100 protein-coding genes, 1 tRNA gene and 4 pseudogenes (1 of these 105 only partly in view) are annotated in these 109,561 nt (G+C 66.4%); 72 read left to right on the top strand and 33 right to left on the bottom strand.

Annotation, left to right across the window (positions count from 1 at the left end; genetic code table 11):
* Positions 1-91 (bottom strand): annotated as a pseudogene (locus tag ABIA30_RS24320) (DEDD exonuclease domain-containing protein); its annotated part reaches 1,754 nt to the left of the window's first position; the annotation flags it as partial.
* Between the two features lie 115 nt (positions 92-206).
* Between ABIA30_RS24320 and ABIA30_RS24325 the strand changes: the two are divergent.
* The 4 genes from ABIA30_RS24325 to ABIA30_RS24340 all read left to right on the top strand — a co-directional run bounded on the left by ABIA30_RS24325 (position 207) and on the right by ABIA30_RS24340 (position 3,750).
* A complete protein-coding gene (locus ABIA30_RS24325; RefSeq protein WP_370070195.1) occupies positions 207-434 on the top strand; it encodes a hypothetical protein in 228 nt (75 codons plus the stop codon).
* Positions 435-598: 164 nt separating this feature from the next.
* Positions 599-1,786, top strand: coding sequence for a peptidoglycan hydrolase RipC (gene ripC / locus ABIA30_RS24330; RefSeq protein ID WP_370070197.1), 1,188 nt, complete (start codon positions 599-601; stop codon positions 1,784-1,786).
* A complete protein-coding gene (locus ABIA30_RS24335) occupies positions 1,755-2,603 on the top strand; it encodes a peptidase (RefSeq protein ID WP_370070199.1) in 849 nt (282 codons plus the stop codon). The genes ripC and ABIA30_RS24335 overlap by 32 nt, the downstream gene beginning before the upstream one ends.
* 10 nt (positions 2,604-2,613) lie before the next feature.
* Entirely contained in the window at positions 2,614-3,750 is a 1,137-nt protein-coding gene (locus ABIA30_RS24340) for a glycosyltransferase family 4 protein (RefSeq protein WP_370070201.1), read from the top strand.
* A 6-nt stretch (positions 3,751-3,756) separates the two neighbouring features.
* Here the strand turns inward: ABIA30_RS24340 and ABIA30_RS24345 are convergent, their stop codons facing one another.
* Complete coding sequence (locus ABIA30_RS24345; RefSeq protein ID WP_370070203.1) at positions 3,757-5,556, bottom strand: long-chain fatty acid--CoA ligase; 1,800 nt, start codon at positions 5,554-5,556, stop codon at positions 3,757-3,759.
* A gap of 88 nt (positions 5,557-5,644) precedes the next feature.
* Here ABIA30_RS24345 and ABIA30_RS24350 point away from each other — a divergent pair, with 88 nt between their 5' ends.
* From ABIA30_RS24350 to ABIA30_RS24370, 5 genes are all read left to right on the top strand, one after another.
* Complete coding sequence (locus ABIA30_RS24350; RefSeq protein ID WP_370070205.1) at positions 5,645-6,043, top strand: polyketide cyclase / dehydrase and lipid transport; 399 nt, start codon at positions 5,645-5,647, stop codon at positions 6,041-6,043.
* A gap of 89 nt (positions 6,044-6,132) precedes the next feature.
* A complete protein-coding gene (locus tag ABIA30_RS24355; RefSeq protein ID WP_370070207.1) occupies positions 6,133-6,570 on the top strand; it encodes an SRPBCC family protein in 438 nt (145 codons plus the stop codon).
* A complete protein-coding gene (locus ABIA30_RS24360) occupies positions 6,563-7,807 on the top strand; it encodes an ArsA family ATPase (RefSeq protein ID WP_370070382.1) in 1,245 nt (414 codons plus the stop codon). Before ABIA30_RS24355 ends, ABIA30_RS24360 begins: the two co-directional genes overlap by 8 nt.
* Positions 7,804-8,169, top strand: coding sequence for a hypothetical protein (locus ABIA30_RS24365; RefSeq protein ID WP_370070209.1), 366 nt, complete (start codon positions 7,804-7,806; stop codon positions 8,167-8,169). The genes ABIA30_RS24360 and ABIA30_RS24365 overlap by 4 nt, the downstream gene beginning before the upstream one ends.
* An 88-nt stretch (positions 8,170-8,257) precedes the next feature.
* Positions 8,258-8,965, top strand: a complete 708-nt coding sequence (locus tag ABIA30_RS24370; RefSeq protein WP_370070211.1) for a lysophospholipid acyltransferase family protein — start codon at positions 8,258-8,260, stop codon at positions 8,963-8,965.
* Between the two features lie 65 nt (positions 8,966-9,030).
* Here ABIA30_RS24370 and ABIA30_RS24375 read toward each other — a convergent pair whose 3' ends face one another.
* On the bottom strand, positions 9,031-10,305 hold the full coding sequence (locus tag ABIA30_RS24375; RefSeq protein ID WP_370070212.1) for a glycosyltransferase family 87 protein: 1,275 nt from the start codon (positions 10,303-10,305) through the stop codon (positions 9,031-9,033).
* 85 nt (positions 10,306-10,390) lie between these two features.
* Between ABIA30_RS24375 and ABIA30_RS24380 the strand changes: the two genes are divergently transcribed.
* Both ABIA30_RS24380 and ABIA30_RS24385 read left to right on the top strand, forming a co-directional pair.
* Positions 10,391-11,269: a hypothetical protein gene (locus ABIA30_RS24380; protein WP_370070213.1), complete on the top strand. Its 879-nt coding sequence runs from the start codon at positions 10,391-10,393 to the stop codon at positions 11,267-11,269.
* Complete coding sequence (locus tag ABIA30_RS24385) at positions 11,270-11,764, top strand: polyadenylate-specific 3'-exoribonuclease AS (protein ID WP_370070214.1); 495 nt, start codon at positions 11,270-11,272, stop codon at positions 11,762-11,764. It abuts the gene before it with no gap.
* A gap of 133 nt (positions 11,765-11,897) precedes the next feature.
* On the opposite strand, the gene ABIA30_RS24390 is transcribed toward ABIA30_RS24385, so the two are convergent.
* The 4 genes from ABIA30_RS24390 to sigC are packed head-to-tail and all read right to left on the bottom strand — an operon-like array spanning position 11,898 to position 15,225.
* Positions 11,898-13,373 (bottom strand): copper resistance CopC/CopD family protein, encoded by a 1,476-nt coding sequence (locus ABIA30_RS24390; RefSeq protein ID WP_370070216.1) that lies wholly within the window; start codon positions 13,371-13,373, stop codon positions 11,898-11,900.
* Complete coding sequence (locus ABIA30_RS24395) at positions 13,370-14,029, bottom strand: YcnI family protein (protein WP_370070218.1); 660 nt, start codon at positions 14,027-14,029, stop codon at positions 13,370-13,372. The genes ABIA30_RS24390 and ABIA30_RS24395 overlap by 4 nt, the downstream gene beginning before the upstream one ends.
* Before the next feature lie 39 nt (positions 14,030-14,068).
* Complete coding sequence (locus ABIA30_RS24400; RefSeq protein ID WP_370070220.1) at positions 14,069-14,632, bottom strand: DUF5134 domain-containing protein; 564 nt, start codon at positions 14,630-14,632, stop codon at positions 14,069-14,071.
* A gap of 44 nt (positions 14,633-14,676) precedes the next feature.
* Entirely contained in the window at positions 14,677-15,225 is a 549-nt protein-coding gene (gene sigC, locus ABIA30_RS24405; RefSeq protein ID WP_370070222.1) for an RNA polymerase sigma factor SigC, read from the bottom strand.
* Between the two features lie 99 nt (positions 15,226-15,324).
* On the opposite strand from sigC, the gene ABIA30_RS24410 reads away from it, so the two are divergent.
* Positions 15,325-17,541: a heavy metal translocating P-type ATPase gene (locus tag ABIA30_RS24410; protein WP_370070224.1), complete on the top strand. Its 2,217-nt coding sequence runs from the start codon at positions 15,325-15,327 to the stop codon at positions 17,539-17,541.
* A 65-nt stretch (positions 17,542-17,606) separates the two neighbouring features.
* On the opposite strand, the gene ABIA30_RS24415 is transcribed toward ABIA30_RS24410, so the two are convergent.
* Positions 17,607-19,565, bottom strand: a complete 1,959-nt coding sequence (locus ABIA30_RS24415) for a cytochrome c oxidase assembly protein (RefSeq protein WP_370070226.1) — start codon at positions 19,563-19,565, stop codon at positions 17,607-17,609.
* A gap of 119 nt (positions 19,566-19,684) precedes the next feature.
* Between ABIA30_RS24415 and ABIA30_RS24420 the strand changes: the two genes are divergently transcribed.
* Positions 19,685-21,022: a PepSY-associated TM helix domain-containing protein gene (locus tag ABIA30_RS24420; protein ID WP_370070228.1), complete on the top strand. Its 1,338-nt coding sequence runs from the start codon at positions 19,685-19,687 to the stop codon at positions 21,020-21,022.
* A gap of 4 nt (positions 21,023-21,026) precedes the next feature.
* Here the strand turns inward: ABIA30_RS24420 and ABIA30_RS24425 are convergent, their stop codons facing one another.
* A complete protein-coding gene (locus tag ABIA30_RS24425) occupies positions 21,027-21,524 on the bottom strand; it encodes a zf-HC2 domain-containing protein (RefSeq protein ID WP_370070230.1) in 498 nt (165 codons plus the stop codon).
* Between the two features lie 112 nt (positions 21,525-21,636).
* Between ABIA30_RS24425 and ABIA30_RS24430 the strand changes: the two genes are divergently transcribed.
* Positions 21,637-23,034 (top strand): class II 3-deoxy-7-phosphoheptulonate synthase, encoded by a 1,398-nt coding sequence (locus tag ABIA30_RS24430; protein ID WP_370070232.1) that lies wholly within the window; start codon positions 21,637-21,639, stop codon positions 23,032-23,034.
* A 77-nt stretch (positions 23,035-23,111) separates the two neighbouring features.
* Here ABIA30_RS24430 and ABIA30_RS24435 read toward each other — a convergent pair whose 3' ends face one another.
* The gene (locus ABIA30_RS24435; protein WP_370070234.1) at positions 23,112-24,323 is read right to left on the bottom strand and encodes a protein kinase; all 1,212 of its coding nucleotides are present in this window, start codon (positions 24,321-24,323) and stop codon (positions 23,112-23,114) included.
* A 31-nt stretch (positions 24,324-24,354) separates the two neighbouring features.
* Here ABIA30_RS24435 and ABIA30_RS24440 point away from each other — a divergent pair, with 31 nt between their 5' ends.
* On the top strand, positions 24,355-24,759 hold the full coding sequence (locus ABIA30_RS24440) for an Rv2175c family DNA-binding protein (RefSeq protein ID WP_370070236.1): 405 nt from the start codon (positions 24,355-24,357) through the stop codon (positions 24,757-24,759).
* Positions 24,760-24,777: 18 nt separating this feature from the next.
* Here the strand turns inward: ABIA30_RS24440 and ABIA30_RS24445 are convergent, their stop codons facing one another.
* Positions 24,778-25,344: a TetR family transcriptional regulator gene (locus ABIA30_RS24445; protein WP_370070238.1), complete on the bottom strand. Its 567-nt coding sequence runs from the start codon at positions 25,342-25,344 to the stop codon at positions 24,778-24,780.
* Between the two features lie 76 nt (positions 25,345-25,420).
* Here ABIA30_RS24445 and ABIA30_RS24450 point away from each other — a divergent pair, with 76 nt between their 5' ends.
* Both ABIA30_RS24450 and ABIA30_RS24455 read left to right on the top strand, forming a co-directional pair.
* On the top strand, positions 25,421-26,035 hold the full coding sequence (locus ABIA30_RS24450; RefSeq protein ID WP_370070240.1) for a class I SAM-dependent methyltransferase: 615 nt from the start codon (positions 25,421-25,423) through the stop codon (positions 26,033-26,035).
* Between the two features lie 2 nt (positions 26,036-26,037).
* A complete protein-coding gene (locus tag ABIA30_RS24455; RefSeq protein WP_370070242.1) occupies positions 26,038-26,427 on the top strand; it encodes a PPOX class F420-dependent oxidoreductase in 390 nt (129 codons plus the stop codon).
* Here ABIA30_RS24455 and ABIA30_RS24460 read toward each other — a convergent pair.
* The 4 genes from ABIA30_RS24460 to ABIA30_RS24475 all read right to left on the bottom strand — a co-directional run bounded on the left by ABIA30_RS24460 (position 26,424) and on the right by ABIA30_RS24475 (position 30,442).
* Positions 26,424-27,929 (bottom strand): alpha-(1->6)-mannopyranosyltransferase A, encoded by a 1,506-nt coding sequence (locus tag ABIA30_RS24460; protein ID WP_370070244.1) that lies wholly within the window; start codon positions 27,927-27,929, stop codon positions 26,424-26,426. The genes ABIA30_RS24455 and ABIA30_RS24460 overlap by 4 nt on opposite strands.
* Positions 27,930-27,932: 3 nt before the next feature.
* Entirely contained in the window at positions 27,933-29,021 is a 1,089-nt protein-coding gene (gene idsA2, locus ABIA30_RS24465) for a bifunctional (2E,6E)-farnesyl/geranyl diphosphate synthase (protein WP_370070246.1), read from the bottom strand.
* A 136-nt stretch (positions 29,022-29,157) separates the two neighbouring features.
* On the bottom strand, positions 29,158-29,829 hold the full coding sequence (locus tag ABIA30_RS24470; protein WP_370070248.1) for a DUF3153 domain-containing protein: 672 nt from the start codon (positions 29,827-29,829) through the stop codon (positions 29,158-29,160).
* Between the two features lie 19 nt (positions 29,830-29,848).
* Entirely contained in the window at positions 29,849-30,442 is a 594-nt protein-coding gene (locus ABIA30_RS24475; RefSeq protein ID WP_370070250.1) for a GNAT family N-acetyltransferase, read from the bottom strand.
* Between the two features lie 227 nt (positions 30,443-30,669).
* On the opposite strand from ABIA30_RS24475, the gene ABIA30_RS24480 reads away from it, so the two are divergent.
* From ABIA30_RS24480 to ABIA30_RS24595, 24 genes are all read left to right on the top strand, one after another.
* Positions 30,670-31,068, top strand: a complete 399-nt coding sequence (locus ABIA30_RS24480; RefSeq protein WP_370070252.1) for a DUF3040 domain-containing protein — start codon at positions 30,670-30,672, stop codon at positions 31,066-31,068.
* A 407-nt stretch (positions 31,069-31,475) separates the two neighbouring features.
* Positions 31,476-31,910, top strand: coding sequence for a division/cell wall cluster transcriptional repressor MraZ (mraZ, locus tag ABIA30_RS24485; protein ID WP_370070254.1), 435 nt, complete (start codon positions 31,476-31,478; stop codon positions 31,908-31,910).
* Positions 31,885-33,084, top strand: coding sequence for a 16S rRNA (cytosine(1402)-N(4))-methyltransferase RsmH (gene rsmH / locus ABIA30_RS24490; protein WP_370070256.1), 1,200 nt, complete (start codon positions 31,885-31,887; stop codon positions 33,082-33,084). Before mraZ ends, rsmH begins: the two co-directional genes overlap by 26 nt.
* On the top strand, positions 33,084-34,178 hold the full coding sequence (locus ABIA30_RS24495) for a hypothetical protein (RefSeq protein ID WP_370070258.1): 1,095 nt from the start codon (positions 33,084-33,086) through the stop codon (positions 34,176-34,178). Before rsmH ends, ABIA30_RS24495 begins: the two co-directional genes overlap by 1 nt.
* Positions 34,175-36,076 carry a peptidoglycan D,D-transpeptidase FtsI family protein gene (locus tag ABIA30_RS24500; RefSeq protein ID WP_370070260.1) on the top strand — a complete coding sequence of 634 codons (1,902 nt, stop codon included), beginning with the start codon at positions 34,175-34,177 and terminating at the stop codon, positions 36,074-36,076. Before ABIA30_RS24495 ends, ABIA30_RS24500 begins: the two co-directional genes overlap by 4 nt.
* A gap of 43 nt (positions 36,077-36,119) precedes the next feature.
* Positions 36,120-37,649: a UDP-N-acetylmuramoyl-L-alanyl-D-glutamate--2,6-diaminopimelate ligase gene (locus tag ABIA30_RS24505; protein ID WP_370070262.1), complete on the top strand. Its 1,530-nt coding sequence runs from the start codon at positions 36,120-36,122 to the stop codon at positions 37,647-37,649.
* Entirely contained in the window at positions 37,646-39,235 is a 1,590-nt protein-coding gene (gene murF, locus ABIA30_RS24510) for a UDP-N-acetylmuramoyl-tripeptide--D-alanyl-D-alanine ligase (RefSeq protein ID WP_370070264.1), read from the top strand. Before ABIA30_RS24505 ends, murF begins: the two co-directional genes overlap by 4 nt.
* Position 39,236: 1 nt before the next feature.
* Positions 39,237-40,316 carry a phospho-N-acetylmuramoyl-pentapeptide-transferase gene (gene mraY, locus ABIA30_RS24515; protein WP_370070266.1) on the top strand — a complete coding sequence of 360 codons (1,080 nt, stop codon included), beginning with the start codon at positions 39,237-39,239 and terminating at the stop codon, positions 40,314-40,316.
* A gap of 120 nt (positions 40,317-40,436) precedes the next feature.
* On the top strand, positions 40,437-41,096 hold the full coding sequence (locus ABIA30_RS24520) for a DUF5642 family protein (protein WP_370070267.1): 660 nt from the start codon (positions 40,437-40,439) through the stop codon (positions 41,094-41,096).
* Positions 41,097-41,263: 167 nt separating this feature from the next.
* Positions 41,264-43,024 carry a putative lipid II flippase FtsW gene (ftsW, locus tag ABIA30_RS24525; RefSeq protein ID WP_370070269.1) on the top strand — a complete coding sequence of 587 codons (1,761 nt, stop codon included), beginning with the start codon at positions 41,264-41,266 and terminating at the stop codon, positions 43,022-43,024.
* Positions 43,021-44,145: an undecaprenyldiphospho-muramoylpentapeptide beta-N-acetylglucosaminyltransferase gene (gene murG, locus ABIA30_RS24530; protein WP_370070271.1), complete on the top strand. Its 1,125-nt coding sequence runs from the start codon at positions 43,021-43,023 to the stop codon at positions 44,143-44,145. Before ftsW ends, murG begins: the two co-directional genes overlap by 4 nt.
* Positions 44,142-45,596 (top strand): UDP-N-acetylmuramate--L-alanine ligase, encoded by a 1,455-nt coding sequence (gene murC, locus ABIA30_RS24535; protein WP_370070273.1) that lies wholly within the window; start codon positions 44,142-44,144, stop codon positions 45,594-45,596. Before murG ends, murC begins: the two co-directional genes overlap by 4 nt.
* Positions 45,593-46,642 (top strand): cell division protein FtsQ/DivIB, encoded by a 1,050-nt coding sequence (locus tag ABIA30_RS24540; RefSeq protein WP_370070275.1) that lies wholly within the window; start codon positions 45,593-45,595, stop codon positions 46,640-46,642. The genes murC and ABIA30_RS24540 overlap by 4 nt, the downstream gene beginning before the upstream one ends.
* Positions 46,643-46,822: 180 nt before the next feature.
* A complete protein-coding gene (ftsZ, locus tag ABIA30_RS24545) occupies positions 46,823-47,986 on the top strand; it encodes a cell division protein FtsZ (protein ID WP_370070278.1) in 1,164 nt (387 codons plus the stop codon).
* A 12-nt stretch (positions 47,987-47,998) separates the two neighbouring features.
* Positions 47,999-48,715 (top strand): peptidoglycan editing factor PgeF, encoded by a 717-nt coding sequence (pgeF, locus tag ABIA30_RS24550; protein ID WP_370070279.1) that lies wholly within the window; start codon positions 47,999-48,001, stop codon positions 48,713-48,715.
* The gene (locus ABIA30_RS24555) at positions 48,712-49,461 is read left to right on the top strand and encodes a YggS family pyridoxal phosphate-dependent enzyme (RefSeq protein ID WP_370070281.1); all 750 of its coding nucleotides are present in this window, start codon (positions 48,712-48,714) and stop codon (positions 49,459-49,461) included. The genes pgeF and ABIA30_RS24555 overlap by 4 nt, the downstream gene beginning before the upstream one ends.
* 68 nt (positions 49,462-49,529) lie before the next feature.
* Positions 49,530-50,177 (top strand): cell division protein SepF, encoded by a 648-nt coding sequence (locus tag ABIA30_RS24560; protein WP_370070283.1) that lies wholly within the window; start codon positions 49,530-49,532, stop codon positions 50,175-50,177.
* Between the two features lie 141 nt (positions 50,178-50,318).
* Complete coding sequence (locus tag ABIA30_RS24565) at positions 50,319-50,618, top strand: YggT family protein (RefSeq protein ID WP_370070384.1); 300 nt, start codon at positions 50,319-50,321, stop codon at positions 50,616-50,618.
* A gap of 232 nt (positions 50,619-50,850) precedes the next feature.
* Positions 50,851-51,648 (top strand): DivIVA domain-containing protein, encoded by a 798-nt coding sequence (locus ABIA30_RS24570; RefSeq protein ID WP_370070285.1) that lies wholly within the window; start codon positions 50,851-50,853, stop codon positions 51,646-51,648.
* A gap of 10 nt (positions 51,649-51,658) precedes the next feature.
* A complete protein-coding gene (locus ABIA30_RS24575; RefSeq protein ID WP_370070287.1) occupies positions 51,659-52,327 on the top strand; it encodes a hypothetical protein in 669 nt (222 codons plus the stop codon).
* 138 nt (positions 52,328-52,465) lie between these two features.
* Entirely contained in the window at positions 52,466-53,185 is a 720-nt protein-coding gene (locus ABIA30_RS24580) for a FadR/GntR family transcriptional regulator (protein ID WP_370070289.1), read from the top strand.
* A 6-nt stretch (positions 53,186-53,191) separates the two neighbouring features.
* A complete protein-coding gene (locus ABIA30_RS24585; RefSeq protein ID WP_370070291.1) occupies positions 53,192-54,016 on the top strand; it encodes a sterol desaturase family protein in 825 nt (274 codons plus the stop codon).
* Between the two features lie 246 nt (positions 54,017-54,262).
* Positions 54,263-55,666, top strand: coding sequence for a nitrate/nitrite transporter (locus ABIA30_RS24590; RefSeq protein WP_370070386.1), 1,404 nt, complete (start codon positions 54,263-54,265; stop codon positions 55,664-55,666).
* 6 nt (positions 55,667-55,672) lie between these two features.
* Positions 55,673-59,692, top strand: coding sequence for a molybdopterin-dependent oxidoreductase (locus tag ABIA30_RS24595; protein WP_370070292.1), 4,020 nt, complete (start codon positions 55,673-55,675; stop codon positions 59,690-59,692).
* A gap of 10 nt (positions 59,693-59,702) precedes the next feature.
* On the opposite strand, the gene ABIA30_RS24600 is transcribed toward ABIA30_RS24595, so the two are convergent.
* From ABIA30_RS24600 to ABIA30_RS24625, 6 genes are all read right to left on the bottom strand, one after another.
* Positions 59,703-61,691 carry an AAA family ATPase gene (locus ABIA30_RS24600; RefSeq protein WP_370070388.1) on the bottom strand — a complete coding sequence of 663 codons (1,989 nt, stop codon included), beginning with the start codon at positions 61,689-61,691 and terminating at the stop codon, positions 59,703-59,705.
* 74 nt (positions 61,692-61,765) lie between these two features.
* Positions 61,766-62,122, bottom strand: a complete 357-nt coding sequence (locus tag ABIA30_RS24605) for a hemophore-related protein (RefSeq protein WP_370070294.1) — start codon at positions 62,120-62,122, stop codon at positions 61,766-61,768.
* Between the two features lie 468 nt (positions 62,123-62,590).
* Complete coding sequence (locus ABIA30_RS24610) at positions 62,591-64,042, bottom strand: aldehyde dehydrogenase (protein WP_370070296.1); 1,452 nt, start codon at positions 64,040-64,042, stop codon at positions 62,591-62,593.
* Complete coding sequence (locus tag ABIA30_RS24615) at positions 64,039-64,851, bottom strand: carboxymuconolactone decarboxylase family protein (protein ID WP_370070298.1); 813 nt, start codon at positions 64,849-64,851, stop codon at positions 64,039-64,041. The genes ABIA30_RS24610 and ABIA30_RS24615 overlap by 4 nt, the downstream gene beginning before the upstream one ends.
* Positions 64,852-64,872: 21 nt before the next feature.
* Complete coding sequence (locus ABIA30_RS24620; protein ID WP_370070300.1) at positions 64,873-65,676, bottom strand: mycofactocin-coupled SDR family oxidoreductase; 804 nt, start codon at positions 65,674-65,676, stop codon at positions 64,873-64,875.
* A complete protein-coding gene (locus ABIA30_RS24625; protein ID WP_370070302.1) occupies positions 65,673-66,503 on the bottom strand; it encodes a mycofactocin-coupled SDR family oxidoreductase in 831 nt (276 codons plus the stop codon). The genes ABIA30_RS24620 and ABIA30_RS24625 overlap by 4 nt, the downstream gene beginning before the upstream one ends.
* Positions 66,504-66,604: 101 nt before the next feature.
* On the opposite strand from ABIA30_RS24625, the gene ABIA30_RS24630 reads away from it, so the two are divergent.
* Positions 66,605-67,192, top strand: coding sequence for a TetR family transcriptional regulator (locus ABIA30_RS24630; RefSeq protein ID WP_370070304.1), 588 nt, complete (start codon positions 66,605-66,607; stop codon positions 67,190-67,192).
* An 8-nt stretch (positions 67,193-67,200) separates the two neighbouring features.
* Here the strand turns inward: ABIA30_RS24630 and ABIA30_RS24635 are convergent, their stop codons facing one another.
* Genes ABIA30_RS24635 through ABIA30_RS24645 form a run of 3 tightly spaced genes read right to left on the bottom strand, consistent with a single transcriptional unit; the run spans position 67,201 to position 70,182 of the window.
* On the bottom strand, positions 67,201-68,655 hold the full coding sequence (locus ABIA30_RS24635; RefSeq protein WP_370070306.1) for an aldehyde dehydrogenase: 1,455 nt from the start codon (positions 68,653-68,655) through the stop codon (positions 67,201-67,203).
* Positions 68,652-69,938: a cytochrome P450 gene (locus ABIA30_RS24640; RefSeq protein ID WP_370070308.1), complete on the bottom strand. Its 1,287-nt coding sequence runs from the start codon at positions 69,936-69,938 to the stop codon at positions 68,652-68,654. Before ABIA30_RS24640 ends, ABIA30_RS24635 begins: the two co-directional genes overlap by 4 nt.
* A gap of 22 nt (positions 69,939-69,960) precedes the next feature.
* Positions 69,961-70,182, bottom strand: a complete 222-nt coding sequence (locus tag ABIA30_RS24645; RefSeq protein WP_370070309.1) for a ferredoxin — start codon at positions 70,180-70,182, stop codon at positions 69,961-69,963.
* A gap of 43 nt (positions 70,183-70,225) precedes the next feature.
* Here ABIA30_RS24645 and ABIA30_RS24650 point away from each other — a divergent pair.
* The 4 genes and pseudogenes from ABIA30_RS24650 (at position 70,226) to ABIA30_RS24665 (ending at position 74,416) form a co-directional block, all read left to right on the top strand.
* Positions 70,226-70,878 (top strand): annotated as a pseudogene (locus tag ABIA30_RS24650) (TetR/AcrR family transcriptional regulator).
* A gap of 174 nt (positions 70,879-71,052) precedes the next feature.
* A complete protein-coding gene (locus ABIA30_RS24655; protein ID WP_370070311.1) occupies positions 71,053-71,892 on the top strand; it encodes a mycofactocin-coupled SDR family oxidoreductase in 840 nt (279 codons plus the stop codon).
* 278 nt (positions 71,893-72,170) lie between these two features.
* Positions 72,171-73,295, top strand: coding sequence for an acyl-CoA dehydrogenase family protein (locus ABIA30_RS24660; RefSeq protein WP_370070390.1), 1,125 nt, complete (start codon positions 72,171-72,173; stop codon positions 73,293-73,295).
* Entirely contained in the window at positions 73,292-74,416 is a 1,125-nt protein-coding gene (locus ABIA30_RS24665; protein WP_370070313.1) for a CaiB/BaiF CoA transferase family protein, read from the top strand. Before ABIA30_RS24660 ends, ABIA30_RS24665 begins: the two co-directional genes overlap by 4 nt.
* Here the strand turns inward: ABIA30_RS24665 and ABIA30_RS24670 are convergent.
* Positions 74,413-75,423: an AraC family transcriptional regulator gene (locus ABIA30_RS24670; protein ID WP_370070315.1), complete on the bottom strand. Its 1,011-nt coding sequence runs from the start codon at positions 75,421-75,423 to the stop codon at positions 74,413-74,415. The two genes, ABIA30_RS24665 and ABIA30_RS24670, sit on opposite strands and share 4 nt — an antisense overlap.
* A gap of 162 nt (positions 75,424-75,585) precedes the next feature.
* Between ABIA30_RS24670 and ABIA30_RS24675 the strand changes: the two genes are divergently transcribed.
* From ABIA30_RS24675 to ABIA30_RS24710, 8 genes are read left to right on the top strand one after another with little or no spacing between them, the layout of a single operon-like run.
* A complete protein-coding gene (locus ABIA30_RS24675; protein ID WP_370070317.1) occupies positions 75,586-76,440 on the top strand; it encodes a MaoC/PaaZ C-terminal domain-containing protein in 855 nt (284 codons plus the stop codon).
* Positions 76,441-76,453: 13 nt separating this feature from the next.
* The gene (locus ABIA30_RS24680; protein ID WP_370070318.1) at positions 76,454-77,665 is read left to right on the top strand and encodes a lipid-transfer protein; all 1,212 of its coding nucleotides are present in this window, start codon (positions 76,454-76,456) and stop codon (positions 77,663-77,665) included.
* Between the two features lie 49 nt (positions 77,666-77,714).
* A complete protein-coding gene (locus tag ABIA30_RS24685; RefSeq protein ID WP_370070320.1) occupies positions 77,715-78,149 on the top strand; it encodes an SRPBCC family protein in 435 nt (144 codons plus the stop codon).
* Positions 78,150-78,180: 31 nt separating this feature from the next.
* Positions 78,181-79,101, top strand: coding sequence for an SDR family oxidoreductase (locus ABIA30_RS24690; RefSeq protein ID WP_370070322.1), 921 nt, complete (start codon positions 78,181-78,183; stop codon positions 79,099-79,101).
* Between the two features lie 4 nt (positions 79,102-79,105).
* Positions 79,106-79,966: an alpha/beta fold hydrolase gene (locus ABIA30_RS24695; protein WP_370070324.1), complete on the top strand. Its 861-nt coding sequence runs from the start codon at positions 79,106-79,108 to the stop codon at positions 79,964-79,966.
* A gap of 11 nt (positions 79,967-79,977) precedes the next feature.
* A complete protein-coding gene (locus tag ABIA30_RS24700; RefSeq protein ID WP_370070326.1) occupies positions 79,978-81,540 on the top strand; it encodes an aldehyde dehydrogenase family protein in 1,563 nt (520 codons plus the stop codon).
* Positions 81,541-82,383: an SDR family oxidoreductase gene (locus ABIA30_RS24705; RefSeq protein WP_370070328.1), complete on the top strand. Its 843-nt coding sequence runs from the start codon at positions 81,541-81,543 to the stop codon at positions 82,381-82,383.
* Positions 82,384-82,388: 5 nt separating this feature from the next.
* Entirely contained in the window at positions 82,389-84,155 is a 1,767-nt protein-coding gene (locus ABIA30_RS24710; RefSeq protein WP_370070330.1) for a long-chain fatty acid--CoA ligase, read from the top strand.
* A 43-nt stretch (positions 84,156-84,198) separates the two neighbouring features.
* Here ABIA30_RS24710 and ABIA30_RS24715 read toward each other — a convergent pair whose 3' ends face one another.
* Together ABIA30_RS24715 and ABIA30_RS24720 are read right to left on the bottom strand one after the other, a co-directional pair.
* Positions 84,199-85,017, bottom strand: a complete 819-nt coding sequence (locus ABIA30_RS24715) for an enoyl-CoA hydratase/isomerase family protein (protein WP_370070331.1) — start codon at positions 85,015-85,017, stop codon at positions 84,199-84,201.
* The gene (locus tag ABIA30_RS24720; RefSeq protein WP_370070333.1) at positions 85,014-85,646 is read right to left on the bottom strand and encodes a TetR/AcrR family transcriptional regulator; all 633 of its coding nucleotides are present in this window, start codon (positions 85,644-85,646) and stop codon (positions 85,014-85,016) included. Before ABIA30_RS24720 ends, ABIA30_RS24715 begins: the two co-directional genes overlap by 4 nt.
* A 499-nt stretch (positions 85,647-86,145) precedes the next feature.
* Between ABIA30_RS24720 and ABIA30_RS24725 the strand changes: the two genes are divergently transcribed.
* Both ABIA30_RS24725 and ABIA30_RS24730 read left to right on the top strand, forming a co-directional pair.
* Positions 86,146-86,622 carry an alpha/beta hydrolase domain-containing protein gene (locus ABIA30_RS24725; protein WP_370070335.1) on the top strand — a complete coding sequence of 159 codons (477 nt, stop codon included), beginning with the start codon at positions 86,146-86,148 and terminating at the stop codon, positions 86,620-86,622.
* Positions 86,623-87,060: 438 nt separating this feature from the next.
* Positions 87,061-88,209, top strand: a complete 1,149-nt coding sequence (locus ABIA30_RS24730; protein ID WP_370070337.1) for a diguanylate cyclase domain-containing protein — start codon at positions 87,061-87,063, stop codon at positions 88,207-88,209.
* A 224-nt stretch (positions 88,210-88,433) separates the two neighbouring features.
* On the opposite strand, the gene ABIA30_RS24735 is transcribed toward ABIA30_RS24730, so the two are convergent.
* A tRNA-Leu gene (locus ABIA30_RS24735) sits at positions 88,434-88,519 on the bottom strand.
* A gap of 83 nt (positions 88,520-88,602) precedes the next feature.
* Here ABIA30_RS24735 and ABIA30_RS24740 point away from each other — a divergent pair.
* The gene (locus ABIA30_RS24740; RefSeq protein ID WP_370070339.1) at positions 88,603-89,925 is read left to right on the top strand and encodes a M20/M25/M40 family metallo-hydrolase; all 1,323 of its coding nucleotides are present in this window, start codon (positions 88,603-88,605) and stop codon (positions 89,923-89,925) included.
* Between the two features lie 18 nt (positions 89,926-89,943).
* Positions 89,944-90,468: a YbhB/YbcL family Raf kinase inhibitor-like protein gene (locus tag ABIA30_RS24745; RefSeq protein ID WP_370070341.1), complete on the top strand. Its 525-nt coding sequence runs from the start codon at positions 89,944-89,946 to the stop codon at positions 90,466-90,468.
* Between the two features lie 77 nt (positions 90,469-90,545).
* Here the strand turns inward: ABIA30_RS24745 and ABIA30_RS24750 are convergent, their stop codons facing one another.
* The 3 genes and pseudogenes from ABIA30_RS24750 to ABIA30_RS24760 all read right to left on the bottom strand — a co-directional run bounded on the left by ABIA30_RS24750 (position 90,546) and on the right by ABIA30_RS24760 (position 92,999).
* A complete protein-coding gene (locus tag ABIA30_RS24750; RefSeq protein ID WP_370070343.1) occupies positions 90,546-91,604 on the bottom strand; it encodes a quinone-dependent dihydroorotate dehydrogenase in 1,059 nt (352 codons plus the stop codon).
* Between the two features lie 169 nt (positions 91,605-91,773).
* Positions 91,774-91,971, bottom strand: a pseudogene (locus ABIA30_RS24755) (DUF5703 family protein); the annotation flags it as partial.
* 14 nt (positions 91,972-91,985) lie between these two features.
* Entirely contained in the window at positions 91,986-92,999 is a 1,014-nt protein-coding gene (locus ABIA30_RS24760) for a YncE family protein (RefSeq protein ID WP_370070345.1), read from the bottom strand.
* Positions 93,000-93,122: 123 nt separating this feature from the next.
* On the opposite strand from ABIA30_RS24760, the gene ABIA30_RS24765 reads away from it, so the two are divergent.
* The 6 genes from ABIA30_RS24765 to ABIA30_RS24790 all read left to right on the top strand — a co-directional run bounded on the left by ABIA30_RS24765 (position 93,123) and on the right by ABIA30_RS24790 (position 97,169).
* A complete protein-coding gene (locus tag ABIA30_RS24765; RefSeq protein WP_370070347.1) occupies positions 93,123-93,437 on the top strand; it encodes a hypothetical protein in 315 nt (104 codons plus the stop codon).
* 30 nt (positions 93,438-93,467) lie between these two features.
* The gene (locus ABIA30_RS24770) at positions 93,468-94,298 is read left to right on the top strand and encodes an undecaprenyl-diphosphate phosphatase (protein WP_370070392.1); all 831 of its coding nucleotides are present in this window, start codon (positions 93,468-93,470) and stop codon (positions 94,296-94,298) included.
* A complete protein-coding gene (locus ABIA30_RS24775) occupies positions 94,295-94,978 on the top strand; it encodes a histidine phosphatase family protein (protein WP_370070349.1) in 684 nt (227 codons plus the stop codon). Before ABIA30_RS24770 ends, ABIA30_RS24775 begins: the two co-directional genes overlap by 4 nt.
* Positions 94,979-95,040: 62 nt before the next feature.
* The gene (locus ABIA30_RS24780; protein WP_370070351.1) at positions 95,041-95,628 is read left to right on the top strand and encodes a DUF3090 domain-containing protein; all 588 of its coding nucleotides are present in this window, start codon (positions 95,041-95,043) and stop codon (positions 95,626-95,628) included.
* Complete coding sequence (locus tag ABIA30_RS24785) at positions 95,612-96,436, top strand: SCO1664 family protein (protein ID WP_370070352.1); 825 nt, start codon at positions 95,612-95,614, stop codon at positions 96,434-96,436. Before ABIA30_RS24780 ends, ABIA30_RS24785 begins: the two co-directional genes overlap by 17 nt.
* Positions 96,437-96,503: 67 nt before the next feature.
* Positions 96,504-97,169, top strand: coding sequence for a GNAT family N-acetyltransferase (locus tag ABIA30_RS24790; RefSeq protein ID WP_370070354.1), 666 nt, complete (start codon positions 96,504-96,506; stop codon positions 97,167-97,169).
* 61 nt (positions 97,170-97,230) lie between these two features.
* Here the strand turns inward: ABIA30_RS24790 and ABIA30_RS24795 are convergent, their stop codons facing one another.
* On the bottom strand, positions 97,231-97,536 hold the full coding sequence (locus tag ABIA30_RS24795) for a hypothetical protein (protein ID WP_370070356.1): 306 nt from the start codon (positions 97,534-97,536) through the stop codon (positions 97,231-97,233).
* 106 nt (positions 97,537-97,642) lie between these two features.
* On the opposite strand from ABIA30_RS24795, the gene ABIA30_RS24800 reads away from it, so the two are divergent.
* The 4 genes from ABIA30_RS24800 (at position 97,643) to ABIA30_RS24815 (ending at position 102,048) form a co-directional block, all read left to right on the top strand.
* Positions 97,643-98,401, top strand: coding sequence for a 3'(2'),5'-bisphosphate nucleotidase CysQ (locus tag ABIA30_RS24800; RefSeq protein WP_370070358.1), 759 nt, complete (start codon positions 97,643-97,645; stop codon positions 98,399-98,401).
* A gap of 82 nt (positions 98,402-98,483) precedes the next feature.
* Complete coding sequence (mshC, locus tag ABIA30_RS24805) at positions 98,484-99,722, top strand: cysteine--1-D-myo-inosityl 2-amino-2-deoxy-alpha-D-glucopyranoside ligase (protein ID WP_370070360.1); 1,239 nt, start codon at positions 98,484-98,486, stop codon at positions 99,720-99,722.
* Between the two features lie 29 nt (positions 99,723-99,751).
* Positions 99,752-100,624 (top strand): SDR family oxidoreductase, encoded by an 873-nt coding sequence (locus ABIA30_RS24810; protein ID WP_370070362.1) that lies wholly within the window; start codon positions 99,752-99,754, stop codon positions 100,622-100,624.
* Complete coding sequence (locus tag ABIA30_RS24815) at positions 100,621-102,048, top strand: DUF1254 domain-containing protein (protein ID WP_370070364.1); 1,428 nt, start codon at positions 100,621-100,623, stop codon at positions 102,046-102,048. Before ABIA30_RS24810 ends, ABIA30_RS24815 begins: the two co-directional genes overlap by 4 nt.
* 22 nt (positions 102,049-102,070) lie before the next feature.
* Here ABIA30_RS24815 and ABIA30_RS24820 read toward each other — a convergent pair whose 3' ends face one another.
* The gene (locus ABIA30_RS24820; RefSeq protein WP_370070366.1) at positions 102,071-102,937 is read right to left on the bottom strand and encodes a PAC2 family protein; all 867 of its coding nucleotides are present in this window, start codon (positions 102,935-102,937) and stop codon (positions 102,071-102,073) included.
* Positions 102,938-103,025: 88 nt separating this feature from the next.
* Here ABIA30_RS24820 and ABIA30_RS24825 point away from each other — a divergent pair.
* The 4 genes and pseudogenes from ABIA30_RS24825 to ABIA30_RS24840 form a co-directional block, all read left to right on the top strand.
* A pseudogene (locus ABIA30_RS24825) lies at positions 103,026-103,344 on the top strand (homocysteine S-methyltransferase family protein); the annotation flags it as partial.
* Between the two features lie 150 nt (positions 103,345-103,494).
* On the top strand, positions 103,495-107,253 hold the full coding sequence (metH, locus tag ABIA30_RS24830) for a methionine synthase (RefSeq protein ID WP_370070368.1): 3,759 nt from the start codon (positions 103,495-103,497) through the stop codon (positions 107,251-107,253).
* 17 nt (positions 107,254-107,270) lie between these two features.
* Complete coding sequence (locus tag ABIA30_RS24835) at positions 107,271-107,936, top strand: HAD family hydrolase (protein WP_370070370.1); 666 nt, start codon at positions 107,271-107,273, stop codon at positions 107,934-107,936.
* A gap of 50 nt (positions 107,937-107,986) precedes the next feature.
* Complete coding sequence (locus ABIA30_RS24840; RefSeq protein WP_370070372.1) at positions 107,987-109,450, top strand: sugar porter family MFS transporter; 1,464 nt, start codon at positions 107,987-107,989, stop codon at positions 109,448-109,450.
* Positions 109,451-109,561: the final 111 nt, after the last annotated feature.

Below are 109,561 nucleotides of genomic sequence, written 5' to 3' on the forward strand. Positions count from 1 at the left end.
AGGTGATGTCCCGCAGCAAGTCCTCGTCGAGATCGAAGGACAGCTGGTCTTCGGGTGCGGTGGCGCTGCGGGGTGCGGGCCACTTGCTCATGGTGGTGACGGTAGGCGCGAAGTCCGACAACTACTCACATTGGTGTCATTCACGGCAGTTCTTGTCGGACCCCGGCGCTAGCGTCCGGCTCAACCGACGGCTGAAGGGAGCTGACGTGGAACTGGACGAGGGTTCGGTGACGATCGACTGCGACGACTGCGCGGTGCGAGGACCGGGGTGCGACGACTGCGTCGTCAGCGTATTGCTGGGGGTTCCGGAAACCCTGCTTGACGACGAACGTCGGGCCTTGGAGGTGCTTGCCGACGCGGGATTGGCCCCACGACTGAGGCTGGTGCCGATTGGCAGGCCCCGGGGGCAGCAAGGTGCGGCAGGGGTGGCGTGATGACACTCACACTGTGATGCTCGTCGGGTCCGACGCGTCGGCACCTGCTAAATTGACTGTTCCTGTTGGCTCCGGTTGGACAACACCGATGCCGTTTCGTAACCTATCTGAGACCTAAGTGTGGTTCGGAACGACTCGTAACAGCAGTTGAAGGACGCGAAATCTTGAGGCTCGACCGCAAGCACTTGAATAAACGTGGCATTCGTCGACCGGTTATCGGTGTAATTGCGGGGCTCACCATACTGGGCAGCAACTTCGCCGGCAATGTGCTGGCCGATCCTGCCGATGATGCGGTAGCAAAGCTCAACGAGTTGTCCCGGCAGGCCGAGCAGACCACCGAGGCCATGCACAAGGCCCAGTTGGACCTGGACAAGAAGCTGTCGGTGGAAAAGTCCGCCGAGGCCAAGCACGACGGTGACATGGCCGCGCTGGATGCCGCCAAAGCTAAGCTGTCCACCTTCCAGACCTCAGTCGACAAGATTGCCGCCTCCGAATACATGGGCGGCCGTACCTCGGACGTGGTCGCGATCCTCACCGCGGACTCACCGCAGCAGTTGATCGATCACCTCGCCGTCCAGCGGGTCATGGCCGGCGAGATCACCGCGCAGATGGTCGACTTCCGTAAGGCCTCTGCCGCCGCGACCACAGCGGAATCGGACTCGGCGAAATCCGCCGACGACGCCAAGACCGCCGCCGAGCAGGCCGCAGCGGTCCGTGCCGATCTGCAGTCCAAACAGAGCAAGCTGCAGGTGCAGATCGCGATGGTCAAGTCGCACTACCTGGCGCTCACACCGAACCAACGCGAAGCACTGGCCGCACTGCCGCCGGCGCCTCCGCCGCAGGCCGTCCCGCCGGCCCCGGAGGGTGTTCCGCCGGCCCCGGAGGGTGCTCCGCCGCCACCCGAGGCCGCCCCGCCGGCGCCCGGCCAGGATCCGGCCATCAACGCCGCGGGTCCCAACCAGCCCGGCGACGCCCTTCCGCTTCCCGAACCCTCGGACGGCGGCACCAATGCGGGCGCCATCGCTGTGCAGGCCGCGCTGACCCGTATCGGTGACCCGTACTCCTGGGGTGCTGCAGGGCCCGGCACGTTCGACTGCTCGGGTCTGGTCATGTGGGCCTTCCAGCAGGCGGGCATCTCGCTGCCGCACTCCAGCTACGCGCAGGCCGCCGGCGGCCAGCCCGTATCGATGGACCAGATGCAGCCCGGCGACGTCATCACCTACTACTCGGACGCCTCACACGTGGGTATCTACATCGGCGACGGCATGATGGTGCATGCCTCGACCTTCGGCGTGCCGGTGCGGGTCGCCCCGGTCAACAATGCGCCGATTTACAACGTCCGCCGGTACTGAGTCTCTGCGCCGGCGTACGGTCCTCGGACTACTGACGGTTGAGGCCGTCGCTGCGTTGGTGTTGCTGAGCCGACGCTCGGCACCAGCGGTGGCCGTGCCGACAGCTGACCGTGGGTCAGCACCGCGTCCGGGCGGTCAGCCCGATCAGGCCCGCGTCCTGACCACCCGCGACGGCCGGAGGGTTCATCTGCTGGCACTCGGGGCAGGCTCGGATCTGCTCGCGCGCATCGCCACCGAGATCGACGCCGCGGTGGCGGTCGTCACCGGATTCTGGGGCGACGATTGGCGCCGCGACATCACCATCATCACCGCCGGAACCGATGAAGAATTCCGGGTACTGGCCGGCGGCGGGCCCGACTTCGCCGCATCTACCACCGTCGAACACATCGTGTTCGCCCCGGGTGCGGCCGCGATGGGGCCGGGCGCGCTGCGGATTGTGTTGCGTCACGAGCTTTTCCACTACGCCTCCCGGCTCGTCACCGCGGCCGATGCGCCCTGGTGGCTGACCGAGGGGGTGGCCGACTACGTGGGCCGCCCGCGTACCCCGGTCCCCGGACCGCAGCAGGCCACGCAGCTGGCGGTACTGCCCACCGACGCCGACTTCCGGGTCACCGGGCCGGCCCTGTCCCTGGCGTATGACCGGGCCTGGTGGTTCACCCGGTTCGTCGCCGCCAGGTTCGGCGAGCCCACCCTGCGCCAGTTGTACCTGGCCGGCTGCGGTGCCGGGCACCCGGACAGCGATACCGCGCTGCAGCGGACGCTCGGAATGGACCGCAATGCCATGCTCGCCGAGTGGCGGCAGTGGTTGACCGGATAGCCTGACCGCAATGTCACGGGTTCTCTTGGTCACCAACGACTTTCCACCGCGCCGCGGCGGCATCCAGTCCTACTTGGAAAATCTGGTCGACGAACTGGTCGCCACCGGTGCCCACGAGCTGACGGTGTACGCGCCGAAGTGGAAGGGCGCGCCGGAGTACGACGCCCGGGCCGCCGAGGCCGGATATCGGGTGGTGCGTCACCCGACCACGCTGATGCTGCCGGAGCCGACGGTCGCGATGCGAATGCGCAGTCTGATCGCCGAACATCGCATCGACACCGTCTGGTTCGGTGCGGCCGCGCCCCTGGCGCTGCTGGCGCCGTTGGCCCGATCGGCCGGAGCGGGCCGGGTGATCGCCAGCACCCATGGTCACGAGGTGGGCTGGTCGATGCTGCCCGTCGCCCGAAATGCCTTGCGTCGTATCGGAAACGGTACCGACACAGTGACCTTCGTCAGCCATTACACCCGCAACCGGTTCGCAGCGGCTTTCGGGCCCGACGCCGCGTTGGAGTATCTGCCGCCCGGGGTGGACGTGGACAGGTTCTGTCCCGACGAAGTTGCTCGGGCCCGGCTGCGGGCCCGGTACGGTCTGGGCCACCGGCCGGTCATCGTGTGCGTTTCGCGGCTGGTGCCGCGCAAGGGTCAGGACATGCTGATCCGGGCGTTGCCGGCCATCCGGGAGCGGATCGATAGGGCCGCCCTGGTGATCGTCGGCGGCGGGCCGTACCTGGACGATCTGAAGAAGCTGGCCGATCGCTTCGGCGTCACCGACCACGTGGTCTTCACCGGCGGGGTGCCGGGCGAAGAGCTGCCGGCCCACCATGCGATGGCCGACGTGTTCGCGATGCCGTGCCGCACCCGGGGTTCCGGGCTCGACGTCGAGGGCTTCGGCATCGTGTTCCTGGAGGCCTCCGCCAGCGGGGTACCGGTGGTGGCCGGCAATTCCGGCGGGGCGCCCGAGACCGTCGTCGACGGTGAGACCGGCGTGGTGGTCGACGGCTGGGATGTGGGAGCCATCGCAGCTGCCATCGGGGATGTGCTCGCCGACCCGGCGCGCGCCGCCGCGATGGGCGCCGCCGGTCGGCGATGGGCGGTGGACAACTGGCAGTGGCGCGCCAAGGCGGCGCGCCTGGCCGAGTTGCTCTAGTCGGCTCTAGTCGGCCGAACTGCCGTACAGCGCCGCGATGTCGGAGGCGAACTTCTCGGCCACCACCTTGCGCTTGACCTTCAGCGTCGGGGTCAGCTCACCGGTGTCCTCGGTGAAGTCGACCGGCAGGATCCGGAACTTGCGGATCGCCTCGGCCTTGGACACCGTCGTGTTGGCGTCGTCGACGGCTTTCTGGATCTCGGCGACGAGTGCGGGGTCCTCGGTCAGGTCGCCGACCGACGCGCCGGCGTCCTTGCCGTTGCGCTGCTTCCAGCCTTCGAACGCTTCGGGATCGATGGTGATCAGGGCCGCGATGAACGGCTCCTGATCGCCGACGCACATGGCCTGGCTGATCAGCGGGTGCGCACGCATGCGGTCTTCCAGGGGTGCCGGGGCGACGTTCTTGCCGCCCGCGGTCACGATGATCTCCTTCTTGCGCCCGACGATCGACAGGTAGCCGTCGTCGTCGATCGCACCGAGGTCACCGCTGTGGAACCAGCCGTCGGTGAAGGCCTCCTCGGTGGCGGTCGGGTTGTTCCAGTAGCCGTTGGTCACCACGCCGCCGGACAGCAACAGCTCGCCGTCATCGGCGATCCGCATGCTGTTGCCCGGCACCAGCTTGCCCACCGAACCGACCTTCAGTTCACCGACCCGGTTGACCGTGATGGCGGCGCTGGTCTCGGTCAGGCCGTATCCCTCGTAGATGGTGACGCCGACGCCGCGGTAGAAGTGGCCGAGGCGGGCCCCCAGTGGCGCGCCGCCGGAGATCGCGCCGACGCAGTTGCCGCCCAGGGCGGCCTTGAGCTTGCCGTACACCAGCTTGTCGAACAGCGTGTGCTTGAGGCTCAGCAAGAGACCGGGGCCGCCGGTGTCCTGAGCCTGGCTCCACTCGATTGCGGTGTCGACCGCGATCTGGAAGATCTTGCCCTTGCCGTCGTTGCGGGCGTTCTGCTCGGCGGTGTTGTAGACCTTCTCGAACACCCGGGGCACCGAGACCACCAGCGTCGGCTTGAACACGCCGAGGATCGGCACCAGGTTCTTGATGTCGCTGGTGAAGCCGAGGGTCACCTGGTTGGTGAACGCCGTCACCGCGATGGCCCGGGCGAGCACGTGCGCAAGCGGCAGGAACACCAGCAGTTTCTGGCCCTTGGCCAGCAGATCGGGGAAGCAGGCTTTGTCGCCGCGCAGCTCGGCGAGCAGATTGGCGTGGGTCAGCTGGCAGCCCTTGGGCCGGCCGGTGGTGCCCGAGGTGTAGATCAGCGTCGCCGGGTCGCTCGACTTGATCGCGGCCAGCCGGGCGTCCAGCTCGGCGCGGTCCAGGCCTGCGCCGGCGGTAGCCAGCTGATCGAGAGCGGAACCCTCGATCACCAACACCTCGCCGAGTGCAGGCAGTTCGGCCCGGACGGACTCGATCTTGGCGGCGTGGTCGTCGGTCTCGGCGAGGACCAGGATTGCACCGGAGTCGGCCAGCACGTGCCGGATCTGATCGGCGGCCGAGGTCTCGTAGATCGGCACGGTCACCGCACCGATGGACAGGATCGCGAAGTCGATGATCGGCCACTCATAGCGGGTCGCCGACAGCAGCGCCACCCGGTCGCCGGCCTTGACGCCCTTGGCGATCAGGCCCAGTGCAGTGGCCCGGACCTGAGCGGCGACCTGTGCGCTGGTCACGTCGGTCCAGGTGCCGTTCACCAGCCGTTGAATGGCGACATGGTTGGGGTCGTCCCGCTCCAGGGAGTACACCGGGCTGACTACGTTGTCGTACTCGCCGATGGTGAAAGCTGCGGGAACGCTGAATTCGCGCACTGTAAGGCCTTTCGGGTCGTCGCTTGGCGTTGCTCAGCGTAGTCGGGTGCTTCCACACACCGCGGGGCCGTATGTGAAGCTGGTAACGATGAACAGCATCCAGATCGCCGACGAGACTTTCGTATGCGCCGACCCGGCCGATATCGGGGCCGCGGTTGCCGACCAGCGCAACTGGCGACGGTGGTGGCCGGACTTGAATCTTCAGGTGGTCGAGGATCGTGGCCCTGCGGGCCAGCGCTGGACGGTCAGCGGGGCCCTGACCGGCACCATGGAGGTCTGGTTGGAAGGCGTCATGGACGGCGTGATCCTGCACTACTTCCTGCATGCCGAGCCGACGGGTGTGTCGGGCGCGCCGTCGGCGGCGCAGGACCTGCCCCAGATGAACCATCGCCGTCGGGTGGCGGGCAAGAACATGGCATTCGAGATCAAGACGCATCTGGAGCGCAACCGGCCGGTCGGGGTGTCTCGGCTGGCTGTCGAGGCCTGAGTACCGAGCGCTCCGAGAGCGCCGGGCGGGTACATTTTTCAGCTGTGAGCGCATGATTTCGTGCGCCGGCGACTCGGGGAAGAGAACACGTGGCGGACAAGACTTCGCAGACGATCTACATCGACGCCGACCCGTCGACGGTGATGGACGTCATCGCCGATATCGGCTCGTACCCGGATTGGATTGCCGAGTACCACGAGACCGAGGTCCTGGAGATCGACAGCGACGGTTACCCCAGCACCGCGCGACTGGTGCTCGATGCGTCGGTGCTCAAGGACACCATGGTGTTTTCCTACGTGTGGCCGGCCGACCGCAAATCGGTGACATGGTCGTTGGTGTCCAGCTCGCTGCTCAAGGCTCTTGACGGTACATATCGCTTGTCGCCCAAGGGCGCTGGCACCGACGTGACCTATGAACTCTCGGTGGACCTGGTGATTCCGATGATCGGGCTGCTCAAACGGAAGGCGGAGCGACGGCTGATCGACAGTGCACTCAAGGACCTCAAGAAACGAGTCGAGGCTGAGTGATCAGGCGGGCCGAGCCAGGATCAGCCTGTTCGTCGGCAAGGGTGGGGTAGGGAAGTCCACGCTGGCAACCGCGACCGCGGTGCGCGACGCGCGCGGCGGTCAGCGAGTGCTGATCGTCTCGACCGACCAGGCCCATTCCACCGGGGACGTCCTCGGCGTCGACATCACCCCGACCGGCCTGCGCGCGCCGACCCTGGTGCCGTTCGATCAGGGCGGCGACGGGTCGTTGGAAGCCCTCGAACTCGACACGCTGGCGCTGCTCGAAGCGCGGTGGCGTGCGGTGGCGCCGGTGGCCGCCGCACGGTTTCCCGATTCTGATGTGGGATACATTGCGCCCGAAGAACTTTCTGCGGTTCCCGGCATCCAGGAGGTGCTGGGCCTGCACGAGGTGGCCGAGCTCGCCGGTAGCGGGGAGTGGGACCACGTCATCGTCGACTGCGCATCCACCGCCGACGCCATGCGGATGCTGACGTTGCCGTCGGCCTTCGGCCTGTACCTGGAGCGCGCCTGGCCGCGGCATCGCCGGCTGTCGGCCGGCTTGTCCGATGCCCCCTCGGCGGCGATGGTCGCAATGATCGAGACGATGGCGACCGCCACCGACAAGCTGGTGGCGCTGCTGACCGATGGGGTCTGCGCACACCTGGTGTTGACCGCCGAACGTGTGGTGGCGGCCGAGGCGGTGCGCACCTTGGCGGCGCTGACGTTGATGGGCGTTCCGGTCGCCGAGCTGATCGTGAATCAGGTTCTGGTGCAGGATGATTCTTTCGAATACACGCACCTGCCCGCGCACCCGGCCTTCGATTGGTACACCGAACGCATCGTCGAACAGCGGTCTGTGCTCGCGGATCTCGACGCGGCGATCGGCGACGTGCGGTTGGCGTTGGTGCCGCACCTGGCTGGTGAGCCGATCGGCCCAAAGGCGTTGGAGGACTTGCTGGCCGCGGCCCGGTTGCGCGGTGGTGTGCCGCCGCCCGCGCCGCCGCGCCCGATCGTGGACCGGGAATCGGGCTCTGGCTTGGATGCGGTGTACCGATTGCGGATAGAGTTGCCCCAAGTTGACGCGGGGTCACTGACTCTCGGTCGGGTCGACGACGACCTGATCATCGGCTCCGGTGGTATGAGGCGCCGGGTACCGTTGGCGTCTGTCCTGCGCCGATGCATCGTCATCGGCGCCGCGTTGCGCGGCAGTGAGTTGACCGTGCGCTTTCGACCGAACCCGGAGGTGTGGCCCGCGTGAGTGGTGTGCACCCCGATCTCGGGCCTGAGTTGCGCCAGCTGGCGCAGACCTTGCTGGAACGCGTCGACCCAGCGATTCGATTCGGCTTGGCGACGCTGCTGACGGGCGAAGGTGCGGGCCGTTGCGAGCAGGTGTGGTGCCCGGTGTGCGCCCTGGTTGCACTGGCCAACGACGAGCAGCACCCGATGTTGACGGTGATCGCCGAGCACAGCACCGCCCTGCTGGACATGGTGCGCGCGTTGCTCGACAACGAGACCGACGCGGCTCCGCCGCCACCCACCGATCCAACCGGTGCCCCGGAGCCGGAGGCGCCCTCCGAGCCCGGCCGATACCAGCCCATCCCGGTCAGCGTGGAGGAATAGCAGGTCCGCTGCGTCATGTGGTCCGGCCGACACCAGGTGGGTAAGGTTGACGCGAGGCACCGTCCGGGAGTCTGCTGCAGGAGGTTCGATGTTCTTCTGGTTTTACAAGTACATCCTGATGGGCCCCTTGCTGCGTCTCCTGGGGCGTCCGAAAATTCAAGGGCTGGAATATGTTCCGGACAGCGGTGCGGTCATCTTGGCCAGTAACCACCTGGCGGTGGCGGACAGCTTCTACCTGCCGCTGGTACTGCGTCGGCGCATCACCTTCCTGGCCAAAGCCGAGTACTTCACCGGCACCGGCATCAAGGGCAAGCTGACCAAATTCTTCTACTCGTCGACCGGACAGGTGCCGATCGACCGCACCGACGCCGACTCGGCTGCCGCCGCGCTGACGACTGCGGCCCGCATCCTGGGTCAGGGCAAGTTGCTCGGCATGTACCCAGAGGGCACCCGGTCCCCGGATGGCCGGCTGTACAAGGGCAAGACGGGCCTGGCGCGTATCGCACTGGAGACCGGCATCCCGGTTATTCCGGTCGCCATGATCGGTACCAATGTGGTCAATCCGCCGGGCAGCAAGATGTGGCACTTCGGGCGGGTCGAGGTCAAATTCGGCAAGCCGATGGACTTCCGTCGCTTCGAGGGCCTGGCTGGTAACCGCTTCATCGAGCGCGCGGTGATCGACGAGGTCATGTACGAGCTGATGCGCTTGTCCGGCCAGGAGTACGTCGACCTCTATGCCGCTGACATCAAAGAGGGCAAGTCGTCGGGCGAGGCTCCGGCGGCCAAAGCCAGCTGATTTCTCGCGTTCGATGGGCCGGTTTCGGTGAGCCGGTGGAGCCGGTCCAATCGGGATGGTTCGGATCAGTGTGTTGCTGGAACCGAAGCGATGCGGTGCGAATGGTCCGAGTCCGACGTCGCACGCCCGCGCAGGCTGCCGGCCACGGCGATCAGCGCGAGTGCCCACCATACGTACGAACTGCCCAGGATCTGGCGCCACAGCGCGGCCGCGGTCTCGTGGTGCTCGGGCAGCAACTTGATCGGCGTCCACACCATGATGACGATGCCGACCGCCGTCACGGCGGCCAGCGCAGCGCTACGCAAGCGGTAGGACAGCACCGCGGTCGTGATGAGGGTCGGTACCGCCCACACCCAGTGGTGTGACCACGACACCGGCGAGACCACCAGTCCGAACATCGCCACACACATCAGGGCCAGCACTGGTTGGCCCAGACTCAGCACCCGCAGCGTCGCCCACACGGTCAAAGCCAAAACCGCCACACACAGCGACGCCCAGAGCAGGAACCGGGGTGTCGTGTCCAGGCCCAGTCGGGCCAGGGTCCCGGAGATGTTCTGGTTGGTCAGCCAGGTCGCCGTGCCGATGCGATCGGTGTGACGCACCGTGGTGGTCCAGTACTCCCAGGAGTCGCTCCACGCCAGCGCGAATCCGACCAGGGTGGCGCCGATCGCGGACAGGACGGTCGTCGCCAGTGCCCGGAAGTCTCGCCGCAGCAGGAAGTACAGCAGGAACACCGCCGGGGTCAGTTTGAGCGCGATGGCAATCCCGAGCAGGACGCCGCGCGGCCATGGGGTCCGGCGAGGCACACAGTCGGCGATCACCAGCGTCATCAGCACGACGTTGACCTGGCCGAAACTGAAATTCGAATGGACCGGCTCCAGGTAGTGCACGGAGAGCGCCACGAGCGCCACCGCTAACCAGAACCGTCGTGCGGCGGCTGAGCCGCCGACGGACGAGTGCTCGAACACCTGGAGGCGGGTCAGCACGATTAGCGTGGAGATCAGCAGCATCGCCAAGGTCAGGACTGTGATGAGGATTCCGGCGCCGGGCAGAGACAGCCAGGCAAAGGGCGCGAAGACGATGGCCGACAGCGGTGGATAGGTGAACGGGAGGTCGATCCCGGCCTCAGTGTGGAACATCATGCCGCTGCGGTAGAGCGGAGAGTCGTTGAGCCAGGCCCGTCCGCCCATCCGATACACGTCGATGTCGATTCGGTACGGAGTGTGCCCCAACAGCTGCCAGCTGACCCAGAGCAGCGCCGCGGCCGCCAGCAACTGAAACAGCCGCCATGCAACGGTTGGCCACAACCCAGTTCCGTCGGGTGACCGTTTGATACGCATCTTGCCGAACAGCCTATCGGGGGGACCGGCGCGTCGGCGCCGCGCGGGGGCGGTGACACCTACTTACCGGCGTAAGTTCTCGACCGTGCAGACGTTGATCCATAGGGACTTCGTAGCCAGTGGGCGACTGCCGTTGCTGTGTTGTCTGGTTGCATTCATCCTGACGTTTTTCGTCACCCGCATCGTGGTGCGCTACATCCGCGCGACCGCTGGGCGAGACGAACCGCTGAAGTGGTGGCAACCGCGCAACATCTCGATGCACGTGGGTGCCGGGGGCACCCACGTGCATCATGTCGTGATCGGTGTGGTCCTGGTCATGGTGTCGGGCGTGACGATGGTGACGCTCGCCGTTGACGGCGGAGTACCGGAGTTCACCGTCGCGGCGATCTTCTTCGGGATCGGCGGGGCCCTGGTGCTCGACGAGTTTGCCCTGATCCTGCACCTGTCCGATGTGTACTGGGCCGAGGACGGCAGAACGTCGGTCGACGCGGTGTTCGCTGCGGTGGCTTTTGCCGGGCTGCTGGTGCTCGGATTCAATCCACTGTCGTTCTTCGACATCGGAATCTGGCGTGCGGACCATCATCTGGTGGCGCGGGTGTGGGTTCTGGCGTGGGCGGCTCTCACCCTGTCGTTGGCGATCGTCGTGCTGCTCAAAGGCAAAGTGTGGACCGGGCTGGTCGGCATGTTCATCACCCCGCTGCTGTTCGTCGGAGCGATCCGGTTGTCCAGGCCGCACGCTCCGTGGGCACGGTGGCGGTACCTCACCCGACCCCGCAGGATGCGCAAGGCCTTGGCGCGGGAGCGATTTCTGCGCCGGCCAGTGGTGCAGGCCAAGCTCTGGTTGCAGGATGCGATCGCGGGTGTGCCAAAGTTTCCCGACGACGCCGCTGTCGACAGGGAGTTGGACCGTGAGATCCACGCCGCGCCGGCGCCGACTGACCGGATTGGAACCGAGGCTGCCTGAATGCGGTATTTCTACGACACCGAGTTCATCGACGACGGTCGCACCATCGAGTTGATCTCGATCGGTGTGGCTGCTGAAGACGGTCGCGAATACTACGCGGTATCAACCGAATTCAATCCTGAGTTGGCGGGGCCGTGGGTCCGGAAGAACGTACTGCCCAAGCTCCCGTCGCCGGCGTCGCAGTCATGGCGGTCGCGTCGTCAGATCCGGTCCGAGTTGGAGGACTTCTTCGGCATCGACGGTGACGAGCCGATCGAGTTGTGGGCCTGGGTCGGCGCTTATGACCATGTGGTGCTCTGTCAGTTGTGGGGACCAATGACCGAACTGCCACCGGCGATGCCACGATTCACCCGGGAACTACGGCAGTTCTGGGAGGACTGCGGTAGTCCTCGCATGCCGGTACGGCCGCGTGACTCGCACGACGCGCTGGTCGACGCCAAGCACAACCTGGACCGCTACCGGTTGATTACCGAGATGATGCGCGCGCCCCGATAGGCGATGCCGACCCCGTCGGCCTGCATTGCAGCGGTTGGCCTGCGCCGCAGCGGAACACTCGTTCGAACCACCGACAAGAAACCGCGCGATGTGACAGCTGTGACTGCGGTGACCAAAGTTGTCGCGCGGCCGATCACCACGCCTGAAACGGCACGTTGGTGACAACGGCATCGCTGGGGCTGAATTGCACCGACAGTCGCAGTGTCCACAGGCCGGATCGGGGCGCGGTCGCGTAGGTGCTGTGCCACTGTCCATCGGGTCCCGCGGTGAAGTGCACCGGAAGCGCGGCGATCTCGGCGCTGGACAGCATGCCCTGGACGGCGGTGGCCCCGGTGACTGTGACGTCGATGGGGATGGCGCCGTGCCGGGTGGTGGCGAAGTGGACGCGTGCCTGTCGTCCCGAGTCCAGTGAAGCCGTCGCGGTCAACGCGGGGCCGAAGCTGGTCCGCGCGGGAGGTTCCCCGGTGAGCACCGTGGTTGCCAACAGGACCAGCACGCCGACGGCGGCCTCGATCGGCACCGTCCGCCGCAGCCGCTCGGGCGCCAGCCGTCGACGGCCCAGGTAGGCCAGCCCCAGCATGAGCGCCACGAGAAACAGCTTGGCGCACAACGCCAGTCCATAGCTGGTGTGCCACAACGACTCGACTGGCGACACTTGGCGCCACGCTTGATACTCGCCGGTGAGCACCACGGCTGCAACACATCCGAATGCCAGGCGGGACCAGCGATCAAGTCCGGCAGAACGTTTCGCCGGCAACACGATCAATGTCAGCGCGCACAAGCCACCCAGCCAGACCGTCATGGCCAACAGATGCCCGGTGGTCGAGGCGACGGCCGGCCAGGACCCGGTGGCATGGCCCGAGGCGGCGATGTTGACCGCCAGCCCCGTAGCGACGATGCCCAATATCGGTTTGCCCCAACGGCTCCCGCGCAGTACCGCCCATGCCGCCCCGCCCAGCAGCACGACCAGGCCGGCCTGGGTGTACAGCGTGGCGTCCGGGCCCGTGGTGGTGCAGTCGAGCGCGGTTGCGGTGGCCAGCAGGACCCAGCCGGTGGCGACCATCACCCGGGTGCGGCGCAAGGCCAGTGCCCAATTCCACAGCAGCTCGCAGGTCGCGAGCAGGCCGACGCACAGCACCAGGCCGGCGTACCGGGCGCCGCGCGCGGTTCCGGACCCGACAGCGACCGAATGGTCGGGTGCGGCGGTCGGCGGCGGCGCGTTCGGGCTTTGTCCCACACCGAAACTCACCGAACCCGACACCTCGTGGCCGTCGGCGGAGATCAACCGCCACATCGCGGCGTAGCTGCCGCGACCCAGGTCCGGGGGCAGAGTCAACTCGATCACCGTGCCGCCGGACAGTAGCCGGGCGCCCCGGTCGACCTTGGGTCCCGCCGATGAAATCACCTGTACTGCACCGGGAATCATTCGAACCGGTTCATCGAAGGTGAGGCTGACCCGGGCCGGCGCCGTGGTCAGCGTCGAACCGTCAACCGGGTCGCTGGCGACCAGTACAGCATGCGCGCGAGCTGGTGCTGCATTGAAGAAGGGCAGCGCAAAGACGAGCAGACAGATGAGTCGAAGCCCGAACAGTGCTGCGCGTGAGGTCAATTCTTTCGTCGTAACAGAGCCAGGTTAGCGACGCCCAACAGCAGCGCGACAACCGACACGGCCAGCGCCGCAATGCCCGGCCAGGCGGGTGTCGCGGCGGCAGGCGCGGCGGTGGGTGCGGTCTCGCCGGCGGCCTTCAACGTCATCGTCGGCGCGGGATGCTCTGGCTCGGCCTGGCCGGCGGCGGCCTTCTCGTTCCAATTCACCACCTTCCCGTCGCTGTAGGTCTGCAGCGCGGGCAACGACAGCGACGGGACTTTCGGCAGTGGGCCGGCCGAGATGCTGAATGTGTCGAATTGGCCCGGGGGAATTGCGGCCCCCGGGCCGGTGGCCTTCCATTCGACGGCCGAGACGTACTCGGATACCTCGTTGCCGTCGTCGTCTTTCTGCGGGACGGCCAGTCGCTTCTTGGTGACGGTCGCGGTCCAGCCCGGCTTCTGTTGGGTGCTCACCGAGACGATCGGCTGATCATCGGGCAGGGTTACCAGCAGATCGGTGGTCGAGGCGGTGTCCGACTCGGTCGGGACGCGGAAGGTCAACACACCCCAGCCGCCCTGGGTGCCCTCGCCGCTGACCTTGACGTGGGCTGCCGCCGGAGCGGCCAGTGCGATGGCCGCGGCGGTGGCGAGCGCCGCGGCGGAACGGATCTTGGGCATGTGGGTCCTTTCGTCGGGAACAGGTGGTAAATGGGCTGGTCAGGCTGCCATGGCGGCGAAGGAGACACTCATGCCCAGTGCCATGAGTACGTCGCCATAGGGGCGGGCTGGTCCACGGGCCAACAGGTAGAACCACCACAGGGTGGCGGCGCCGAAACCTGCCGCGAGGGCCACGCACACCGCGGTGAGCCAGCCGGGGTTCGTCAGGTGTGCTGCCGTACCGGACGCGGCGTGCGTCGCGTGAGAGTGGTGACCGACGGCCTGCGCTCCGGCTGCGGGAATCGCGGTATTCGGCGCCATCAGCAGGCCCATCGCGGCCATCGCGGCCATCATCGTGACGTGGTAGACGGGGTGCGGAAGTCCGGAGTCATATAGCGACAGCCACGCGAAATACAGTGCGCAGGCGGTGAATACCAGCGCGTAGAGAACCGGAGAGATCTGCATACCGACGGGCCAGGCCATCGCGATCATCGCCACCGAGGCCAATGCGTGCAGGGTCCAGACGCTGCGCCGGCCGGTGCGGTATCCGGTGCCGACGAAGAGCACGGCCGCGGCGGCGAACACCACGGTCAACGCCCAGCGCAACACGGATTGATAGATCACACCAAATTAGTCGCGGCGCGCGGCCGTTTGGTTCCCGAGACTTTTTAGCCGGTGCTCTGCCCGTGGCCACCCGCGCGCAGCAGGTCATCCCGCGCCCGTGCCACCCGCGACCGGATGGTGCCGACCGGACAGCCGCAGACCTCTGCGGCCTCGGTGTAGGAAAGTCCCAGTACCTGGGTCAACAGCAGGGCGTCACGCCGGTCGGTATCCAGGCCGTCGAGCAGCATCCGGATCTCGACGATGTCCTCGAACCGCCCTGTCGGCTGCTGCATCTCGACGATCGGCTCCGTGAATGCGACGGTGCGCGGGCGGGCCTGCTTACGTCGGATCTGGTCCACGACCACGCGTCGCGCGATCGACAACAACCAGGTCCGCGCCGTCGAACGCCCGGTGAAGCGGTGCAACGATCCCAGCGCCCGTAGATAGGTTTCCTGGGTCAGATCATCTGCGCTCATCGGGTCGGCCAGGTAGGCCACGGTGCGCCACACATCGCGCTGGGTACCCTTGATGAACTGGTCTAATGCGGCGCGATCACCCCGTCCGGCGGCCAAGGCCTGCTGGGTGAGCAGATCATCGTCGCCGCGGAAAGTCACGGGCCGACCTTATCGGATGGCCGAGCCCGGGAACCGATGGCCGGTGCGGAACGACCAATGTACGAGGTAGCAGCTGTAGATGTGCGGCAAAGGAGAAGCATGACGGCCCCGGTTGTTGAACCAACGGCGCGACGGGTTCAGCTGGACGTGACCGGCATGTCCTGTGGCGCGTGCGCGGTCCGCGTGCAGAAGACGCTCAACAAGCTGCCCGGTGTGCAGGCGTCGGTGAATTACGCGACCCGGGTGGCGACCATCGACGCTCCCGTGGACATCGATGACGCCGAGCTGTGCCAGGTCATCGACAAGGCCGGTTACCAGGCCGCGCCCCGGTCGGGTACGCCCCCGCAGGATCAGCCCGACGAAGACCTCAAAACTGCCCGTGACCTGCTGCGCAGGCTGGCCGTCGCGGCGGTGTTGTTCGTCCCGCTGGCCGATCTGTCGGTGATGTTCGCCGTGGTGCCGAGCACCCGCTTCGCGGGCTGGCAATGGGTGCTGACCGCTCTTGCCGCGCCGGTGGTCACCTGGGCCGCCTGGCCGTTCCACAAGGTGGCGGTGCGCAATGCCCGGCACGGCGCAGCCTCGATGGAGACGCTGATTTCGGTCGGCGTCACGGCTGCGACGGTGTGGTCGCTCTATACCGTCTTCGTCGGCCATCAGATGCGTGAGGTGCACGGGGTCTGGCAGGCCCTGAGCAGCAGTGACTCGATTTATCTGGAAGTCGCCGCCGGGGTGACGGTCTTCGTGCTGGCCGGCCGCTACTTCGAGGCGCGGGCCAAATCCAAGGCCGGCAGCGCGCTGCGGGCACTGGCGGCGCTGAGCGCCAAGAACGTCGCGGTCTTGCTCCCGGATGGGGACGAGATGGTGATCCCGGCCGAGGAACTGTCCGAGGGCCAGAAGTTTGTGGTGCGGCCGGGCCAGACCATCGCCGCCGACGGTTTGGTGGTGCAGGGCGGCGCGGCGGTCGACATGAGTGCGATGACGGGTGAGGCCAAGCCGGTCCGGGCCGACGAGGGCAGCAGCGTGGTCGGCGGCACCGTGGTGCTGGATGGACGATTGATCGTCGAGGCCGCCGCGGTGGGCGCCGACACCCAGTTCGCCGGCATGGTGCGGCTGGTCGAAGAGGCGCAGGCGCAGAAGGCGCAGGCGCAGCGGCTGGCGGACCGGATCTCGTCGGTGTTCGTACCGTGCGTCTTCGGCATCGCGGCGCTGACCGCGCTGGGTTGGGCGCTGTCGGGGGCGGGGGCGGACAAGGCGTTCGCGGCGGCGCTGGCGGTGCTGGTGATCGCCTGCCCGTGTGCCCTGGGCCTGGCCACCCCGACCGCGATGATGGTGGCCTCAGGACGGGGTGCCCAGTTGGGCATCTTCCTGAAGGGCTATCGCTCGCTGGAGGCCATCCGCGCGGTGGACACCGTGGTGTTCGACAAGACCGGCACCTTGACCACCGGGCGGTTGGCGGTCACTGAGATCACCGCGGCGCCCGGCTGGGATGCCGATGAAGTGCTTGCCCTGGCCGCTGCTGTGGAGTCCGCTGCCGAACATGCTGTCGCGGTGGCGATTACGGCGGCGGCGCCAGAATATCAAGCGGTCGCCGACTTCCAGGCCACTGCCGGCTGCGGTGTGGTCGGGATGGTGGGGGAGCGCCGGGTGCAGATCGGTAAGCCTTCTTGGGTCACCAAAGATGCGCCTGTGGAGTTGGTCTCGGCCCGACGTGCGGCCGAATCTCGCGGCGAGACCGTGGTGTATGTCGCGGTCGACGGTCGGCCGTGTGGCGCGGTCGCGGTGTCCGACGCGGTGCGGGAATCGGCGGCGGGGGCGATCGCGGCCCTGCATGAGCGTGGGCTGAAAACCGTTCTGCTGACCGGTGACAACGCTGCCGCGGCGGCTGCGGTGGCGGCTGCGGTCGGCATCGACGACGTGATCGCTGATGTACTGCCCGACGGCAAGGTGGACGTGATCCAGCAGCTGCGTGACGGTGGCCGGATGGTCGCGATGGTCGGCGATGGAATCAACGACGGGCCCGCATTGGCCTGTGCCGATTTGGGATTGGCGATCGGCCGCGGTACCGACGTGGCCATCGGCGCCGCGGACATCATCCTGGTCCGGGACAGCCTCGATTCGGTTCCGCAGGCACTGGATCTGGCCAGGGCCACCATGCGCACCATCAGGATGAATCTGGTGTGGGCATTCGGCTACAACATTGCGGCCATTCCGATCGCGGCGGCCGGGTTGCTCAATCCGCTGATTTCGGGTGCCGCGATGGCATTTTCGTCGTTCTTTGTGGTGTCGAACAGCCTGCGGCTGCGGAACTTCGGCTGAGCCGAAAATTGGGTAGCGTGGCTGAGCCGAAAATTGGGTAGCGCGGCTGAGTTCAGGCTGCGAACCTACTGCTGGCCCCGGCCCTTGGCCAGTTCGCGCAGCATGGCGTTGTAGGCGTCCAGATCTTCGTCACCGGCGCCGTAAGTGGCATCGGCATGCCGGTCCGATCTCGTCGAGTCCCGCCGATCCTGCCGGGCCCACTGCGCGACCAGGGCGATGACCACCACGATCACCGGCAATTCGCTTGAGCCCCAGGCGATCGCGCCACCCAGATGTTGGTCGCCGTTGATGCTCGGCAGCCAGGGCAACCCGACGAGCCGGTAGAACGAACCCCCGATGGTCGAGGTCATGGTCATGGTCGCGATGCCGAAGAACGCGTGAAAAGGCATCACCGCGAACAACAATCCGAGGCGGCCCAGAAACGGCAGTCGCTTCGGGCCCGGGTCGATGCCGATGATGCCCCAGTAGAACAGGTAGCCCACCAACAGAAAGTGCACGCTCATCAGCTCGTGGCCCCAGTGGTAACGCACCAGGGTGTTGAAGATCGGGGTGAAGTAGACGACGTACAGCGATGCCACGAACAGTACGAAGGCCACCACCGGATGCGAGATGAACGCCGTGACCTTCGAATGCACCAGCCACAGCAGCCATTCCCGTGGTCCGGGCGGTGCGTCGGGACCTGCTGATGGGAGCGTCCGCAGCGCAAGTGTCACCGGACCGCCGAGAACCAGCAGCACGGGGACGAACATGTTCAGCGTCATGTGCTCGGCCATGTGCACGCTGAACATCGCGGATCCGTAGGCCCTCACCCCGGAGCTGCTGGTGAAAAACAGCGCCGTACAACCGATCAGCCAAGCAGCCAACCGGCCTACCGGCCAACTGTCGCCACGGCGCCTCAGCCGCAGGACCGCATACAGGTAGCCGCCGGCCAGCACCAGAGCGCCGACGCCGATGAAGGTGTCGAACCGCCAAACCGTCAGTATCCGAACCACACTGGGCGGCTGGGGCAGCTCGTAGCCGAGGAAGATGTCCCAGGTGGTGAACTGGTGTGCCAGCAGCCGAGGGGCGGTCTGCACTGCCATCGCGGATATCGCGGCCACCGCAGTGATTGCCGGCAGTGCAGTGGAAACCCTCGCGGCTGCGGAGTGCCGCAATGTCGCGACGTCGTTCAGCCAAGACGCCGCCAAGGCGATGATCGCGATCATCGCCCACCGGCCGTAACCGGTGCCGGTCAGCCCGTCCTGACCCACGAACTCCGCCAGCAGCAGTGCGCCATAGATCAAGGCTCCAGCTCCGCACCCGGTCTGGATGAGCAGCACCCGGCGGAATAGATCGGCAGCCGGCGGGCTGATGGCAGCGGCGACCTTGGTGCCGGTCAGCACCGCCAGCATCACCGCGAAGACGATCGCCGCGCTGGTGGCGTAGTCGTGGTCGGGTCCCTCGCTGGCGCCGCCGGTGACCGGTAGCGCCAGGACCCCGATGAGGCTGGGCAGCAACAGCACGAACATGCTGACCCACCGGAGCGCGAATCGCAGCGACGCGGCGACCACTGCCGCGCACAGGGTCGTCGCGACCCAGCCGCGGGACATCTCCGAGGCGCCGATGGCGTCACCGAGGGCACCGCTGGACAGCAATCGCAGCGCAGGCACGCCTGAGTCGCTCGCCGCCTGCACCACCACCATGATGGCGGATGTCACCAACCAGGCCACCGAAACACGTTCCAGGACACCGTGAATACGAAATGCCGGCGCGTCGATCAGGCCGCGGTCATCGGGACGTGCAGTGGTGACGATGTAGACCAGACCACCGAGGCAGACGGCGCCGGTCAGGGTGGCGGTGAAGTAGCCGAGCGGTTCGAGGTACGCGGTCAGCGCGCCGGGGTAGCTGTCGCCGGTCGCCACGAAGCGGCGGTCGCCGGAGATGACCGCGTAGCAGAGGAGCGCGCCCGCCGCGATCAGGTAGCCGATCACCGGCAGCGCGGACGACCCGGCCTTCTTCGATGAGGACCAGGGGGTCGAGCCCATGAGTTACCGGCCTTCCGCCCGAACAGCAATTTTCGGCCAGTTTACGACGGGCCGTCGTAGTGACGCGAAAACGCAGTCCGACCGGGAACTTTGCCGGTCCGCACACCGACTAGAGCACCGTGAGTCAGACCCCGCTGCACGACCCCGTCCTGCCCAGCGTCCGAGAGGCGTCGACCTGGCAGCGCCTGCGGCCGCTGATGCTGCGGCTGCATTTCTATGCGGGGCTGTTCGTCGCGCCGTTCATCCTGCTCGCTGCCGGTACCGGCCTGCTCTATGCGGTGATACCGCAGATCGACAGCGCCGTGTACCGCCATGAGCTGACCGCCGATGCCGTCGGTGAGCGGCAGCTGCCATTGGCAGAACAGCTGGTCGCGGCCCGCGCGGCCCACCCCGAAGGCACCCTGGTCAGCATTCGCCCTCCGGCCGGGCCCACCGAGACCACACAGATCACCTTGGCCGTCGACGATGTGCCGCCGGACTACGCCCGGACCGTGTTCGTCGACCCCTACACCGGGGCGGTGCGGGGCGCACTGACCACCTACGGCCAGTGGCTGCCGGTGCGGGCGTGGTTCGACGAGCTGCACCGCGACCTGCACCTGGGCGCGCTGGGCCGCAACTACAGCGAGCTGGCGGCCAGTTGGCTGTGGGTGATCGCCGGCGCCGGGTTGCTGCTGTGGCTGGGCCGGCGCCGAGGCAAGCAGCTGGTCATCCCGGACCGCCGGGCCACCGGACGACGCCGATTGCTGTCGTGGCACGGCGCGCTCGGGGTGTGGACGTTGGCCGCGGTGGCGCTGTTGGCCGTGTCCGGTCTGACCTGGTCGCGCTATGCCGGGGCCAATGTCGCCGAACTGCGGTTGCAGTTGAACTGGACGACGCCTGCCGTCGACACCGCACTGCCCGCGGGTACAGCACCCCGGCCTGCGGACCCGAGCGGAGCAGATGTTGCCCTGCAGGCCGCCCATGACGCCCACCTGAGCAACCCGATCTGGATGTATCCGCCGGCTGAACCGGGCCATGGCTGGCGGGTCGCGGAAAACAAACGGGATTGGCCGACGCGGTACGACGCGATCGTGGTCGACCCGGATACCGGCGCGGTGACGTCCCGGTTGAACTTCGCCGACTGGCCCGTGATGGCCAAGCTGGCCGATTGGATCGTCGGCGCCCACATGGGCGTCTTGTTCGGAGTGGTCAACCAGATCGCGCTGGTCTTGGTGGCCGTCGCCATGATCGTGGCGATGCTGCTGGGCTATCGGATGTGGTGGCGGCGCCGGCCCGCCGGGGCATTTCGGCTGCCCGCCGGTCCTCGGGCATCAGCCATGGGTGCATTGCGGCCGCTCGACGCCGCTGTGGTGATCGCCGCAGCCGTCGGATTCGGCTATTTCGCGCCGCTTTTCGGGTTGTCGTTGGTGGCGTTCGTCGCGGCCGAGCTGACCCTGCGGTGGTGGCGGACCCGATGACGAGTCAGGCGGCGCCGTCGGTCGGCCACAGGTGGCCACGGCGTCGACCCCGGGACGCGTTGTCCGGCAACGTGATGTCATCGACCTCGACCGGGTCAGCTGATCGGGTGCCGCCCGCCGAGCGGATCCGCCACAGCACCCCGGCCGTCACGGCCACCAGCACTGCAGCCGCCACGGGCCACCCGAACGGCCGGTCCACCGCCAGGCCGAGGCCCAGCGCCAGCACCGATGCCGCCGCCAAGGTCAGACCGATGCGTGCCACGCGTGCCCAGGGCCGGCGTCGCTGAATCGGAGCGTGCACCGTGTCGGAAACCGCCGTCATGCGGGTGCGGTCGGTGGTGGCCAGGCCGCGCAGCAGCTGCATCTGGGACTCCATCTGAGCCTGCCAGCGCCGGCAATCCGGGCAGGACGCCAGGTGCTCGTCGACCCGGCCGGTGGGCACGGGTTCGCGCTCACCGTCCATCCGCGCCGACAGCGCTTCCCGGGCAATCTCGCACTCCACATCATCAATAGTCGCGCACCGGGGTGGTATTTCTCCCGGCAGTGTCCAAGTCCATCCCGCCCGGCGGGTTGGCGCGGTCAAACGCGCTGGTCGGCGTGGTTACCATGGACTGGTGAACTGGACCGTCGACGTACCCATCGACCAGCTGCCCGAGTTGCCGCCTCTGCCCGAGAACCTGCGCGCGCGCCTCGCTGACGCGCTGTCCCGGCCGGCCTTGCAGCAGCCCAGTTGGCCGGCCGATCAGGCCGCAGCGATGCGCAAGGTGCTCGAGAGCGTCCCGCCGATCACCGTGCCGTCGGAGATCGAGCGACTCAAGGCCCAGCTGGCCGAGGTGGCGCAGGGCCGGGCGTTCCTGCTGCAGGGCGGCGACTGCGCCGAGACCTTCGCCGACAACACCGAGCCGCACATCCGCGCAAACATCCGCACGCTGCTGCAGATGGCGGTCGTGCTGACCTACGGCGCGAGCATGCCCGTGGTGAAGGTGGCCCGGATCGCCGGGCAGTACGCCAAGCCGCGGTCCTCAGACACCGACTCGCTCGGCCTGACGTCCTACCGCGGTGACATGGTCAACGGGTTCGATCCCGATCCCGCGGTCCGGGTGCACGATGCATCCAGGCTGGTGCGGGCCTACGCCAACGCCAGCGCGGCGATGAACCTGGTACGGGCTCTGACGTCGTCGGGTTTGGCCTCGCTACATCAGGTGCACGAATGGAACCGCGAGTTCGTCCGTACCTCGCCCGCCGGTGCCCGGTACGAGGCGCTGGCGGCCGAGATCGACCGCGGCCTGAGCTTCATGACCGCCTGCGGGGTCAACGACCGCAACCTGCAGACCGCCGAGATCTACGCCAGCCATGAGGCTCTGGTGCTGGACTACGAGCGCGCCATGCTGCGGCTGTCCACCGAGTTCCCGCTCGACGCCCCCGAGTCTCGCTTGTACGACCTGTCTGCGCACTACGTGTGGATCGGGGAGCGCACCCGCCAGCTCGACCATGCGCACATCGCGTTCATGGAGACCATCGCCAATCCGATCGGCGTGAAGATCGGCCCCACCACCACGCCCGAGCAGGCCGTGGAGTACGTCGAGCGGCTGGATCCGAACAACCAGCCGGGCCGGCTCACCCTGGTCGGCCGGATGGGCAACGGCAAGGTGCGCGACGTGCTGCCCGGGATCATCCAGAAGGTCGAGGCGTCGGGTCACCAGGTCATCTGGCAGTGCGACCCGATGCACGGCAACACCCACGAATCCTCGACCGGTTACAAGACCCGGCACTTCGACCGGATCGTCGACGAGGTCCAGGGCTTCTTCGAGGTACACCGCGCGCTGGGCACCCACCCAGGTGGCATCCATGTCGAGATCACCGGCGAGAACGTCACCGAATGCCTTGGTGGCGCGCAGGATATCTCCGACGACGACCTGGCCGGCCGGTACGAGACGGCGTGCGACCCGCGCCTGAACACCCAGCAGAGCCTGGAGTTGGCGTTCCTGGTCGCGGAGATGCTCAGGGACTGAATTCTCCGCTCGGCGGAGGGCGACTGAATTCTCCGCTCAGCGGAGGGCGACTGAATTCTCCGCTCAGCGGAGGGCGACTAGAACAGGCCCTGCAGGTTACTGCCGAGGGTCCAGGCGCCGGCGGCCACCAAGGCGGTCAGCGTCAGGATCACGATCACCCACACCAGTAGCATCCGCCGGGCGCGTTGCCGTGCCCATTCGAAATCCTCCAGGTCGATACCCGCGAATTGTTTTGCCACAACCGGGTTTTCGTTCGGTGCGGGATCCCATTCGTCGGGGTCCATGGTGAACTGCAGGGTGTGACTGGGTGCGGGCTTTGGCGCGGCCGCACGGTCGGTGGACACCGTCGTGCGCTCCGAGGCGGGCTGACGGGTGCGCTTGGTCGCCAGTGCGGAATGCTGTGCCGAGTTCTGTGGCGCCGGCACCCGGAATGGCGGCAGCTGCAGTTGCTCCACGATGGCCGCCAATTCGGCGCCCATGTCGTGGGCGTCGGTGTACCGGTCGGCCGGGTCACGGGCGGTCGCACAGGCCACCAGATCGTCCAATTGCTTTGGCACACCGGCGATTGCCGAGCTCGGCGGCGGGACGTCGTGGTCCAGTCGCTGGTAGGCCACCGTCAGCGGGTTGTCACCGGTGAACGGGGTGTTGCCGGTCAACAGCTCGTAGGCGAGGATGCCCACCGAGTAGACGTCGCTGCGCGGGTCGGCGTCGCCCGTGCCGACCTGCTCGGGGGACAGGTATGCGGCGGTACCGAGGATGACGCTGGTAGAGGTGATCTTCGCCTCGGCGACGGCCCGCACCAGCCCGAAGTCGGCGATCTTCACCTCGCCGGCATCGGAGATCAGGACGTTCTCCGGTTTGATGTCGCGGTGTACCAGACCCGCCTCGTGTGCGACTGCCAGTCCGGCGAGCACCGGCGCCAGCACCGCGACCGCGGCGTGCGGGGGCATCGGGCCCCGCTCGCGCAGCAGTTCGCGCAGGGTGCCGCCTTCGATCAGCTCCATCACCAGGAACGGATGTCGTCCGTCGGTCCCCTGGTCGTAGACCGCGACCAGGCCGGGGCTCTTCAGCCCTGCGGCGGCCCGGGCCTCGCGCTGGAAACGGGTCAGGAAGTGCTCATCACCGGCATAGCGGGAATCCATCACCTTGAGAGCGACGGCACGATCGAGTCGAAGGTCCAGTCCGCGGTACACCGTCGACATGCCACCGCCGGCGATCGTCGTGTCGACCCGGTAGCGGCCGTCCAGCACCGCACCGAGCAACGGGTCCGGTTGCGGGGATGGCTGCACCCGCCAATGGTACGGCCCTACAATCTGTGCGGTGAGTAGCATTCCGGCCGCAGATGACGTTCTCGATCCCGACGAAGCGGTCTACGACCTGCGGGCGGTGTCATCGCTACTCGGCCTTCCGGTGAGCAAGGTGCAACAGCAACTCCGTGACGGACACCTGATCGCGGTGCGCCGTAAAGGCGACCTGGTGGTGCCCAAGGTTTTCTTCGACAGCAGCGGGCAGGTGGTCAAGGCGTTGCCCGGTCTCTTGGTGGTGCTCAAGGACGGCGGCTACCACAGCACTGAGATCGTGCGGTGGTTGTTCACCCCGGATGAGTCGTTGACCGTGACGAAGGACGGCGGCACCGAGAAACTGGTCAACGCCCGGCCGGTGGATGCGCTGGACTCGCATCAGGCCCGCGAGGTCATCCGGCGCGCCCAGGCAATGGCTTACTAGCGGCCTGCCAATGGCGTACTAGCCCGGCGAGAGCAGGCCGGCAAGCAGTGGGGACATGATCCGCACGATGTCCTCGTCCGAGGCTGCGGCCAGGTCGGGGAACTGCAGCAAGTAGCGCTGGCTTGCGATGCCCATCAGTAGTGCGCTGAGCAGGGCCGCACGCAGCCGGGCATCGGGCGCGTCGATCGTTGCTGCCACCGAGCTGATGGCCTGATCGGTCACCTGGGTGCGCAGTAGTTCCAATGCGTCCGGGCTGGTCATGGCGGTGCGCAGCAGGACCGTCATCGGGCCATCGGGGTCCGCGGCCCAGGCGGTCAGCAGGCCGTGCAGGTAGTTCTGTGCGGTCGCGATGGGATCCGGCGTGGTCAGGTCATCGACCGGGACCGTCCACTGGACCGCCTCGCGGAACAGGTCCAGCTTGCTGCCGAAGTGTTTGATCACCGAAGCCTTGTCGACGTCGGACAACTCGGCGATACCGCGGATGGTGGCTTTCTCGTAGCCGGTCTCGGCGAATACCTTCCGCGCGGCCAGCAGAATCCGCTGCCGCGTGCGCTGTCCTTTGCGCTCTGGAGCCGGTGAAGTCATGACCGACATCCTTTCAGGGAACAAAAGTAAACGCTCGGTGCGTTATTCTGTCATCATTCAACTAGGAGGAAAGCAAATGTCGCAGGTGATCGATTGGGATGGCGCATATCGCAATGAGGACATGCCCGCATGGAACATCGGCGAACCGCAACCCGAGTTCGCCGCGCTGATCGACCGGGACGGGGCCATCCAAGGTGAGGTGCTCGACGCCGGCTGCGGATACGCTGAGCTGGCTCTCGCGCTGGCGGCTCGAGGGCGCACCGTGCACGGGATCGATCTGACACCCACCGCTGTCGCGGCCGCCACCGCCGCCGCAGCCGAACGGGGTTTGCGCACAGCAACTTTCGAGCAGGCTGACATCAGCTCCTTCGCCGGGCACGACGGGCGGTTCGGCACGATCTTCGACAGTGGCCTGCTCCATGCCCTGCCTGTCGAACTGCGTGACGGCTACCTGCGGTCCGTGCACCGGGCAGCGGCTCCCGGCGCGACCTTCTACATTCTCGCGTTCGGTGCCGGGGCCTTCCCGGATCACGACGGGCCCGGGCCAACCCAATTCACTGAAGACGAACTGCGACAGGTCGTTTCGATGCACTGGCAGGTGCGGAGCGTCCGTCCCGCGCAGCTGCAGGCCGGAACCGGCGCCGCGCGCGTCGGGCTGCCGGGACATCTCCTGGTCGCCCGCAAGGCGTGATAATGTCGTTCACACCTGCAGAGCAGGACTTCCTGCGTGCACAGCCGATCGGTCGCCTGTGCACCATCGGACCCGACGGGCAACCGCAGATCAGGCCGGTGGGAGTGCACCTGGGTCCGGGCGGGACCATCGACATCGTAGGCCACGCTCTAGCGTCAACTCAGAAGTGGCGCAACGTGATCGGTAATGCGCTGGTGGCGTTCATTGTCGACGAGGTCGATTCGGTGACGCCACCGCGGGCCCGCGGCATCGAGATGAGGGGCACTGCGCAGGTCCGGCCCGGTGAGGGCGGCACCGCCGACGGTCTCAGTGGCGACATCATCCGGCTGACCCCCGGCCGGATCATCGCCTGGGGTATCGACGTTCCGGGCACCCGGGCCCGGAACGTCTAGCTGACGGTCTCGGCGGCCGGCTCCGGCGCATGCGCCAGCAGGTACCACGCCGTCGCGGCGCACGCGGTAGCCAGCAATACGTGCAGCCACGAGTACATGCCGTGGGAGCCATCGGGTTTGAAGATCACCATGATCCACGTGGAGAAGCCCGCGATGGCCGCGATCGCGGCACGGCTCTGCAGCAGCGCCGAGGCGACGGCCAGCGGCCAGGTGTAGTACCAGGGCAACGCGGCCGGCACGAACAGCACCACCACCAGCATGGCGAGCGCGATGCCGATCAGCGCCTCCCGGTCGGTGTGGCGAAATCGCCACCACAGCAAGGGAAGTGAGATGCCGATGACGGCAATTCCGGTGATCCGGAGGACGTCGAGCACCGCGTAGAAGCTGACCGGCATGAACAACCCGCCGATCGCGTGGATCAGGTTCGCGGCGGCGGTGGGCACCGTCAGCCAGTTGATGATCTTCACCGAGCCGGCCAGTGCGGTCAGCCAGCCCAGCCCGACTCCGGCCAACAGTGACAGCACCGCGAACACCACCGAGAAGATCACGGCCGACGCTGCGGTTGCCGCGGCGAAGGCGGCCACCGGTCCCCAGGAGAATCGCTGCCGCAACTGCCGAGTCCACACCCACACCATGAACGGAAGTGCCAGTCCCGCTGTTGCTTTCACCGCAACGGCGACGGCGATCAAGCTGACGCCGGCGATCGGGCGAGCGCCGAACGTCAATGCGATGGCGGCCATCATCAGGCCCACCATGAGCATCTCGTTGTGTACGCCGCCCATCAGGTGGATGATCACCAGCGGATTGAGTACACAGATCCACAGCGCCGCAGCGCCATTCGCGCCGACGTGACGGGCCACCCGGGGCGCCGCCCAGATCAACATGATCAACCCCGGCAGCATGCAGAGCCGTAGCAGCATGGTGCCCTGCACCACATGATTGCCGACGATCATGGTGACGAACTTGGCCACCAGGATGAACGCCGGACCGTACGGGGCGGTCGTCGTGGTCCAGATCGGGCTCACGTTGTCCAGCAACGAATTCGGATTGTCCACCGGCCCGACGACATAGGGGTCCAGGCCATCCCGGAGCAACGCACCTTGCGCCAGATACGAATAGGTGTCCCGGCTGAACACCGGCGCGCTCAACAGCAGTGGCGCCAGCCAGAATCCTGTGGTGGCGATCATGGTGTACTCGGTGGCCGTGCGGTCCACCACATGTCGTCCCAGCCTCAGCCAGGCCATCAGCATCAAGGCGACCCCGGTCCATAACAGGATCGAGGACACGACCAGGCCGTGGCCGAACCTCAGCCAGGACAGGTGCAAGGTCTCCAACAGGGGGTCGTGCAGCCGGGTGCTGCCGGCACCGAGTCCGCCGAGCGCGATCAACGTCGCGCCCAGTAGTCCGAGCAGCGCCGGGCGACCTTCGGGCGAGGTTGCGAACGCGGACAGCCGGGCGATGGGACCGGGTGCCGGAGTATCGGTTGATACCGGGGTCGCCATGTCCTAGGCGGACCGGTTCGAGGCTCGACGGGCGAGTTCGGTCAGACCGACCTTGGCGGTCGGGTCGATCGGCGCGGCGTCCAGCGCGGCCAGGCCCCGATCGGTCAGCAGGCTGATCCGGTCCTCGACCGCGGCGAGTGCACCCACCGATTCGATGACCTGGCACAGCTCGGAGACCTGCGCGTCGGTCAGATCCGTGCCGATCGAGGTCCGCAGCTGCTTGGCCGCCGTCGGATCGGTATTCTCAGCGCGCTCAACAGCCTCAGCCAGCAGTACCGTGCGCTTGCCCGACCGAAGGTCGTCGCCGGAGGGCTTGCCGGTGACAGCCGGATCACCGAATACACCCAGCACGTCATCGCGGAGCTGGAACGCGATGCCCAGGTCGGTGCCTACCTCGTGGAAGATGCGCTGCACGTCGGGTCTGTCGGCCGCAGCGGCCGCGCCCAGCTGAAGTGGCCGGGTGACGGTGTACGAAGCCGTCTTGTACATGTTGACGTTCAGCGCCGAAGCCACCGTTTCGGCGCCACTGGCCTCGGCGACGATGTCCAGGTATTGGCCGCCCAGCACCTCGGTGCGAATGTGACCCCACACCTGCTGCACCCTCCGGTGCGCGTCGACGCCGATGTCGGTGCCCGCCACGACGTCGTCGGCCCAGGACAGTGCCAGGTCACCGAGCAGAATGGCTGCCGACAGCCCGAACTGATCCGCTGAGCCGCGCCATTGGCGCTCCTGGTGCAGCCGGGTGAACAGCCGGTGCGCGGTCGGAAGGCCGCGGCGGGTCGCCGAATCGTCGATGACGTCGTCGTGGATCAGCGCGCAGGCCTGCAGCAATTCCAGCGCGGAGAACAGGCGCAGCACGCTCGGGTCGGTGGGGTGGCCGGGGTCCGGGGCTACCGCGCGCCAACCCCAATAGGCGAAGGCCGGTCGGACGCGTTTGCCACCGCGCAGCACGAATTCTTCGAGCGCCTCGGTGAATTCGGCGTAGTCCGCGCCGATGTACGCACTCTCGCGGCGCCGCTCGCCGAGGTACGCACGAAGTTGTTCTGTGACAGCGTTCGCCAGCTCGCCGGCCGACGGAACCGCGGCATCCACGCTCAGCGGGCGCCCCTCTCCTGACCCTGATTCATCTGTTCTCCGATAGCCCGAAGTGCACTCAGCCTAGATTGTGCGATCGGACTTGTATGGCAGGCCTCGCCTTATTGGTTGTCTCCGACGACGTGACCTACTGCTACTGCTCACTACTACTGAAGCGCCGCGAGCGGTCGCGGCTGTTGTACGCGATGCCGCCGAGGATTCCGGCGACCGCGAGCGCGATGATCGCCATCCACACGGCCGCGTTGGTGAACGAGCGGGCACTGGGGTCGGTGTACTCGGCCTGTGCACGCATCGTGGACACCACGCCGGGCTTGAGCTTCCACTCGACGATGTCGCTGGCGACCCGGTTGCCGTTCGTGGACGTGACGTCGCCGGGGAAGGACACCGACAGTGACACGTCGGCGTCGGGGTCGTTGAGCGTGGTGAGGTCGACGCGGCCCTCCATGATCACCAGATCGCCAGCCCGGCGTAGCGAGATGTCGACACCGGCCGCATCGTGGTTCATGTTGGCCAGCTGGGGAAGTTCGGAGAACGTCAGGTCGGAGAACACCGCCTCGGAGCCGACGTAGTCATCCTTGCGGTAGTCGGAGATCGCGACCTTCGAGGCGAACGGCAGGTTGTTCGCCAGCTGCGGCCCCTTGTCGTCGGAGTCCTTGGCCTTGGATGCGGCGATGATCTGCCCGGATACCCGGTCGTCGGGGGAGACGGTGAGGGAGGTGTGGACCCGGACGCAGCCGACGGCCAGCGGCAGCATCAGTAGCAGCAACACCAGGGCCTGTAGGCGACGACGCGACACCCGAGTCATCGTGCCAGATCCGGTCGGCTCACAGCGGTAGTGGACGCCCGAGGATGGCGAACGGTCGGGGATCGCCGGCGAAGTAGTAGCCGCGGATCACGTCGGAGAAGCCCAGCCGGCGGTACAACCGCCAGGCCCGGTTCGACTCGCCGTGGATTTCCGGGGTCGACAACAACACGTGGGATTCGCCGCGTCCGGACAGCAGTCTGCGGGTCAGCGACTCTCCGAGTCCGAGCCCCTGGGCGCGCGGATGGATGTGCAGTTCGGTGAGTTCGAAATACCCGGTCATCAATTCATTGATGCGGTGGTCGGTGGCGCCGGTCCGGCGCAGACCCTGCACCACCTGCTGCTGCCACCACTGGTCGGGCGCGCCGCGGTAGCCGTAGGCCACGCCGACCAGCGGGGCCGAAGCCACGGCGGCGTCGTCCGGGGTGTCCGTGGCCTCGAGCTCCACCGCGGCGACGCCGTGCCAGCCGGCGCGACGAGTGTGTTCCAGCCACATCGACGCGCGTTGTCGTTCTGTGCCCCGCGGATAACGCATGGCATCGACATACACGGTCAGGGCGTCGTCGAGTCTGCGCTGCATGTCAGCCGGCGACAGATCGGTGAGGAACGTCGCCACGGTGATATGCCCTTCTGCGTCGGATCGCCCTGGAAGACCGAGGCGCCACCGGCCGATGCCGGTGCTGGCATTATCGGCCCGGCCCAGCGGGTCCGCGCCGAGGACTTACAATTCGGGAGTCTGAACAATGTGGTACAGGTCTGTATGACCTCGTATCATTACTGTTAGGTGCCCGTGACCGCGGGTGCGCGTGTTGGTGAACAACTGAGGGCCAATGGGAGGCACGGATGCCACTCTCCGATCATGAGCAGCGCATGCTCGACCAGATCGAGAGCGCCCTATATGCAGAGGACCCGAAGTTCGCTTCGAGTGTTCGCGGCGGCGGCATGCGTACTCCCTCGACCCGTCGCCGGATCCAAGGCGCCGGATTGTTTCTCGTCGGCTTGGCGATGTTGGTCGCCGGTGTCGCCTTCCGGCCGCTCTGGCTCGGCCAGCTGCCGATCGTCAGCGTGGTCGGCTTCATCGCGATGTTCGCCGGCGCGGTTTTCGCCGTCACCGGCCCGCGAGTAGCGGGCAAGGACCGTTCGATTCCTGTCAGTGGGGCGAAGGGGCCGAAGAAGGTGCGTGGTGGCGGCACGTTCACCAGTCGTATGGAGGATCGGTTCCGTCGTCGTTTCGACGACTGACACCGATTTTTCCTGCAAAGGGGTGGCCCGGATGGGCCGCCCCTTTTTTTGTTGTCCGGGGTTGGCGGGCCAGGTGATGGCCGCTACTGGCGCCACATTGTGACGTGCGACACGCCGATTGTTTGCTGATTCTTGGGGCTTTTGTGATCGCCGCGGATTGTCGAGGGTGCCGGCTCCCCGGCCCCCCACATTGCCCCACCGCATTAGATAACCCCGCTTGAACTGGGTATTTCCCTGTTTGCGCAGCGTATGGCGGTGCGTTGAGATGGCTGATCGAACGTCATTTGCGGGGTGGGTGGGGCAAACGAAGTCTTCTTAGGGTTCTGTGGGGAGAATTGTGGGGGAATGTGGGGTAATGTGGCTGACATCGGAGCGACCGGGGCTCCGGAACCGGCGGGAGGTGCCTGATGTTTCTGGGCACCTACACGCCGAAGCTCGATGACAAGGGGCGGCTCACGCTGCCCGCCAAGTTCCGCGACGCACTGGCAGGAGGGTTGATGGTCGCCAAGAGTCCAGATCGCAGCCTGGCCGTGTACCCGCGGGCCGAGTTCGAAGCCGAGATTGCGCGTCGGGTGGCCAGCACTCCGCGTAATGACCCCGCTGCCCGGGCCGACCTGCGCGTTTTCGCCGCAGGTGCTGACGAGCAACATCCCGATGCCCAGGGCCGTGTCACCCTGTCGCTCGATCACCGCCGCTACGCCGGATTGTCGAAGGAGTGCGTAGTGATCGGCGCGGTGGACTACCTGGAAATCTGGGATGCCGCCGCCTGGCACAGCTACCAAGAAACTCACGAAGAGAACTTCTCCGCGGCCAGCGATGAAGCGCTCGGAACTGCCCACTGACCCGAAGGCCCGTGCAACGTGGCCTCTGCCCGAACCGGCCCTGGCGTACTTCCCCAACGCCAGGTCCGCAATCTCGGACAGAGACCTCGTTGCAGGGGCCGAGCGGGTCGGGGGGATGACCCGGCTGGCCCGCACCCCGAAACTGACTGACCTTCCGGAGCTGATTGGGGGCGCTGAGTTGACCGAAAACCGGCCACACATCCCCGTTCTGCTGGAGCGCTGCGTCGAACTGCTCACCCCGGCACTGACCCGGCGTAGTCCCGATGGAAGTGGCGCCGTGCTCATCGACGCAACGCTGGGTGCCGGCGGACATTCGCAGCGATTCCTGAGCGACCTGCCCGGCCTGACCCTCATCGGCCTGGACCGGGACGAGACCGCGCTACGGCTGGCCGGCCAGCGCTTGGCGCCGTACGGCGACCGGGTCAAGCTGGTGCACACGCCGTATGACGGAATCGACGAAGCGCTGACCCAATCTGGTTACCGCGCAGGTGAATTGGACGCCATCTTGTTCGATCTCGGAGTGTCCTCGATGCAATTGGACCAGGCCGAACGAGGCTTCGCCTACTCGCAGGACGCGCCGCTCGATATGCGGATGGACCAGTCCACCGGACTCACCGCGGCCGACATCCTGAACACGTACGACGCCCGGTCGCTGAGCCGGGTGCTGCGCGAATACGGCGAGGAGAAGTTCGCTTCCAGGATCGCCGGCGCAATCGTCCGGGAGCGCGCCCGCCGTCCGTTCACCACCACCACCGAACTCGTCGAGCTGCTGTATGCGGTGATCCCGGCACCGGCCCGCCGTACCGGCGGGCATCCGGCGAAGCGCACGTTCCAGGCGTTGCGTACCGAGGTCAACGGTGAGCTGGAGTGCCTGCGCGGTGCGATTCCCGCGGCGCTGGCCGCGTTGCGTCCCGGTGGCCGGATCGCCGTCGAGGCGTATCAGTCACTCGAGGACCGAATTGTCAAGGGGTTCTTCGTCGAAGCGACGGCATCGCGAACCCCGGCCGGCCTCCCGATGGAACTGCCCGGCCATGAGCCGGAGTTCGTGTCGTTGACTCGCGGCGCCGAGCGTGCCGATGCCGATGAACTCGAGCTGAACCCGCGTAGCGCCTCGGTTCGGCTGCGCGCCTTGGAAAAAGCGGTAGTAAAGGTCGCCCGAATGGAAGGTTCGTGATGGCAAAACGACCGGCACCCCAACGCGACGGGCGGCGGGCGAGCACTGCGGCGAGTCCGGGGGAGCGCAAGCGGACTGCGGTGCGCGACAAGCCCGTTGGCCGCACGACGCGCGACGGCAAACGTGATGCCAAGGGTAAGCGCGACACCCGGCCACAGCGGTCGAAGCCCGTGGGCTCGGGCCCGCAGACTACGCCGGTGGCTCGACCCACCACGGCCCGGCCCAAGACCGCGGCCGCGGCCAAGGCCCGCGCCAAGGCGCGTAAGGCCAAGGCGCCCAAGGTGGTCCGCCCGCCGCTGCGGGACCGGCTGCTGGCCCGGATTGCCGAGATCGATCTGGACCCGCGCCGGCTGGTCACCCGAGTTCCGTTTGTGGTTCTCATCATCGGGGCCCTGGGCATGGGGCTCGGAGTGACGCTGTGGCTGTCCACATCGGCAGCCGAGCGGTCCTACGAGCTGGGTCGGGCGCGTGACGTCAATCAGGCGCTGCAGCAGCAGAAGGAGATGCTGGAGCGCGACGTACTGGAAGCGCAGGCGGCGCCCGCGCTGGCCGACGCGGCCCGCAACCTCGGCATGATCCCGTCCCGCGACACTGCACACCTGGTGCAGGATGCCAGTGGGAACTGGACCGTGATCGGCAGTCCCAAACCAGCACAAGGGGTTCCGCCGGCACCGTTGAACACCCCGTTGCCGCCGCAGGCTGCGCCCGCCCCGCCGCCTCCTCCGCCGCCGCCGGCTCCGCGGGTGATCGACCCGCGTGAATTGATGGTCCGGCAGCCCGACCCGGCCGTTGTTCCGGTACCTGGCGCTCCCGTCGCCGGTGTGCCCGTACCGGGTGCCCCGCTTGCGGTGCCTCCCGCTCCTGACGCCGCGACCGCACCGGTCGTCGTCCCGCCGGCTGCGGTGCCGTTGCAGGCTGGACCGCAGCCGTATCAGGTTGCCCCGCAGGCAGTTCCGGTGCCTCAGGCACTTGCTCCCGGCGCTCCGATCTGGGCCCCGTTGTTGGCTCAGGCCGCACCGGTTGTCGCTCAGCCCGCGCCAGTGGTCCAGCCCGTGCCCGCGGTCGCCCCGCCCGTGCCGGGCGCCACCGCATGAACCGCAAGGGTCGGCGCCAGCCACCGGTCGGCAAACCGCGTGCTGCCCAACCGCATTCGGCGAACCAGCGACGTACCCGCGAACCAGCCGTCGACGGCAGCGGGGGCTTTGCGTTCCGGCATCGCATCGGCAACATCGTCATCGTGCTGGTGCTGCTGATCGCAGCCGGTCAGCTGTTCAGTCTGCAGGGGCCACGGGCAGCGAGTCTGCGTGCCGAGGCCGCCAGCCAGCTCAAGGTCACCGATGTGCAAAAGGCGGTCCGGGGCAGCCTGGTTGACCGCAATTTTGCCAAGTTGGCCTACACCATCGAGGCCCGCGCACTGACCTTCCAACCGGTGCGCATCCGCCAGCAACTCACCGATGCCAAGGCCAAATCGCCGACCGCACCGGATCCGGATCAACGGCTCAACCAGATCGCGGTCGGGATCGCCGGGCTGCTGAACAACAAGCCCGACGCACAGATCTTGCTGAAGAAGATCAACAGCAAGGACTCGTTCGTATACCTGGCCCGCGCCGTCGACCCCGCGATCGCCGCGGCCATCGTCAAGAAATTCCCCGAGGTGGGTGCCGAGCGCCAGGACATCCGGCAGTACCCCGGTGGCTCGCTGGCCGCCAACATCGTCGGCGGCATCGGCTGGGACGGACACGGTCTGCTGGGCCTCGAAGATGCCTTGGACGCAAAGCTTTCCGGTACCGATGGCTCAGTCACGTACGACCGTGGTTCGGACGGCGTGGTGATCCCGGGCAGCTACCGCGACCGGCACGACGCGATGAACGGCGCCACAGTCCAGCTGACCCTCGATGACGACATCCAGTACTACGTACAGCAGCAGGTGCAGCAGGCCAAGGACATGTCCGGCGCGCACGATGTCTCGGCAGTGGTACTGGACGCGAAAACCGGTGAGATTCTTGCCATGTCGAACGACAACACATTCGACCCGTCGCAGGATCTGAGCCGCCAGGACGACAAGCAGATGGGCAACCTGGCCGTCTCCTCGCCGTTCGAACCGGGCTCGGTCAACAAGATCGTCACGGCGGCCTCGGTCATCGAGTTCGGACTGTCCAATCCTGATGAGGTGCTGCAGGTTCCGGGCACTCTCAACATGGGCGGCGTCACCATCCACGACGCCTGGGGCCACGGCGTGGACCCGTACACCACCACCGGCGTCTTCGGGAAGTCCTCGAACATCGGCACGCTGATGCTGGCCCAGCGGGTGGGCCCGGAGCGGTTCGCCGACATGCTCAACAAGTTCGGGCTGGGGCACCGCACCAATTCCGGATTGCCCGGCGAAAGCGTCGGTCTGGTGCCACCGATCGACCAGTGGTCCGGCAGCTCCTTCGCGAACCTGCCTATCGGACAGGGCCTTTCGATGACCCTGCTGCAGATGACCGGGATGTACCAGACCATCGCGAACGACGGCGTGCGGATGCCGCCGCGGATCATCAAGTCGATCGTCACCGCTGACGGCACCCATAACGACACCCCCCAGCCCGATGGCGTCCAGGTGGTGTCCGCGGACACCGCGCGCACCGTCCGCAACATGTTCCGTGCGATCACCCAGCGTGACCCGCGCGGCACCCAACAGGGCACCGGCTGGCCGGCGGCCGTCGACGGGTACCAGATCTCCGGCAAGACCGGCACTGCCCAGCAGATCAACCCGGCCTGCGGCTGCTACTACGACGACCACTACTGGATCACTTTTGCCGGCATGGCACCGGCGGACAACCCGCGCTACGTGGTGGGCATCATGGCCAACAACCCGCAGCGGAACCCCGATGGCACGCCGGGCCACTCGATGGCGCCGCTGTTCCACAACATCGCGGCATGGCTGCTGCAGCGCGAGAACGTGCCGCTCTCGGCGGATCCCGGTCCGCCGTTGGTCCTGCAGGCGACCTGACCTCCGCGGAGGGGTCCGGGCGAGCCGGTAGTGTGTCATGGCCATGTCTTCGCTGTCCTTACGTCCCGACCAGCCGGTGGGAGCCACGTTTGCTGCCCTGGTCGGGCAGACCGGGGCCGACGTCGCATTCGGGCAGCCCATGCCGGACCTCCGGCTCACCGGAGTGACCCTGCGCAGTCAGGACGTCATCGCCGGTGATTTGTTCGCCGCACTGCCCGGCGCGGCGGTGCACGGTGCCCGATTCGCTCATGATGCGGTCCGCGCGGGGGCCGCCGCGGTGCTCACCGATCCCGCCGGACTGGACGTGCTGGGCACGCTCGATGTGCCGGTATTGGTGCATCCCGAACCGCGGGCCGTGCTCGGTGAGGTTGCGGCGATGGTCTACGGGCATCCATCGCGCCGGGTGCAGGTCATCGGTGTGACCGGGACTTCGGGGAAGACCACGACCACGTATCTGGTGGAGGCCGGGCTGCGCGCCGCCGGCCGGGTGGCCGGGCTGATCGGCACAGTCGGGTTGCGCATCGACGGCGAGGACCTGCCCAGCGCGCTCACCACGCCGGAGGCCCCCGCGCTACAGGCTCTGCTGGCCGTCATGGTCGAACGCGGTGTGGACACCGTGGTGATGGAGGTATCCAGCCACGCGCTGAGCCTGGGCCGGGTCGACGCGGTCCGCTTTGCGGTCGGCGGGTTCACCAACCTGTCACGCGACCACCTGGATTTCCACCCGACCATGGCCGATTACCTGGACGCCAAGGCACGGCTGTTCGATCCGCAGTCGCCGACTCATGCCGAGGCGTCGGTGGTGTGCATCGACGACGAGGCCGGGCAGCAGATCGCCGGCCGCGCCGTCGACCCGGTGACGGTCAGTGCCGCCGGTGCCGGGTCGGGCTGGCGCGCAGCGCACATCGCTGCCGGTGATCGCGGCGGGCAACGGTTCACCGCCGTCGACCCCGGCGGCAATGAGCACCAGCTGCAGATCGCACTGCCGGGCGGCTACAACGTCGCCAACGCCCTGCTCGCGATCGCGCTGTTGGACGCGGTCGGGGTCAGTGCCGAGCAGGCCGGGCCCGGACTGGCCGCCGCCGCCGTACCCGGCCGCCTGCAGCCCATCGACCGCGGTCAGGACTTTCTCGCGCTGGTGGACTACGCGCACAAACCCGGTGCGCTGCAAGCGGTTCTGGATACCCTGCGGCCGCAGACCCGCGGCCGGCTGGCGGTGGTATTCGGGGCCGGCGGCAACCGCGACGCGGGCAAGCGCGAGCCGATGGGCCGGGTCGCCGCCGAACTGGCTGATCTGGTGGTGATCACCGACGACAACCCGCGCGACGAGGACCCGGCGACCATCCGGGCCGCGGTGGCTGCGGGTGCGGTGGGCGGCCGGGCGCAGGTGGTCGAGATCGGCGACCGACGCGGCGCCATCGACCACGCGGTGGCCTGGGCGCGAGCCGGCGACATAGTGTTGATCGCGGGCAAGGGGCACGAGTCGGGACAGACCAGCGGAGGCCGTACTCGTCCTTTTGACGATCGCGACGAACTGGCGGCCGCGTTGGATGCGTTGGAGTCGAGAGCATGATCGAGCTGACCCTGGCCCGGATCGCCGAGATCGTCGGCGGCGAACTGGCCGACATCACCGCCGAGCAGGCGGCAGCCACCGTGGTCACCGGGACCGTCGAGTTCGACTCGCGGGCGGTGACCCCGGGTGGGCTCTTCCTCGCGTTGCCGGGGGCACGTTCGGACGGGCATGATTTCGCCGCCGGTGCGGTCGCCGACGGTGCCGTCGCGGTGCTGGCGGCCCGGCCGGTCGGAGTTCCCGCCATCGTGGTGAAACCCGATGCCGGACAAGTTAATTCGCCCTCGGGGGCGCTGGCGCACGACACCGATGGCTCGGGTGCGGCGGTGCTGGCGGCCCTGGGCAAGCTGGCCCGGGCGGTGGCCGACGAACTGGCCGCCGGGCATTTGAGGATCATCGGGGTGACCGGGTCGTCGGGCAAGACTTCGACCAAGGACCTGCTGGCCGCGGTGCTCGCGCCGCTGGGTGAGGTGATCGCCCCACCGGGGTCGTTCAACAATGAGCTCGGACATCCTTGGACGGTGCTGCGGGCCACCACAGACACCGATTTCCTGGTGTTGGAGATGTCGGCCCGCCACCCGGGCAACATCGCCGCGCTGGCGCAGATTGCCCCGCCGTCGATCGGTGTGGTGCTCAACGTCGGTACTGCGCATCTGGGTGAGTTCGGCTCACGAGAGATCATCGCGCAGACCAAATCTGAACTACCGCAAGCTGTTCCGGCTTCCGGCGTGGTGGTGTTGAACGTCGATGACGGCGCGGTGGCGGCGATGGCGCAGGCGACCGCGGCGCGGGTGGTACGGGTGTCCCGGTCGCCGGGCGCCGACCTCTGGGCCGATGAGGTGGTCCTGGACGAGTTGGCCCGCCCGCGCTTCACGCTGCGCGCCGGCGACGAACAGGTCGAGGTCGCGCTCGCGGTGCACGGCGACCACCAGGTGTCCAACGCGCTGTGCGCTGCCGCGGTCGCGCTGGAATGCGGGGTGAGCCTGCGGCAGGTCGCCGACGCACTGGCCGGGGCCGGACCCGTCTCCAAACATCGGATGCAGGTCAGCACCCGCGCCGACGGTGTGGTCGTCGTGAACGACGCGTACAACGCCAACCCCGATTCGATGCGGGCGGGCCTGAAGGCCCTGGCCTGGATGACCAAATCGGCAGGCGCCGCCGTCGGTGCGCGGGTCCGCAGCTGGGCGGTACTGGGCGAGATGGGCGAACTCGGTGACGACGCGATCATCGAACATGACAGCATCGGTCGACTGGCGGTGCGCTTAGATGTGTCACGGTTGATCGTCGTCGGAACCGGGAGGGCTATGGGCGCCATGCACCACGGCGCGGTCATGGAGGGGTCATGGGGCAGCGAGGTCACCACGGTGCCTGACGCCGATGCCGCGTTGGAACTGCTGCGTGCCGAGTTGGAGCCCGGCGATGTCGTGCTGGTCAAGGCCTCGAATGCGGCCGGGCTGGGTTCGCTGGCCGAAGCTCTGGCCACCGGTAGTGGCGTGGGCCCTCGGGGCGAGCGAAGCGAGGGGAAAGTAGACCTGGGCGAGCGAAGCGACGGGGAAGTACACCGGGGCGAGCGAAGCGACGGGAAATGAGTTGATCCAGATACTTTTTGCCGTCGGCATCGCCCTTGCAGTGTCGATCGTGCTGACCCCGGTATTGATCCGGCTGTTCACCCGTAGGGGTTTCGGCCACGAGATCCGCGAGGACGGCCCGGCCAGTCATCAGAAGAAGCGCGGCACCCCGTCGATGGGTGGTGTGGCCATCATCGCCGGCATGTGGGCAGGCTACCTGGGCGCACACCTGGTGGGTCTGGTGACCGACGGCGAAGGGCTGGAGGCCTCGGGCCTGTTGGTCATGGGCCTGGCCTCGGCGCTGGGTGCGGTGGGTTTCGTCGACGACTTCATCAAGATCCGTCAGTCCCGGAACCTGGGCCTGAACAAGACCGCCAAGACGGTCGGCCAGTTGCTCGCGGCCGTGTTGTTCGGTGTGCTGGTGCTGCAGTTCCGCAATGGCAATGGGGACGCGCCGGGCAGCGACCGGCTGTCCTACGTGCGTGAGATCGCGACCGTCGCGCTGGGCCCGTTGTTGTTCGTGTTGTTCGTGGTGGTGCTGGTCAGTGCCTGGTCGAACGCGGTGAACTTCACCGACGGTCTGGACGGGCTGGCCGCCGGCTCGATGGCGATGGTCAGCGGGGCCTACGTGCTGATCACGTTCTGGCAGTACCGCAACGCCTGCTCGGCGCATCCCGGGCCGGGCTGCTACCACGTGCGGGACCCGCTGGACCTGTCCCTGGTGGCGGCGGCGACCGCGGGCGCGTGCATCGGCTTCCTGTGGTGGAATGCGGCACCGGCCAAGATTTTCATGGGTGACACCGGTTCGCTCGCGCTCGGCGGCATTGTCGCCGGTTTGTCGGTGACCAGCCGGACCGAGACGTTGGCCGTGGTGCTCGGCGCCCTGTTCGTCGCCGAGGTGACCTCGGTGGTGGTGCAGATCCTGGCTTTCCGGACGACGGGCCGACGGGTGTTCAGGATGGCGCCGTTCCATCATCACTTCGAGTTGGCCGGCTGGGCCGAGACTACGGTGATCATCAGGTTCTGGTTGCTGACGGCCATCGCCTGTGGGCTGGGGGTTGCGCTGTTCTACAGCGAGTGGCTTTCAGCCGTGGGCGGCTAGTCCGACACAGCCGTGGGCGGCTAGTCCGACACAGCCGTGGGCGGCTGGTCAGCTGAAGCTGTGGGCTGCCAGTCTGCGGTTTTTGGTCGGATCGTGCTGTGGCACAGTACAGTTCGCGTCATGACCATTGGCAAATCACTGATCTGGCCCGTGACCCTGGTGTCCGTCCTGGTCGCCGGTTGCGGCGATCATGGGGACAAGGCCGGTGCTCCGTCGTCGGGTGCCTCGGGCAACTACGACATCACGAAGGTCATGTCGGTGAAATCCAGTCTTCCGGCGGGCTTTCAGTCCATCGATATCCCGCGCGCCGTGGTGTCCCCGGATCAGCTGGATGCCCCGGGTGTCGGCGCGCTCAGCGTCGGGCCGCCGTCGACGGTGACGCCACCGGAGTGCGCCGTGCTGCTCAAGCCTTTCGGCGCGGTGGGGGCGGGGGCCGATGCCACGGGATTCATCGCCGACCAGGCTGACAAGTCCATCGTGGTGATGGCTGCGACTGCGGCCAAGACCGCGGGGCCGATCACCCAGGCCGGCTGTGATCACATCACCGTCACCTCGCCCGACGGCATCACCGGAGCCATCGACAGTGTTCCCGCTCCGGCCATCAAGGACGTGCCGACGGCCGGACTGCTCGCGCGGGTCACGGCTGTCGGCAAGACCACCGAGCAGACGACCTTTTCCGCGGCCCTGGGTGATCGGACGGTCGTCGTGGTGCAGGGCGATGTGACGGCGGAGGTTGCCGCAGATCTGCTCAGCAAGGCGGTTGCTGCGCTTCTGGGATGACCTGCGCAGATGGTGGCCGGTCGGGTATCGGTAATTTGCTGATTCGTACGACACGCGCCGGATGTCCCGGCCCCAGCGTCTGTGACGGGGGAGGATTCTGGGGTGCAGGGGACAACTGGGGCTGAAGTTACTGCTGTGACTCGTGTGAGCAGCGAGGTCGAGTAACCGTGGCCGCCATCCTCGACAAGCTGCGCCGGCGCACGGCCGTGCAAACCGAAGACACCAAAACCGCCGAGACCGGGGCTGCGGAGGACAACTCCACCGCGGACACTCCGGCAGAGGCCAAGGCTGCCGAGGCCAAACCCAAACCGGAAGGCCCACGCACCCGCTTCGGCGCCTGGCTGGGTCGGCCGATGACCTCGTTCCACCTGGTCATCTCGGTGGCTGCACTGCTGATCATCCTGGGCCTGACCATGGTGTTGTCAGCCTCTGGTGTGCACTCGTACGACGAGGACGGTTCGCCCTGGACCATCTTCGCCAAACAGGTGCTGTGGACGGTCATCGGCCTCTTCGCTTTCTATGTCGCGCTGCGGGTGCCGATCGCGTTCATGCGTCGGATGGCGTTGCCGGCCTTCGTGGTCAGCCTGGTCCTGGTGGCGTTGGTGCTCGTGCCCGGCATCGGCCACCTCTCCAACGGTGCCCGCGGGTGGTTCGTGGTCGCCGGGTTCTCCATGCAGCCTTCGGAGCTGACCAAGATCGCCTTCGCCATCTGGGGTGCGCACCTGCTGGCCACCCGCCGGATGGAGAACGCGACACTGACCGAGCTGCTGGTCCCGCTGGTGCCCGCGGCCGTGCTGGCGCTGGGTCTCATCGTGGCGGAGCCCGACCTGGGGCAGACGGTGTCGGTCTGCATCATCCTGCTGGGTCTGCTCTGGTACGCGGGTCTGCCGCTCAAGTTCTTCGTCAGTGGCATGTTGCTCGCGATGGGCGGTGCGGCCATGCTGGCGGTGTCGGCGGGCTATCGGTCCGATCGGGTGCGGGCCTGGCTGAGCCCGGACGACGACGTGCTGGGCATCGGTTACCAGTCCCGGCAGGCCAAATTCGCGTTGGCCAACGGTGGCATGTTCGGCGATGGCCTGGGTCAGGGCACCGCCAAGTTCAACTATCTGCCCAACGCGCACAACGACTTCATCTTCGCGATCATCGGTGAGGAGCTCGGGTTCATCGGCGCGCTCGGCATGCTGTGCCTGTTCGGGTTGTTCGCCTACACCGGCATGCGCATCGCCCGGCGCTCCGCCGACCCGTTCCTGAGGCTGCTGACCGCGACGACGACGCTGTGGGTGGTCGGGCAGGTGTTCATCAACGTGGGCTATGTGCTGGGGCTGCTGCCGGTCACCGGCATCCAGTTGCCGCTCATCTCGGCAGGTGGAACAGCAACGGCGACAACGCTTTTCCTGATCGGTCTGATCGCCAACGCGGCGCGCCACGAGCCCGAGGCGGTGGCCGCACTGCGCGCCGGCCGGGAGGACCGGGTGAACCGGATCCTGCGGCTGGCGCCGCCGGTGCCCTACTCGCCGACCCGGCTGGACTCGGCCCGCGATCGGCTGCGGGCCAAGGCTGACAAAACGAAGGCCGACAAGGTGAGGGCCGAGAAGGCGAAAGCCGACCGGGCACGGGCCGACAAAGCCAAGGCCAAGGTCAAGGCGGACAAGGCCAGAGCCGAGAAGCCGTCGCCGCGTCGTCCCGCGCCGCAGCGCGGTGAGCAGCGCCGACGTGCCACCGAACCGTCCGCGAGTGGCAGGACCACCCGTCAAGCCCGGGCGGAGCAGCCGACCCGGGCGGGCAAGACCGACCGAGGCAAAGCCGTACCGGCCGACGGGGCAGCGCGACGCACAGGGCATCATGGAGCCCGTCAGGGTCAACAGCGACGTGACCCGCGTTCGCAGGACCGTCGGGTCCGGTCAATGGAAGGTCAGCGCTTCGGGTGAGTGTGAGTTCGGGCGGAATCTCGGTCGTCCTGGCAGGTGGCGGTACCGCCGGCCACATCGAACCCGCGATGGCGGTGGCCGATGCGCTCAAGGCTCTACGGCCCGACGCACGGATCACCGCACTGGGTACGGCCCGTGGTCTGGAGACCCGGCTGGTTCCGGAGCGGGGATACGACCTGCAGCTCATCACGCCGGTTCCGGTACCCCGCAAGCCCTCGTTGGATCTGATGCGGTTGCCCATGCGGGTGTGTTCCGCGGTTCGTCAGACGCGTGCGGTACTCGATGAGGTGCACGCCGACGTGGTGATCGGTTTCGGCGGTTACGTTGCGGCGCCGGCCTATCTGGCCGCGCGCGGTGGCCTGCGGCGGCGCGCGGTGCCGGTGGTGGTGCACGAGGCCAACGCCAGCGCCGGCTGGGCGAACAAGCTCGGCGCGCGCTCGGCCCGGCGGGTGCTGGCCGCGGTGCCCGGTTCGGGCCTGCGGCGCAGCGAGGTGGTCGGCATCCCGGTGCGCGAATCCATCACCGCGCTGGATCGGGCGGCGCTGCGCGCACAGGCCCGGGAGTTCTTCGGGTTCGCCGACGACGCCCGGGTGCTGCTGGTGTTCGGCGGCTCACAGGGCGCCCAGTCGCTCAACCGCGCCGTTTCCGGTGCTGCGCAAGACCTTGCCGCACACGGGATTTCGGTCCTGCACGCGTACGGCCGCAAGAACATCCTCGACTTGCCGGTGCCGACGGTGGGTGCGCCGCCGTACGTCGGCGTGCCGTACCTGGACCGGATGGATCTGGCCTATGCCGCAGCCGATCTGGCCATCTGCCGGTCCGGTGCGATGACGGTGGCCGAGGTGACCGCGGTCGGTATGCCGGCGGTGTATGTGCCGCTGCCGATCGGCAATGGCGAACAGCGACTCAACGCACTGCCGGTGGTCAACGCCGGTGGCGGTCTGCTGGTCGAGGATGCCGATCTGACACCGGATTTCGTGGCCGACAAGGTCGGCAGCCTGCTCGCCGACCTTGCGGCGCTGGAGGCGATGACCGCCGCGGCATCATTGGCCGGGCACAAGGATGCAGCCGTTCGGGTGGCCCAGGTCGCCCTGGATGTGGCCGCCGAGGGCGCCCGGTGAGCGCCGCGCAGCTGCCCCCCGAGCTGGCTCGGGTGCACATGGTGGGGATCGGTGGCGCCGGCATGTCTGGCATCGCCCGCATCCTGCTGGACCGTGGTGGTCAGGTGTCGGGCTCGGACGCCAAGGAATCCCGTGGTGTCGCGGCGCTACGCGCTCGCGGTGCCTCGGTCCGGATCGGGCACGACCCCTCGGCGTTGGACATGCTGCCCGGCGGCCCGACCGTCGTGGTCAGCACCCACGCCGCCATCCCGAAGGACAACCCCGAACTGGTCGAGGCGCGTCGCCGCGGTATTCCGGTGATCATGCGGCCGGTGGTGCTGGCCAAGCTGATGAACGGCTACACCACGGTGCTGGTCACCGGTACCCATGGCAAGACCACCACTACCTCGATGGTCATTGTGGCGTTGCAGCACAGTGGTTTTGATCCGTCCTTCGCAGTCGGCGGAGACCTGGGTGAGGCCGGTACCAACGCCCACCACGGCAGCGGCAGCTGTTTTGTCGCCGAAGCAGACGAGAGCGACGGCTCGCTACTGGAATATGCACCGGATGTGGCTGTGGTGACCAATGTCGAAGCCGACCACCTGGACCATTTCGGCAGCGAAGAGGCCTACAGCGCGGTGTTCGACGAGTTTGTGGCCCGGTTGCGTCCGGGCGGTGCGCTCGTGGTGTGCGCCGATGATCCCGGCGGCGAGGCGCTCGCCGACCGGTGCGCGCAGCGTGGCGTCCGGGTGCTGCGTTACGGGAGCGCGCCGCGCGCCGGTCTGGAGGCGACGCTGCTCACCTGGCAGCAGCAGGGCACCGGCGGGGTGGCGGCGATCCAGTTGGCGGGCGAACCGCACAAGCGCGGCATGCGGTTGTCGGTGCCGGGGCGGCATATGGCGCTCAATGCGCTCGCGGCCCTGTTGGCGGCCCGCGAGGCCGGCGCCGACCCGGAGACCGTGCTCGACGGTCTGACCGGGTTCGAGGGAGTGCGCCGGCGTTTCGAGTCGGTGGGCACCGCCTACGGGGTACGGGTGTTCGATGACTACGCCCACCATCCGACCGAGGTGCGGGCCACCCTGGACGCCTTGCGCGCGGTGGCCGGGACGGCTCGGTCAATTGTGGTGTTCCAGCCGCATTTGTATTCGCGGACAAAGACTTTCGCGCGCGAGTTCGGCACCGCGCTGAGCCGGGCCGATGAGGTCTTCGTGCTCGACGTGTATGCCGCGCGCGAGGCGCCGCTGCCCGGGGTCAGTGGCGCCAGCATCGCTGAACACGTCACTGCGCCAGTGCATTACGTCCCGGACTTCTCGGCGGTGGCTGACCTGGTTGCGTCCAGGTCCGCTCCCGGGGACGTAGTGGTCACCATGGGTGCCGGTGACGTCACGCTGCTGGGACAGGAGATCCTGACCGCACTGCAGGTCAAGGCCGACCGGGCCGCTCCGGGTCGGCCGGGCCAAGGGCGGACATGACCGAGGTCCCTGGCGCGCCAACCGGCGATCCGGAGGACACTCACGTCCCCGAAGGCACCGATGGTCCAGTGTCGGCCGAACCACAGACGGACGCGGATTCCGAGGTGGCCGAGGCTGATTCGGTCACCGAGGTGGTCGCCGACGGGGTCGGCGGTGAGGTCGCCGGTGAAGAATCCGCGGGTGCGGAAGCGGAGGCCGTCGAAGAGCCGGTCGATCCGGCATCCCCGGATTACGAGGGGCCACGCCGGAGAGCCCGCCGCGAACGTGAGGAGCGCCGCGCCGCGCTGGACCGGGCCATGGCCATCGAGCAGGCCCGGCGCGAGGCCAAACGGCGCGCCATCAGCGACGGCATGGAGCCGGCCAAGACGCCGGCCCGCGGGGTGGTCCGCGGTCTGAAGCTGCTGATGTGGTCGGCGTTGGCCGCGGTGCTGGCGGTGGCGCTGGGTCTGGTCCTGTACTTCACCCCGATCATGTCGGTGCGCCATCTCGTCGTCACCGGGTTGGCGGCGATCAGCCAGGACGAGGTCGAGCAGGCCGCCGCGGTCAAGGACGGCACGCCGCTGCTGCAGGTCAACACCGATGCGGTGGCCGAGCGGATCGCGACCATCCGGCGGGTGGCCAGTGCTCGGGTGCAGCGGGAGTATCCGTCGACGCTGCGGATCACCGTGGAGGAGCGGGTGCCGGTCGCGGTCAAGGATTTTCCGGATGGTCCGCATCTGTTCGACAAGAACGGCGTGGATTTCGCGGCCGCGCCGCCGCCGCAGGGGTTGCCGTATCTGGACACCGACAATCCGGGGCCGTCGGATCCGCCCACCGAGGCGGCGCTGCAGGTGTTGTTGTCGCTGCGGCCGGAGGTGGCCAGTCAGGTGGCCCGGATCGGTGCGCCGTCGGTGGCGTCGTTGACGCTGACCCTGCTCGACGGTCGTGAGGTGATCTGGGGGACCACCGACCGGACCGAGGAGAAGGCGCTCAAGCTCGGGGCGTTGCTGACGCAGCCGGGACACACCTATGACGTGTCCAGCCCTGACCTGCCCACGGTCAAGTAACCGACACCACGAAAATTTGCGGCGATTCCTCGGCGCGCCTGCGCCGATAGTTCGGGCGGTCGCCATACGGTTCAGATCACGCGGAACTACTTGACATAACTCTAAGCCTATGGTTGAGGTTGAGGGTTTAGGTTGAAGAAGTTTTGCTCCGGACAACCGATCCAGGGAGGAAGACGACCAATGACACCCCCGCACAACTACCTCGCCGTCATCAAGGTAATCGGCGTTGGCGGTGGCGGCGTCAATGCCGTCAACCGGATGATCGAACAGGGCCTTCGCGGCGTCGAGTTCATCGCCATCAACACCGATGCCCAGGCGTTGCTGCTCAGTGAGGCCGACGTCAAGCTCGACGTGGGCCGTGAGTCGACCCGTGGTCTGGGTGCCGGCGCCGACCCCGAGGTGGGACGCAAGGCGGCCGAGGACGCCAAGGATGAGATCGAAGAGCTGCTGCGCGGGGCCGACATGGTGTTCGTGACCGCAGGCGAGGGCGGCGGCACCGGTACCGGTGGCGCGCCCGTCGTGGCGTCCATCGCCCGCAAGCTCGGTGCGTTGACCGTGGGTGTGGTGACCCGTCCGTTCTCGTTCGAGGGCAAGCGCCGGTCGAACCAGGCCGAGTCGGGCATCCAGTCGCTGCGCGAGAGCTGCGACACCCTGATCGTGATCCCGAACGACCGACTGCTGCAGATGGGCGATGCCGCCGTCTCGCTGATGGACGCGTTCCGCAGCGCCGACGAGGTGCTGCTCAACGGTGTGCAGGGCATCACCGACCTGATTACCACGCCCGGTTTGATCAACGTCGACTTCGCCGACGTCAAGGGCGTGATGAGCGGCGCGGGCACGGCCTTGATGGGCATCGGCGCGGCACGCGGTGACGGCCGGGCGCTCAAGGCTGCCGAGATTGCCATCAACTCGCCGCTGCTGGAAGCCTCGATGGACGGCGCTCAGGGCGTGCTGATGTCGGTGGCCGGTGGCAGTGATCTGGGCCTGTTCGAGATCAACGAGGCCGCGTCGCTGGTGCAGGACGCCGCTCACCCCGAGGCCAACATCATCTTCGGAACGGTCATCGACGACTCGCTCGGCGACGAGGTCCGGGTGACGGTCATCGCGGCCGGATTCGACTCGGCCGGGCCGAGCCGCAAGCCGGTGGCTTCGCCCAGCGGTGCCGCGGCGGCAGTGTCGACCATCAAGAGCGGTGCGCACGGCAAGGTCAGCTCGTCGGTGTTCGAGCCGGTCGAGGCGGTCAGCGTGCCGGCCCACACCAACGGCACCACGGTCCGCATCGGCGGTGGTGATGACGGCATCTCCGATGACGACGTCGATGTCCCGCCATTCATGCGGCACTGATCTACTCGAATCGTGACCTTTCGGATACGACGGGTAACCACCACACGGGCGGGCGGTGTGTCCAAGCCGCCGTTCGACACGTTCAACCTGGGTGATCACGTTGGTGACGACCCAAAGGCCGTGTCCGCCAACCGGTCTCGGCTGGCGGATGCCGTCGGGCTGGGGCCGGACAGCCTGGTCTGGATGAACCAGGTACACAGTGACCACGTCGAGGTTGTCGAGGCCCCCGGAACTGGAGCCGGGGGAGCGTTCGACAACACCGACGCATTGGTGACTGCCACGCCGCGATTGGCACTGGCAGTGATCACCGCGGACTGCGTGCCGGTGTTGTTGGGCGACGCCCGAAACGGTGTGGTCGGTGCGGTGCACGCCGGGCGGGTCGGTGCCGCCAAGGGCATCGTGGTCCGCGCGGTCGAGGCGATGGTGAGCCTCGGCAGCGACGTCGCCGAAATCTCGGTGCTGCTGGGCCCGGCGGTCAGCGGGCGCAACTACGAAGTGCCCTACGAGATGGCCGACGAGGTGGAGGCCACCCTGCCCGGCAGTGTGACCACCACGGCCCGTGGCACGGTAGGCCTGGATCTGCGCGCCGGAATCGCCCGGCAGCTCGCCGGGTTGGGTGTCACGGCCATCGACATCGATCCGCGGTGCACCGTCGATGATCCGAATCTGTTCAGCCATCGGCGCGGCGCCCCGACCGGGCGACTGGCGTCGGTGGTGTGGATGGAATGACGTCGCCGTCGGCCTCTCGGCAGGCCGAGCTCGCCGAGGCGCTGGCCCGGGTGCGGGCCCGGTTGGCGACGGCGGTGGCGGCGGCCGGGCGCGACCTCGACGATGTCGCATTGCTTCCGGTGACGAAATTCTTTCCGGCCTCCGATGTCATCGGACTTCAGAATCTGGGTTGCACCGAATTCGGTGAGTCGCGTGAGCAGGAAGCCGCGCGCAAGGTGGCCGAGGTTGATTCGGTATTACCGGACACGACAATTCGCTGGCACATGATCGGCCGAATTCAACGCAACAAAGCCCGCGCGGTGGCCACTTGGGCGGCTGCGGCGCATTCGGTGGACAACGTCGCGCTGGTTGCTGCACTGGCCCGCGGTGCGGTCGCCGCGCTGGAGCTGGGGCTGCGATCCGAGCCGTTGCAGGTCTACATCCAGGTCAGCCTCGACGGCGATCCGGCCCGCGGTGGGGTGTCGGTCCAGCACCCCGATGAGGTGGACGAGTTGTGTGCGGCTGCCAAGGCGGCCGACGGTTTGCAGTTAGCCGGGCTGATGGCGATTCCGCCGCTGGCCAGTGACCCCGACTCGGAGTTCGCTCGGCTGCAGGACGAATTGCACAGGGTACAAACGCATTACCAGCAACCCCTGGGGCTGTCGGCCGGCATGTCCAGCGACGTGGAGATCGCCGTGAAATACGGGTCGACCTGTGTGCGTGTCGGTACCGCGCTAATGGGACCGCGTCCTCTAACGTCACCATGAGTAGTCACTCCAGTCACACTTACATCACAGTCACCACACAAACTGGTCTTAGCTATTAGGGGCATCCGATGAGCACACTGCATAAGGTCAAGGCCTACTTCGGTATGGCGCCGATGGACGATTACGACGACGAGTACTACGACGACGAAGACCGCTCGTCGCGCCCCTACCCGCGCCGCGCCCGCGACGAACACTTCGAGGATGACGACTACGGTCGCGGAGAGTCGCGCGGCTACGACGAGCGCATGGGTGGCCGCGAGTACGGACGCGAAATGGTCGGTGGCCCAATGGGTTACCGTGGTGGCTACGACGAGATGCCAGTTCGTGGCCCGCGTGAGTTCGAGCGTCCCCGGTTCAACACACTGCGTGGTGCCACCCGTGGCGCGGTAGCTATGGAGCCCCGCCGGATGGCTGAGCTCTTCGAGGCCGGTAGCCCGCTGGCCAAGATCACCACGCTGCGCCCGAAGGACTACAGCGAGGCTCGCACCATCGGCGAGCGGTTCCGCGACGGCACCCCGGTGATCATGGATCTGGTGTCGATGGACAACGCCGACGCCAAGCGTCTGGTTGATTTCGCGGCCGGTCTGGCGTTTGCCCTGCGTGGTTCGTTCGACAAGGTCGCCACCAAGGTGTTCTTGCTGTCCCCGGCGGACGTGGATGTCAGCGCCGAGGAGCGTCGGCGGATCGCCGAGGCCGGCTTCTACAGCTACCAGTAACCAGAGCTTTTCGAACGGACCCCTTCGGCCCACGCCGGAGGGGTCTGAGTTCTGGCCGGGGTAGGCTGATTTCACCCGGCGCCCCTGCCTGCGGGGATGTTGCGCCGGTCTCCTGTTCACACGGTAGTGAGGTTCACTGCGTTGGCGTTGTTCTTCGAAATCCTGGGCTTTGTGCTGTTCGTTTTCTGGTTGTTGTTGATCGCTCGTGTGGTGATCGAGTTCATCCGGTCGTTCAGCCGGGACTGGCAGCCCAAGGGGCTGACGGTGGTCATCCTGGAGGTCATCATGACGGCTACCGACCCGCCCGTGAAGCTCATGCGGCGGGTGATTCCGCAGCTGACCATCGGCGCGGTGCGTTTCGACCTCTCGATCATGTTGTTGCTGTTGTTGGCCTTCATGGGGTGGGAGATGGCGTTCAAGGCCGCGACTCCGGCGTTCTGATCAGCGGAAGTAGAAATTACATCTTTGTCATTAATGCGACGTTGCTGGCGGTGTCGGCATTGGCCGCACTTGCGGAAATTCCAATGAAACACTGAAATTCGTTCTTAATTCCGCACCTCGTCCGCAACCGCAGGGTCTGCTGTGACAGGATGGACGCCAGTTACTCGACGAATGCTTTACAGGCTTTACACTTTGAAACCGATTGACGGTCCAGACTCCAAGGGGGCAGACGATGCCGCTTACACCAGCTGACGTTCACAACGTCGCGTTCAGTAAGCCGCCCATCGGCAAGCGCGGCTACAACGAGGACGAGGTCGATGCATTCCTCGACCTCGTCGAGAACGAGCTGACCCGGCTCATCGAGGAGAACACCGATCTCCGTCAGCGGGTTGCCGAGTACGAGCAGGAACTGACGGCGGCCCGCGCGGGCGGCGGCGTTCAGGCGACGCAGGCGATGCCGGTCTACAAGGCTCCTGAGCCCGAACCCGTGCCCGTGGCTCCGGTGGTCGCTGCTCCGGTGGCCCCGGCCGCGCCGGTCAGCGAGGACCACCATGTCCGCGCTGCCAAGGTGCTGAGCCTGGCCCAGGACACTGCCGATCGGCTCACCGGTTCGGCGAAGGCCGAGTCGGAAAAGATGCTCTCCGATGCGAAGGCTCAGGCCGACGCCTTGGTCAGCGACGCCAAGAAGTCAGCCGAGGCGACGCTCTCCGATGCGAAGAAGCGTGCCGACGCCATGCTGGCCGACGCGCAGACCCGGTCGGAGACCCAGCTGCGTCAGGCGCAGGAGAAGGCCGACGCACTGCAGGCCGATGCCGAGCGCAAGCACACCGAGATCATGGGCAACATCAACCAGCAGCGTGGCGTGCTTGAAGGTCGCCTCGATCAGCTGCGCACCTTCGAGCGTGAGTACCGGACCCGGCTCAAGACCTACCTGGAGTCGCAGCTGGAGGAACTCGGCCAGCGCGGTTCGGCGGCACCCGCCGAGTCGAATGCCGGTGGCGAGGGTGCTGGGTTCAACCGGGGCAGCTGACGGCTGACTCATGCTGATCGTTGCTTTGGTCCTGGCCGTAATCGGCCTGGCAGCGCTGGTGACGGCCGTCGTCACCAGCAACGAATTGATCGCCTGGGTTTGTATCGGTGCGAGCGTGATCGGCGTGCTGTTGCTGATCGTCGACGCGCTGCGGGAGCGTTCGCGCGGCGGGCAGTCCCCGGCGCAGGACGCGGAGGACGCCAACGACACCGAGGCCGTCCAGGAGTACCCGCAGGAAGCCGATGAAACCGAGTCGGACCAGCCGGCAGAGGTGAAAGACGCTGCCGTCGAAGGGGATTCATCGGACGAGTCGGCCGATGAAGAAGCTGCGGGGGAGCCTGTCGCCGAGGAATCCGCGGAGGCAGCCCAGGAGCCTGCAGCCGAGTCGGAATCCGAGCCCGAGGAGCCGGCCGACGAGTCCGAGTCGGACGTCGCCGAGGATACCCATGCCGAGGCCGAAACAGCGTTCGAACCCGAGCCCGAAACAGCGGCCGAACCGGAGGCCGGAGCTGAGCCCGAGCCTGCGGCGGAAGCCAAAGACGAGGCGCGGGACGAGTCCGAGCCTCGGGCCGACGACAAGCCTGCGGCCGACAGCGGCACTCCGACCCCGACGACCGTCCAGACACCAGCCGAATCCCAGCCGCGTGGTCTGCTGGGGCGTCTGGGGCGTCGGCGCTGACCCGCCAGGTCCCACCGAGCAAGTAAAAACCCGTGAGCGCACTGCGCCCACGGGTTTTTTGTGTGCGGGCCTGATGTGACCCAGATAACTGGTCCAACCAGTTGACCAGTTTGGGATCCGGCCGAGATGATTCAGGGCATGGAAATCGAGCCGATCGCCCGGGCCGCGGTGTCCGATGCCGTGTTCGCCCACCTCGTCGACGAAATCCTGTCGGGACGCATCGAGGTCGACGCTGCGCTGCCGTCGGAGCGTGAGCTGGCGCCGGCCTTCGCAGTGAACCGCCACGCGGTGCGTGAGGCGCTCAAGCGGCTGCAACAGGCCCGGCTGATCAGGATCAGTCACGGCGGTAAGACTCGCGTCGAGGATTGGCGGAAGACCGCCGGTCTGGATGTACTGAGCACCTTGGCGTCGACCGGCGCGGTGCCGGCAGTGCAGATCGCCCGCGACATCATGGTGATGCGCCGCTCGGTGGCCGCCGACGCCGCCCGGTTGTGTGCGCGCAACGCCACGGACAGTCAGCTGGCGGCGGTCGCCGCGGCGGCGGTGGCCTACCCGCCGGAGTGGACGGACGACTCCGTCGCTGCCGACCTGGTGTTCTGGACCCTGGTGATCGACGGCGGCGGCAACCTGGCCTACCGCCTGGCGCTGAACACGCTGGTGGCCGCGTTCGCCGATATCGGCTTCGACATGATCGCCCAGCTCGGCACGGCCGCCGAACTGGCTGACCGAGATGCGCATATCGCCCTGGCGGAGCGGCTGGCCGCCCGCGACGGCGACGGTGCTCACCGGCTGGCCGACGAGCTGCTCGGCCGGGTCGTCGAAACCCTTTCTGCCACTGACGCTTCCGGCCAGGAGTAGCCATCCGTGTTCGACCTGATCCTGCATGCGGTGCCGGTGTTTGTGCTCTGCCTGGTGCTCGAAGCCCTGTCCTTTTATCTACTGCCCGACGAGGGCGAGGTTGGCTACGAGTTACGGGACTCCCGTACCAGTCTGACCATGGGCATTGGCAACGTCATCATCAACATCGGCTGGAAGCTGGCAGTGCTGGCGGCATTCAGTGGGGCCTACCTGCTGGCGCCGGTGCACCTGCCGGCCGGCAACCCGCTGACCTGGATCGCGCTGTTCTTCGCCGACGACTTCGTCTACTACTGGTACCACCGGACCCACCACACCATTCGGGTGTTCTGGGCCAGCCACGTCGTGCACCACTCCAGCGAGCACTACAACCTTTCCACCGCCCTGCGTCAAACCTGGACACCGTTCACCTCGCTACCGTTCTGGTTGCCTCTCGCCTTCGGTGGCTTCTCGCCGTGGATGATCCTGCTGCAACAGTCGATCAGCCTGCTCTACCAGTTCTTCATTCATACCGAGCGGGTCGGAAAACTTTGGCGGCCAGTTGAATTCGTGATGAATACGCCATCGCATCATCGGGTCCATCACGGTTCCAACAACCAGTACCTGGACACCAACTTCGGTGGCATCCTGATCATCTGGGATCGGTTGTTCGGCAGCTTCGAGCCCGAAGGCGAGCGGGTGGTCTACGGACTGACCAAGAACATCAAGACCTTCAACCCGCTGCGGGTGGCCACCCACGAGTACGGCGCGATCTGGCGTGACGTGCGGACCGCGCGGACCTGGCGGGCTCGCTGGGGCCACACTTTCCGTGGGCCCGGCTGGACCCCGTCGTAGCCCCCGGTCGATTCTCGACAGGTGGTTCCCGCGAGCGCACGGGGCTGTGACGGTACGCACAGTTACCGCGAATGTTGCCGCAGCGTTTCAGTCACGATGCCGTTGTGAATCCTGCGGTGCACCAACCCTACTGCGGCATGTGAGTCGGGTTTGACGCGTCGTACACGATTGCGCAACGGTCACGGAATCGCGCACTCGTACAACTGTTTCAAACAGCTACGAGCATCTGGAGCCAACGTGACAGTACTGAGCCGCAGCCATGACATCGAACACTGGGACGCCGAGGACGTCGAAGCCTGGGAGTCCGGCGGAAACCGGATCGCCCGCCGCAACCTGATCTGGTCCATTGTTGCTGAGCACGTGGGCTTTTCGGTGTGGTCCATCTGGTCGGTGATGGTTCTGTTCATGCCGCAGAACATCTTTCACATCGACGCGGCCGGCAAGTTCTACCTGGTGGCCATGCCGACCCTGGTCGGCGCGATCATGCGGGTGCCCTATACCGTCGCCCCGGCCAAGTTCGGAGGCCGCAACTGGACGGTGATCAGCGCGCTGCTGCTGGTCATCCCTACGACGTTGACGCTGTGGGCGATGACCACGCCGGGAACCTCGTACACGACATTCATGGTGATCGCGGCGGTCGCCGGTCTCGGCGGCGGCAACTTCGCTTCGTCGATGACGAACATCAATGCCTTTTATCCACAACGGCTCAAGGGCTGGGCGCTGGGCTTGAACGCCGGCGGTGGAAACATCGGTGTCCCGGTCATTCAGTTGGTCGGCCTGCTGGTGATCGCCACGGTCAGCAACACCGCCGCCTGGCTGGTGTGTGCGGTGTACCTGGTGCTGATCGCGCTCGCCGCTCTCGGCGCCGCGCTGTTCATGGACAATTTGCGTAATCAGAAGTCCAACTTCGGTGCCATCGCGGAAGTATTGCGCTACAAGCACTCCTGGGTGATGAGCTTCCTGTACATCGGTACTTTCGGTTCCTTCATCGGATTCTCCTTCGCCTTCGCGCAGGTGTTGCAGATCAACTTCCTGGCCGCCGGGAACACCGCTGCACAGGCTGCTCTGCACGCCGCCCAGATCTCCTTCCTGGGTCCGCTGTTGGGCTCGATCTCCCGGCCGTTCGGCGGCAAGCTGGCCGACCGGATCGGTGGCGGCCGGATCACTCTCTACACGTTCGTGGCGATGATGTTCGGCGCCGGCATCCTGGTCGCCACGGGCAGCATCGTCGACGGCCGTCACGGAGTCGCCAACAGCACCGAGATGACCTGCTATGTCATCGGTTTCATCGCACTGTTCATCTTGTCCGGCATCGGTAACGGGTCCACCTACAAGATGATCCCGGCGATCTTCGAAGCCAAGGCTGCCGACATGGACGGCCTGGACCGCGACGAGAAGGCTTCCTGGGCCCGTCGGATGTCGGGTGCACTGATCGGATTCGCCGGCGCCGTCGGAGCCCTGGGCGGCGTATTCATCAACCTGGTGCTGCGGGCGTCCTACGTCGGTTCGGCCAAGTCTGCCACCAACGCGTTCTGGGTATTCCTGGCCTTCTACGTGGTGTGCGCCGTGGTGACCTGGGCGGTGTTCCTCCGGGTGAGTCGCACCGAGGGCCGGGTCGCGATGGTTCCGCAGCCCGTGGGGGCGAGCTAGGTCGCCATGGCTGCCGACGCCCAGACGACACGCACCGCGTGCTCGTATTGCGGGGTGGGCTGCGGGATCTCGGTACAGACCCGCAGCGACCCCGCTACGGGCCGATCGGTGATCGCCCGGGTATCCGGGGACCGGTTACACCCGACCAATTTTGGTCGGCTGTGCACCAAGGGCGCGACCCACGCGGAGATGATGGCCGCCGACAGCGGTCGGCTGGCCACCGCGCTGGTCCGGCGGGGCGGCCAGATGGTCAGCGTCGCAACAGATGACGCCACCGAAGAGGCCGGACGGCGGCTGCGTGCCATCGTCGACGAACACGGGCCGGACGCCGTCGCGCTGTACGTCTCGGGGCAGATGACCATCGAGGCGCAGTACCTGGCCAACAAATTGGCCAAGGGCTACCTCCGCACCATGCATATCGAATCCAACTCTCGGCTGTGCATGGCCAGCGCGGGCACCGGCTTCAAGCAGTCCCTCGGTGCCGATGGCCCGCCCGGCTCGTACACCGATTTCGATTGTGCCGATCTGTTTTTCGTCATCGGTGCCAATATGGCCGACTGCCATCCGATTCTGTTCCTGCGGATGGCCGACCGAATTGCCAAGGGCGCCAAGCTGATCGTCGTCGACCCTCGTCGTACTGCCACCGCGGACAAAGCTGATCTGTTCCTGCAGATCAAGCCTGGAACCGACTTGGCACTGCTGAACGGCCTGTTGTATCTGTTGCTCGAAAACGGCGCGATCGACCGGCAGTTCATTGCCGAGCACACCGAGGGCTGGGACGGCATGCCCGAGTTCCTCGCGGACTATCCGCCCGCGAAGGTGGCCGAGATCACCGGCATTCCCGAGGCCGACATCCGCCGTGCGGCGGCGATGATCGCCGAGGCAGGGGAGTGGATGTCGTGCTGGACCATGGGTCTGAACCAGAGCACCCACGGCACTTGGAACACCAACGCCATCTGCAATCTGCACCTGGCCACCGGAGCGATCTGCCGTCCGGGTAGCGGGCCGATGTCCCTGACCGGTCAGCCCAACGCCATGGGCGGCCGCGAAATGGGCTACATGGGGCCCGGATTGCCGGGACAGCGGGCCGTGACCTCGGCCGCTGATCGCGCCTTCGTCGAAGCGCAGTGGGAGCTGGAACCCGGCACCATCCGCACCGACGTCGGTCCCGGCACCGTCGAGATGTTCCGGATGCTGGGCACCGGTGACATCAAAGCGGTGTGGATCATCTGCACCAATCCCGTTGCCACCGTGGCTAATCGGCAGACCGTGATCGACGGACTGCAGGCCGCCGAGCTGGTCATCACCCAGGACACCTTCCGCGACACCGCGACGAACGGGTACGCCGACATCGTGCTGCCCGCCACACTGTGGGCCGAAGCCGAAGGCGTCATGGTCAACTCCGAACGCAACCTGACTCTGCTGCAGCAGAGCATTGCGCCCGCCGGGGATGCGCGGCCGGACTGGGAGCTGATCTGCGACGTGGCTCGCCATCTGGGCTTCGGTGACCAGTTCGCCTACAAATCCAGTGAGCAGATCTTCAACGAGATCCGCGAATTCTCCAATCCGCAAACGGGATACGACCTGCGCGGCGCCTCCTATGAGCGGCTGCGCCAGACGCCCTTGCAGTGGCCGTGCCCGCCGGAGGACCATCCGGCCGGAGCGGGAGACCGCAACCCCATCCGATACCTCAACGATGGCGTCAGCCAGGACCTGCTGGAGATCGACGGGCACCGGCCACGGTTGGCGTTCCCGACGCCGTCGCGGCGCGCGTTGTTCCATGCCCGGCCGCATCTGGACGCCGCCGAATTACCCGACGACGAGTTTCCCGTGGTGCTCAACACCGGCCGTCTGCAGCACCAGTGGCACACCATGACCAAGACCGGCGTGGTGGACAAGCTCAACAAGCTCAACGGGTCGCCGTTTGTAGAGGTAAATCCGGCCGACGCGCAGGCTTTGGGTATCACCGATGGTGTCACGGTCGAGATCGCGTCGCGTCGCGGTCGGGCGATGCTGCCCGCGGTGATCACCGACCGGGTCCGCCCGGGCAATTGCTTTGCGCCGTTCCACTGGAACGACGAGCAGGGCGAGAACCTGACGATCAACGCGGTCACCAACGACGCGGTGGACCCGCAGTCGTTGCAACCGGAGTTCAAAGCCTGCGCGGTGCGGTTGGCCCCGGCGCCGGTTCCTGCCGTGGTCACCCCGCAGCCGGTTGCGGTCGCCGTGCACCCGCTGGCCGGGGCGCTCGGCCTGGCCGGGCCGCCGGCGCTCGACGACACCGAAAAGATCTATCTGTCAGGATTTTTAGCCGGGTTGCCACACTGCACCGGAGTGCCGGTGTTGCCAGATGCCGCACCGGTCAGTGCGACGGTGCGGCTGTGGGTCAACGGCGCACTCGCGGGGGCTCACGGCGCAGCAGCGCCGGTCGAAACTCCGTCGGTGGTGGCGGCGGTCGATGGCCCGCTGGTGCTGTGGGCGTCGCAGACCGGCACTGCCGAGGAGTTCGCGTCGCGACTGGCCGGGCGGATCGGCGGTGCGCGCCTTCGCGTGCTCGATGACACGCCGCTGACCGAGCTGTCCGCTGCCCACGACGTCTTGGTCGTCACCAGCACTTTCGGTGACGGGGGCCCGCCGGACAACGGAGCGGACTTCTGGGCTCGGATGACTGCCGCCGATGCCCCGTCGTTGGCCGGGGTGCGGTACGCGGTGCTGGGCATCGGGGATCGGGCGTACGAGAACTTCTGCGGGTACGCCAAATCGCTGGATCGTCGCTTTGCCGAGTTGGGCGCCGTGCCGCTCCTGGACCGCAGCGACTGCGAGGCCTACGACGACGAGCCGTTGACGCATTGGGCGGACGCGGTGACGGACCTGCTTGCCACCGCGGTGGCCGAAACGATCGAACTGGCCACACCCGCGAAACCCGCCCCGCCGTTCACCCGCAACAACCCGCTGACGGTTCCGTTGTGCCGCAACATTTTACTGACCAACGGAGGTGCCAAGGAAGTCCGGCAGTTCGGTTTCGACCTGTCCGGTCACGACGTCAGCTACGGCGTCGGCGACGCGCTCGGTGTCGTCGTCGCCAACGCGCCGGAGTCGGTGTCCGCCTGGTTGACTGCCACCGGGCTGTCCGGTGACGAGGTGATCGAAATCGATGGCGGTGAAAAGGCGCTGCGTGACGCGCTGACCATGTCGTACGACATCTGCAAGGTGTCGCCGACGCTGATCAGCTTCCTCTCGGAGCGCTGCGATGCCAAGATTCTGCGGGCGCCCAAGGCTGAGCGGGACCTCTGGCTGGAAGGCCGCACAGGGCTGGACCTGCTCGAGGAATTCCGGGTGCGGGCCGATCCGATCGAATGGCGAGATGCGTTGGTGCGCTTGGCGCCGCGGTCGTATTCCATCTCGTCGAGTCCACTGGTGAGTCCACACGAGGTGCAGCTGACCGTGTCGGTGGTGCGGTATCAGGGTGCGCGCGGCAACCTGCGCGAGGGCGTGGCATCCACATTTCTGGCAAACCGGGCCGAGACGGTTCCGGTGTTCCTGCAACCGGCGCCGCATTTCCGGCCGCCGGAGGATGCGCTGACCCCGATGATCATGGTCGGCCCGGGCACCGGTGTCGCGCCGTTCCGCGGGTTCCTGCACGAGCGCCGCGCCCTGGGGCATACCGGCCGCAACTGGCTGTTCTTCGGCGACCAACGCCGCGCCGAAAACTATTACTACCGAGATGAATTGGAAGACTTTGCGGCCGATGGCCTACTGACGCGCCTGGACCTGGCGTTCTCCCGGGACCAGGCGCAGCGGGTGTACGTGCAACACCAGATGCGCGAGCGCGGCGAAGTGCTGTGGCGCTGGCTGGAAGACGGGGCGCACTTCTACGTGTGCGGCGACGCCACCAAGATGGCCAAGGATGTGGATGCCGTGCTCACCGACATCATCAAGACCCATGGCGGTAGGTCGGAATCGGCTGCCCACGACTACAAGCGCGAGTTGATCGCGGACAAGCGCTACGTGCGCGACGTGTACTGACGGTGCACGGTCAGGCGCGCGGAACCGCTTCCCGGGCGACTGCGCAATCAGCTTGCTGGGCAACGCGTTCCAGTGAACCAAGGGCTCGCACATCGCCGAGTCGCACCGCGTCGCGCCAGCACAGCACCGCTACTGCGAACTGTCCGGACCGCTCGGCCATCCCGGCCGCCTGCCGGGCCGCGTTGACCGCACCATGCTCGTCTCGGCCCGCCCGCAGCCGCCAGGCGCGCGCCAGCCCGAGTTCCGGCGCGAACAGCGCCGACTTGGTGCCGTGTCGAGACTCGGCCCGCGCCAATACTTTCGCCGACTCGGTGAGGTGCCCCAACTGGGCCAGTGCAGTTGCGCGCAGGGTCAGCGACAACGGGCCCCACGAATATCCGGTGCGTTCCAGTATCTTCGATGCCGGACCCAAAAGTTCTGCCGCGGAATCTAATTCACCGGTTTCCAGGAGCACCCGCGCCAGCAGTACCTCACCGATCGCGCGGCCCGGTTGCTGCAACTCGGCGAAATCGGTGTACTGCTGAGCGACAGTCCGGGCCCCGGCAGTGTCGCCGGCCATCAGCAGGGTGCTGGTCTGGGCCAGGCCGACGGTGAACCGGAGCAGTCCGGGATGCTCGGCGGCGGACGCCCGCAATGCCAACTGGTCCACCTTGTCGAATCGACCCATTCGGGCCGCACACAGCGATGCGGAGCTGGCCGCCCACGCGACCGCGGTGTCGGAAGCGTCGGTCGAACTCAGTACCTCCTCGGCGAGTTCGACGGCTCGTCCGGGGTTCCCGGCATTCATGGCGAACGTCGCCGCCAACGCGTCGATGGTCCGCTGGGCGGCCGGTTCGGTGAGCCGATTGCGGGTGGAATGCAGGAACGCGGTCGCCAGCTCCGGCTCGCCGAGCATCCAGAACTGGTTCGCGGCCCGGGGTAGCGCCCAGTCGATCAGCTCCAGGTCGGACAGTGCGCAGGCGTCCACGGCCGAAAGCACTTGATCGGCCTCCCGGCCGCGGCCTTGCCAGGCCATTGCCTGACCCAGTAGCAGCCGGGCTGCCAGCGAGTCCTGGCCCACCAGCGCGGCCTCGGCCAGTCGCTCGGTCAGGGTCAGGTCGCCCAGCCGCAGCGCTTCGGCCGCCGCGGCCAGCACGTCCTGCGCAGACTGTGGGGTGTCGCTGCCCAACGCCAGTTCGGCGACGCGGAGCCGATCGCTGGCATGTTCGCGGGCGCGGGCCGCGGTCAGCGGCAGCACCCGGCCGCGCAGCGCCCGGGCGCCGTCGCCCAGGGCGGACCGCGCGGTCTCGGCGAACAACGGGTGGGCCGTGTAGACCAGCGCCGTCCCATCGTCGTCGAAACGTTCCACCGCGCCAAGCCGTTCGGCGTCGCGCACCGCCGACTCCGAGGTCAATGTCACCAGATCGGTCAGCGGGATCGGCTCCTGCACGGTGAGCAGGTCCAGTGCCGCGCGCGCCGGTCCGGGCAGCTCGGCCACAAATCGACGAACCTCAGCGGGATCGGTTGTCGCGGAATCGGTTCCGATATCGATACGACGCATCAACGCGTCGTCCCACAGCGCCCGGATGGCTTGCGGCGAGGTGTCGGCGCGGGCCGTGACGATCATCTTGGTCTCGCCGGCCAGTGCCACCTGGTAGACCAAGGTGGCCGACAGTGCATCGAGCTGATTCGCGTCGTCGACGATCAACACGTCGTGGGCGTCGGCGTGCAGTGACTCGCGGGCGGCGCGCAGCAGGGCTGCGGGCTTACCGATGTCGGAGACGTCGACCAGGTGGCTGAACGCGCCGAACGGGATGTTGCGTTCGGTGGGCGTTCCGGTAACCCGGCGCAGCACCGCTTCCGGGTGCGCGGCGGCGTACTGCTCGGCGGCCAGCCGGGCCAGTGTGGATTTGCCGCCGCCATCGGGGCCCAGCACGACCGCACCGGGGCAGTCCTCATCTTCGAGGGCTGCGGTCAGCGCGGTCAGCGCCTCGGCATGCTGGGGCACATTCCACGGCATGGGCACGGCTGGATCCTATGGCCATGAGCGCCGCGACAGGCCGATTACGAGGCGATGGCTCTGGCCGGGGGCGATCAGGACAGGGCGTTGAACAGCCTCGCCAACTGGTCAGGCGATACGGACATCCCGCACTGCCCGCGCAATGAGGTCAGTGGCCGAGCGATGTTCTGCAGGTCCAGGAATTCCCCTGGATGACCGCCGAAATACGCGCGGATGGACCCTTCGGCGTCACCGGTCGACTGGGTGCCCGCCGCGGTCAGCACATCATTGGCATCCGGGTGTGCATCCAGGTAGGCGCCGGCCTGGGCCAGCACTCCGCTGGCCGTGTTGGCCAGCGAGCTTGCAGAACACGGCGGCGCAGCGGCAGCCGTGGGGACAGCGATCGAGATCGAGGCGAACCCGCCGAGCGCGAGTATGGCAGTCAGTTTCATAGCGTGATCCTGCGGGAATCCCGGCGGTCTCGCGGGCGTAGTGGGGGAATCGGTGCATCCTGTGCCACCACAGCCGGATCAGGGGCACCCGCACGACGCCGTAATGCCATGCAGCGCAGCAGTTATGACTAGCGTTATCGATACATCCAAAGGTCGGCCAGGCCGGGCCTCGTCGATCGTGGGTGACGTACGCCCAGAGCCTTCTCGCGTGATCCGGCGGTATGAGGTCGCTCGCTCGGCCAGTCGCGATCTGTTCTGGGATCAGGGCCACGAGGCCACCAGTGTCGATGATCTCAGTGAGGTGACCGGCCTGAGCAGGGGCTGCTTCTGCAAAGCCTTCGGCGACAAACATTTCGCTGTTCGTGCGCAGTCTGGAGCCGTGTTGCGCCCAGCTGATCGCGCCGCCTTCGAACCTCATCCTTCGAGGAGCACTCGACAGAAACCGTCCTAGACGGTCACCCGTACCGTCTAGGACAAGCCGATCCGGATGTTCTTGACGCGGGTGAACTCCTGGAGGCCTTCGAGGCCGCCGGTCCGGCCGAAGCCGCTCTGCTTGAAGCCCCCGTACGGGCCCTGCGGTGAGATCTGGCTGAACTGGTTCACCCAAACCGACCCGGCCTCCAGTCGGCGCGACACGGTGTGGGCCCGGTTGAGGTCGTGGGTGTGCACGAACGCGTTCAGGCCATAGCGGGTGTCGTTGGCGATGCGAACGGCGTCGTCGGCCTCACGGAAGCGCAATAGCGAGACCACGGGACCGAACGTCTCTTCCTGGGCCAGCGCGGATCGATTGTCGACGTCTCCCAGCACCGTGGGTGCGACGTAGAAGCCCTCGGCCAGTGCACCTTCGACGATCCGGTTGCCACCGGTGAGCAGATCGCCGGCACCTTCGTCCACAGCCTGATCGACGATCGTGAGGATGCGCTGGAGCGACGCCGAGGAGATGACCGGGCCGAATCGGACGGAAGGGTCGACCGGGTCGCCGATTCGAGCGGTGGACACAATGGCCAGGAAGCGCTCGACGAACTCGTCGTAGACCGCGTCCTGAACCAGGATGCGGCTGGCACAGGCGCAACTCTGCCCGGACTGCATCAGTGGGCCCTGGTGCGCAGACAACGTGGCAGCCTGGTCGAGGTCGGCATCGGCGAAGACGATGGTGGCGGATTTTCCGCCGAGTTCGGTGACAACCGGGGTCAGATTCTGCGTGGCGGCCTTCAGTACCTCCCGGGCGGTTACGCCGCCGCCGGTGAAATGAATCTTGCCCACTCCGGGATGTCCGACGAGCGCCGTACCGCCCGTTGGACCGGCGGGCACGACGTTGACCAGGCCCGCGGGTAATCCTGCCGCGAGGCACAATTCGCCGAAGCGGAGCGCGGCCAGCGGCGCCAACTCCGATGGTTTGAACACCACCGCGTTCCCGGCCGCCAACGCGGGTGCCACGCACGATGCTGCCACCGCCAGCGACCCGTTCCACGGCGCGATGACGCCGACGACGCCGTAGGGTTCGCGCTCGATCAGATTGAGGTCGAATGAGCCGTTGACCGGGGAACTGAGTCCGTGTGGTTTGTCGATATAGCCGGCGAAATGCCGCAGGAACCACTCGAGCATGCGCGCGGTGCCGGCATAGGAAATCGGAACGGCGTAGTCCTGAACGTTGAGTGCGGCGAGTTCGTCCAAGTGCTCGTGCACGACGTCGGCTAGGTCGATTAGCGCGTCCCGACGACGGTCGACGGTGAGCGACACCCACTCCCGGTGGCCTTCCCGGGCGGCGTTGACCGCTTGGTCGATCTCGTTCCGGCCGGCCAGTGCGACAGTGGCATTCGGGGCTCCGGTCGCCGGATAGATGTGCTCGTGCAGATTCTCCGAGGTCGCGGTGACACGATCACCTCCGATGAGAAGGCCGATGGGTGTGGTGGTGCTCATGATTCGGGAACGGCTTCGGCGGACCACTCCTCGGCCACCCGCGCCTTCTGCTCACCGATCACCTGATTCAGATGCGAACCTTTGGGCCATCCGTAGTGGGCGGCGAATTGCAGTGCCAGTTCATCCATCTCGTCGAACGAGATCTCCCGGCTCTTCAACGCCGCGTACACATGACTCAAGATCGGGTACGGCGCATCCTGGAAGGCGACGCACGCCACGGTGATCAGTCGGCGTTCCTTCATGCCGAGGCCCGGCCTCAGCCACATCTCACCGAAGACGAAATTCAGGATTCCAGCGCCCTGGTAGGGGTTATCGCGAGCCGGCGGGTAGGGCAGACAGTTGATCACCTTGAACGACTCTTCGCCGACTGCGAGTCGCTGCTCGGGATCGCTCGGGGTGGTCAGCGGTAACAGGGGATCGGGAGCCGGGACTTCCTGCCCGCGTTCGCGGTGGATTCGTGCCCACTGCTCATCGACAACCATGTTGAAGCGCGAGGCCTTTGGCCAGCCGGCGTAGACGGCGAAATGTAGTACGGCTTCCTGCATTTCGGTAATTGATAGATCGCCGCTGTTCAGTGCTGCGTAGACGTGGTCGCGAAGCGGGCCCTCGGCGTCGGCGGCCGCGACGCAGGGCAGCGTGACGAAGCGCCGATCGCGCCGGCTCAGCGTGGGCCGCTGCCATACTTCGCCGAACACGAAGTCGAGCAGACTCGCCGCGGCCGGGGAATCGACGTCCGGTGCGGGAAAGGTCATGATCTCGGCGAAGGCGCGTCGGCCGCGTTGCAGTTTGTCGGAACCAACGGTGGTCATATCGCTCCCTTGTGGTTTCGCTCAACGCAGGGTGACGCCGGCGTCGACTTTGAGTTCCAATCCGGTGACGTAGCGGGACTCGTCGGAGACCAGGTACAGCACGGCATTACTGACGTCGACGGCCTCGGCCATCACGATCGGCAGCGCATTCTGGAATATCGGCCCGAGATCCTGGCGGGTGTCGTGGAGCAAGGTGTGCAGAGAATCCGGGCGCATACCCGTCGGCACCCCGGTCGGATGCACGGTGTTGACCCGGATGTTGGACGCGGCGAGTTCATTGGCCAGGGCTCGGCTCAGCCCGACCACACCGTGCTTGGAGGCCGTGTACGGCGTGTGCAACGGCGAACCCTTCAGTCCCGCAACGGAACTGATGTTGACCAGGCTCCCGCCCTGGTCCACCAGATGCGGTATGGCGGCTCGGCAGGTGTTCCACGCGCCGATCAGGTTGATGTCGATGACGGTGCGCCATTGCTCGGATGTGGTGGTGGACCACGTTCCGGCGGTCAGCACGCCGGCGTTGGCGACAGATGCGTCGAGGCCGCCCAGCTGGTTCACGCCGTCATCGACGGCGGACGTGAGCGCATCGGCGTCACGGATGTCGACGATATGCGTGACCGCGGTCCGACCGTGTTCGCGCACCAGTCGTGCGGTCTCATCGAGGTCATCCGCGGTGGCCAAAGCGTATTCGACTTCGGGCAGCGACTGGCAGATATCGATCAGGATGAGGTCGGCACCCTCTTCGGCGAGGCGCACCGCGTGGCTTCGGCCCATTCCGCGGGCGGCGCCGGTCACCACGACCCGCTTGCCCGCAACGCGCCCGCTCACAGTTTGTTGCAGAAGCCGGCGTCCACGGGGAAGGTGACCCCGGTGACGTATCTGGCGGCATCGGAGACCAGGTAGACGATCGCCGCGCTGATATCTTCGGGCTCGAGAAGTCCGACCGGCATGGGGTTCTGCAGATGGGGGCCGCCGCCGGGGTAGTTCTCCAGGAACGCCGTCATCGCAGGGTTGACCGCCATCATGGTGTTCACCGCCGTCGGGTGCACCGTGTTGACTCGAATGCTCTGGGGTGCAAGTGCATTGGATAAGGTTCGCATCAGGCCGACGATTCCGTGCTTGGACGCTGCGTAGCCGAGGCCGCCGCCCTGCATGCCGCCGAAACCCTTCAGCCCGGCGGTCGAGCTGGTGAACACGATCGACCCACCGCGCTCTCCGGCGATCAGATGTGGAATGGCCGCCTTGGCGGTGTGGAAGGAGCCGACGAGGTTGACATCGATGACGTCGGTCCACATCTGCAGATCCTCCTCGATGGTCAACTCTCGGAACGCCATTGCCGCGATGCCGGCATTGGCACACACGATGTCCAGGCGCCCGAACTGTTCGACCCCGGCGTCCAGCGCGGCCCGCAGTGCGGCGAAGTCCCGGACGTCGGCAACGGAAGCGTGCATCTTGCTCCCGGCGGCCTCGACGAGCGAGACGGTCTCGTCGAGTTCTGCCCGACCGGCCATCGGATAGCCGTTGGAGGCGATGTCGGCGCAGATGTCGATGCCGATGATGGCCGCGCCCTCCTTGGCGAGCCGGACTGCGTGACTGCGGCCTTGCCCGCGCGCGACACCGGTGATGAAGGCGACTTTGCCGTCTAGGGAACCCATGGGACCTCGCTCGATTGCGCCGCAGAAGCGGGCTGTAAGAAGATGTGTAACCGTGTTACACCGTTTAGAGTAACTGAGTTACAGACTGGGGGACAAGGGAAATGACGAAACCGGCCGATACAGATTCGTCGACAGACCGACGCGGCGATCGGCTGCTCGACGTCGTCGTCGAGATGCTGGCGGCCGAGGGCTATGACGCCGTCCAATTGCGCGAGGTCGCCCGCCGGGCGCGCACCTCGCTGGCGACGATCTACAAGCGGTACCCCACCCGCGAGGATCTCATCCTGGCCGGGCTGGAGTCCTGGATGCAGCAGAACCGCTACTCGGGTGTCAGCGCTGGGCCCCGAGCGCCCGGCGTGTCGCTCTACGACGCGCTGATGGACCTGTTCCGGTCGATCTTCGAACCGTGGGAACGGCACCCGGAGATGCTCACGGCCTATTTCCGGGTCCGCTCCTCGGCCAACGGCCAGACGCTGTTTCGTTTCGGCCTGGACATTGTGGCCCCCGCCGGCCTGGAGATTTTGTCGGGCGTCGACGATGAATTCGTCGCCGACCTCGAAGCTGTCGTCACCAGCATCATCTACGGACTGCTCGGCCGGCACTCGGCGGGCGAGATCGCCGTCACCGACATCCTGCCCATTCTCGACCGCACGGTGTACTGGCTGGTCCGTGGATACGAAGGGCACTGATCGCCGGATCACAGCTGCGCGTACACCGTCTTGGTCTTGAGGAAGCTCTCGATTCCGTCGCGGCCCCACTCGTGACCCCAGCCGGATTGTTTGTAGCCGCCGAACGGCATCGAATGGTCGAACACCATCTGGCAGTTCAACGTCACGGTGCCGGCTTCCAGGCGTTTGGCCAGCCGATGCGCGCGACCGATGTCCTTGGTCCAGGCGGTCGCTGCCAGCCCGTATTCGGAATCGTTGGCCAGCGACACCACTTCGTCGTCGTCGTCGAAGGGGAGGATGGCAACCACCGGGCCGAAGATCTCCTGCTGGTAGAGCCGCGCTGTGGGGGCGACATCGGTGAGAACCGTTGGGTGCACGAAGAATCCGCTGCGGTCCAGCCGCTCGCCACCGGTGACCACCTCGACCCCGTCGCGGCGGCCATCGTCGATGAATCCCAGCACCCGGCTCAGCTGCTTGGCGCTGATGATGGGACCGATCAGGACGTCGTCCTCGGTCGGTGCGCCGAGCTTCACCGAGTTCGCCATGGTCGTGACGCCCTCGACCACCTTCTCGTACACGCTGCGCTGGGCGAAGATCCGCGACCCGCTGATGCAACCCTGCCCAGAATGGATGAAGATGCCCATCGCCGCCATCATGATGGCGGTGTCGATGTCGGCGTCGTCGTAGATCAGCACCGGTGACTTGCCGCCCAGTTCGAGTGCGACCCGCTTGAGGTTGCCGCTGGAGGCCGCGATGATCTGCTTGCCCACCTCGGTGGAGCCGGTGAACGCGACCTTGTCGACGCCCGGATGGGCGGTGATGGCCGCGCCGACCGTGTGGCCGTAGCCGGTGACCAGGTTGACCACGCCGTCCGGCACCCCGGCTTCGGCGAGGATTCGCTCCAGCAGCAGGGCCGAAAGTGGGGTCTCCTCAGCGGGTTTGACAACGGCGCTGCATCCGGCGGCCAATGCAGGGGCCAGTTTGGTGCACGCGTTGAACACCGGCCCGTTCCACGGGAAGATCAGCCCCACCACGCCATAGGGCTCTTTGAGCGTGTAGGCGTGCATATTGGTGAACGCGCCGGTGATACCGCCGGTCTGCTGCACGTCGTGGGCGATGCCGTTGAGTTTGGTGCACCAGCCCGCGTAGTAGCGGAACGACTCGGCACACGTCGACATGATCATGAACGCCTGGAGGTACGGCATCCCGGTGTTCAGTGAATCGATCTGGGCGAGTTCGTCGGCGTGCTGGTCGATCAGATCGGCGGCCCGCCAAAGCACTTTGGCTCGTTCGTTTCCGGGTAGGCCGCTCCACACACCGGAGGTGAAACTCTCCCGCGCACGGACCACCGCCGCGTCGACCGCCTCTGCGCCGCCGTCGCGGAAGTCGGCGATCACCTCTTCGGTGGCGGGGTTGATGATCGCGATGAGCTCGCCGGTTCCGGGTCGGTTCCGGATGCTGTCAAGGACGGTTTGCACGCTCACTGGTTCTGGGCCTCCGTGAACTCGATGTGCAGTTCGGTCAGGCCGCGCAGCAGGAAGGTCGGCTCGTAGCTGTAGTCGCGGTTGCCCGGGGCACCGTGCTTGGCCTCGCTGATTCGGATGTCGTGCAGCCGGTCGAGCAGGCGGTTGATGGTGACGCGGCCTTCGACCCGGGCCAGGGGAGCGCCCGCGCAGGTGTGGATCCCGCGGCCGAAGGTGATGTGCTCGCGGACGTTCTTGCGGTCGACGCGGAACTCGTCGGGATTCTCGAACTTGCGCGGATCGCGGTTCGCGGCGCCCAGGCACAGCATCAGCACCGTCCCGGCCTTGATCGGCACGCCGCCGAGGGTGGCCGTCTTGCGGGCCAACCGGAAGTCCACCTTGGTCGGGCTTTCCAGCCGCAGCGCCTCTTCGATAAACGGCGCGATCAGGTCACGGTCAGCGCGCAACCGGTCCTGCAGTTCGGGTTGATCGCCGAGGATCTGCACCGCCGAGCTGAGCAGCTTGGTCACGGTCTCCTGGCCGGCCGCGAACAGGAACGTGGCGGGGCGCACCACTTCTAGCAGCGGTGGCACGGAACCGTCGGGGTAGGTGGCGGTGGCCAGACCGGTCAGCACATCCTCGTGCGGGTGCTGCCGTCTGTCGGCGATGTATCCGCTGAACAGGTCGTCGAGGTACTGCAGGGGATTGGAGCCGACCGGCTCGTGGTCCAGGGCACCCACCTGGGAGCCGGGCACGTTGCCGGCGCCGAGATTCCGGCGGATCTGCGGGCGATCCTCCTCGGGCACGCCGAGCAGATCAGCGATCGCCAACGTGGCGAACGGCTTGCCGTATTCGCCGAGGAATTCGCAGCGGCCGTTCGCGATGAACTCGTCGAACTGCCGGTCCGCCAGTGTCCAGATGTAGTCCTCGTTCTCCTGCAGGCGCCGTGGCGTCAGCAGTCGGCCGAGCAGGGACCGTGCCTTCTCGTGCTCGGGGGGATCCATCACCACCATGTGCTCGAAGATCGGAAACTCGTGCCGGTGCGCCTCGATCAGCTCACCGATGTCATCGCCCTCGGGGGTGAACGGCAGCGGTGGGAACGGTCCGCCGATGGCGTTGACGGCGGAGAACGAGTCGACGTCCTTGAAGGCAGCCTGGACTTCCTGGTATCCGGTCACCGCGACCACGCCGTAGTGCGGTTCGCGCGCGACGGGGCCTTGCTGACGCAGGTGGTCCCAGTACGCGTAGGGGTTCTGGGCGATCTCGGCGTTCGTGAAGTAGTCGACGTCGGCGAGGTCGGTCATGGGGTGGGCTGCCTTCCTGAACTTAGCTGATGGAGATCCAGCTGATGGCTTGACGGGGACAGGCCGAGATGGCGGCTTCGACACTGTCCCAATGTGATTGGTCTATCTCGGGAGCGCAGGTGGCGACGTCGTCGCCGAGATCGAAGACCTCCGGAGCCTGATCGATGCACAGCGCGTGCGCTTCGCACAGCTTCGGATCGACCCGCAGCTTGCGGGTCGTATTGTTCGTGGGGATGGGCTGCATGGCAGCAACTCCTGATCGATCGATCAAAATGTTAGACTGCCGTATGCCTACCACGGACCCAGACGGCCGGTCAAGCAATCCGAAGCCGGTTCGTTGATGGCACAGGTGCGGAAATCCAAGGCCGACGACGGCGGCGCCAGGCAGCGCCTGATCGAGGCGACGGTGCAGATCATGCACGACGAGGGGTATGCCGCGGCCACCTCGCGGCGGGTGGCCGCCAAGGCCGGTGTCAAGCAGGCCCTGGTGTATTACTACTTCCCGACCATGGACGACCTCTTCGTGGAGGCGTTGCGCGCCGGTGCGGAAGTGGCGCTGGAACAGCTGCGCGGGGTGCTGCTCGACGAGGATCCGCTTCGTGCGTTGTGGCGGATCAACAGCGATCCTCGACAGACGGTGCTGAGTACTGAGTTCATGGCTCTGGCCAACCACCGCAAGGCCGTTGGCGCCGAGCTGAAGGCGTACTCGGAGCGGGTGCGCGACATTGAGACCGCAGCGGTGACCCTGGTGCTGCGCGCCAACGGGGTGGATCTGAACGACTACCCACCGGTGGTGATCTCGATGATCGTCGCCCAGATCGCGCGCAGCGTCGGCAACGAAGGCGCGGTGGGCGTGACGCGGGGACATGAGGAACTGCGCGCGTTCATCGACAGGCGGTTCGACATGCTGTCCAAGCCTGCCGAAGTCGTACGCGACTGATTCGCCGGCCTGGCGGGCGAACCTGCCATTTTTGGGACTGCCGCAATCTCCGTTGAATCAACTTGTTGACACCGGGGCGCGTGCGTGTCATCGTTCCTGATCGATCGATCAAATTCTGAGTCGATGGCTGGACCGCCCTTGTGCGGCGGCAAGAACCGACAGTGAGGCGGAACCATGACGGGACGAGTAGAGGGCAAGGTCGCGTTCATCACCGGCGCCGCGCGCGGGCAGGGCCGCAGCCACGCAGTGCGGCTCGCCGAAGAAGGTGCCGACATCATCGCCATCGATATCTGCGGCCCGGTGAGCAGCAATCCGCAGATCGCCCCGGCCACCCCCGATGACCTGGCTGAGACCGCGGACCTGGTCAAGCGGCTGAACCGACGCATTGTCACCTCCGAGGTGGACGTGCGCGACTACGACGCGGTGAAGGGCGCCGTCGACAGCGGAGTCGAACAGCTCGGCCGGCTGGACATCATCTGCGCCAACGCGGGCATCGGCAACGGCGGCCAGACCCTGGACCACACCAGCGAAGAAGACTGGAACGACATGATCGACGTCAATCTCTCGGGAGTCTGGAAGTCGGTCAAAGCGGCAGTGCCGCAGCTCATCTCACAAGGTCAGGGCGGATCGATCATCCTGACCAGTTCGGTGGGCGGGCTGAAGGCCTACCCGCACACCGGTCACTACATCGCGGCTAAACACGGTGTGGTCGGGCTCATGCGGACCTTCGCCGTGGAGTTGGGCCACCACTCGATCCGGGTGAACTCGGTGCATCCGACGAATGTGAACACCCCGCTGTTCATGAACGAGGGCACCATGAAGCTGTTCCGCCCCGACCTGGCGGACCCGGGCCCCGAGGACTTGAAGGTCGCAGCCCAGTTCATGCACGTGCTGCCGGTGGGCTGGGTCGAGCCGGTGGACATCAGCAATGCCGTGCTGTTCCTGGCGTCAGACGAATCCCGTTATGTCACAGGGCTTCCCATGACAGTCGACGCAGGAAGTATGCTCAAGTAAGTCCTGCCTTCGTAGCGCAACCAACTGAATGACAAGCCAACTGAATAGGAATCACCGACGTTGTTGAACCGCGTGTTCGTGGCAGTGATTGTCCCGCGCGCCGTTGTAGTGCCGTTGATACCGTTCTGACAACGCCATCGCCTCGGTAGGCACCGTGAGCAGTTCGGTCACGCTTGTGGTCGGTTGAGTCATGGGCACCGTTGCCTGGCCGCCGTAGCTTCGATCGAAACACATGTGATCGAAGGAGTTCTGCTGTGGCGTTGCACCGCTCATCGTGGATGGACAAGGACCTTGACGCGCTTGCCGACCTGGCGCGCCGGTTCTTCGAAAAGCAGTGTGCTCCGCGCGAGGAGCGTTGGGGTCGCCAGCAGTTCGTCGACCGTGATGTCTGGCGCACGGCCGGGGAACTCGGTCTGTTGTGTTTGAGCATCCCGGAGGAGTACGGCGGCGGCGGCGGTACCTTCGCGCACGAGGCCGTTGTCGCGATCGAGCAGATCCGTTCGATGGCACCGAGTTTCGGCGGGGTGCTGCACAGCGCGATCATCGCGCACTACCTGAGTTCCTACGGCACCGAGGCGCAGAAGACGACGTGGTTGCCGAAGATGGCCTCCGGTGAGGTGGTCAGCGCGATCGCGATGACCGAGCCCGGAACTGGCTCCGATCTGCAGTCGATCAAGACCAAGGCGGTCAAAGACGGCGACGACTATGTGATCAGCGGTGCGAAGACGTTCATCTCGAACGGCCAGACCGCGGATCTTGTTGTAGTGGCTGCGAAGACGAATCCGGAAGGCCGTGGGGCGGACAGTGTTTCGCTGATCCTGGTCGAGGCCGACCGTGAAGGCTTCCGCCGCGGACGCAATCTGGAGAAGATCGGCCAGCACGGCCAGGACACCTGTGAGCTGTTCTTCGACGACGTCCGGGTCCCACAGACCAATCTGCTTGGTGGTGTCGAAGGCCTGGGCTTCATCCAGTTGATGCAGCAGCTGCCGCAGGAGCGATTGGTGCTCGCGGTGATTGCGGCAGCGTCGATCGAGAAGACCGTCGACGTCACTCTCGCGTACACCAAGGAACGGGAGGCGTTCGGGCGCCCGATCTTCAAGTTCCAGAACACGCAGTTCGTGCTCGCCGAAAGTGACACGGTCAAGTCCGTCGCCTGGAGCTTCCTGGACGAATGCCTCGTCAAGCACCTCGCCGGCGAACTGGACGTGCCGACGGCCGCGAAGGCGAAATGGTGGCTCACCGAACAGCAATGCCGCGTCGCAGACGAATGCCTGCAGCTGTTCGGTGGGTACGGCTACATGCAGGAGTACCCGATCTCGAAGTTGTACGCCGACGCGCGCATCCAGAAGGTGTACGGCGGCACCAACGAGATCATGAAGACGATCATTGCGAAGTCACTGTGACGGGGCCACTTTCGGGAATCAAGGTGGTCGAGATCGCCAGCCTGGCGCCGGCGCCGTTCGGCTGCATGGTGCTGGCGGATCTCGGAGCGGACGTGTTGCGCGTCGAGCGGGCCGGCGCACCGGGTGACGGACTCACTCCGCCGGATGGTCCGCTCGACCGGGGCAAGCGCAACGTCAAGCTGAATTTGAAGGACGGCGACGATCTGCGAACACTGTTCGCACTCGTCGAGAAGGCGGACGTCTTCGTCGAGGGGTTTCGTCCGGGTGTCGCCGAACGACTGGGTATCGGGCCCGTTGATCTCGAAAAGCACAACCCGCGCCTGATTTACGGCCGGATGACCGGCTGGGGTCAGCGGGGTCCGCTGGCCAGCACCGCGGGCCATGACATCAACTACATCGCCCTGACCGGCACCCTCGATCTGATCGGTCGCCCGGGTGAGCGCCCGGTGCCACCGGGCAACATCATCGGCGACTTTGCCGGCGGGGGCATGCTGCTGGCCATGGGCGTCCTCGCTGCGCTGTACGAACGCGAGCGGTCCGGCAAGGGCCAGGTCATCGACGCCGCTATGGTCGACGGTGCGGCCCTGTACACGGCATTCATGCACGGAATGCATGCTGTCGGGCTGTGGAATCAGCCCCGGGGTGAGAACGCACTGGACGGCGGAGCACCGTTCTACGACACCTACGAATGCGCCGACGGCCGGTACGTCGCCGTGGGCTGTGTCGAATTCCCTTTCTATATACAGCTTTTGGCGGCACTCGGCATCGACGATCCCGAACTGCCGTTCCAGCTGGACCCGACGGGCTGGCCGCAGCTCAAAGAGGTCATCGGAGCCAAGTTCAAGGAGCGCACCCGCGACGAGTGGGCTGCCGTGTTCGCCGACTCCGATGCGTGTGTGACCCCGGTGCTCAGCCCCTGGGAGGCGCACGAGCATGCGCACAACCAGACGCGCGATGCCTTCATCGAGGTCAACGGGGTCCGCCAGCCGGCGCCCGCGCCGCGCTTCAGCCGTACCCCGGCCGCGCACCCGGAACCGCCGACGGCGGATGAATCAACGGTGCGAAAGATGTTGTCCGAGTGGATGGTTCCCGACAGCCAGATTGAACGGCTGCTCGGCTAGCTCTGGTAGGACCCGGGCGGACTGCCGGTCCATCGGCGGAACGCCCGGGAGAAGGCACTCGGTTCGGAGAATCCGAGCCGACGGGAAAGCGCGGCGACGGTCTCGTCGCCGCGCACCAGGCTCGCGATCGCCGCATCGCGCAGGATCTGCTCCTTGATTTCGCGTGGCGACGTGTCCTCCTCGCGGAGCTTGCGCCGCAGGGTCTGCGGACTCATCGCGAGTTCCGCGGCGACCTGGTCAGCGCTGAGCCAATCGCCGGACAAGCCTCGTTCGAGCAGCCGCCGTACCTGGTTCGCGGTCGATGTCGTCTGGCTGCGGTAGGTCAGCACGCTGGCCGGGGCGCCGCGCAGAAAAGCGTCCAGCGACGCATCGTCCCGAACGATCGGCGCGGACAGCTTGGCGCTGTCGAACACCAGCGCCGGCTGCGCCGCCGAAAACACCACGGGCGCACCGAATATGAGGTCGTAGTCGTCGACCTCCGGACGCCGGTCGTACGGCACTTCGACCTGTCGTAGTGGTATCCGTTTACCGACGACCCACCCGATGAACCGGTGCGTCATGGCCAGCAGGGTGTCGATCAGCAGGTCGACCGGCCGATGGATCGCTGTGATGTCGACCGATAGCCGGGCGGTGTCACCGTCGACCGAGAGAGTGACAGGCGGCATTCCAGGAACCGCGCGTTTGACATCTTCAAACCGTCGCAGTGCCGCACCCAGATCCGGCGCGTTGACGATCGCGAAACACAGCAGCCGAAAAGTGCCGCGTGGCACCGGTTCCAGCCCAAGTCCGAGCAGCTCGTCGTCAGTTTCGCGCCACAGCTGGCGAAAGAGCGCGCTGGCCTGTTCGGTGGTGACGCGGGAGCGGCCCTCGGCTAGCAGCATCGGCGAGATTCCCGCTGAACCCAACATCGTCTCGATATCCCAACCCCAGTGCATCGCCAGGCCGACAAACGCCTGCACCCGCTGAATCGGGATGGTGTAGGTAGTGGTCGGGTCGGCGGGGGGCACGTGCCGAAGCTACTCCGGAGGTCAGTGCGAAGGAACCGGGGGAGCAGGTCCCGCCGCCGCGAGCGGTTCGGTCAAGAACCCGAGAAGTTCGGTCATCGTCGGCCAGGCGGCGCGACCGTAGCGTCGAGAACCAGATTGCCCGACGATGCGCAAGGAGCGTGCATGGCTGCCAACGAGGGTTTCCACCTCGACCGCCTCGATCAGTGGACCGGCGAGCAGGAGTTCAAGGTCGAGCCCAATCAGACGATCGCCTACGCGAAAGCGACCAACGACCCGATCGCCGCCCATCTGGACGGCACCTACGCGCCGCCGGTGTTCGCAGTCGTACCGGTGACGGCGATCATGGCCGACGCCACGATGGGTGTGGTACCGGACGGCTTGATGATGCGGATCCTGCACGGCGAGCACGACTTCCGTATTCACCGGCCGATCGAGCCCGGCGAGGTCCTGACTGTTCGCGCGAAGCCGATCGGTATCGAGGGCAAGGAATCGGGCGTGGTCGTCACTACCCTGATGGAAACGCGAAGCGCGCGTGGTGATCTGGTGAACGAGCAGTACTTCATCGGGTTCTTCCGCGGTGGCAGGTTCGACGGCATTGTCGGCGAAAAGAGTCCGGAGCACGGCTTCGCCGCGGCGCTGCGCGATAGCGAACCGTCGTTCACCGCGGTGCAGACATTCGACGAAGATCAGACGTTCCGCTACAGCGATCCCGCAGGCGACCCGATGCCGATCCACTTGGACGACGACTTCGCCAAGGCCATGGGGTTGCCGGGCATCATCATTCACGGTCTGTGCACCATCGCATTCACCTCTCATGCATTGCTCTCACAGGTCAGTCCCGATGACCCCACCCGGTTGAAGCGGCTCGCGGTCCGGCTCAGCAAGCCCGCGTTGCCGAAAGAGACCATCACCACCAAGTTCTGGAACACCGGTGGGGGTAGCTACGCGTTCGAAACCGCCGGCGACGAGAAGGCCGGCAAGTTCGTGATCACCGACGGCCTCGCCGAAATCTCCTAGGAAGGTAAAAGCTATGAGCAACAGAGTATTTGTGGTCGGCGTCGGCTTGACCAAGTTCGAGAAGCCGGGGCGCCGCGAAGGCTGGGATTACCCGGCAATGGCACAGGAGTCCGGTACGAAGGCTCTCGAGGACGCCGGTATCGCCTACGACCTGATCGAGCAGGCCTACGCGGGATTCTGCTACGGCGAGTCGTGCTCGGGTCACCGCGCGGTGTACAGCCTGGGCCTGACCGGGATCCCCGTGTTCAACGTGAACAGCAACTGCTCGACGGGATCGAGTGCGTTGTTCCTTGCCGCACAAGCGATTCGCGGTGGGCTGGCGGACTGCACACTGGCCATCGGGTTCGAGAAGATGCAGCCGGGTTCGCTCGGTTCGACCTACGACGACCGCGAGCAGCCGATGCAGAAGCACATGGAGGCGATGGCCGAACTGCAGGAGTTCGCGTTCCCGGTCGCGCCGTGGATGTTCGGCGCTGCCGGTGTCGAGCACAACCAGAAGTACGGATCGACCCCGGAACACTTCGCTCGGATCGCGGTCAAGAACCACGCCCATTCCGTGCACAACCCGTACTCGCAGTTCCAGGATGTGTACACCGAGCAGGAGATCATCGACGCGAAGATGATCTACGCCCCGGGTCAGCTCACCCGTCCGATGTGCTCGCCGACCTCCGACGGTTCGGGTGCGGCAATCGTCGTCAGTGAGGCATTCGTCGACAAGCACGACTTGGCGACTCAAGCCGTGGAAATCGTCGGGCAGGCCCTCGTCACGGATACACCCGGGACGTTCGAGAGCAAGAGCATGGCGACCCTCGTCGGTGCCGATATGAGTCGGACCGCGGCGAACCGTGTCTACGAGCAGGCCCAGATCACGCCCGACGACATCGATGTGATCGAACTGCACGACTGCTTCGCCCCGAACGAGCTGCTCACCTACGAGGCACTGGGCCTGGCGGCTGAGGGCGAGGGACACAAGCTGGTCGACAACGGCGACACCACCTATGGCGGCCGTTGGGTGGTCAACCCGTCGGGTGGACTGATCTCGAAGGGGCACCCTCTGGGTGCCACCGGCCTGGCACAGTGCGCCGAACTGACCTGGCAGCTGCGCGGTACCGCCGACAAGCGTCAGGTGGAGGGCGCCGCCCGTAAGTCGGGTGTTGCCCTGCAGCACAACATCGGTTTGGGCGGGTCAGCCGTCGTCACCGCCTACAAGTCAGCCGATCGCTGATTCCGGTTATCCCGCAACATATTCCGCACAAGAAAAGGAGTAGTTAGAAATGGCAAATGCCAAAGGTTCCCTGGAAATCGCTGCGCCGCAGGAAAAGGTGTGGGCAATCCTGTCCGACCCGGCCCGGTTCGAAGAGTGGCTGACCCTGCACACCAAGTGGAAGGAAGCGCCGCCGGCGACCCTGTCGCAGGGCGCGACAATGAGCGAGGTGCTGACCATCATGGGTATGGCCAACACGATCGACTTCACCGTCGACGAATATGACGCCCCCAACACCACGACGTTCTCCGGAACCGGCATGGCCGGCGCGAAGATCAGCTTCAGCCTGCAGGTCGAACCCAAGGGCGCGGACGCTTCCATCGTGACCGTCGCCGCCGAGTTCATCAGCCAGATGATGGTCGGTGCCATCGGTGGTGCCATCGGGCGCGCTTCCAACAAGGAAATCGCGGCCTCGCTGGAGAAGCTCGCCGTCCTGGCCGTCTGATCCAATCATCAACTTTCAGAAGGAAACTCACATGGGTTCACAGTCGAACTCCCCGTCGCTTCGCTCGCCCTCAATGGAGAACCGCGTCGCCCTCGTCACTGGTGCCGGTCGCGGCATCGGCCGTGAGCACGCGCTGCTGCTTGCCAAGCTGGGCGCGAGCGTCGTCGTCAACGACCTCGGCGGCTCGAACGAGGGCGCCGGCGCAGACGCCGGCCCCGCCCAGGAAGTGGTGAACGAAATCGTCGCCGCCGGTGGCAAGGCCGTCGCCAACACCGACAATATCGCCACCTGGGATGGCGCGAAAAGCCTTGTCGACCAAGCGATCGCCGAGTTCGGCGGCCTCGATATCGTGGTGAATAACGCCGGCATCCTGCGGGACGGCTTCGTCGCGTCGATGGATGAGGCACAGTGGGACAGCGTCATCGCCGTGCACCTCAAGGGGCATTTCGCGGTGCTGCGGCACGCGGCGGGCTACTGGAAAGACCAGGCCAAGGCCGGCAACCCGGTCAACGCCGCGGTGATCAACACCGCGTCGGCGTCGGGCACGTTCATGCCGAATGCGGGCCAGTCCAACTACGGTGCCGCCAAGGCGGGTATCGCTGCGATCACCGAGGTTGCGGCGATGGAGCTCGAGCGGTACGGCGTGCGGGTCAATGCGATCGCACCGGTCGCTCGGACCCGTCTGACCCTGGCGACGCCGGGGATGGGCGCGATCTTCGCCGAAGAAGTGCCCGAAGGCGAATTCGACGCATTCAGCCCCGCCAACATCGCTCCGGTGGTTGCCTATCTGGCCGACGAGAAGTGCCCGCTCACCGGGAAGGTCCTGGCGGTGCAGGGCGGCGCCATCACTCTGCTCGAGGGCTGGACATCGGTGGAAACCGTTGAGGTCGACGGGCCGTGGGTGCTCGATGAGCTGCCCAACCAGCTGGATAAATGGGCAGTGCAGGCCTGATCGCGTGATCAACGAACGACGGACGGTCCACAACGGGGTGGGCACGCGAGAGTTGTTCGTCGAGGGGGATGGCCCAACCGTCGTGCTGTTGCACGGGTTCGGCCATCCCGCCGACGCGTGGCGGCCCGTGCTCGACCGGTTCGCCCAAGCCGGCCAGTCGGCGGTTGCTGTCGATCTGCCCGGTTTCGGCGCCGCCGACCCGGCCGCGCCCGGCGCGTGGCTGCCGCAGGGCGACCGGTTCGTGGGCGAGGTGATCGCCGCGCACAGCGGGCAGGCTCCGGTGGTGCTGGTCGGCAATTCCCTCGGTGCCTACCTCACCGTGCGCGCGGCCGCGTCGCCGCTGCGGCTCCCGATCGGCGGCATCGTGCCGACGGCGACGCCGGGGCTGGGTTGGACGCCGATGGTCCGTGCTGCGCTCTGCTGCAATGGGCAATTCCTCACCGCCGTCGCGGCTTTCGGTGCACCCAAATGGATCAGAACCTGCGGCGCCGACGCACTCGTCGGTCATCTACTCTATGGTGACCGATCCAGGCACGATCTGGAGTTGGTCCGGATTCTCAGTACGCAGGTACACAGCCGTCGTGGTGCCCGGGAACTGCTCGAACGGGCCATATCGATGAAATATGCGGTCGATGCCGAGCCTGCGGTTGCGGGTATTTCTTGTCCGGCGGTTTTCGTGCACGGACGCCGGGACCGAATCGTCGCGTTCGCTTCGAGCGAAGGCTGGCACAAAGCCACTCCGGACAGCCGGCTGGTCGTGCTCGACAAGGCCGGCCACTGCCCGCAGCTGGACGCTCCCGACGAGATCGTCGCTCTGGCAAGAGAATTGGTCACGGCAGCGCGCCGTGATTCCCGCCCCGCGTGAACGGACACGATATGGACTGTCGCAACAGCCAGACTGCCACGGCAACAGAACCCGCCGGACTGCCGCTGATCGCCGTGCACAACCCCGCCGACGGCCGGCTTGTCGGTAGCGTCCCGGACGAATCCGCCGCATCGGTGGCCGCCACTGCGCGCGCGCTGCGCGAGGCGCAGCCCGAATGGGAAGCATTGGGACCGAAGGGTCGTGCGCGCTGGCTGTTCGGGCTGCAGGCGTGGTTGCTCGACAACTCCTCGCGCATCGCCGACGTCCTGCAGTCCGAGACCGGTAAACCGCGAGCCGACGCGGAGTTCGAAGTACCGGCGTGGGTGGACCTGATCAACTACTTCGCCCGCAATAGCGGCAAGTATCTGGCCGACGAGCGACCCAATCCGCACAGCCCCATCGGCTGGACCAAGAAGCTCACGACGGTGTTCCGCCCCTATCCGTTGGTCGGCGTCATCACGCCGTGGAACTTTCCCCTCGGCATGGCGGGCCTGGACGTTCCCCCAGCTCTGATGGCCGGTGCCGCGGTGCTGCTGAAACCGTCGGAGGTTACCCCGCTGAGCGCTGTCGAACTCGCGCGCGGCTGGGCCGAGATCGGCGCGCCGAAGGTATTCGCCGTGGCAACCGGCCGTGGCGACACCGGTGGCGCCGTGGTCGACGCGGTCGATTATGTCCAGTTCACCGGTTCGACGCGGACCGGAAAAGCCGTGGCACGACAGTGCATCGAACAGCTCAAGCCGTACAGCCTCGAATTGGGCGGTAAGGATCCGGCGCTGGTCCTCGCCGATGCCGATGTCGACCGCGCCGCCCATGGCGTCGCCTGGGGTGCGTTGTTCAACGCCGGCCAGGTCTGTGTGTCGGTCGAGCGCGTGTACGTCGAAGCGCCGGTGTACGACGAGTTCGTCACGAAGCTCACCGAGTGGGTCGGGCGATTGCGTCAAGGTCAGGACGACAGAGACTTCCGATTCGAGATCGGCCCGATGGCCAATGCCGACCAGCTCGACATCGTGCGGCGACATGTCGACGAGGCGACGGCCGCCGGCGCGCGGGTGACGATCGGCGGCAAGCCGACCGGTGTCGGTACCTTCTTCGAGCCGACCGTGCTCGTCGACGTCGACCACACGATGGCGTGCATCCAGCAAGAGACGTTCGGTCCGACCATTCCGGTCGTCAAGGTCGCCGACGAGGACGAAGCGATCCGGCTTGCGAACGACTCCCGCTACGGGCTGTCGGCCTCGGTCTGGACCCGCGACAAGGCCCGCGGACATGCGGTGGCCCGCCGGCTCGATGCCGGTGCCGTGAACATCAACGACGTCATCGCCAACCTGTTCAGTTTTGCGCTGCCGATGGGCGGCTGGAAGCAGTCTGGTGTCGGGTCGCGCTGGGGTGGTGCCGCCGGGGTCCGTAAGTATTGCCGGCAGACCGCTGTCACCGAGCCGCGGCTGCCGACGGTGATCGACGAACCCATGTGGTTTCCGTACTCGAAGACGCGCATCCGGCTCGTCTACGGCGCTCTGCGCGCTTTCGGCGCGCAGGGCCTGCAACGTTTCGGTCTCACCAAAGGAGAAGGTTAGATGTCAGATCGTTCGGATGTTTTGCGCGGCAAGGTGATCGCCATTACCGGCGGCGCTCGTGGTATCGGCTTCGCGACCGCCTCGATGTTGCGGGGTCTCGGCGCGAAGGTCGCGATCGGCGACGTCGACGAGGTAACGGTCAAGCAGTCCGGCGCCGACATCGATGTGTTTGCAAGCAAATTGGACGTGACCGACCTCGCGTCATTCACGACGTTCCTCGATGACGTCGAACGCGAACTCGGCCCGCTCGACGTTTTGATCAACAACGCCGGCATCATGCCGGTCGGCCTCCTCGCCGACGAGCCGGATGCGGTGACCCGCCGGATCCTCGACATCAACGTCTACGGTGTGATCATCGGTACGAAACTTGCTGCGCAGCGGATGATTCCGCGCGGTGTGGGGCACGTGATCAACGTCGCCTCGCTAGCCGGCGAGACCTATGCTCCCGGACTCGCTACCTATTGCGCGAGCAAGTACGCCGTGCTCGGATTCACCGACTCCGTCCGCGTGGAGAACCGCAAAACCGGCGTGGCGTTCTCGGCAGTGCTGCCGTCGTTCGTCAACACCGAACTCACCTCGGGCACGACCGGCATTCGTGGCATCAAGAACGCCGAACCCGCCGATATCGCGAATGCGATCGTCGGCCTGATCATCGAACCGCGTCCGAAGGTCCGGGTCACCCGGCTGGCCGGTGCACTGATCGGTGCGCAGAAATTCCTGCCACGCGTCGTGGGGGAGGGGCTAAACAGATTGTTCGGTGGTGAGCACGTGTTCACCGACCGGGTCGATACCGCGCAGCGCAAGGCGTATGAAGATCGCGCCCGCGGTCAAGCAGGAGAGTGAATCCGGTGACATCACGTACGTTGGTCGAGGCATTCCAGTCTGTCGCCGCACGCCGGCCTGATGCTATTGCGATCCGTAGCGCCGATGGCGCAACCACCGTCACGTGGCGGCAGTACGCCGAGCGAGTGCGCGCAATCGCGTCCGGTCTGGCGGAGCTCGGCGTGGTGCCCGGTGACACGGTTGCGCTGATGTTGACCAACCGGCCGGAGTTCCACGTGTGTGACACCGCGGTGTTGCATACCGGTGCGACGCCGTTCTCGGTATACAACACCAATCCGGCGGACGTGCTTGCCTACCAGTTCGAGAATGCGGGCAACCGCGTCGTGATCTGTGAGAAACAGTTTCTGCCAACGGTTCTCGAAGCCATCGGCCAGGGTGGCAAGGTCGAGCAGGTGATCTGTGTCGATGGCGAAGCCGACGGTGCGATCAGTCTGGCCGCGCTCGAGTCGACGCCGGCCGCCGACTTCGATTTCGACGCCACCTGGCGAGCGGTGCTACCGACGGACCTGTTGACCATCGTCTACACCTCGGGCACCACCGGCCCGCCGAAAGGCGTCGAGCTCACCCACCTGAATTTCATCGAGAATGCCCGCATTGCAGACGCTTTCGGCGGTATCAGCTCGTCCGATCGCGTGATCTCCTACCTCCCGGATGCACACGCCGCCAACCGCTGGTTCGCCCATTACATGAATCTGTTGCACGGAGTCCCGGTCACCACGGTGCCCGACGTCAAACAGGTGATCGCCGCGTTGACCGACATTCGCCCCACCGGCTTCCTCGGCGTTCCCCGGATCTGGGTGAAGCTCAAGGCGGCGCTGGAGCAGCGGATCGCCGATGAACCCAACGTGGTCAAGCAGAACCTGGCGCGCTGGGCCTTCGCGACCGGGCAGGCCAAAGCCCGCGCCGACTCGGCTGGGCGCCCGCTCGGCGTCGTCGGCACGATCCAGTACCGGCTCGCCGACCGGCTGGTGCTGTCGAAAGTCCGTGCGCAACTGGGCATGGACCAGGTGCGGATCGCCGTCACCGGTGCGGCGCCCATCTCGCCGGAAGTGCACGAATTCATCCTCGGGCTGGGCGTGCCGCTGTGTGAGGGCTGGGGGATGTCCGAATGCACAGCCGCGGTGACGGTGGGACGTCCTGGACGCATCAAGATCGGCACCGTCGGTCTGCCCGTGCCGGGAGCCGAGCTGCGCATCGCTGATGACGGCGAAGTGCTGGTGCGCGGCCCGATGGTGATGCGTGGTTACCGCAAGGATCCTGAAAAAACCGGTGAGGCAATCGATTCCGAGGGATGGTTGCACACCGGCGATATCGGGTCGGTCGACGGTGAGGGTTTCCTTTCGATCGTGGATCGCAAGAAGGAACTGATCATCAACGCGGCCGGAAAGAACATGTCTCCGACGAACATCGAGAACATGGTTACCGCGAACTGTCCGTTGGTCGGGTCGGTAGCTGCCATCGGTGATGCGCGTCCCTACAACACCGCGCTGATCTGTCTTGATCCGGATGTGGCCGCCGCCCACGCCGACAAGCACGGCTTGCCGGACCGGTCGGTCGAGGCGCTCGCCACGGACGGTGGGATCCGGCAGTTGATCGCTGCGGGGGTCGACGCCGCGAACGCCAAACTGTCTCGGGTGGAACAGATCAAGAGGTTCACCATCGTGTCCGATACGTGGGAGCCCGGTGGCGAATACCTGACACCGACGAACAAGCTCAAGCGCAAGCCGATCTCGGCCGGCTACTGCGACCTCATCGAGCAGATGTATTCGTAGTCAGCGTTCGCACCCCGGATCCGGGGTGCGAACACCAACCGAATCAGGTGTTCGTGAATACCGGTGTGCGGCGCTGCATTGTTGCGGCGATGCCTTCGCCGACGTCGCTGGTGAGCGAGCACAGGATCTGGGCGCGGGTCTCGGTGCTCAGATGCTGGCGGAGTTCGCCGATGCCGATGGCGCTGTTGAGCAGATCCTTGGTTTGGCTGATGCCGAACGGAGAGTTGGTGGCGATCCGGGTGGCGAGTTCGATGGCGGCCGCCACATCGGTTCCTTCGTCCACGACGCGTGAGACGAGCCCCAGGCGGTGGGCCTCTTCGGCGCCGAATGACGAAGCGGTATAGAGGATTTCGGCGGCATTGGAGAATCCGATGAGGCGCGGCAGCCACCACGAGGCGCCGAGATCGCCACCGGAGAACCCGAGTCGGGTGAACACCGGATTGAAGCGGGCGGTGGTGTCGGCAATCCGGATGTCCGCCATGGCGGCGAGGGCGAGGCCGGCGCCGACGGCGTGGCCGTGGACGGCCGCGATGACCGGTTGCGGGATTTCGCGGAGTGTCACAAACGTCTCGGCGGCGCGGGTGAGGGCATGGTGACGGCCCTGGACGGGCCCCCGGTCGCCGCCGGGGTCGAGTCCCGTGATCAAGTCGACCCCGGCGCAGAACGCGCGGCCGGCGCCGGTGAGCACCACGGCGCGGCAGTGTTCGTCATCGCCCAGTTGATGCAGCGTCCGTAGTAGCGATCGGCTCGCCTCGTCGGTGAGCGCGTTGAGTCTGTCGGAACGATTCAGCGTCACGACGGTCACCGGGCCATGTTTTTCGATCAGCACCGGATCGGTGCTTTGAGCGGTGGTGGTGGTCATCGGGTGGTCCTGTCGTCGGTGTGGATGTGGTAATCGGTGAGCAGAAATGCCCGGGTGGCCTGCCACCGGCGGTCGACGGTGGTTTCGAGTCCGGGTAGCCGCCGCATCGCGAGACCGCGTGCGGCGGCGAGGGATACGTCGAGCAGGGTGCGCCCGGTGTCGTCGCCGAGGAGGGTGGGCAGCATCTCGGCGGCGATCTGGCCGAGCTGGCGGTCGAGGGCTCGTCCGAGATCTTCGACCGGCCCTCGCAGGTCGGCGTCGGTGCGGGCCGCCGACCATAGTTCGGTCGCGGCCTGGAACGCGGGGCCGGTATGGACTGTCCACACGTGGTCGAGCAGCGCGGCGAAGCGGTCACGTTCGTCCGCGTGGTCGCGGACCTCATCACGTGCTTGGGTGGCCAGCCGGCTTGCCAGGTGCCCGACGGCTTCCACGATCAGCTCGGCGCGACCGTGGAAGTAGTGCTGCTGCGCGCCCTGCGAAACGCCGGCGCGTTCGGCGACCTTGCGCGTGGTCAACGCCGTGTAGCCGTCCTCGATCAGGCAGGCAACCGCAGCGTCGAGCAGTGCCAGCCGGGTTGCTTCGCGGCGTTCGGCATGGGTGCGGCGGGTTGCAGGTTGCGTCGCGTGCATGGCAGAACTCTAACATGTATTGTTCAGTCGACTGAAAAATAAATGTTAGTTCGCTGCCGTGCAGCGCGACGCCCGCTAGCTCGATGGCGCCCACACAGCGACGCTCAGCGGGCGCGAAGGTCGACGTCGGAAGCGTTGCGCCGCAGTCTCGGCTTGAGGACATCGCGGCAGGTCCATCTGGCGCGGCAACTCCACCGCATCGGGATACCGTCGGCGCCTGGGTTCGCGTGCAGGCCGCTCAGACGATGGTCAACGACGTCGCAGGTGTACGCGAGCCTAGGTTTGCCGTTGACTATGAGCCATATCTACGGCGAGTAAAGGCAACGGCCGACCGGAGTCGTGTCGCCGGATGTGTCCGAGGGGGACTTGGCCACCTGCGACACGGGTTGAGACCTTTCAATTGAGTCGGAACTGAAAGTGGGTAGCCGACGACCACAACGCTCGTTCAGCTTCGCGCATGGCGTGTGGTCCCTGATTGGTCCCGCGACGGAATTTCGAAATGACCGGGCATCGCACGATTTCTGCCCTGGCAGGTTCATTTGCAACACCTTGTTGCCGGGCCCCCAGACTATGTTCACGGCCAGCCAGTCGGGTATATCTGATAACCGCCTTTGAGGATGAGTACTTCATCGAGGGCCGCGCGACAACCTACGCACCGGTGGCAGGGGTGTCGCTCGGCGCAGACGGCCACTGGCCGGTGCAACACCGAGCAGACGTCGAGTTCCGGACCCGGGTCCTCGTTCGGCGGCTGTCAGATCCGGAACGGTTCGACGGCACGGTCGTACCGGGCTGGAACAACGTGTCGGCCGGGTTCGACGTCGTCGGCGCCGACGGACCTGTCATGCGGGAGGAGGGCTTCGCGTTCGTGAGCGTGTCCGCGCAGGCGGTCAGCGTCCACGGCTACGGAGGGCTTCCACAGGGCCGGCGGGCTGCGGGTCACGCGGCTCATCGCCATGTATGCGGCCGAACAAATTGACTCGAGCCGATTACTCCTACAGCTTGATAGGGATTTGCCAAAACCTCAGTGTCTGTAATCATCTATGATTCCAAGATCGTCGAAAAGCCCATGTATAAGAGAACCTCGATTGCCGTCGACGCGTCTGTCAGTATTCGTGGTATTCGTGAAAAAACGAGCCCGGTCGGGCTCGGATGGTCGGTATCGATGTAGCTGGGAGACATCAATTGGCGTACCTGTCTGCCGACCGCGGGAATCAGCACCGCGTTGCCGAAAACCTGTTGGAGCGTCAAGGCGAGGGCGACCTGTTTGCCCAGCGCCTCAATCGGTTGTGCGCTGCGATTTACCCGCCGGCGCGGCCCGCACCGGCGCACTGTCGACCGATAGCGATTCGGCGTAAAGTCGCACATCCCATCACGGCGCACCGGTTGAGCTGGACCGCCAGATTAAATGACTTGGTTGCCTGAATTGCTTCACGCTTGGTGGCGCCAACCAGATCACTATGACTGGCTGGCAGGCTATTTGCAGGCGCAGCGGTTGCGTGATGTCACTCGCCTGGTGATGGCGCTCATGGGCATAGCGCTGATGGTGGCGACGGTGGCGATGCTGCACAGCCCCCGCGAACCTGCGGCCGGCCTTCCCCGGACCATCGGCGAAGTGTCCATTGTTGCTTCGGTGATTTGGACGGTTTTGTGGTCGCTGCGGTGGCCGACGCGGCGTCAATCGCAAGCCGCCTCGATCATATGCGCGATCATCACTGCGACCTGCTGCCTCCTCGCTTCCGATCCGATGGTCGGGGTGGCCAACTGCGCAGTGCTCGGGGTGTTAGGTTGCTACGTTGGCATGGCCCACGGTGCCCGCTTGTTCGCGGCAATTTTGGGTGTGGGCGTCGTCACCTGTCTGCTCGCCGCGACACGACTAGCGGTCCGCGGTGATCCAGCCGCAGCAGTGGGTGAGGGATTGATTGGCCTGGTCGGCGTCGCAGTAGCGCCGTGTGTGACAAGGACTCTCACCCAGCTGTTGGGCAGCGACGCCGCTAAATCCGAGATGGATGCGTTGACCGGGCTTTTGAACCGGCGGGGCTTCTACCGCCGCGCCCATGACCTCGTCGTCCGTGCAGACGCGCAGGGGCACCCGTCGATCAGTGCGGCACTCATCGACATCGACCGATTCAAGGCGATCAACGACACCCGTGGACATGCTGCTGGCGACGAACTACTCGCCGCGATCGCCAACATTCTCAAGGCAATTGTTGGCGACAAGACTGACAACGTCATCGCGGGACGCTATGGCGGGGAAGAATTCGTGATCGCGGCCACGATGGATGCCCACGCACTTGAAAGCCTGTCTGAGCGGGTACGTCGCGACATCGCTGCATTGCCCAACGATGTCACCGCCAGCGTGGGTACCGCGACAGCAACGCTTTTCGCTATCGACGACCATCGGATCAGGTACCGACTTGATGACCTCATCGACGCCGCCGACCGTGCGATGTACGACGCGAAACGTGCAGGCGGCGATCAGGTGCGTCACGTCGCTGCCGCCGACATCGAACAGACACCGGGTAGCAATGCCACTCAGTCTTACCCACCCGTGTCACCAACGTGATGGAGCTCCCGGCGGGAGGAAATGGCTACGCCGCCTTGCAGCGCCAACTTGGCGAGGCTAATGGCAAGGTCGCCGCGGTTGAGTCTGGCGTGGCCGTTGAGGACTTGACTGCTGCGTTGCGGCGCCGTACGGCTGAGGGCGACCAGCTGAGGACCTGTCTTGAGCGAGCGGAGCGGCCCCGCGTGATGTCGGCGGCACAGAACAGTGAGTTGTGTCGCCGGATGTGTCCGAGGGGGGACTTGAACCCCCACGCCCGTTAATAGGGCACTAGCACCTCAAGCTAGCGCGTCTGCCATTCCGCCACTCGGACATCGCCCAACGTCGTCCATTGGGCAGCGTTAGGCTAACGGATCGAGGCGCTCAGTCCCAAACCGAGGGTGGTACGAATGGACTGTGACTGCGCCCCAGGATGAGGTCGTCGATCTCGTCAGCTCGCTCATCCGGTTCGATACCTCCAATACCGGCGACCCGGAGACCACCAAAGGCGAGGCCGATTGCGCCCGCTGGGTGGCCGACAAACTGCGTGAAGTCGGATACGCCACCGAGTACGTCGAGGCCGCTCCCGGTCGCGGAAACGTCTTCTGCAGGCTCAAAGGTGCCGACCCGAACCGGGGCGCCCTGCTGATCCACGGCCATCTCGACGTGGTCCCCGCCGAACCGGCGGACTGGAGCGTGCACCCGTTCTCCGGAACGGTGAAGGACGGCTACGTATGGGGCCGCGGCGCGGTCGACATGAAGGACATGTGCGGAATGATGATCGCCGTCGCGAGGCACCTGAAGCGGGCCGGGATCGTGCCGCCGCGGGACCTGGTGTTCGCGTTCGTTTCCGACGAAGAGCACGGCGGCACCTATGGGTGTCAGTGGCTCGTCGACAACCGCCCCGACCTGTTCGACGGGATCACCGAGGCCATCGGCGAGGTCGGCGGCTTCTCGCTGACGGTCCCCACCCGCGATGGCGGCGAAAGACGGCTGTACTTGATCGAGACTGCCGAAAAAGGCCTGGCCTGGATGCGTCTGACCGCTCGCGGCCGGGCCGGGCACGGCTCGATGGTGCACGACGACAACGCCGTCACCGAGATCGCCGAAGCCGTGGCCCGGCTCGGCCGGCATCAGTTCCCGTTGGTGCTGTCCGAGTCGGTCGAGCAGTTCCTCCTCGCCGTCGCCGAAGAAACCGGCTATGACCTGGACCCGAACTCGCCGGACCTGGAAGGCTCGATAGCCAAGCTGGGCGGCATCGCCCGCATCGTCGGGGCCACGCTGCGCGACACGGCCAACCCGACCATGCTCAAGGCGGGTTACAAGGCCAATGTCATCCCGGCCACCGCCGAGGCGATGGTCGACTGCCGGGTGCTGCCCGGCCGCAAGGAGGCGTTCGAGCGCGAGCTCGACGCGCTACTCGGCCCCAACATCACCCGCAGCTGGGAGCGCGACCTGCCGAGCGTCGAGACCAGCTTCGATGGCGAGCTGGTCGACGCCATGAACGCCGCGATCCTGGCCGTCGACCCGGACGCCCGCACCGTGCCATACATGATGTCCGGCGGTACCGACGCGAAAGCGTTTGTCCGCCTTGGCATTCGGTGTTTCGGGTTCGCGCCCTTGCGGCTGCCGCCGGAACTGGATTTCGCTGCGCTGTTTCATGGGGTCGACGAGCGCGTTCCGGTGGACGCACTACAGTTCGGCGCCAAGGTCCTCGAACACTTCCTGACGCACTGCTGATCGACCCGAAAGGACATCATGACCGCTTCGCCGTACGACAACTTGCCGCAGCTGCCCACCTTCACCCTGACCTCGACGTCCGTCGCCGACGGTGGGCCGCTGGCCAATGATCAGGTCAGTGGCATCTTCGGGGCTGGGGGAGAAGACATCTCGCCGCAGCTGAGCTGGTCGGGCTTCCCGGCCGAGACCCGCAGTTTCGCGGTCACCGTGTACGACCCCGATGCCCCGACCGCCTCGGGCTTCTGGCACTGGGCCGTCGCCAACCTGCCCGTCGACGTGACCGAGCTGGCCGCCGACGCCGGCAATGGCGACCCGTTGCCCGGCGGCGCCATCACCTTGGCCAACGATGCCAGCCTCAAGCGCTACCTGGGCGCCGCGCCGCCCGCCGGCCACGGCCCGCACCGGTACTACATCGCGGTGCACGCACTGCCGGTGGACAAGCTGGAGATCCCCGAGGACGCCACCCCGGCTTTCCTGGGCTTCAACCTGTTCATGCAGGCCATCGGCCGTGCCGTCATCCACGGCACCTACGAGCAGAACTGATCCCTGCCGAGCAGACGCAAATGTCCCCGACACTCCGGCGTGTCGGGGACATTTGCGTCTGCTCGCGCTAGGAGCCGCTAGGAGCCGGCGCCCACGGCGTCGGACAGCGAGGCGAAGCCGCCGGCCCGCAGCTTCGCGGCCAGACCGTCGTGAATGTGCTTGGCCCACAAGCCACCGCCGTAGATGAACCCGGTATAGCCCTGCACCAACGAGGCCCCGGCGATGATCCGCTCCCAGGCGTCGTCGGCGGTCTCGATACCGCCGACGCTGATCAACACCAACCGGTCGCCGACCCGGCGGTACAGCCGTCCCAGCACCTCCAGGGACCGCGCCGCGACCGGCGGTCCGGACACCCCGCCCGCTCCCAGCTCCGAAACGCCGGGGGTCAGCAGCCCGGCCCGCGAAATGGTCGTGTTTGTCGCAACAATGCCGGCCAACCCCAATTCGACTGCCAGATCCGCGATTTCGTCGACATCCTGGTCAGAAAGGTCGGGGGCGATCTTCACCAGTACCGGCTTGGTGGTCTGGGCCCGCACTGCCGCCAGGATCGGCCGCAGCGACGACACCGCCTGCAAGTCGCGCAGGCCCGGGGTGTTCGGCGAGCTGACATTCACCACGACGAACGCGGCCAACGGCCCGACCAGTCGGGCACTTTCGGCGTAGTCGGCGACGGCGTCGGCGGCCGGGGTCACCTTGGTCTTGCCGATGTTCACCCCGATGGGCACGGTGGACTGGCTGCGCGCCAACGACACCGCCATGGATCCGGCACCGTGGTTGTTGAAGCCCATCCGGTTGAGGATCGCACGATCCTCCGGCAGCCGGAACAGCCGTGGCTGTGGATTGCCGGGCTGCGCCTGCGCGGTGACGGTGCCCACTTCGGCGTAGCCGAAACCCAGTGAGCCCCAAGCGTTCACCCCGGATCCGTTCTTGTCGAACCCGGCCGCCAGGCCGAGCGGACCGGGGAACCGGACCCCGAACACCGTCGACTCCAACACCGGATCGCTGGGGGCCAACAAGCGGGCCAGCGCCCGCCGCGACAACCCCAGGAACGTCCCGAAGCGCAGGGCCGCGAAAATCCAGGTGTGGATACGCTCCGGTGGCAGCCGAAACATCAGCCAGCGCAGTGCGCGATACATCAACAACTCCTTACATCGCAGGCTGATCGGGCAGCATCAGCCGATCAGGCGTATATCCCGTCGTTTCGCTCGCCCCGGACATGTTTCCCGTCGCTTCGCTCGCCCCGGACCCGTATCCCGTCGCTTCGCTCGCCCCGGACCCGTATCCCGTCGCTTCGCTCGCCCCGGAAGCGGCGGTCTTACGGCGGCGCAACAGCACCCTGCGCGTTCCGTCGGTGTACAGCCGCACCTTGGTCAACTCCCAGCCGCGGTATTCGGCCTCGATGGACAGCCGGACCGACGCGGTCACCCGGCTGACGTCCGGGGGCAGTCGCAGCGGGATCCATTCGTAGTCATCGGACAGGTCCGATTCCCAGGCCGCCGGCATCCGCCCCCGCCCGATCAACGGCCGGCCCCAGCGATCGTCTGGGCCCCGCCACCGGACCCCGACACCACGAACAGGGTGTCGGTGCGGTCATCGAAGGCCAGGGTATTGGGTTGCTGCACGGTTCGGTATCGCACCTTTTCGACGGGTATTCCGGTCGACAGATCGTAACCAACCACGCTGTTGCTCGCCGTTTCGGAAACCCAGGTCAGCCGTGACGTGCCGATCACGCCGTACGGAGCGCCGCGCACCGGGGCGCGCTGGCGCAGCAGCAACGGCGACGTGCCGAACACCAGTAGGCCGTCGCCGCGGGTGTCGGTGACCAGCACCCGACCGGCCGGGTCGGTGGCCATCACGGTGGCTCCGTCACCGGCCCGCAGCGCCTGGGCTGCGCTGCTTCCGGACGCATTCACCTCGGTCACCGAGGTCTGACCACGATCCAGCACGATGACGTCGTTGCCTTGTGCGACAAGCTGATCCACCCGGGCGAACGCCTTCAACCGAGACTCGACCGCAGTGCCGGCAATCGTCAACACGGCTCCGTCGGCGGTGCCCAGCACGAGTTTTCCGTCGGCCCGCAATGCGATGGCGGTGAAATCGGTGCCGGACTGGCCATCGACGGCGACCGTGGTGAGCGTGTGCCGGGCCGCGTCCAGCCGGAAATATCCACCTCGGGTGGCCAGATAGACGGTGCCGGCACCATCGCCGGCCAGTGCCGTGGCGGCCGCGGGCAAGGGCAGCACGGCGTAGCCGACCGAGACCACCGGATGGCCGGCGGTGTCGGTGCACAGGATCACCAGAGATGTTGTCGCCGTATCGAACACCGCTGCGGTGCCCGGCCCGGGCAGCGGCCGCACGGCCCCGTCGGGTGCGCCGCTGACCGGTGGGGACACCGCCGGGCCGGCCGGGGTGATGGTCGCCGGCGGCGTGTCGGCGGGTTTCGACGAGCATCCGGCGATCGCGAGGCAGGCCAACGCCGCGGCGAGGAACCGCGTTGGGTGGCCGTGATCAGGGCGGTGGCGCACAGACACTTCGATGACTTTCCGTTGGGAGCAATTCGGCGGCAACAATTATCGTCAGATTAGGCAAATATATTTCCTTTGATAATCTGCGTCCGCGCCGCGACATTCCGCCGACAGCGGTATCGTTCGGGCATGACCATCGCCGCGGATCGGGATTTGACTCCGGGCATTTTTGCTATCGAAGACATCTCCACCGGTCTGCACGCTAGCGGGTTTGGCCAAGTTGGCGACGGCAGGAGCTTTTCCTTCCATGTCGTAGATCGGCGCACGTTGTTCGTCGAGGTGTACCGGCCGCGGATTTCCGGTTTGGTACCGCAGGAGGAAGACGTCGTGGCTACGGTCTCGCGCAGCCTCGAGCATGTCGACGTGCACGACGAACGTAGCCTGGCCGCCGTGGTCCGCGATGCGGTGGCCGACGCGCAACCGGTGCCGCGTCCCGCTCACTGACCTACGGGTACGGTCGTCGGCGTGACGGACGTGTCGTGGCTGCAGGTGATCGTGCTCTCGGTGGTTCAGGGGCTGACTGAATTTCTGCCGGTGTCCTCGTCCGGCCACCTGGCCATCGTGTCCCGGCTGTTTTTCGATCAGGATGCCGGTGCGTCGTTCACTGCGGTGATCCAGATCGGTACCGAACTTGCCGTCTTGCTCTATTTCGCCCGGGATATCGGCCGGATCCTGAAGGCATGGTTCGGCGGGCTGACGAACCCGCAGCGTCGCAGTCCCGATTATTGGCTGGGCTGGTGGGTGATCATCGGCAGCATTCCGATCGGTGTCGCCGGGCTCGCGTTCAAGCACTACATCCGCGACGACATCCGCAATCTGTGGATCATCGCGACCGCGCTGATCGTGTTCTCCGCGGTGATCGCGGCCGCCGAATATTTCGGTAAGCGCACCCGCCCCATCGAGTCGTTCACCTGGAAGGACAGTGTCGCCGTCGGCGCGGCCCAGTGCTTGGCGCTGATCCCCGGGGTGTCCCGGTCCGGAGCGACCATCAGTGCAGGCCTGTTCCTCGGCCAGCAGCGTGACGCGGCGGCCCGTTTCGGTTTTCTGCTGGCCATTCCGGCGGTGTTGGCCTCCGGTCTGCATGAGTTGCCCAATGCCCTGCGCCCCGAGAGCCTCGGCCAGGGCGCGACCGTCCTGCAACTGTTGATCGGCACCGCGATCGCGTTCGTGATCGGTTACGCGGCGGTCACGTGGTTCCTGAAATTCCTTGTACGCCACAGCATGTACTGGTTCGTGGGCTACCGCGTGAGCGCCGGTGCCACGGTGATGGTGCTGTTGGCGACCGGCGTGCTGGCGGCGTCATGACGGTCATTCTGTTGCGGCATGGCCGCTCGACGTCCAACACCGCACACACCCTGGCCGGCCGGTCCGAGGGGGTCGACCTCGATGACAAGGGCCGGGAGCAGGCGCAGGGCGTCGTGGCCCGGCTCGGTGAGCTGCCGATCAAGGCCATCGTGCGCTCGCCGCTGCTGCGCTGCGCCAACACCGTCGCCCCACTGGCGGCGGCGCTCGGTCTGGAGCCTCAGGTCGACGAGCGGCTGACCGAGGTCGACTACGGCAGCTGGACCGGCCGCAAGATCGGTGATCTGGTCAAGGAGCCGCTGTGGAAGGTGGTCCAGCAGCAGCCCAGTGCCGCGGTGTTCCCGGACGGCGAGGGGCTGGCCGCGGTGCAGTTCCGAGCGGTCCGGGCGATCCGCGAGCACGACCGTCGACTGGCCGAGGAGCACGACGCCGACACCTTGTGGGTGGCGTGCACACACGGTGACGTCATCAAGTCGGTACTGGCCGACGGCTTGGCCACCCACCTGGACAACTTTCAGCGGATCAACGTCGATCCGGCGTCCATGAGTGTCATCCGCTACACCCCGGTGCTCCCGTTTGTCCTGCACGTCAACCACACTGGGGCCGGCCTCGGTGCGGCACTGATCCCCAAACCGCACGCGCCGCCGACCACCGATGCCACCGTGGGCGGCTCTACCGACTGACTCGCCGCTACGCGTGCGCAGTACGGTCTGCCCAACTGATTACCGGTATTTTGAAAGGTGCCATGGCCCGCGCAATCCACGTCTTCCGCACTCCCGACCGCTTCGTGGCCGGGACCGTCGGGCAGCCGGGAAACCGGACCTTTTATCTACAGGCCGTACATGACAAGCGGGTCATCTCGGTGATGTTGGAGAAGCAGCAGGTCGCGGTGCTCGCCGAGCGAATCAACGCCTTGCTGGTGGAGATCAACCGCCGGTTCGGCACGCCGATCCCACCGGACACCGGTGAGGTGTCCGATCTCAGCCCGTTGGTCATGCCGGTGGACGCCGAGTTCCGGGTCGGCACCATGGGGCTGGGCTGGGATTCCGAGGCCCAGACCGTGGTGGTCGAGCTGCTGGCGGTCTCTGAAACCGAGTTCGATGCCTCGGTCGTGCTCGATGACGCCGAAGATGGTCCCGACGCGGTCCGCGTGTTCCTCACGCCCGAGTCGGCCCGCGAGTTCGCTGCCCGGTCCAACCGGGTGATCTCGGCGGGACGGCCGCCGTGCCCGCTGTGCGACGAGCCGCTGGACCCCGACGGCCACATCTGTGTGCGCACCAACGGATACCGGCGCGGGGCGCTGAACGACGCCGTCGATGACGCCGACGGCTGACGATCGCGCCGACGAGGTCCTGGGCCTCGGGGAGTTGACGGTGATCGGCCGGATCCGGTCGGCCAGCAATGCGACGTTCCTATGCGAGGCCAATCTTGGTGCGGTGCAAGCACATTGCGTCTACAAGCCGGTCCGGGGTGAGGCGCCGCTGTGGGATTTTCCGGACGGCACCCTGGCCGGACGGGAGCGTGGCGCCTACCTGGTGTCGGCGGCGCTTGGATGGGATGTGGTGCCGCACACCATCATTCGTGACGGTCCGGCCGGCCCGGGAATGGTCCAGCGCTGGATAGACCAACCGGGTGACGCGCTCAGCGACGACCCGCCGGCCACCGGCCCGGACCTGGTGGACCTGGTGCCGGCTCGCCAGCTGCCCCCGGGTTATCTGCCGATCCTGCAGGCATATGACCACACCGGCGACGAGGTGCTGCTGGTACATGCTGACGACGACCGACTGCGGCGGCTCGCGGTGTTCGACATCTTGATCAACAATGCCGATCGCAAGGGCGGACACGTGTTGGTCAGCACCGACGGGCACGTGTACGGCGTCGACCATGGGGTCAGCCTGCACTCTCAAGACAAGCTGCGCACCGTGCTGTGGGGATGGGCCGGTCAGCCGGTCGGTGCGGACGCCCTGGCCGATGTCGCTGGATTGCGCACGGCGCTGCAGGGCGGGCTGGCCGACCAGTTGGCCGAGCACGTGACCGATCGTGAGGTCGGCGCTTTGGAAGCGAGAGTTATTGACCTGCTGGACAATCCGGTGATGCCGACGCCCGATCGGCACCGTCCGATCCCGTGGCCGGCGTTTTGATTTCGGTTTGCCAATCCGGCTAATTTTGGTCCTCGTACTGCCCAGTAGTGATCTAGGCTCTGACGGTATGACCGACCATGACCGGGCCGCAGCCCGCCGCGAGATCACCGATGCACTGCAGAAGGCGCTGGACCGTCGGCATGAGGTGCTCGACGTCATCGTCGAGGCTGACGACCACGGCGCCGCGGTGGGCGCCATCGCTACTCTGCTGGGCACCTCGCACGCCGGTGGCGAGCAGGTGATGGGCATGTCCTTCGACCTGCTCACCAAGGACGCCCGCAAGCGGATCGCCCAAGAACTCGAAGACTTGAACAGCCAGTTGTCGTTCGCGGTGGCCGACCGTCCGGCCAGCTTCGGCGACAACCTGGTGTTGCGTCCGTTCTCCGGTGCCGTCGACCGCGACATCTTCGCGGCCCGTACCTCGGACGTAGGCGCCTCCGGCGACGGTTCGGGTCGCGTCGCGGGCGACCTCGATGAGGAGATCAGCGCCGCGGTGAACCGGGTCGATGCCGAAGAAGCCGTGTGGTTGGTTGCCGAGGAAGACGCCAGCAAGGTCGGCATGGTCTTCGGTGAGCTGGTCGGCGGTGAGGTGAACGTTCGCATCTGGATCCACCCGGACCACCGGCACCGCGGTTACGGCACCGCGGCGCTGCGTCGTTCCCGCTCGGAGATGGCGTCGTATTTCCCGGCCGTACCGATGGTGGTGCGGGCACCGGGCGCCGCACCGAGCTGACAGACCTGACAAAAGAAATGGGCTCCGGGGTGGCATACCCGGAGCCCATTTCATATCTCGGTCACTGGCCGTACGGCGGAGCCTTCACGGGCGGCACGGCTTGCATGGTGTTCTCCACGGTGCCCGGCGGAGTCCAGGTCTGCGTGGCGCCCATGGTCATGCCACCGACGCTCGGCGACACGTAGACGGTGTTGGTCGGCGCGTCGCCCGAGGAGGCATTGGGGGCCGTGGTGGGAGCCGGGGTGCTGGCGATGCTCAGTGCACCGAGCGACACACCCGCGGTGATGCCGACCAGTCCAAAGGCCTTCACCAACACGCTCTGATGCTGCTTGCCCTGCGCAATCACGGCTTCGGTCAGGGTGCCCATTGCCGATCACCTCCTCGAGTCGATACTGCCGAACTACTTTAGTGGGTCATCGTGCCCAGTGCATGGCGGATAACCACCCCGGCAACGTGTCGGCGATACTCGTCAAGTGGAGCACAGCGATGCCGCGCTTGCAGCGGCAGTGGCGCAAGAGGCCGGGGAGTTCCTGCTGGCCGTGCGGGATCGGCTCGGTGTGCACGACCCCTACACCCTGGGCGCGGCCGGTGACCGGCACGCGAACACCCTGATCCTGGACCGGTTGCGCGATGCCCGCCCCGACGACGCGATCCTGTCCGAGGAGGCCGTCGACGACCTGGGCCGCTTGAAATCGGACCGTGTGTGGATCGTCGATCCGGTGGACGGCACACGTGAGTACGGCCTGGGCCGGCCGGACTGGGCGGTGCACATCGCGTTGTGGCAACGCGGGTCCACACCGCACGGGTCCATCACCGACGCCGCTGTGGCGTTGCCGGCCCGTGGTGAGGTGTACCGAACCGACGAGGTGAGCCCGCCACCGTCGCGCACGCCCGGCCCGATTCGCGTGGCGACCAGCACCTACCGGCCACCGCCGGTGGTGTGGTGGATGCGTGACGTGCTGGACATGGAGCTGGTCGGCATCGGATCGGCCGGCGCCAAGGCCATGGCGGTGGTGCGCGGCGACGTCGACGCGTACGTGCACGCCGGTGGCCAGTGGGAGTGGGATTCGGCCGCCCCGGCCGGGGTGGTGCTGGCCGCGGGGCTGCACGTATCCCGACTGGACGGTTCGCCGATGCGGTACAACCGGCCCGACCCCTACCTGCCGGATTTCGTGATGTGCCGTCCGGAACTGGCCGATACCTTGCTGGATGCCGTGCGCGCGGTGTCGTGATCGTGGCCTTCGCGCCCCGCTCCGGTCGGGGTGACGATGTACGCCGCAATTGCCCCGGGCCAGCTCCGATAGAGTCGATGTCATGAAATCGTGGCCGTCGCCAGCCATTCCGCAGCTGCCGGGCAGCGGTCCACAGCTTCGGCTCCATGACACCGCCGACCGTCAGGTCCGCCCGGTCGCGGCGGGCCGGCAAGCCACCATGTACGTCTGTGGCATCACACCGTACGACGCCACGCATCTGGGTCATGCGGCCACCTACCTGGCATTTGATCTGGTGCACCGGCTCTGGCTGGACGCCGGTCATGAGGTTCGGTACGTGCAGAACGTCACCGACGTCGACGACCCGCTGTTCGAACGCGCCGAACGCGACGGGGTGGACTGGCGCGAACTGGGCGACCGGGAAACCGAGTTGTTCCGCCAGGACATGACTGCTCTGCGGGTATTGCCGCCGCACGATTACGTCGGTGCCATCGAATCAATCGGCGAGGTCATCGAGCTGGTCGAGAAGTTGCTGGCCTCGGGCGCGGCCTACGTGGTCGACGACGCCGAATACCCGGATGTCTATTTCCGGGCGGATGCCACCGAACAGTTCGGCTACGAGTCCGGCTATGACCGCGACACCATGCTGACGCTGTTCGGCGAGCGCGGCGGCGACCCGGACCGCCCCGGCAAGGTGGGCCGCCTCGATGCGTTGCTGTGGCGGGCGCAGCGTCCCGGGGAGCCGAGCTGGCCGTCACCGTTCGGCGATGGCCGGCCGGGCTGGCACATCGAATGTGCCGCGATCGCGCTGAACCGGCTGGGGCCCGGCCTGGACATCCAGGGCGGCGGCAGTGATCTGGTGTTCCCGCATCATGAGTTCTCCGCCGCACATGCCGAATCCGTAACCGGGGAGCGACGATTCGCGCGGCACTACGTGCACGCGGGGATGATCGGCTGGGACGGCCACAAGATGAGCAAGAGTCGCGGCAACCTGGTGTTGGTGTCGCGGCTGCGGGCCGACGGCGTCGATCCGGGTGCCATCCGGCTGGGCCTGCTGTCCGGGCATTACCGGGCGGATCGGTTCTGGAGTGATGAGGTGCTGCAGGATGCGCTGGATCGGTTGCAGCGCTGGCGCGCCGCCGTCGCGTTGCCCGCCGGTCCCGATGCCACGGCGGTGGTGGGCCGGGTGCGGCAATACCTTGCCGATGACCTTGACACTCCCAAAGCACTTGCTGCCCTTGATGGTTGGGTCACCGATGCGCTCAACTACGGCGGGCATGACCAGACGGCGCCGGCCCTGGTGGCCACCGCCGTCGATGCGTTGCTCGGCATCGCCCTGTAGTCACATCTCGGTGCGGTAGTTTTCGGGCCATGGGTTCCGTTCACGAAAAAGTTGTATTCATCACCGGCGGCGCCGCGGGCGTCGGCGCCGAGGTGGCCAAGCGGCTGCACGCCAGGGGCGCCAAGCTGGTACTGACCGATGTCGACGCAGGTCAACTGGCAGCCACTGCCGCCGCGCTGGGCGACGACGTGTTGACCGCGGTGGCCGACGTCCGAGACCTGTCTGCCATGCAGGCCGCCGCCGCTGCTGCGGTCGAACGGTTCGGCGGCATCGACGTGGTGGTGGCGAACGCCGGCATCGCCTCGTATGGATCGGTGCTACAGGTGGATCCGGACGCCTTCAAACGGCTGATGGACATCAACGTGCTCGGGGTGTTCCACACCGTGCGCGCGACGCTGCCGTCGGTCATCGAGCGCCGCGGCTATGTCCTGATCGTGTCGTCGCTGGCCGCGTTCACCGCAGCCCCCGGCCTGGCACCGTACAACGCCTCCAAGGCCGCGGTCGAGCAGTTCGCCAACGCGCTGCGCCTCGAAGTCGGTTATCGCGGCGTCGATGTCGGCTCGGCGCACATGTCATGGATCGACACCGCGATGGTCCGGGACAGCAAGTCCGACCTGTCCACCTTCGCCGAGATGCTCACGAAGCTGCCGTGGCCGATCAGCAAGACGACGTCGATCGACAAGTGTGGCGAGGCGTTCGTGGCCGGTATCGAGGGCCGCAAGACCCGGGTTTACTGCCCGAGCTGGGTCGCTGCGTTGCGGTGGCTGAAGCCTGTGCTGTCCACCGGCTTCGCGGAGGCACAGGTCGCCAGGTTCGTGCCGGATCTGCTGCCGCGGATGGATGCGCAAGTGGCGGCGCTGGGCCGGTCGACGAGTGCACATACGGAGGGTTTGGGTAAGTGATCCGCAGGTGGGCAGGACTGGTCGTCGCGCTGCTGGTGGTGGTGGCCGGCTGTGGCACCAAGGATGCCGAATCACCCGAGCCGGCGCCGTCCGGTCCGCCCACCCCCGAACAGATTCGGGCGATCGTGAAATCTGCGTACACCTACGGATTTCCGATGGTCGACAACTACCGGGTGCAGTATTCGTATTTCGTCGACAAGGCGAGTCCGGAGTACAAGGGTGCCTGGAATCAGGTCCACAACGTGGCGCGGGTGTATACCCCGCAGGACACGGCGATCCAGACTCCGAACGCGGACACGCCCTACTCGTTCGTCGGCGCCGATCTGCGGGCCGAACCGTTGGTGATCACCTTGCCGCCGATCGAGCCCGGACGGTACTACTCGGCGCAGTACGTCGACGGCTATACCAACAACATCGCGTATACCGGTAGCCGTGCCACCGGCAACGGCGGCGGGAAATACCTACTGTCCGGGCCGGATTGGCACGGAGAGACACCCGCCGGAGTCGAGCGGGTGATCAAGTCGGCCACGGATTTCGCCTTCGTGCTGTTTCGCACCCAGCTGTTCGGTCCCGCCGATCTCGACAACGTCAAGCGAATCCAGGCCGGGTACCAGGCGACACCGCTTTCGGCCTATCTGCGCCAGCCTCCGCCGGCGGCCGTCCCGCCGATCGATTTCGTGCCGCCGCTGTCGGCGCAGGACGAGCGAAACTCGTTGCGGTTCTTCGAGATCCTGAATTTTGTGCTGAAGTACGCCCCGGTCCAGCCGGCCGAGGAAGTCATGCGGCAGCGGTTCTCCGCCATCGGTATCGGGCCGGACGGCGAGTTTCATGTCGACAAATTGACCCCTGAGATCCGGCAGGCCTTCCAGGACGGGATGGCCGACGCGTGGGCCGCGCTCGACGACTTCAAGAAGAACAAGTTCGACACCGGTCAAGTCGGTTCGGCCCAATTGTTCGGCAGCGCAAGCGATCTCCGCGGCAATTACCTGTACCGGATGGCGGGGGCGGTGCTAGGGATCTACGGCAACACTGCGGCCGAGGCGATCTATCCGAGCGCGGCGAACGACAGCACCGGCGCTCCGCTGACCGGTGCCGCGAACTACGTGTTGCGGTTCGCACCCGGACAGTTGCCGCCGGTCAACGCGTTCTGGTCGGTGACGGTGTACGAGCTGCCGCAGAGTCTGTTGGTGGCCAACCCGATCAACCGATATCTGATCAATTCGGCCATGCTGCCGACGTTGATCAAAGATCCCGATGGCGGCATCACGCTGAACCTGCAGAACAAGACGCCGGGACCGGCGCGCGAGGCCAACTGGCTGCCGACGCCGGCCGGACCGTTCGTTGTCGCGCAGCGGTTGTACTGGCCCAAACCTGAAGCGCTGGACGGCACTTGGAAGGCACCCAAGCCGGTGAAGGTGCCCTAGTCCACCGTAGGGAGCGGGTGCGCTACCGTCCGCGGCGCTTGAGGTAGCGCTCGAATTCAGCGGCCAACGCATCGCCGTCGATCTTGCCCAGGGCCTCGTTCATGTCTACCTCGGCGTCGCCGCGTTCCTCCAGGGACTGCACGTACTCGGAGATCTCTTCGTCTTCGGCGGTCATCTCGTTGACCGCCTGCTCCCATTCCTCGGCGGCGGTCGGCAGATCGCCCAGCGGCACCTCGATGTCCAGCACGTCCTCGACCCGCTGCAGCAGCGCGACGGTGGCCTTGGGGCAAGGCGGCTGAGAGACGTAGTGCGGCACCGCCGCCCAGAACGTCACCGCCGGGATACCGGCTTGCACGCACGCGTCCTGGAACACCCCGGCGATGCCGGTCGGGCCCTCGTAGCGGGTCTCTTCCAGGCCGAACGTCTTGGCCGACTCGGGGGAGTAGGCCGCCCCGGACACCGGCACCGGCCGGGTGTGCGGAGTGTCGGCCAACAGTGCGCCCAGGATCACGACGGTTTGCACGTTGAGCTTGTCGGCGATGGCCAGCAGCTCGGCGCAGAAGGTCCGCCAGCGCATGTTCGGCTCGACACCGTGCATCAGCACCACATCCCGGTCACTGCCGGGGGGCCGGCAGTGCGAGATCTGCATGGACGGCCACACCAATTCCCGAGTCACCCCGTCCACCTGGCGGATGACGGGCCGGTTCACCTGGTAGTCGTAATAGGCCTCGTCGTCGATCTCGACGACGGTCTGCGCTTCCCAGATGGCATCGAGGTGTTCCAGCGCGTCGCTGGCCGCGTCACCTGCGTCGTTCCACCCCTCGAAGGCCGCAACCACGATGGTGTCGTGCAGGTCGGGCAGGCCGGTGTTGGTGTCGAACGGTGTCACACCGCCAGCGTAAGCCCTGCCCGGGCCTGCTGAGCGCTATCGGCAGGTGGGTCGGCCAGGCCAACTGATTTGCTAGACCGACTAGCATATTGACGTGACTGCTGTGGACAATCCCGCGTACGGCACCGATCTGCTCGACACCCTGTCGCAGCGGGTAATGGTCGGTGACGGCGCGCTGGGTACTCAGCTACCGGAAGCCGGTCTGACCCTCGACGGCTTCAACCATCTCGACGGGTGCAACGAGACCCGGCCCGTCGTGATCGAGTGGATTCACCGTAACTACTTCGAAGCGGGCGCCGAAGCGGCCGAGGCGAAATACGTTCGGCTGCAATCTGGTTGACCGCGGTGGCTACGACATTGCAGACAAGATTCGTGAGCTGTCACGCAACGGCACCGCGATCGCGAAGCCGGCGGGGGCCGGGGTCGAGCTGGGCGTTCAGACGTCGATCGGGTGACGACGTAGACTTTTCTGGTCGAGAGGCGTTGCAACGGTTCTCCGGCTCTGCCGGTATCCGCCACGCTCGGCAGATGCAAGGACGCCTTCCGCTACGGAAGGAGTGCATGTGAACGCCGTTGAATCGGTCACCTTTGTGCCGAACATCCGCCCCGACTGCACCGACGAACTCACGGCAGCTCTGCGCCAGCGGATCATGGTGATCGACGGCGCAATGGGCACGGCGATCCAGCGCGACCGGCCGGACGAGGCCGGCTACCGCGGCGAGCGGTTCACGGAGTGGCCGACCGCTCTTCAGGGCAACAACGACCTGCTCACGCTGACGCAGCCGCAGATCATCGAGGGAATCCACCGCGAGTACCTCGAGGCCGGCGCAGACATCCTCGAGACCAACACATTCAACGCGAACGCCGTTTCGCTAGCCGACTACGACATGCACGAGCTGGCCTACGAGCTGAACTACGCCGGCGCTGCTCTGGCGCGCAAGGTCGCCGACGAGTTCAGCACGCCGTCCAAGCCCCGCTACGTCGCAGGCGCCATCGGGCCGACGACCAGGACCGCGTCGATCTCACCGGACGTCAACGACCCCGGAGCCCGCAACGTCTCGTACGACCAGCTGGTCGCCGCCTACCTCGAAGCCGCCAACGGCCTGGTCGACGGTGGTTCTGACCTCCTCATCATCGAGACGATCTTCGACTCGCTGAATGCCAAGGCGGCGGTGTTCGCCGTCGAGACGCTGTTCGAGGAGCGCGGCCGCCGCTGGCCGGTGATCATCTCGGGCACCATCACCGATGCCTCTGGCCGGACGCTGTCCGGTCAGGTCACCGAGGCGTTCTGGAACGCGATCAGGCACGCGAAGCCGATCGCGGTGGGCCTCAACTGCGCCTTGGGCGCGCCGGAGATGAGGCCCTATATCGCCGAGATGGCGCGGATTGCGGACACCTTCGTCTCCTGCTACCCGAATGCCGGGCTGCCCAACGCCTTTGGCGAGTACGACGAGTCCCCGGAGCGTCAGGCCGGCTACCTCGCCGAGTTCGCCGAGGCCGGCTTGGTCAACCTGGTCGGTGGGTGCTGCGGCACGGCTCCGCCGCACATCGCCGAGATCGCCAAGGTCGTCGAGGGCAAACCGCCGCGCGAGCTACCGCAGATCGACCTGGCTACCCGGCTCTCTGGCCTGGAACCGCTCAACATCACCGACGGCTCCCTGTTCGTCAACATCGGTGAGCGCACCAACATCACCGGCTCGGCCCGGTTCCGCAACCTGATCAAGGCCGAGGACTACGACACCGCCCTGTCGGTCGCCCTGCAGCAGGTCGAGGTCGGTGCGCAGGTCATCGACATCAACATGGACGAAGGCATGATCGACGGCATCGCCGCGATGGACCGGTTCACCAAGCTGATTGCGGCCGAACCGGACATCAGCCGCGTCCCGGTGATGATCGACTCCTCCAAGTGGGAGGTCATCGAAGCGGGCCTGAAGAACGTGCAGGGCAAGCCGATCGTCAACTCGATCTCCATGAAGGAGGGCGAGGAGAAGTTCATCCGCGAGGCACGGCTGTGCCGTAAGTACGGTGCCGCCGTCGTCGTGATGGCCTTCGACGAGCAGGGGCAGGCCGACAACCTGGAACGTCGCAAGCAGATCTGCGGACGTGCCTACCGGATCCTGACCGAAGAGGTCGGCTTCCCGGCCGAGGACATCATCTTCGACCCGAACTGCTTTGCGCTCGCGACCGGTATCGAGGAGCACGCGACCTACGGGATCGACTTCATCGAGGCCTGCGCCTGGATCAAGGAAAACCTGCCCGGCGTGCACATCTCGGGCGGTATCTCGAACGTGTCGTTCTCGTTCCGGGGCAACAACCCCGTCCGCGAGGCGATCCACGCGGTGTTCCTGTTCCACGCCATCAAGGCCGGCCTCGACATGGGCATCGTCAACGCGGGCGCGCTGGTGCCCTACGACTCGATCGACCCTGAGCTGCGGGACCGGATCGAGGATGTGGTCCTGAACCGTCGGGAGGATGCGGCCGAAAGGCTCCTGGAGATCGCCGAACGGTTCAACAAGTCGGAGAAGACCGAGGACCCCAAGGCCGCGGAGTGGCGCAGCCTCCCGGTGCGCGAGCGGATCACGCACGCGCTGGTCAAGGGCATCGATGCCGACGTCGATGCCGACACCGAGGAACTGCGGGCCGAGATCGCCGCGGCAGGTGGACGCCCGATCGAGGTGATCGAGGGCCCGTTGATGGACGGCATGAACGTCGTCGGTGACCTCTTCGGCGCGGGCAAGATGTTCCTGCCCCAGGTCGTGAAGTCGGCCCGAGTGATGAAGAAGGCGGTGGCGTACCTGCTGCCCTACATCGAGGCGGAGAAGGAACAGTCGGGTGCTGCGGCGGGCGACAAGGACACCAACGGGACGATCATCATGGCGACCGTCAAGGGTGACGTCCACGACATCGGCAAGAACATCGTCGGGGTCGTTCTGCAGTGCAACAACTACGAAGTGATCGACCTCGGTGTGATGGTGCCTGCCCAGAAGATCCTGGACGCGGCGAGGGAGCACAACGCCGACATCATCGGGCTGTCCGGACTGATCACCCCGTCCCTGGACGAGATGGTCAACTTCGCCGTCGAGATGGAACGCGAGGGGTTGCAGATCCCGCTGCTGATCGGTGGTGCGACCACCTCGCGCGCACACACGGCCGTGAAGGTCGCGCCGCGCCGCAGTGGTCCGGTGGTCTGGGTCAAGGACGCGTCACGCTCGGTGCCGGTCGCTGCGGCGCTCCTCGACGACAAGCAACGTCCGGCCCTGCTGGAGGCCACCGCAACCGACTACGCAGCCCTTCGCGAACGGCACGCGCAGAAGAACGAGCGGCCGATGCTGACGCTGGAGAAAGCGCGCGGGAACCGGACGCCGATCGAGTGGGACGGCTACACGCCGCCGCTGCCCGCACAGGGCACCGGCGTCCGAGAGTTCAAGGACTATGACCTCGCCGAGCTGCGCGAATACATCGACTGGCAGCCGTTCTTCAACGCCTGGGAGATGAAGGGCCGGTTCCCCGACATCCTCAACAACCCGGTCTCGGGCGAGGCCGCCCGCAAGCTGTACGACGACGCCCAGGAGATGCTCGACACCCTGATCAAGGAGAAGTGGCTGACGGCCAACGGGGTGATCGGGTTCTTCCCGGCGAACGCGGTCGGCGACGACATCGAGGTCTATACCGACGACACCCGCACCGAGGTGCTGACCACGTTGCACAACCTGCGTCAACAGGGCGAGCACCGGGACGGCATCCCGAACCGGAGCCTCGGCGACTTCATTGCGCCCAAGGACACCGGTCTGGCTGACTACGTCGGCGCTTTCGCCGTCACCGCGGGGCTCGGCAGTCAGGACAAGATCGCGGAGTTCAAGGCTGCCCTCGACGACTACAGCGCAATCCTGCTGGAGTCGATCGCCGACCGGTTGGCAGAGGCTTTCGCCGAGCGGATGCACCAACGAGTTCGCAAGGAGTTCTGGGGATTCCAGCCCGACGAGCAGCTGGACAACGAGGCACTCATCGGTGAGAAGTACGTGGGAATCCGCCCGGCCCCCGGCTACCCGGCGTGCCCGGAGCACACCGAAAAGGTCACGCTCTTCGAGTTGATGGACGTCACGGAGCGGATCGGCATCGAACTGACCGAGTCGATGGCGATGTGGCCCGGTGCTGCCGTCAGCGGCTGGTACTTCTCGCACCCGCAGTCGCAGTACTTCGTGGTCGGCCGACTGGCCCAGGATCAGGTGGCCGACTACGCGAAGCGCAAGGGATGGACCCTGGCCGAAGCCGAGCGCTGGCTTGCTCCCAACCTCGGCTACAACCCGGAGGACTGAGTCTCATCACCCGCCCAATGCTCAAAGCTGTCCTGTTCGACATGGACGGCACGCTCGTCGACTCCGAAAAGCTTTGGGACGTCGCGATGCATGCCTTCTACGCCCGAAAGGGTGGGGTGCTGACCGACGCGGTGCGAGTGTCGACGGTCGGCGGTTCGGCCGAGAACGTCATGCGCATCGTGTACGACGATCTGGGCCTTGACCCCACGCCGGAGGCTATGGCCGAGTCCGCAGACTGGCTACACGACTACACCGGTGAGTTGTTCGAGCAGGGGCTGCCCTGGCGGCCGGGTGCGCAGGAGTTGTTGAAAACATTGGCCGCCAGCGACATTCCGCTTGCACTGGTGACCAACACCCGGCGCACGCTTGCCGAGCAAGCGCTGAAAACCATTGGCGGCCACTACTTCGCAGTCTCGGTCTGTGGTGACGAGGTTCCCGACGGGAAGCCGGCTCCCGACCCGTACCTCCGGGCCGCGGAACTGCTCGGGGTGGCGGCGGCGGATTGCCTGGCGATCGAAGATTCGGTGACCGGTGCGCAGTCGGCGGATGCTGCGGGATGCGCGGTGCTTGTGGTGCCCAATGATGTCGAGGTACCGGACGGGCCCCGGCGCCGTCACATCGAATCGCTTGCCGGTCTGGACGTCGAACAGCTGCGCGCGATCTACGCGCAGATCGTAAGCTGACCTGCGCCGATTGGCCGTCATGTGACGAGTCGCTGTGCGATCGTTGTGGCATGTCCCACAATCCTGTTGGCGATACCGCGGTCGGTGACGAGGAATTCGGCTCGGGACGCAGTGCGGTCCGGATCGCCTCGGTAGCTGCGCTCGGGGGTCTGCTGTTCGGCTATGACAGCGCGGTGATCAACGGCGCGGTCAAGTCCATACAGGAACACTTCGCGATCAACAACGCCTCACTCGGAGTGGCGGTGGCTTCGGCATTGCTGGGCGCGGCCGTCGGCGCGATGACGGCGGGCCGTCTCGCCGATCGGGTCGGCAGGTTGGCGGTGATGAAACTGGCTGCGGTGCTGTTCTTCATCAGTGCTTTGGGAGCCGCCTTCGCCCCCACGGTGTGGGTTCTGGTGGGCTTCCGGATCGTCGGCGGGCTGGGTGTCGGTGTCGCCTCGGTGATTGCGCCGGCCTATATCGCCGAGACCTCGCCGGCGAGCATCCGCGGTCGGCTGGGGTCACTGCAGCAGCTGGCCATCGTCACCGGCATCTTCCTGTCTCTTGCCGTCGATGCGCTACTGGCGCACCTGGCCGGTGGTGCCGGTAACGAACTGTGGCTCGGTCTGCAAGCGTGGCGCTGGATGTTCCTGTTGATGTGCGTACCGGCAGTGGTCTATGGATTGCTGACGCTGACGATCCCGGAGTCACCGCGTTATCTTGTTGCTACGCACCGTATTCCGGAGGCTCGCAAGGTACTCACCACGCTGCTGGGTGAGAAGAATCTGGAGATCACGCTGAACCGGATTCAGGAGACGGTGGACACCGAACAAGCGCCGTCGTGGCGCGACTTGCGCAAGCCAGGTGGGGGAGCGCTGAACCTCTACGCCGTCGTGTGGGTTGGCCTGGCGCTGTCAGTTTTCCAGCAATTCGTCGGCATCAACGTGATCTTCTATTACTCCAATGTGCTGTGGGAGGCCGTCGGGTTCGACGAGAGCTCGTCGTTCGTGATCACCGTGATCACTTCGATCGTCAACATCGTCACTACGCTCGTCGCGATCGCCCTGATCGACAAGATCGGCCGAAAGCCGTTGCTGCTGATCGGTTCTGCCGGCATGACCGTCACGTTGACCACGATGGCGGTGATCTTCGGCACCGCCCCGCAAGTCGACGGCCAGCCACAGCTCAGCAGTGCCGCCGGTCCGATTGCGTTGGTGGCGGCCAATTTGTTCGTGGTGGCCTTCGGCATGTCGTGGGGCCCGGTGGTGTGGGTGCTGCTGGGTGAGATGTTCCCGAACCGGATCCGTGCGGCGGCGCTGGGCTTGGCCGCGGCCGGTCAATGGACGGCCAACTGGCTGATCACCGTGACGTTCCCCGAACTACGCAACATGCTGGGAGTGGCGTACGGATTTTACGGATTGTGCGCAGCGTTGTCTCTGGTGTTCGTGGCCAAGTGGGTGCACGAGACCAAGGGCGTGTCATTGGAGGACATGCACGCCGAACTGCTCGACTCCGGCGACATCGGACGGGCGTGACATACGGCGAATCACGCTGTGGGACTGTCTGTTTCGTCATCGTCGTTGCCTTCTATCGGGTAGAGGGTGGGGTGGTGGTATTGGTTGGTGCGGGGTTGGCCGACGTCCAGT

It is taken from the genome of Mycobacterium sp. MAA66 (assembly GCF_041261665.1).
GTDB lineage: Bacteria > Actinomycetota > Actinomycetes > Mycobacteriales > Mycobacteriaceae > Mycobacterium.

What these genes read in the sequence shown, in the direction of transcription:
- ABIA30_RS24745 (WP_370070341.1), top strand. Translation starts at nt 89,944, where the DNA reads ATGACCGCTTCGCCGTACGACAACTTGCCGCAGCTGCCCACCTTCACC.
- ABIA30_RS24640 (WP_370070308.1), bottom strand. Translation starts at nt 69,938, where the DNA reads ATGACCGACCTCGCCGACGTCGACTACTTCACGAACGCCGAGATCGCC.
- ABIA30_RS24595 (WP_370070292.1), top strand. Translation starts at nt 55,673, where the DNA reads ATGGCTGCCGACGCCCAGACGACACGCACCGCGTGCTCGTATTGCGGG.
- mshC (WP_370070360.1), top strand. Translation starts at nt 98,484, where the DNA reads ATGAAATCGTGGCCGTCGCCAGCCATTCCGCAGCTGCCGGGCAGCGGT.
- ABIA30_RS24480 (WP_370070252.1), top strand. Translation starts at nt 30,670, where the DNA reads ATGCCACTCTCCGATCATGAGCAGCGCATGCTCGACCAGATCGAGAGC.
- ABIA30_RS24630 (WP_370070304.1), top strand. Translation starts at nt 66,605, where the DNA reads ATGACGAAACCGGCCGATACAGATTCGTCGACAGACCGACGCGGCGAT.
- ABIA30_RS24720 (WP_370070333.1), bottom strand. Translation starts at nt 85,646, where the DNA reads ATGCACGCGACGCAACCTGCAACCCGCCGCACCCATGCCGAACGCCGC.
- murF (WP_370070264.1), top strand. Translation starts at nt 37,646, where the DNA reads ATGATCGAGCTGACCCTGGCCCGGATCGCCGAGATCGTCGGCGGCGAA.
- ABIA30_RS24335 (WP_370070199.1), top strand. Translation starts at nt 1,755, where the DNA reads ATGCGCCGATTTACAACGTCCGCCGGTACTGAGTCTCTGCGCCGGCGT.
- ABIA30_RS24835 (WP_370070370.1), top strand. Translation starts at nt 107,271, where the DNA reads ATGCTCAAAGCTGTCCTGTTCGACATGGACGGCACGCTCGTCGACTCC.
- ABIA30_RS24445 (WP_370070238.1), bottom strand. Translation starts at nt 25,344, where the DNA reads ATGACTTCACCGGCTCCAGAGCGCAAAGGACAGCGCACGCGGCAGCGG.
- ABIA30_RS24775 (WP_370070349.1), top strand. Translation starts at nt 94,295, where the DNA reads ATGACGGTCATTCTGTTGCGGCATGGCCGCTCGACGTCCAACACCGCA.
- ABIA30_RS24795 (WP_370070356.1), bottom strand. Translation starts at nt 97,536, where the DNA reads ATGGGCACCCTGACCGAAGCCGTGATTGCGCAGGGCAAGCAGCATCAG.
- ABIA30_RS24655 (WP_370070311.1), top strand. Translation starts at nt 71,053, where the DNA reads ATGACGGGACGAGTAGAGGGCAAGGTCGCGTTCATCACCGGCGCCGCG.
- ABIA30_RS24680 (WP_370070318.1), top strand. Translation starts at nt 76,454, where the DNA reads ATGAGCAACAGAGTATTTGTGGTCGGCGTCGGCTTGACCAAGTTCGAG.
- ABIA30_RS24580 (WP_370070289.1), top strand. Translation starts at nt 52,466, where the DNA reads ATGGAAATCGAGCCGATCGCCCGGGCCGCGGTGTCCGATGCCGTGTTC.
- ABIA30_RS24575 (WP_370070287.1), top strand. Translation starts at nt 51,659, where the DNA reads ATGCTGATCGTTGCTTTGGTCCTGGCCGTAATCGGCCTGGCAGCGCTG.
- ABIA30_RS24350 (WP_370070205.1), top strand. Translation starts at nt 5,645, where the DNA reads ATGAACAGCATCCAGATCGCCGACGAGACTTTCGTATGCGCCGACCCG.
- ABIA30_RS24570 (WP_370070285.1), top strand. Translation starts at nt 50,851, where the DNA reads ATGCCGCTTACACCAGCTGACGTTCACAACGTCGCGTTCAGTAAGCCG.
- ABIA30_RS24780 (WP_370070351.1), top strand. Translation starts at nt 95,041, where the DNA reads ATGGCCCGCGCAATCCACGTCTTCCGCACTCCCGACCGCTTCGTGGCC.
- ABIA30_RS24675 (WP_370070317.1), top strand. Translation starts at nt 75,586, where the DNA reads ATGGCTGCCAACGAGGGTTTCCACCTCGACCGCCTCGATCAGTGGACC.
- ABIA30_RS24700 (WP_370070326.1), top strand. Translation starts at nt 79,978, where the DNA reads ATGGACTGTCGCAACAGCCAGACTGCCACGGCAACAGAACCCGCCGGA.
- ABIA30_RS24455 (WP_370070242.1), top strand. Translation starts at nt 26,038, where the DNA reads ATGTCGTTCACACCTGCAGAGCAGGACTTCCTGCGTGCACAGCCGATC.
- ABIA30_RS24450 (WP_370070240.1), top strand. Translation starts at nt 25,421, where the DNA reads ATGTCGCAGGTGATCGATTGGGATGGCGCATATCGCAATGAGGACATG.
- ABIA30_RS24410 (WP_370070224.1), top strand. Translation starts at nt 15,325, where the DNA reads ATGACGGCCCCGGTTGTTGAACCAACGGCGCGACGGGTTCAGCTGGAC.
- rsmH (WP_370070256.1), top strand. Translation starts at nt 31,885, where the DNA reads ATGAAGCGCTCGGAACTGCCCACTGACCCGAAGGCCCGTGCAACGTGG.
- ABIA30_RS24395 (WP_370070218.1), bottom strand. Translation starts at nt 14,029, where the DNA reads ATGCCCAAGATCCGTTCCGCCGCGGCGCTCGCCACCGCCGCGGCCATC.
- ABIA30_RS24725 (WP_370070335.1), top strand. Translation starts at nt 86,146, where the DNA reads ATGACCGGGCATCGCACGATTTCTGCCCTGGCAGGTTCATTTGCAACA.
- ABIA30_RS24560 (WP_370070283.1), top strand. Translation starts at nt 49,530, where the DNA reads ATGAGCACACTGCATAAGGTCAAGGCCTACTTCGGTATGGCGCCGATG.
- ABIA30_RS24460 (WP_370070244.1), bottom strand. Translation starts at nt 27,929, where the DNA reads ATGGCGACCCCGGTATCAACCGATACTCCGGCACCCGGTCCCATCGCC.
- ABIA30_RS24705 (WP_370070328.1), top strand. Translation starts at nt 81,541, where the DNA reads ATGTCAGATCGTTCGGATGTTTTGCGCGGCAAGGTGATCGCCATTACC.
- ABIA30_RS24625 (WP_370070302.1), bottom strand. Translation starts at nt 66,503, where the DNA reads ATGGGTTCCCTAGACGGCAAAGTCGCCTTCATCACCGGTGTCGCGCGC.
- ABIA30_RS24495 (WP_370070258.1), top strand. Translation starts at nt 33,084, where the DNA reads ATGGCAAAACGACCGGCACCCCAACGCGACGGGCGGCGGGCGAGCACT.
- ABIA30_RS24505 (WP_370070262.1), top strand. Translation starts at nt 36,120, where the DNA reads ATGTCTTCGCTGTCCTTACGTCCCGACCAGCCGGTGGGAGCCACGTTT.
- ABIA30_RS24470 (WP_370070248.1), bottom strand. Translation starts at nt 29,829, where the DNA reads ATGACTCGGGTGTCGCGTCGTCGCCTACAGGCCCTGGTGTTGCTGCTA.
- ABIA30_RS24600 (WP_370070388.1), bottom strand. Translation starts at nt 61,691, where the DNA reads ATGCCGTGGAATGTGCCCCAGCATGCCGAGGCGCTGACCGCGCTGACC.
- ABIA30_RS24610 (WP_370070296.1), bottom strand. Translation starts at nt 64,042, where the DNA reads ATGAGCACCACCACACCCATCGGCCTTCTCATCGGAGGTGATCGTGTC.
- mraZ (WP_370070254.1), top strand. Translation starts at nt 31,476, where the DNA reads ATGTTTCTGGGCACCTACACGCCGAAGCTCGATGACAAGGGGCGGCTC.
- ABIA30_RS24605 (WP_370070294.1), bottom strand. Translation starts at nt 62,122, where the DNA reads ATGAAACTGACTGCCATACTCGCGCTCGGCGGGTTCGCCTCGATCTCG.
- ABIA30_RS24375 (WP_370070212.1), bottom strand. Translation starts at nt 10,305, where the DNA reads ATGCGTATCAAACGGTCACCCGACGGAACTGGGTTGTGGCCAACCGTT.
- ABIA30_RS24715 (WP_370070331.1), bottom strand. Translation starts at nt 85,017, where the DNA reads ATGACCACCACCACCGCTCAAAGCACCGATCCGGTGCTGATCGAAAAA.
- ABIA30_RS24385 (WP_370070214.1), top strand. Translation starts at nt 11,270, where the DNA reads ATGCGGTATTTCTACGACACCGAGTTCATCGACGACGGTCGCACCATC.
- ABIA30_RS24840 (WP_370070372.1), top strand. Translation starts at nt 107,987, where the DNA reads ATGTCCCACAATCCTGTTGGCGATACCGCGGTCGGTGACGAGGAATTC.
- ABIA30_RS24750 (WP_370070343.1), bottom strand. Translation starts at nt 91,604, where the DNA reads ATGTATCGCGCACTGCGCTGGCTGATGTTTCGGCTGCCACCGGAGCGT.
- ABIA30_RS24785 (WP_370070352.1), top strand. Translation starts at nt 95,612, where the DNA reads ATGACGCCGACGGCTGACGATCGCGCCGACGAGGTCCTGGGCCTCGGG.
- ABIA30_RS24765 (WP_370070347.1), top strand. Translation starts at nt 93,123, where the DNA reads ATGACCATCGCCGCGGATCGGGATTTGACTCCGGGCATTTTTGCTATC.
- ABIA30_RS24540 (WP_370070275.1), top strand. Translation starts at nt 45,593, where the DNA reads ATGACCGAGGTCCCTGGCGCGCCAACCGGCGATCCGGAGGACACTCAC.
- ABIA30_RS24645 (WP_370070309.1), bottom strand. Translation starts at nt 70,182, where the DNA reads ATGCAGCCCATCCCCACGAACAATACGACCCGCAAGCTGCGGGTCGAT.
- ABIA30_RS24370 (WP_370070211.1), top strand. Translation starts at nt 8,258, where the DNA reads ATGTTCTTCTGGTTTTACAAGTACATCCTGATGGGCCCCTTGCTGCGT.
- ftsZ (WP_370070278.1), top strand. Translation starts at nt 46,823, where the DNA reads ATGACACCCCCGCACAACTACCTCGCCGTCATCAAGGTAATCGGCGTT.
- ABIA30_RS24810 (WP_370070362.1), top strand. Translation starts at nt 99,752, where the DNA reads ATGGGTTCCGTTCACGAAAAAGTTGTATTCATCACCGGCGGCGCCGCG.
- ABIA30_RS24685 (WP_370070320.1), top strand. Translation starts at nt 77,715, where the DNA reads ATGGCAAATGCCAAAGGTTCCCTGGAAATCGCTGCGCCGCAGGAAAAG.
- ABIA30_RS24340 (WP_370070201.1), top strand. Translation starts at nt 2,614, where the DNA reads ATGTCACGGGTTCTCTTGGTCACCAACGACTTTCCACCGCGCCGCGGC.
- ABIA30_RS24500 (WP_370070260.1), top strand. Translation starts at nt 34,175, where the DNA reads ATGAACCGCAAGGGTCGGCGCCAGCCACCGGTCGGCAAACCGCGTGCT.
- ABIA30_RS24660 (WP_370070390.1), top strand. Translation starts at nt 72,171, where the DNA reads ATGGACAAGGACCTTGACGCGCTTGCCGACCTGGCGCGCCGGTTCTTC.
- ABIA30_RS24790 (WP_370070354.1), top strand. Translation starts at nt 96,504, where the DNA reads ATGACCGACCATGACCGGGCCGCAGCCCGCCGCGAGATCACCGATGCA.
- ABIA30_RS24415 (WP_370070226.1), bottom strand. Translation starts at nt 19,565, where the DNA reads ATGGGCTCGACCCCCTGGTCCTCATCGAAGAAGGCCGGGTCGTCCGCG.
- ABIA30_RS24555 (WP_370070281.1), top strand. Translation starts at nt 48,712, where the DNA reads ATGACGTCGCCGTCGGCCTCTCGGCAGGCCGAGCTCGCCGAGGCGCTG.
- ABIA30_RS24520 (WP_370070267.1), top strand. Translation starts at nt 40,437, where the DNA reads ATGACCATTGGCAAATCACTGATCTGGCCCGTGACCCTGGTGTCCGTC.
- ABIA30_RS24615 (WP_370070298.1), bottom strand. Translation starts at nt 64,851, where the DNA reads ATGACCACCGTTGGTTCCGACAAACTGCAACGCGGCCGACGCGCCTTC.
- ABIA30_RS24690 (WP_370070322.1), top strand. Translation starts at nt 78,181, where the DNA reads ATGGGTTCACAGTCGAACTCCCCGTCGCTTCGCTCGCCCTCAATGGAG.